Consider the following 111,774-nt stretch of genomic DNA (forward strand, 5'->3'; position numbering starts at 1 on the left):
GCGCGACGCCGGACAGGCCACTGGCGAGCAGACCGGTCGCCAGGACGGCACCGCCGGCGGGAAGGAGAATTCGCTTCAAGGTAACTCCTGGTTGCGCTGACATGAGGCGCCTCGTGCACCTTCATAAACTCAGCAAACGGACAGCCGGGAACCTACAGGGTTGACACAGTCCGTGTGAGTTTCAGGTAGATCATGTAAGCGTTCCAACTGGCACCGTGATCGTGCCGTGACACAGGAGTACCTGATCACCTGTAGTGATCAAATGGTTGCTGTGACTTACACCACATTTGACAGCACGACCGTCGTGGCGGCGTGCCGGTAGACCTGCCCGGTGACGGTGTCGAAGTACGGCGACGACACGGCGTCGAACCGGCCCTGGGCGTCGCTGTTCCAGTTGAGGCTGTTGACGCCGTTGAGGTTGCCGAGCCCGCGCTCACGGTTGTAGCCGACCAGCCAGGGGCCGCCGCTCGCGCCGGAGCTGAAGTCGCACGGCTGGAGCCGCACGCCCTTCTGCAGGTCGTAGCTGGGCGCCACGGTCCAGCTCGTGGGGCCGTCCTTGCACAGGTGCAGCCTCTTGCCGTCGAACGGACGTGAGCCGTCGGGCTGCTCGCCCCCCGGGTAGCCGAACGCGAGCGCCGTGTACGTGCCCGGCTTCCTGTTGAGTTCGAGCCCTTGGCCGCCGACGTTGTCCTGGAGCCTGCCGACGTCCTCCATGACGTAGGCGCCGTTCTTGGCGACCCACTTGAAGCCCTGGTGCACCGTCACGAACGCGTAGTCGTAGTCGTAGTCGCCCCTGCCCGACCAGTCCTCGTGCATGCTGATCGAGGCGCCCACGTAGATGCCGTCGGGCGTTTCCCCGTTCTCTCCGGGGTTGGGGACGAAGATCCAGTATTCGGCTGCCTTGCCCTGGCGCGGGTCGAACGCGCAGTGTCCGGCCGTGGCGACCACGCTGCGGTTCTTCGCCGCCACCGCGCTGGCCGAGCACCAGTACTCCTTGACGCCGTACCGGAAGTAGACCTTGCCGTTGGTCTTGGCCACGGTCGCGTTGCGCGGGGGCGTGGGTGCCGCGACCGTCGTGGCGCTCCTCTTCTTGGCGGTGGAGCTGACGCGGACGGCGGCGGGGGACGGGGCCTTGGGGCCGGCGGCGCCTCCGGCCGGCGAAGGGCTCGGGGAGGACTTGGTGCCCGGTGCGGCGGGGGTGTAGCTGTCGGCCTTCTTGAGCTTGTCCGGCTTCCAGTAGTCGGCGACCCGCTTCACGTCGTCCGTGCTCTTGGTCAGCGGGACGGCGTAGACCTTGCCGGTCGGCACCGCGTTCGCGATCCCCGTGAAGGCGGGCAGCGTCAGCAGCGCGCTGCTGAGCGCAGCCGCCACTACGTGCCTAGCCCGGGGGATCATGAAATGGCCCTTCTTGGAGTCGTAAGGGTGGATTTTTCCAGATGAACAGGCGGTATTGCAGCTTGGATAGGGATTCGTTACCTGATCAAGGGTCCTCCTTGAACTATAAGGACACCATCAGTCGAACGCTCACGATACCTCTAAATGATCATTAATCGATGATGTCGCCGCAGGTCAGAGGGCGTTCTGATGGTTCTCTGTGTGATCGGAATTGTGTCCATTCGCGCGTCGCATTCGCCGCGCCGTAGTGGCGCACACCACTGCATTCAGCAGCGCTGGCAGGCCCCCTATCTGCCCGAACCCCGGGGTCCGGGGTGCCAACTCGTCACCGCATGCCGCTGAGTCGGTGGCTTGCCGGCGGTGTTGAAGTGGGGTAACGGCGTCTGCTGTCGGTGTTCCGTGTGACGCGCTCTTATGGGCGTGGGGGAACGGGTCGCTGCTCGCGCCGGTGGTGAAGTCCGTGGCGGCACTTCGTCGTGCGGCGACTTGTCGCCGTCGGGGGTATTCGCTCTGCGGGTTGGGCCCGGGCTGGTCGCGTTCTGGGGATGTGCTCGCGGTGGTCGGCGGGCTGCGCCTCTGGCGGGCGGAAAACGATCGGATCCTTGACAAGCGGCCTGACATGGCTGCTGGGAAACGCCAGGAAAGAGTGTGGAGGGTTTTTGGATCGATCATTGGGGTGGCGAATTCGGGCCGGTGCCCGTGCAGGTGGAAGTGGTTGCGGGTTTATGTTGGGGCTGTAGTGACGGGGTTTATCAGAAGTGACCGCTTATCAACCGAATATTGTTCTGGTTGGATGGTTTCATGATCCACATACCCCCTGTCTCATCGGCGTCGCGCAGCGCACGGTTCGCGAGCAGCCGGGTCCTGAGCCGCTCGATCTGTGGGAGGAGGTGGCCCGCGCAGCCGCCCGGCTGCCCGTCGAGGGGCTCGACTCGATCCAGATCGTCCACACCGACTCCTGGCAGGACGACTCGCCGGTCGGCGGGCTCGGCGCGGCACCGGGCCTACTCCAAGGTCGGCGGTACGGCTCCGCACCTGCTCATCGGCGCGGCGGCGGGCGAGCTCGACGTGCCTGGAGGGCGCGCCCACGCGGTGGTGGACGCCGAGTCGCGGGAGCTGATGGGGGAGCGGGTGCGGCTGACGAGGGACGGCAAGGTCAATGTAGCCACGTGGTGACGTAAAGTAGGCGTGAAAGTTGTGACTGATCCACCACTCTCTGGTGTTGACATTTATATGTCGGCAGCGGACGCTGGAGTCATGCGGAGGACAACTGTGCGCATCGACGAAACACTCCTCAACGAGGCGAAGGCGTACGCGGCACGCAACGGACGCAGTCTCAACTCAGTGATGGAGGATGCCTTGAGGCAACTTCTCAACCGCACCACGGAGGTGGCCGAGCGGCCCCGCGTGGAGCTGATCACCTCTACGGCCGAGCCCGGCTTCCAGACGTGGGTCCAGAGGCGGATCGACGCCGGCGAGAAGCTGGAGCACATCGCCTGGGACCTCGACGACGAGGAGCGTTACCCGGAGCTGTTTCATGCTGCTGGCTGACATCAACGTTCTCGTCAACGCCTTCCGTTACGAGTCCCCTGATCACGACCGCTGCCACGCCGTGATCGAGGAGATGATCAATGGCGATTCCAGCTACGCCGTGAGCGACTTCGTCGTCAACGGCTTCATCCGGCTGGTCACCAACAGGCGCGTCTACAAGGATCCCGACCCTCTCGAACGGGCGCTGATCTTCGCCGACTCCTACCGCAACCAGCCGCAGGCGTCGGTTGTCAGCGCCGAGTCGAGGCACTGGGAGATCTTCACCCGGCTGTGCGAGAAGGCCGGGGCAAGCGGCAAGCTCATCCCCGACGCCTACCTTGCCGCGCTCGCCATCGAGCACGGTTGTGAATTTGTGACCTGCGACAAGGATTTCGCCCGGTTCGAGGGCTTGCGCTGGCGGTCGCCGCTCAACTGAACTGGAGGCGAGGGCGCAAGCCGGCACTACTCGGCGAGGAACGTCGTGGCTGACCAGTTCGACGTCATCGAGGCAGGCGCGCGCGGTCGCCGCCGGTGGATCGGGCTGGTGGTGGTCCTGGCGCTCCTGCTGATCCCCGTTGCCGGCCTGCTCTTCAGCCGGGACCCGGAGCCCAAGCCGCTGATCCCCACCCCCGAGGCACCCATCCGGTCCCTGAGCAGGGTCGAGAACAAGCCGAACGTGTTACGCGCCGCCGCCACGGCCAAGGGCGGCGACGAGGTGATCCAGGTCGTGTTTCCCAACGGGCGGCGGGCCGAAGTGCGTTACCCGGCCGAGCTCGGTCTGGCCGCCATGGGGTCGCGGCCATTCCAAGGCGGCTGGATCGACGGGATCTACCGGCAGTTCGTGGCCCCGTACAGCGAGGTCGAGATCACCAGGGGAGGCGAGCCGATCAGGAACTACGCCCCCAACGTCACCCTCTGGCCGCGCCAGGCGGGCAGCGGCTCGTACGGGCAGGTGCTGCTGTTCGTGTTCGGGCAGTGGCGAGTGGTGATGTACGACCGGGGGCAGGGGCTCTCGTTCGACCAGCGGATAGCGCTCTCACGCGGGCTGAAGGGACGGGCGACCAGAGACGGCTACCTGGTCCTGTCGGCCGCGGGGCCGGTGCGGCTGGCCAGGCCCGGCGAGACCGTGGAGGGGCGGCTGGTGGGGCCGCAGCTCTGGTTCGGTGGTGGGGCGGGGGAGACAGTGGCGATCATGCCGGTGCCCGGTTGCAAGACGAAGACCAGGGTGCAGACCGTGATCGACGGGCGCGGGCGACCCGCCCAGTCGGTGTGCAGGGGCGAGGTGCTGGTCGCGGCCATGGGCTCGGACGGGTTCGGCGACAGGGCGATCCACGGGATCAGGGTCACCTTGAAGTGAGCGCGGTGGCGTCGACGTAAGGGTCGCTGTGGGGTGAGCCCGGTGGCGCGGATGCAGGGGTCGCTGTGGAGTGAGCCGGTGGCGTCGACATAAGGGTCGCTGTGGAGTGAGCGCGGTGGCGTCGATTTAAGGGTCGCCGTGAAGTGGGTCTGGTGGTGCTGAAGTAAAGGTGCGGCGTCAGGGGCGTGTTGAGGTGGGGCTGGTGGCGCTGAAGTAAGGTGCGGCCATGTTCGCCGTAACCGCCACACAGACCGACCCCGACAACCCACTCGCCGGGCTGACGCTCGGCGAACATCCGGAGCCGAAGGCGCCTGACGGGTGGACGACCGTCTCCGTACGGGCCGCCGCGCTCAACCACCACGACCTCTGGACGCTCAAAGGCGTCGGCATCAAGCAGGACCGGCTGCCGATCGTGCTCGGCTGTGACGCCGCGGGAGTGGACGAGGACGGCAACGAGGTCATCGTGCACGCCGTGATCGGCCGAGGCGCCGACGAGACGCTCGACCCGAAGCGCACGCTGCTGTCGGAGTTCTACGACGGCACGTTCGCCGAGCGCGTGACAGTGCCGCGCGGCAATCTGGTGCCCAAGCCGTCCGCGCTCAGTTTCGAGCAAGCCGCCTGCCTGCCCACGGCATGGCTGACCGCGTACCGGATGCTGTTCGACAAGGCCGGGCTGGAGCCCGGCTCCACCGTGCTGGTGCAGGGGGCGGGCGGCGGCGTCGCGACCGCGTTGATCGCGCTCGGCCGGGCCGGCGGCTACCGGGTGTGGGCGACCAGCCGGTCGGAGGAGAAGCGCGAGCGGGCCAGGGAGCTCGGCGCCGACCAGGTCTTCGAGCCGGGCGCGCGGCTGCCCGAGCGGGTGGACGCCGTCATGGAGACCGTCGGCCAGGCGACCTGGGGCCACTCGCTCAAGTCGCTCAGGCCCGGCGGCCGCATCGTGGTGTCAGGCGCGACCAGCGGCGCGGTCCCGCCCGCCGACCTCAACCGGGTCTTCTACATGCAACTTTCCGTCGTCGGCTCCACGATGGGCACCCGTGACCAGCTCCAGCGGCTGGCGGTGTTCCTGGAGCAGACCGGTCTGCGGCCCGTGGTCGACAGGACGATGCCGCTGGCCGACGCGCGCGACGGGTTCGCCGCCATGGCGGAGGGCGACATCTTCGGGAAGGTCGTCTTCACCGTCTGAATAAGTGATGGGTTACTTCTCGGCCTCCTCGGTGGTACAAGGAGAGAAGGGTTGTATCACCCGGGAGGCCGTCATTATGGACGTTGAGCCCTTCAGCCCAGGTTCGATGCACTGGGAGACCGCCGGCGAATACCGCAATCTGCTCGTGGCCGGCAGCGCGCTGGTCCTGCAGACGATGCACCCGGCGGTGGGCGCGGCCGTCGCGGACCACTCGACGTACAAGGACGACCCGTGGGGGCGGCTCGTCCGCACGCTCGCCTCCGTCCAGACCTGGGTGTACGGCGGCGTGGGCGGCCCGGCCGAGGGCGAGCGGCTCAGGAGGCTGCACCGTCGGATCAGCGGCACGGACGAGCGCGGCCGGCCCTACCACGCGCTGAACGGCGAAGCGTGGGCCTGGGTGCACCTGACCCTGTTCGAGCGGTTCATCGCGCTCAACCGCTGTTTCGCCACCCCGTACACGGTCGAGGAAGAGCGGCGGCTCTACGCCGAGTCGCGGCAGCTCGGCGCGATCCTCCAGGTGCCGGAGCGGGAGCTGCCCGCCGACCTGGACGCGTTCTGGCGCTACTTCGACGGCATGGTGGCCGATCGGCTGGAGGCGCATCCGACGGCGCTCGACGTGCTGTCGGTCATGCGCGGCACTCCGGCGCCTCCGCGGCTGCCCAGGCCGCTGCGCCGATGGTGGACGCCCGTCGGGGTGGGGTCGGGGGAGTTCAACCACTTCGTGACCGTCGGCACGTTGCCGCCGGCCGTCCGCACGAAACTGGGGCTGCGGTGGACGGCGCGGGAGGAGCGGCGGCTGCGGCGCCTCGGGCACGCGGTGGCGATGCTGACGCCGCGCCTGCCCGAACGACTGCGGTACATGCCCATCGCCTACAGCGCTCGCAAAGCCGCCCGCAAGGCCGCACGCACCGCCCGCCGCGTCGCGCGCCGCCAACTACGGTCGGCCTAGCCCGGCGGTCGAGGTCCGGCGGAGGTCGGTCGGGGGGTGTTGACCGGTTGGTGGCTGTGGGTCAGCGTTCGAGGATGTCGCGGATGCGGTGGCCGGCGTCGTCGAGCGCCGTACGCAGTTCGTCCAGCTTCTCCGGAGTCAGGCGGGAGTCCGACGCCTCCCTGCGCGCCTGGGCGACGAAGTCGGCCAGCAGTTCGCCCATCTCGGCGTCGAGGTCGGCGCGGTTGGGCGCCGAGCCCCCGAGCGTGGTCCAGACCTCGGACCAGATCCTGCGCCACTCGCCCGTGAGCCGCTCACCCTCGTCCTGCCACTGGTAGGCGTGCTCGGTCCACTGCCGCTTCTGCTGGTCGCGCAGCCGCCTGAACTCCTCCTTCTGCTTCTGCCCGAACCGCCTGCCCTCTTCGCGGGTGTCCGTGCGGACGTCCTTGGCCATCCGCGTCAGCTCGTCGCGCAGTGACTTGACCGTGTCGCGGACGTCTTCCTTCACCTCGCGCGCGATGTCGCGTACGGAGGCGGAGATCTCCTGCTCCAGGTCGTCGAGTTCGTCGAGCCGGCTGTTCAGCTCCTCGCGGCCCTTGTCGGTGATCGAGAACACCTTCTTGCCCTCGACCACCTCGTGCGTCACCAGGCCCTCCTCCTCCAGGCGGGCCAGGCGCGGGTAGATCGTGCCGGGGGAGGGGGAGTAGACGCCGAGGAAACGGTCCTGGAGGAGCCTGATCACCTCGTAGCCGTGGCGCGGGCTCTCTTCCAGCAGCTTGAGCAGGTACAGCCGGAGCCGGCCGTGACCGAAGACAGGGCTCATTCCTTCTCTCCCTTGAGCAGCGCGATCTCGCCGGAGACCGTGGTCACCGACAGTGAGGCCATGCCGCCACCCAGTCGGCCCGACGTGACCTTCATGGCGGGGCCGTTCGTGTTGGACAGTTCGTGGAAGGTGCTGACGACCCTGCCGGAGGTGGACCTCATGGTCACGTCCGCCTCCACGTTCTCCGGCAGCCTGACCAGGATGTCACCGGAGACGCTGTTCAGCGTCACATGACCCGTGGGTCGCAGGGTCAGGTCGGCCGTGATGCGGCCGGACACGCTGGTGGCTTTCAGCCGGCGTGGTGTGCCGTCGGCCACGGTCAGGTCGCCGGAGACGCTCTTGAACGCCAGGTCGCCGTCCATCGCCCGGCTTTCGACGTCGCCCGAGACGGTGTTGGCCGTCACGTCGCCGCTGACCGCGTCGAGCACGATCTCGGCGGAGACGCTCTTGACGTGGGTGGCCCGCTCGAACCCGGCGACCACGGCAGGCGCGGAGACCACGCCGGCGTTGACCCTGCAGGTCTTGGGGACGGCGATCGACAGCACGGTCCTGCGCCGGTCGCGCCGTAGCCAGCCGAGCAGCCCGTCCCAGGTGAGGTCCTTGTAGGCGACGGTGAGCGTCCTGGTGTCCTCGTCGTAGGTGACCAGGAGCGGTGAGGCCGATTCGATCTCGGCGACCTCCAGTGTGGGTGGGCCGTCGCCGGCCAGGACGGCCAGTCTGCCCGCGACGATTCGTACGTCGAGCGTCTCCACTTGATCGAAGGTGAGCTGCTCGGGCTCCTCGATCGTCCACTGCTGCATGACCCGCCCCTTCAACGCGACACAACCGCTCCTATAAACACGATATGTCGCGTTGCTCGAAAACTCAAGATGTATCGCGTTTGAGCTTCGAGGTCGAACGAGATCGACGGGTGGCGATCGTTCAGTCGTCCTCGTCGTCGAGGCGCGCCAGCCAGGTCGCCAGCCGCTCGATCGGCGTCTCGAACTCGGGGTTGAGGTCGACGAACTCGCGCAGCCGCTCACCCAGCCACAGCAGGCTGACCTCCTCCTCGCCGCGCCGTTCGACCAGCTCCTCGATCCCCCGATCGGTGAAGTACATCGTGTCCCCCTTCGACAGGTAGCAGAAGACCCCCGGCCGGGCGGCCGGGGGTCTTTGGGAATCGCGTCAGCCGAACACCTCGTGGAGGATCTCCTCCAGCTCGGTGTCGTGCGAGTTGTGCGAGCCCGTGGCCGGCGAGCTGTTGGCCCGGCGCGACACGCGCCCGAGCGGCCGCCCGCCCAGCGTCTGCGGGTCTTCGGCCAGCTTGAGCGTCAGGTAGGGCCACGGCCCCATGTTGACCGGCTCGTCCTGGGCCCAGACCAGTTCCGCCTGCGAGCCGTACCGCGACAGCTCGGTCGTCAGCTCCTCCGACGGGAACGGGTAGAGGCGCTCAAGCCGGACGATGGCGACGTCGTCACGGCCACTCTTGTCGCGCTGCGCCGCCAGGTCGTAGTAGAGCTTGCCCGAGGTGAAGACGACCTTGGTGACCTTGGCGGGGTCGACGCTCGTGTCGCCGATGACCGGCTGGAAGGTGCCCGAGGTGAAGTCGGACGCCTTGGACGTGGCCGCCTTGTGGCGCAGCAGCGACTTGGGCGTGAAGACCACCAGCGGCTTGTGCCGCTCGGACTCCACCTGCCAGCGCAACAGGTGGAAGTAGTTGGCCGGCGTGCTCGGCTGCGCGACCGTCATGTTGTCGAACGCGCAGACCTGCAGGAACCGCTCGATACGGGCCGAGGAGTGGTCGGGGCCCTGGCCCTCGAAGCCGTGCGGCAGCAGCAGCACGACCGAGGACTTCTGGCCCCACTTCTGCTCGCCCGACGAGATGAACTCGTCGATGATCGTCTGGGCGCCGTTGACGAAGTCGCCGAACTGCGCCTCCCAGGCGACCAGGGCGTTCGGGCGGACGACGCTGTAGCCGTACTCGAAGCCGAGCGCCGCGAACTCGCTCAGCAGCGAGTCGTAGACGTAGAACTTCGTGGTGCCCTGGTTGAAGGTCTTGAGCGGCGTGTGGTCGGCGCCGGTCATCCGGTCCACCAGGACGGCGTGGCGCTGCGTGAACGTGCCGCGCCGGGAGTCCTGGCCGACCAGGCGCACCGGGTTGCCGTCCATGAGCAGCGAGCCGAAGGCCAGCGTCTCGCCCATCGCCCAGTCGATCGCGTCCTGCTCGACCATCTGGCCGCGGCGCTGCAGCACCGGCGCCAGGCGCGGGTGCGGCGTGAAGCCCTCGGGCAGGTTGAGCTGGGTGTCGACGATGCGCTTGAGCGTCTCGTCGTTGATCGCGGTCGGTGTGTCGTCGTGGGACCACTTGACGACCTCGGCTGGCGGCACCCGCATCGCGGCCGCCTCGGCCGGCTTCTTGGCCGCCTCGCGGACCTCGGTGAACGCCTGCTCCAGCTTGGCCTGGTAGTCGCGCAGCGCGGACTCGGCCTCCTCGACCGTGATGTCGCCCCGGCCGATCAGCGCCTCGGTGTAGAGCTTGCGGGTCGAGCGCTTGGCGTCGATCAGGTCGTACATCAGCGGCTGGGTGAAGGCGGGGTTGTCGCCCTCGTTGTGGCCGCGGCGGCGGTAGCAGATGAGGTCGATGACGACGTCCTTGTGGAACGCCTGCCGGTACTCGTAGGCCAGCTCGCCCACGCGCACCACGGCCTCGGGGTCGTCGCCGTTGACGTGGAAGATCGGGGCCTGGATCATCCGGGCCACGTCGGTGGCGTACACCGACGACCTGGACGAGGCGGGCGAGGTGGTGAAGCCCACCTGGTTGTTGACCACCACGTGCACGGTGCCGCCGGTGCGGTAGCCGCGCAGCTGCGACAGGTTGAGCGTCTCGGCCACGACGCCCTGGCCGGCGAAGGCCGCGTCGCCGTGGATGAGGACGGGCAGGACGGTGAAGCCCTCCTCGCCGCGCTCCAGGAGGTCCTGCTTGGCGCGGACGACGCCTTCGAGCACCGGGTTGACCGCCTCCAGGTGGGAGGGGTTGGCGACCACGGAGGAGGTGATGGTCTTGCCGCTCGGCGCGGTGAACGTGCCCGTCGCGCCGAGGTGGTACTTGACGTCACCCGAGCCGTGCGCGGTGCGCGGGTCGATGTTGCCCTCGAACTCGCCGAAGATCTGGGCGTAGGACTTGCCCACGATGTTGGCCAGCACGTTGAGCCGGCCGCGGTGGGCCATGCCCATGACGACCTCGTCGAGGCCCTCGTCGGCGGCGTCGCTGATCACCGAGTCGAGCAGCGGGATCAGGGACTCGCCGCCCTCCAGCGAGAAGCGCTTCTGGCCGACGAACTTCGTCTGCAGGAACGTCTCGAACGCCTCGGCGGTGTTGAGCCGCGACAGGATGTTGAGCTGCTCGTCGCGCTCGGGCGACTTGTGCGCCTTCTCCACCCGCGCCTGGATCCAGGCCCGCTCTTCTGGGTTCTGGATGTGCATGTACTCGATGCCGACCGTGCGGCAGTAGGAGTCGCGCAGCACGCCCAGGATGTCGCGCAGCTTCATCAGCGCGCGGCCGCCGAAACCGCCGGTGGCGAACTCGCGCTCCAGGTCCCACAACGTCAGGCCGTGGGACTGGATGTCGAGGTCGGGGTGCTTGCGCTGCTTGTACTCCAGCGGGTCGGTCTCGGCCATCAGGTGGCCGCGCACGCGGTAGGCGTGGATGAGCTCGATCACGCGGGCGGACTTGGCCACGTCGTCGTCGTGCGTGGCCGAGATGTCCTGGACCCAGCGGACCGGCTCGTACGGGATGCGCAGCGCCTCGAAGATCTCGTCGTAGAAGCCGTCCTCGCCGAGCAGCAGCCGGTGGATCTGGCGCAGGAAGTCGCCCGACTGGGCGCCCTGGATGATCCGGTGGTCGTAGGTGCTGGTCAGCGTCATGACCTTGGAGACGGCCAGGCGCGAGAGCGTGTCGGGGGAGGTGCCCTGGTATTCGGCCGGGTACTCCATCGCGCCGACCCCGATGATCGTGCCCTGGCCGGGCATGAGGCGGGGCACGGAGTGGACGGTGCCGATCGTGCCGGGGTTGGTCAGCGAGATCGTGGTGCCGGCGAAGTCGTCGACGCCGAGCTTGCCGGAGCGCGCCTTGCGGACGACGTCCTCGTAGGCGCTCCAGAACTGGCGGAAGTCCATCTCCTCGGCGCCCTTGATCGAGGGCACGAGGAGCTGGCGCTCGCCGTTGCTCTTCTGCACGTCGATGGCCAGGCCGAAGCCGGTGTGCTCGGGCTTGACCAGCGTCGGCTTGCCGTCGACCTCCGCGTAGGAGAAGTTCATCTCCGGCATGGCCTTGAGGGCCTTGACGATCGCGAAGCCGATCAGGTGGGTGAAGGAGACCTTGCCGCCTCGGCCCCGCTTGAGGTGATTGTTGATCACAATGCGGTTGTCGATGAGCAGCTTGGCCGGGATCGCCCGGACGCTGGTCGCCGTCGGGACCGTCAAGGACATGTCCATGTTGGCGGCCGTGCGCGCCGCGGCGCCGCGCAGCCTGACCTCCTCGGCGCCCTTGGGCACCGGGGTGGCGGCCTGCTTCGGCTTCTCGGCGGCCGGTGGCGCCTTCGGCGGCGCCTGTGGAGGAGCGGGGGCGGTCACAGTGCCGTTCGCCGCCTCCCTGACCGGGGCACGGCCCGGTCCGTTATCAGGGTTGTAGTCAGCGAAGAAGTTCCACCAGGCCTTGTCAACAGACTCAGGATCTTGGAGGTACTTCTGGTACAGCTCGTCGACAAGCCACTCGTTCTGACCAAAGCTTGCCAGCGGGTTTGCCCGCGACGACTGAGACGACACGGCGGAAATCGCCCTCTTCCGCAGATCGGCGTTGATGTTAGAGAACCTGTCCAAGGCTACTCGCCCGGACCGGCAGCGCGCGCCGAAGAGGACGTGCTGCCTCGAACGATCCTCTCAGGACAGCGCGCGGAGGTCACGTCCCCCTCGTCAATCCAGGTGGTGTCGCAATTATTACTCTTTGGTATCAACGCCACGCCGACAGGTTTATTTCCCGCCGGTCAGGAGGCTGCTGGCAATCCGTACCTGAGGTGACAACTCGGACAGTAGGTCGGTCAGTTCCTCGCCGGCCTGCTTGAGCTCCTCCAGCGACATCGGCTCCAGGCGTTCGAGGAGGAAGATCGCGTTCGTGGTCTCCTCGGTGAGCCGGGTGCGCACCACCTGACGCCAGTTCCACCTGCGGCAGGTGACGCCGACGTCGTCGCGCCAGATCACCTCGCCGGGCTCCGGCGTCCCGAGCGCCTCCTCCGACGCCTCGTCGCCGGTCGCCCTGACCAGCCGGGCCGGGCCCTCGTAGCGGTCGAGGTCCTCGCCGCCGATCGGCAGCGCGTGCTTCACGCTGATCGTGTTGTACGCGTCGACGACCTGGTTGATCTCCGGCAACGGCATCCGCCGGGTGAGCGCGTCGACCGACGGCCTGGTGCGCTGGGGTTTGGCCCCGAAGGCGCGGTAGGCGTCCTTCCACGCGTCGATCTTGGTGGTCTGAACCTCCTGCGTCGCGGCCTCCGCCAGCCAGGCCCTGGACCGGTCGTCGGTGGGCCCGTTGCGCAGCCCGTGGGCGGTCATGATCAGCACGGCGAAGTCGGGACGCAGTTCGAAGACGGCGTCGTCCACCCGGATGTCGTCAAGCACCCGGCCAGTCTACGAGCGGGGAATCCGCAGAATTACCTTTGCAAAATTGTCTTTGCGGTTTATGGTGACCTCATGGAGCACCAGTACAAGATCAGCGATCCGCAGGTACTCAAGGCGGTCAGCCACCCGCTGCGGGTGCGCCTGCTGGGCCTGCTGCGCACCGACGGCCCGGCCACCGCCAGCGAGCTGGGCCGCAAGGCCGGCGAGAGCTCGGGTTCGACCAGCTACCACCTGCGCGAGCTGTTCAAGTACGGCTTCATCGAGGAGGACGACGACCAGCGCGACGGCCGCGAGCGCCGCTGGCGGGCCCGGCACGCCTACACCTCATGGGACGCCGCCGAGATGTCCGACACCGCCGAGGGCCGCGAGGCCGTCAGGATCATGCACCTGCGGCAGGCCGAGATGGTCCAGCGGCTGCTGGGGGAGTTCGACGTCGCGCAGTGGCCACGCGACTGGGTCGACGCCGCGGGCATGAGCGACCACATCGTCTCGCTGCCGCCCGCCGGGCTGCGCGAGTTCAAGGAGAAGGCCGAGGCGCTGCTGCGCGACCTGGCCGCCAAGTACGCCGGCGACCCCGAGGCCAGGCAGGTCAGCGCCTGGCACGGCGCCGTGCCGCGATCGACACCGACGGAGGAAGACTCATGACCGCACGTTCCGCGTTACGCCGCTACATGCTCGTCAGCTTCCTGACCTGGCTGCCCATCGGGCTCATGATGGCCCCGATGGTGCTGCTGATGACCGAGCGCGGCCTCAGCCTGGCCCAGGTCGGTCTGACGATCACCGTCTTCTCGGTCGTCACCGTCGGCCTCGAGCTGCCCACGGGCGGCCTGGCCGACGTCGTGGGCCGGCGGATGGTGCTGGCTGTCTCCGCCGCGCTCACCGTGGCCGCGTTCGTGCTGCTGAGCGTGTCCACGACGCTCTGGATGTTCGTGGTGAGCAGCGTGCTCAAGGGCGCGGCCAGGGCGCTGTCCAGCGGCCCCGCCACCTCCTGGTACATCGACACGCTCCACGGGATCGAGGGCCCCGACGCCGATCTCAAACCGGGTCTGGCCAAGGGCGGCGCGATGGAGTCGGTGGCGTTGTGCGTGGGCGTGCTGGCCGGCGGCGGCCTGCCGCTCCTGGTGCCCGCCCAGGTGATCTTCCCGCTGGCCGCGCCGTCCCTGGTCGGTGCGGTGGCGGCGGCCGTGCTGCTGGTCGTGGTGGTGCTCGCCCTGCCGGAACCGAAGCACGCCCGCAGGTCGCTGGCGAGCGTGCTGCGCGAGGTCCCGGCCACGATCGGGTCGAGCGTGCGGTTGTCGGTCGGCGTGCCGCTGCTGCGCCGCATGATGCTCGCCGCCGCGAGCTCCGGCGTGGTGCTGATGGCCATCGAACTGCTCACGCCGGGCCGGCTGGCCGAGCTGGCGGGCGCGGCGGAAAGCGGCAGCCTGGCCTACGCCGTCGTCGCGGCCCTCGGGTTCGCGGGCAGCGCGGCCGGCAGCGCCCTGGCCCCGTACGTGGCACGGCTGGCCGGCGGCTCGGCCAGGGGGGCGGTGGCGGGCACGGTGCTGACCGCCCTGTCGGTCGGCGCGCTGGCCGCCACGGCGGGGCTCATGGGCGTCGCCGGGCTCCTGACCGCCGGGCTGGCCTACGTCGTGCTGTTCGCGGGCAGCGCGGTGCGGGGCCTGCTCTGCCTGGAGATGACGCAGCACGCGGTCACCACCGCCGAGCGCACCACCATCGCCTCGACCAGCTCGCTGTCGCTGCAGTCCGGCGGGATCCTGGCGAACCTGACGCTCGGCACGCTGGCCACCCAGGCCGGCGCCGCGCCCGCCTGGGGGATCGCCGCGGCCGTGATGCTCTCCTCGGCCCTGGTGTTCGCGCGGATGCCCGCCGCTGGATCGTCCAGTCCAGCTCAGGCCCAACCGGCACGATCCGGCTCGGGTTGAGGAGAGGGTACTCACACGCGGGCCGAGGCGTTCTGTGAAGCGGTTCGGCTGCCGGACGTCTCGCGGCTCGGCTTCATGGACCCAGTGGGACACGATTCGGGCACAGAACTATATTCGGGACATGAGCAAGTTCGTGGTGACCCCTGCCAGCTCGGCGCAGCGGGAGGCGTGGACCGGCGGGACGATGCCCGGCGTCGAGCGGGTACGTCCTGGGTTGTGGTCGGTGCCGGTGCCCATTCCGATCAACCCCCTGAGGTACGTGCTCGTCTACGTCCTGGAGCTGCCCGACGGCGTGGTCATCGTGGACGCCGGGTGGAACACCGACGAGGCGTACGACGCCCTGACGGCCGGGCTGGGCGTGGCCGGATACACGATCACCGACGTCAAGGGCGTGCTGGTCACCCACATCCACCCCGACCACTACGGCCTGGCCGGACGCGTCCGCGAGGCGTCGGGCGCCTGGATCGCGCTGCACCCGGCCGACGCCCGCCTGGTGCGTGAGCGCTACGACGACGAGGCCATCGACTCCCTCGTCCGGCGGGAGCGCGCGCTGCTGGTCCGCTGCGGCGTGCCCGCGCTGACGCTGGACGAGCTGGCGGGCGCCTCGATGATGATCAGGCACATGGTCTCGATGGCCGCGCCCGACCGGCTCGTCGAGGACGGTGACGAGCTCGGGCTGCCCGGCTGGGACCTGCGGGCCGTCTGGACCCCCGGCCACTCGCCCGGCCACCTGTGCTTCGTCTCGCCCTCGCGCCGGCTGCTGTTCTCCGGCGACCACGTGCTCGCCAAGATCACGCCCATCGTGGCCGTGCACCCCCAGTCGGGCCCGAACCCCCTGGCCGACTATCTCGCCTCGCTGGCCGCCGTGCGCAAGCTGGACGTCGAGGAGGTGCTGCCGGCGCACGAGTACCGGTTCCTGGAGCTGGCCGAGCGGGTGGACAGCGTGCTGGCCCACCACGACGAGCGGCTGGCCGAGATCGAGGGGGTGATCAGGGCGTCCGACGGGGTCGCCTGCTGGACGGTGACGACGCGGCTGAGCTGGTCGCGGCCGTGGGAGACGATCCCGCCGTTCATGCGGCGCGCGGCCAACAACGAGACGCTGGCCCACCTGTTCTGGCTGGAGGCCAAGGGACGGGTGCGGCGGGTGGCGGGCGAACCCGACCTGTGGTTCCCCCTCTGATCGGGACTTCGGGCCCGGGGCGGGTTATCGTGCTCGTACTAGAATGTTGTTCTCCGGGAGGTTCGATGCTGCGCTTCGATGACAGGGTCGCGATCGTCACGGGAGCCGGGCACGGTCTCGGCAGGTCGCACGCGCTCCTGCTGGCCGAGCGGGGCGCCAAGGTCGTCGTCAACGACCTCGGGGGCGCGCTCGACGGCACGGGGGCCTCGGCCGGGCCGGCGGCCGAGGTGGTCGACCTGATCACGAAGAACGGCGGCCAGGCCGTCGCCAACGCCGACAACGTCGCCACGCCCGAGGGCGCCAGGGCCATCGTGCAGACGGCGCTCGACGCGTTCGGCGGGGTCGACATCGTCGTCAACAACGCCGGCATCCTGCGGGACAAGTCGTTCGGGAAGATGGCCGTCGAGGAGTTCGACGGGGTGCTGGCCGTGCACGTACGCGGGTCGTACCTGGTCAGCCAGGCCGCGTACCCGATCATGAAGGCCGCGGGCTACGGGCGTGTCGTCAACACCTCCAGCCCGGCGGGCCTGTTCGGCAACTTCGGCCAGGCCAACTACTCCACCGCGAAGATGGGTCTGGTGGGCCTGACCAAGACGCTCGGCATCGAGGGGGCGCGCAACGGCATCAAGGCCAACGCCATCGCGCCCGTCGCCTGGACCCGGATGACGGAGGCGCTGCTTCCCGCCGAGTTCGAGGCCAAGTTCACGCCGGAGCGGGTCAGCGCGCTGGTGGCCTACCTGGTGCACGAGTCGTGCGAGGCGAGCGGCGAGGTGTTCAGCGTCGGGGGCGGCCGGGTGGCGCGGGTGTTCGTGGCTGAAGGGCCCGGCTGGAAGGATGACGACCTCACGCCGGAGGCCGTCGCGGGCAACTGGGAGGCGATCATGGCCGAGCAGCCGTACGTGCTGACGGCCGGCGACTCCATGAAGGCGATGCTCTGACCGCCGGACGCCCCAACCGCTGAGCGCTCCAACCCGCCCGGTGCTCCAACCGGCCGCCTGACGTTCTGGCGGCCGATGCTCTGGTCGCCCGCCGAAGATCGCCCGCCGAAGTTCTGAGAGCCGATCCCCGTCCGGGGGTCGGCTCTTGGTCGTTGCGGGCACGCCCGAAATGTCGTAAATGGAGGGGCGAAGGCAGGCTTTGTTCGATCTTCGGCGGAAGTTGGGCGAGTTTGGTCGATCCAGCCCCTTGATTTGCCGCATCGGTGATCTTATTGTCGCGACATGACCCCCCAGCCGGGCTCTGCCGGAGACGTGCTGACGCTGATCAGCGCCGGCTCCGCGACCACCCGTTCCGATCTCGCGAGGCTCACGGGCCTGGCCAGATCCACGATCTCCCAGCGCGTCGACGCGCTGATCGAGCGCGGCCTGGTGGAGGAGACCGAGAACGGCGAGTCCACCGGCGGACGGCCGCCGCGCCAGCTCCGCCTGCACACCGAGGACCACGCCTTCGCCGGCGTCGACCTGGGCGCCACCCACTGCCGGGTCGCGCTCATGGACATCTCGGGCGAGGTGCTGGCCGAGTGCGAGGACCACCTGCTGATCAGCGACGGGCCCGAGGACGTGCTCGCCCACGTGGACGCGCGCCTCGACCGGCTGCTCGGCCAGGCGAACCGGCCGAGGTCGATGCTGCGCGCGATAGGCATCGGGGTGCCGGGCCCGGTGGAGTTCGCCACGGGACGGCCGAACAATCCGCCGATCATGCCCGGCTGGAACGACTACCCGATCCCCGAGTACTTCGGCGGCGAGCTCTCGGTGCTGGTCGACAACGACGTCAACGTGATGGCGCTGGGCGAGCACCGCAACGCCTTCCCCGGCGCGGGACACCTGCTGTTCGTCAAGGTCGGCACCGGAATCGGCTGCGGCATCATGGCCGAGGGCAAGTTGCACAGAGGCGCCCAGGGCTCGGCGGGCGACATCGGCCACATCAGGGTCAGCGGTCACGACGACGCCGGCTGCCGGTGCGGCAACAGCGCCTGTCTGGAGGCCGTGGCCGGCGGGGCGGCGATCGCGCGGCGGCTGAGCGAGCTGGGCCTGGCGGCCGAGTCGGGCGGTGACGTCGTGGCGCTCGTCCAGGCAGGCAACACCCAGGCGCTGCGGCTGGTCAGAGAGGCCGGCCGGCTCATCGGCGAGGTGCTGGCCGGTCTGGTCAACTTCTTCAACCCCGAGGTCATCGTCATCGGCGGCGCGCTGTCGCGGGTGCACGAGCACCTGCTGGCGGGGATCAGGGAGACGGTCTACCGCCGGTCCCTGCCGCTGGCCACCCACCACCTGTCCATCACCCCCAGTCGAACGGGGATCAACGCGGCCGCTCTGGGCGCGGGGATCCTCGCCATCGAGCACTACCTGTCACCGGACAACATCAACCGCATCGTCAACGCCTGAAAGGGATCTCCCGATGCTGGCCATCAAGGGCATCGTCAAACAGTTCCCCGGCGTGCGCGCGCTGGACGGGGTCGACCTGGACGTGCGGGCGGGCGAGGTGCACTGCCTGCTCGGCCAGAACGGCGCCGGCAAGTCGACCCTGATCAAGGTCCTGGCCGGCGTCCACCAGCCGGACGAGGGCACGATCGTCTTCAACGGGGCGCAGGTGCGTCCCGGCAGCCCGATCGACGCCATCAAGCTCGGCTTCGCCACCATCTACCAGGAGCTTGACCTGGTCGACGGGCTCAGCGTGGCCGAGAACATCTTCCTCGGCCACGAGCACGCCCGCTTCGGCTTCGTGAACAGGGCGGCCGCCAGGCGCGCCGCCCGCGAGGTGCTGGAGCGGCTCGGCCACCCGGAGATCCGCCCGGCCTCCGAGGTCGGACGGCTCTCGCCGGCGGCCAAGCAGGTCGTCTCGATGGCCCGCGCGCTCTCCCACGACGCCCGCCTGATCATCATGGACGAGCCGTCGGCGGCCCTCGCCCACGACGAGGTCGCCAACCTCTTCCGGATCATCCGCGAGCTCACCGCCCAGGGCGTGGCCGTCGTCTACATCTCCCACCGGCTGGAGGAGATCCGCGAGATCGGCGACCGGGTGACGGTGCTCAAGGACGGACGCACGGTCGCCGTGGGCCTGCCGGCCCGCGACACGCCCACGGCGCAGATTGTTTCGCTCATGACGGGCCGCAACGTCGAATACGTCTTCCCTCCCAGAGGCGGGCGCCAGCTGGGCGAGGAGGTCCTGCGCGTCGAGGGCCTGCGCTCGCCCGGCGTCTTCTCCGACGTCTCCTTCTCCGTGCGGGCGGGCGAGATCGTCGGGCTGGCCGGCCTCGTCGGCTCGGGCCGCTCGGAGATCCTGGAGGCGGTGTACGGCGCCCGCCCCGCCTCGGGCCGGGTGCTGCTGGCCGGGCAGCCCGTCCGCCGGGGCGTCGTCGGCACCGTCCGCCGCGGCATGGGCCTGGCCCCAGAAGAGCGCAAGGCTCAGGCCCTGCTGCTCGACCAGAGCGTCACCGCCAACATCACGCTGGGCAGCCTGCCGGAGTTCGCCAGGTTCGGGTGGATCGACCGCAAACGCGAGCGGGAGGAGGCCAAGCGGCTGTCGGAAATGCTGGACATCCGCCCGCCCGATCCTGAACGCCCGATCAGAACCCTGTCGGGCGGCAACCAGCAGAAGGCCGTGCTGGCCCGCTGGCTGCTCGGCGGACGCAAGCTGCTCCTGCTCGACGAGCCCACCAGGGGCGTGGACGTGGGCGCCAGGGCCGAGCTGTACGCGGTCATCCACGACCTGGCCGAGCAGGGCATCGGCGTGCTGCTGGTCTCCAGCGAGGTGCCGGAGGTGCTCGGCCTGGCGGACCGGGTGCTGGTGCTGCGCGAGGGGTCCGTCATCCACGAGGGCGACGCCGCGGAGCTCGACGAACATCGCGTACTGGACATGATCATGGATGGGAGGGCAGCGTGATGAGCGAGCCCACAAGACAGGCGCATCCGCCTGCCGAAAAGGCGCACGCCTCGCCGATCAGAGGGCTGGCCCTAGGGGAGATGCGCCATCTCGGGCTGATCGGAGCGCTGCTGCTGCTGGTGATCGTCGGCCTGATCACCCGCCCGGAGAACTTCGCCACCGCCTCCAACCTGGTCAGCATCCTGTCCCTGGCCGCCACGATCGGCGTGATCACGGTCGGGGCCACGTTCGTGATCATCGGCGGCGGCATCGACCTGTCGGTGGGCGCGGTCATGGCCCTGGCCTCGGTGTGGGCGACGACACTCGCCACACAGTCGTACGGGCCGGTGGTGATGGCGATCTGCGCGATCCTCGTCGGAACCGGGGCGGGGCTGGTCAACGGGTTACTCATCGCCTATGGGCGGCTGGTGCCGTTCATCGCCACGCTGGCCATGCTCGTGGCCGCCCGAGGGCTGGCCCAGCGCATGTCCGACCGCAAGACGCAACTCGTCCAGAGCGAGAACTCCGCGATCGTGGAGCTGTCGACCACCCGGGTGCTCGGCATCCCGCTGCTGGTCTACATCTTCGCCCTGGTCGTGGTGCTCGGCTGGATCGTGCTCAACCGCACGACCTTCGGACGGCGGACGTACGCGGTCGGCGGCAACCCCGAGGCGGCCAGGCTCGCCGGCATCGACGTGCGCAGGCACACGATGCTGCTCTACGCCCTGTCGGGGCTGTGCTGCGGCATCGCCGCCATCCTCATCATGGCGCGTACGACCACGGGCTCGTCCACCCACGGCGACCTGTACGAACTCGACGCCATCGCCGCCGTGATCATCGGCGGCACGCTGCTGACCGGGGGGCGGGGCACGATCGTGGGCTCGATCCTGGGTCTGCTGATCTTCACCCTCATCACCAACCTGTTCATTCTCAACGGGCTCGACACCAGCGACCAGCTGATCGCCAAGGGCCTGATCATCGTCGTCGCCGTCCTTCTCCAGCGGCGGAACCTGAAGGAGAGAGCACCATGAGTGAGAACGTCGCGCGCCGGGGATTCCTCGTCGGCGGGGTCGCCCTTTTAGCGGCCGGCTGCACCAGCAACGAGCCCGCGGCCGCGCCCAGCAGCGCGGCGCCGGCGCCGGCTCCCGCGGCCAGCGGCAACGATCAGCCCGGTCAGAAGGTCGTCATCGGCTTCTCCGCGCCGGCGGCCGACCACGGCTGGATCGCGGCGATCGCCAAGAACGCCGAGGCGACCGCGAAGCAGTACACCGACATCGAGTTCAAGCCCGTCGAGCCCACCAATGACATCAACCAGCAGATCTCCGCGGTCGAGTCGCTCATCGCGGCCAAGGTGAACGCGCTGGTGATCCTGCCGAACGACGGCCAGCAACTCAACCAGGTCGCGTTGCAGGCCACCGAGGCGGGCATCCCGGTCATCAACCTCGACCGGGTCTTCCCCGACAAGCTGGCCTATCGGACCTGGGTCGGCGGCGACAACTACGGCATGGGCGTCGCGGCCGGCCACTTCATCGGCAAGCAGCTCAAGGACAAGGGCGTGTCGAACCCGGTGATCGTCGAGATCCAGGGCATCGCCACGCTGCCGCTGACGCAGGACCGCAGCAAGGGCTTCACCGACGCGCTGAAGACGTACGGGTTCAGCGTGACGGCCAAGCAGGACGCCAAGTTCACGGTCGAGAGCGGCAACCAGGTGGCCACGTCGCTGCTCCAGGCGCACAAGAAGATCGACGCGCTCTGGAACCACGACGACGACCAGGGCGTCGGCGTGCTGGCCGCGATCAAGGAGGCCAACCGCGACGAGTTCATCATGGTCGGCGGCGCTGGCTCGCTGAACATGATGAAGGAGATCCAGTCGGGCACGTCGGTGCTGAAGGCCACGGTCACCTACAGCCCCACCATGGCCTCCTCGGCGATCAAGCTCGCGCGTCTGATAGCACAGGGGAAGGGCATGAGTGATCTGGTGGAGGTCCAGGTACCCCAGGCGATCACGCTCGCGTCCGAGACCATCACCAAGGAGAACGTCGAGAAGTACCTGTCGCTCGGCTTCGAATCCTGATCGGGGGTTGCATGTCAGACAGAACCACCATCGGCGTCGGCATGATCGGCTACGCCTTCATGGGTCGCGTCCACTCTCAGGCCTGGCGCAGCGTGGGCGCCTTCTTCGACCTGCCGCTCGCGCCGCGGATGGCGGTGCTCGCCGGCAGGTCGAAGGAGCGCACCGAGGCCGCTGCCGCGCAGCTCGGCTGGGCAGGCGTCGAGACCGACTGGCGTGAGCTGGTCAACCGCGACGACGTGCAGATCGTGGACATCTGCACGCCCGGAGACTCCCACGCCGAGATCGCCATCGCCGCGCTGCGCGCGGGCAAACACGTGATCTGCGAAAAACCGCTGGCCAACACCGTTGCCGAGGCCGAGGCGATGGTGGCGGCCGCGGCCGAGGCGCCGTCCTCGGTCAAGAGCATGGTGGCCTTCAACTACCGGCGGGTGCCCGCGATCGCGCTGGCCCGCCGGTACGTCGAGGAGGGCCGGATCGGCGAGATCAGGCACGTGCGGGCACAGTACCTGCAGGACTGGATCGTCGACCCGGAGTACCCGCTGGTCTGGCGGCTGCAGAAGGACAAGGCAGGGGCCGGCTCGCTCGGCGACATCGGCTCGCACATCGTGGACGCGGCCCAGTTCATCACCGGTCAGCACGTGGTCGGGGTGTCGGCGCTCCTGGAGACGTTCGTCAAGGAGCGCCCGCTGGCCACGGAGTCGGCCGGACTGGGCGCGACAGGCTCCGACGCCAAGGGCCCCGTCACCGTCGACGACGCCGCGCTGTTCATCGGCAGGCTGTCCGGCGGCGCGGTGGCCTCGTTCGAGGCCACCCGCTTCGCCAACGGGCGCAAGAACGCGATGCGCATCGAGATCAACGGCTCGCTCGGCAGCCTGGCCTTCGACTTCGAGGCCATGAACGAGCTGTGGTTCAGCAAAGGCGGCGGCGGCTTCGAACGCATCCTGGTCACCGAGCCGGACCATCCGTACGTGGGCGCCTGGTGGCCGCCGGGGCACGGGCTCGGCTACGAGCACACCTTCACCCACGAGATCAAGGACTTCCTGGAGGCGATCGCCACCGGAACCGACCCGTCGCCGTCGTTCGCCGACGGGCTGCGGGTGCAGCGGGTGCTGGAGGCGGTCGAGCGCAGCGCGGCTGAGGGCAGCCGCTACACGAACGTGGAGGATTGACCCATGCGACCTGTCACGCTGTTCACGGGACAGTGGGCGGACCTGCCTTTCGAGGAGGTGTGCCGGCTGGCGGCCGAATGGGGCTACGACGGGCTGGAGATCGCCTGCTCGGGCGACCACTTCGACGTGGCCCAGGCCGTGGCCGACCCGTCGTACGTGGAGCAGAAGCGCGCCCAGCTCGACAAGCACGGGCTCAAGGTCTGGACGATCTCCAATCACCTGGTCGGCCAGGCCGTCTGCGACCACCCGATCGACGAGCGCCACAAGGCCATCCTCCCGGCGCGCATCTGGGGCTCAGGCGATCCCGAGTCGGTGCGGCAGGCCGCCGCCGAGGACATGAAGAACACGGCGCGGGCCGCCGCGCTGCTGGGCGTGAACACGGTGGTGGGCTTCACCGGCTCGTCGATCTGGCACACCGTCGCCATGTTCCCGCCCGTGCCCGCCTCGATGGTCGAGGCCGGCTACCAGGACTTCGCCGACCGCTGGAACCCCATCCTCGACGTCTTCGACGAGGTCGGGGTGCGCTTCGCCCACGAGGTCCACCCGAGCGAGATCGCCTACGACTACCACACGACGGTTCGCACGCTGGAGGCCATCGGCCACCGTCCCGCGTTCGGCCTCAACTGGGACCCCTCGCACATGGTCTGGCAGGACATCGACCCGGTGGGCTTCATCCTGGACTTCAAGGACCGGATCTACCACGTCGACTGCAAGGACACGCGCATGCGCGTCGGCGACGGACGCAAGGGCCGCCTGTCCTCGCACCTGCCGTGGGCGGACATGCGCCGCGGCTGGGACTTCGTCTCGACCGGCCGGGGCGACGTGCCGTGGGAGGACTGCTTCCGCGCGCTGAACGCGATCGGGTACGACGGGCCGATCTCGATCGAGTGGGAGGACGCGGGGATGGACCGGCTCGACGGGGCCAAGGAGGCGGTGGGCTACATCCGCCGGCTGAACTCCATCACCCCGCCGGCGACCGCTTTCGACGCGGCCTTCTCCACCACCTGAGGGCTGGGGCCCTTCGCCGTATCCCACGGCGGAGGGCTTACGGTCCGGCAGCCGCCGGGCGCGGTGGCCCGGCGCCTGCCAGCGGGTCAGTCGTCTCCGTCGAAGTCGTACTCTTCTTCCCTGTCCCACTCGGGCTCATCTTCGCGGTCGTACTCGTCCCTCATGTCCCAGTAGGTGTCGACCCACTGGTGCCACCTGTCCCGGTCCCACGTGTCGCTGTCACGCAGGGACCTGTCGTTCTTGTCGAGCGCCCAGGTGAACACGTCCTTCCAGTCGCCGTCATCGTCGAGGGCGACGACCTTGTGCTTGACGGTGGTCGAAGAGCTCGTCTCCGCCAGGGCGGGGCCGGCGAACAGGGCCGTGGCTCCGATGGCGCTGACGGCGAGCAGAGGTCCGAATCGGCGCACCGTACCTTCCTTTCTGTGCTGGAACTGCTACCAGCTGTAGCAGAGCAGGAAGGTGGCGGCGCGTTCCCCCGCCGGTGGCCGGGAGTCCCTTTTCGCAGGTCAGAGCGGCGCTTCAGTCCATGATGACGATCTGGCGCAGGACCTCGCCGGACCGCAGGGCCTCCACGGCGTCGTTCAGGTCGCCGAGGCGGATGCGGGCGCTGATCATCGATTCGAGGTCGAGCTTGCCGGCCTTGTGGAGCTTGGCGAAGTAGGGGAAGTCGTGGCGGACGTCCGCCTCGCCGTACAGGCTCGACAGCAGCTTCTTGCCCTCGAAGAGCAGGCTGAAGGCCGAGATCGACACCATGTCGTCCATCGCGCCCGCGCCGACCACGATGACGTCGCCGCCCTGCCGCGTGATCTGCCAGGCGCTCTGGATCGTGGCCGACTTGCCGACCACCTCGAAGCCGTAGTCGAAGCCGGAGCCGCCGGTGAGCTCGTTCAGCGCGCCGGGGACCTGCTCGGGCGTCACCGCGTGCGTGGCCCCGACCTTCTTGGCCAGCTCGTGCTTGGACTCCAGCGGGTCGACGGCGAGGATCGTCCTGGCGCCGGAGACGCGCGCGCCCTGGATGACCGACAGGCCGACGCCGCCGCAGCCGATCACCGCGACGGTGGAGCCCGGGCGCACCTTCGCGGTGTTGATCGCGGCGCCCACGCCGGTGGTGATGCCGCAGCCGATCAGGGCCGCCGCCTCCCACGACACGTCCTCGTCGATCTTGATGGCGCCCAGGAACGGGATGACGATCTCCTCGGCCCAGGTGCCGCAGCCCGCCATTCCGTACGCCGTCGCCCCGTCGCCCCCGAACCGGAAGTTGCCCTTGCTGAAGCCCTCGACCACGTACTTCATGCACAGGTACGGCTGGCCGCCCAGGCACAGGTCGCAGTCCTGGCAGCCGGGACGCCAGTTGACGACCACGTGGTCGCCCGGCTTGAGCGAGGTGACGTGCTCGCCTACCTCGACCACCTCGCCCGCGCCCTCGTGACCGAGGACGAGCGGCACAGGCTGCGGCAGCACGCCCGATATGGCCGACAGGTCCGAGTGGCAGACGCCCGTCGCCCTGATCCGCACCCGGACGTCCGCCGGTCCGACCGGGGCCAGGGTGACGTCGTCGCGGATGTCGAGCTTGTCGTTGCCTACGGCGTGCAGGATCGCGGCGCGCATGGGGGGTTCCTCCTATTCCTCGATGGAAAGGGCGGCTTTGGGGCAGGACCTGACCGCATGGCGGACACGGTCGTGCAACTCGGGGGGCGGTTCTGGAAGAAGGATGTGGAGCTGGTCGTCGTCGTCCACCTCGAACACTTCGGGCGCCAGGCCCATGCACACGGCGTTGGCCTCGCAGACCAACTCGTCGATCTTGACCTTCATGCGAGCCTCCGGTGATCCCATGAGACCACTTTGGTGCGCTCGACGACGTACGCAACCCGTTTGCGCCCGGTCTGTTCCACGTACTGGCTCAGCAGGTCGTCCGGCACGTCCGGCGTCATCCTGCGGGCGACCAGCATGCCGATGGCCATGACGCGGTCGTGCTCGGTCACCTGCTCGGCCTTGCCGTACAGCAGGACGCCGCGGAGCTCGGCGTAGTCGTCACCGGCCTCGATCAGGCAGCTCACGCGAGGGTCGCGGCCCAGGTTGCGGGTCTTCTGCGCCTTGGCGTAGGTCCAGAAGGCGATGCGGCCCTCGTCCAGTCCGTAGAACATCGTGACCAGATGCGGGGTGCCGTCGGGGTTGATGGTGGCCAGTTGCAGTTTGCGCGAGCCCTCCAGGAACGCGGTGACGTCGTCGTCCGGCATCGTGATGTGAGCGCGCTGATTCACGTGCCAAGTAGAACAGGTTCCAGAACGGCCCTGCAAGGGGTCTCCGGAATGTTGTTCGGTTCGGTTAGGGTGCATCTCTATGACGATGCCGTCAGAGCTGCTTTATGCGGCAAAACACGCCAAGGGTTTCATGCCGCCCGACGAGGGCCTGGCCCTGTTCGAGGCGGCCCGTCAGTACGGCAGGCTCGGCCCCATCTGCGAGATCGGTACCTACTGCGGCAAGTCCGCCGTCTACCTCGGTGCGGCGGCCCGGCAGGCCGGTTCCGTGGTGGTCACCGTGGACCACCACCGAGGCTCCGAGGAGATCCAGCCGGGCTGGGCCCACCACGATCCGACACTGGTCGACCCCCGGTTCGGCAAGATGGACTCACTGCCTGTGTTCCGCGCCACGATCGCGGCCGCCGGGCTGGAGGACGTGGTGATCGCGATCGTCGGCGGATCAGAGCAGGTCGCCCGGCTCTGGAACACGCCGCTGGGGATGTTGTTCATCGACGGCGGCCACTCCGAGGAGCCCGTGACCCGCGACTACGAAGGCTGGGCGCCGCACGTCATGCAGCACGGCGCGCTGGTCTTCCACGACATCTATCCCGACCCGGCCGACGGCGGGCAGGCGCCCTACAAGATCTACCTGCGGGCGCTGGAGTCGGGCGCGTTCGAGGAGGTGTCGGCGGAGGGCTCGGTGCGGGTGCTGGAACGCGTGCGCCCCGGCATCTGAGCCCTCAACCGTCAGGGGTGGTGGCGGCGGGTCCAGGATCGGCGGGTCTGCGACTGCCAGCGCCGGAAGTCCTCGTGCGTGTGGGCCTCGTGTCCGAGCTCGATGAGGCTCTGGTCCGTCCACGAGGCCGCCTCCTCGGGCTCGGCTCCCGCCAGGATCGGCACGGCCCGGACGGTGTGGTCCGGCAGCGTCCCGGAGCGCAGCCGCGCCGCCGCCGCGAAGGCGCAGCCCTGCGCCAGATGGGCGCGGAACCCGTCGCCGCCCGCGTGCTCGGTCAGCCACCACAGCTCGTCGGCCTCGGCCCCGCCCGTGTACGTGGCCGCGAACCCGACCCCGCTCCACAGGTCGGCCCGCCGCCCCGGCGGATACCCGCCGATCCGGGCCGCGACGTCGCCGGGCGAGGCGCAGTCGTGGTACCACAGCAGCCGTCCGAGCCCCTGGTCGAAGACGGCGCAGTGGGCCCGGGTGAGCAGGTCGGGCATCGTCCGCTCGCCGACCATCCGATCGGCCCTGTTCAGGCTCCACTGGAACCCGAACCCGTCCACCGCCAGCCAGCGCAGCAGCGGGTGCGCCCGCCGCGCGCCCCGGATCGGGCGCAGGCGCAGCAGCGCGTACCCTCGGCCCGCGCCGAGGTAGGCGGCGTGGCGGTGATGCTGGGCGGGGCCGGCAAGTAGCTCGTGAAGGCGCCGGCCCCGTGTCAAGGTGAGAAGGTCGAGTACCGTGCAGGCAGCGGCCGCGCCCTCGTAGCCGAAGGGGCGCTGCTCAGCCGAAATTTCCTCGATCTTCTCGATTTCTCGTGACATCACCGCGTTGAAGCCGAAGACATACGACTTTTCAGCTTCTGTAAACGCCGCCCGAGGCGTTCCCACTCTGAGCCGGAACCTGCGCCGCCCCAGATCGCACTCCAGCGGATCCTTGGCGAGGACCTTGCGCAGCCCTCTCGTCCGCGACAGTGTCGGCTCGGTCCTGACCTGGTCCAAGAACGAAGTTGTGCCCGTGTCGCCCACGCTTCCCCCGAAGACGCCCCTCGTACGTCACTCAGAAGCTAGTAACCCCATTGCGGCGGCTACCGGCGGCACACCGGATTTCCTCGGCAAAGAAAGCGCAAAAGCCCTTGTGAGCGGCCGATCAGAGGGTCTCGCCCTGTTCGGCTCCCTGCGGCGGCACCCGCGAGCCCGTGCCGGCCGCGCATCCGCAGACCTCCGGATCGAACACCGCCGTCCCCGCGAGGTCCCTGAACAGCCCGCTCCCCGGCGAGAGCTCCAGCAGCGCGTCGGCCGCCAGCACGATCGCGGCGGCGGTGTAGCCGGAGCGCTCGTGCGGGAAGTGTTTGCGGTTGGCGAACTGCCAGCCCGTCCAGTACGAGCCGTCCTCGTGCCGCAGGTGCTGGACGTCGGAGAACAGGGTGCGCGCCCGCCCCCGATCCCCGAGCGCGTCCAGCGCCAGCACCAGCTCGCACGTCTCCGCCCCGGTCACCCACGGCTGGTCCGAGACGCACCTGATGCCCAGCCCCGGCACCACGAACGTGGCCCACTCGCGCTCCAGCAGCTCGAACGCCTGCCGCCCGCGCACCGCCCCGCCGAGCACCGGGTAGTACCAGTCCATCGAGAAACGGCTCTTGTCGGTGAACGCCTCGGGATGCTCCGTCAGCACGTGCGCCAGCCGGTCGGCGGCCAGCTCCCAGTGCGGCTGCGGGTCCCCGAGCAGCTCGGCGAGCCGCACGCCGCAGCGCAGCCCCTGGTGGATGGAGGAGCAGCCGGTGAGCAGCGCGTACGCCGACGGCCTGCCCCGCGCGTCCCGCTCCCAGACGATCTCGCCCCGCTCGGTCTGGAGCCCCGCCACGTAGTCGAGCGCGGCCTTGACCATGAGCCAGTTCCGCTCGGTGAACGCCCGGTCGCCGGTGACGAGGTGGTGGTGCCAGAGCCCGGCGGCGACGTAGGCGGCGTGGTTGGTCTCGCCGCCGAGCTCCGCGGGGACGCCGTCGACCAGCTTCATCGGCCAGGAGCCGTCGGCGCGCTGGTGGCGGGCCAGGTAGGCGTAGCCTCGGCGTACCGGCTCGTCCAGGCCCGCGACCGTCATGGCCATCAGGCACTCGACGTGGTTCCACGCGTCGACGTGGCCCTCGGGCCACGGCACGCCGCCGTCGTCCTGCTGAATCGCCGCGATGCTCTCGGCCGTCCGCACAACCTCCGCGCGGGAGATCATGGCTTCCTGACGTAGAGCACCACGCTCTTGCCGATGACCGGGTTGAGCAGGGCCTCGGCGATCCTGGTCGCGGCCGGGCGCTTCATGATGTCCCAGACCAGCAACTCGTGGTAGGCCTTCGCGAGCGGGTGGTCGTCGTTGTTGACGCCGACCGCGCACTTGATCCACCAGTACGGGGCGTGCAGGCCGTGGGCGTGGTGGTGCGGGCCGATCTCGAATCCGACGGACTTCAGCTTGGCGGACAGCTCGGCCAGCGTATAGATCCGGACATGTCCCCCGGGGGCTGTGTGGTAGTCCTCGTCCAGCGCCCAGCAGATGCGCTCGGGCAGGAAGCTCGGCACGGTGACCGCGGCTGTTGCGCCCGGTTTGAGCACGCGGAAGATCTCGCGCATGGCCGCCATGTCATCGGGGATGTGCTCAAGCACCTCGGCGGCGATGACCCGGTCGAAGCTGCCGTCCTCGAACGGCATGTCGAGCGCCGTGCCCTGGACCGTCTCGCCCCTGCCCTCGGGCGGCACCTCGCCCGCCTTGTCCATCGCCGCGAACATGGCCGCCACGCCGTCCAGCTCCGACTGGTCCATGTCGAACGCGATCACGTCCGCCCCCCGGCGCAGCACCTCGAAGGCGTGCCTGCCGCCGCCGCAGCCCAGGTCGAGCACGCGCACGCCGGGGCCGACGGGAAGCCGGGCGAAGTCCACGGTCAGCACTTGTCGCTTACTCCTTGTGAGTCTTGTGGTTCGCGATGGCCTCGCGGTAGGCATCGACGGTCCTCTTGGCCACGACGTGCCAGGTGTAGCGCTCCATGACGCGGTCGTAGCCGGCCTTGCCGACCCGCTCGCGCTCCTCGGGCGAGTCGTGCAGACGGCGCAGCGCCGCGGCCAGCTCCTCGGAGTCGCCTGGCGGCACCTGGACGGCCGCGTCGCCGACGACCTCGGGCAGCGCCCCCGTACGGCTGGCGACCAGCGGCGTGCCGCAGGCCATGTGCTCGACCGCGGGCAGCGAGAACCCCTCGTAGAGCGAGGGCACGACCGAGATCTCCGAGGTCGCGATGAGCTCGCCGAGCTCGTCGTCGGAGATGCCGTGCACGAAACGCACGCGGTCCTGCAGCGACAGCTCCTGGACGAGCTGCTCGGTCGGGCCGCCGGGCGTGGGCCTGCTGACGACGGTGAGGTGCACGTCGCGTTCCGTGGCCAACTTGGCCACCGCGCGCAGCAGCGTCGCGACGCCCTTCATGGGCGAGTCGGCGCTGGCCACCGCCACGATCGACCCCTTGCGCCTGGGCTTGTCCGGGCGCGGGTGGAAGTAGCGGGTGTCGACGCCGAGCGGAATCAGGCGCATGTTCGCCTGGGGGACGTTGAAGTCGCGGTGGATGTCGGCCAGCGACGACTCGCTGACGGTCAGGATCGGGCTCAGCCGGGGCGCGACGCGCGACTGCATCTTGACGAACCCGTACCAGCGGCGCAGGCTCAGCCGCTTCCCGCCGGTGGCGGCCTCCAGCTCGATGCGCCGGTCCACGCTGATCGGGTGGTGGATGGTGCCGACCACGGGGAACAGCTTCTGGATGCCGAGCAGGCCGTACCCGAGGGTCTGGTTGTCCTGGACGACGTCGAAGTCGCCGACCCGTTTCCTGAGCTCGCGGTAGGCCCGAAGGGTGAACGTGAGCGGCTCGGGGAAGCCCGCCGACCACATCGTCCCGACTTCCAGCCAGTCGATCCAGTCGCGGTATTCGTGCAGCTTGGGGGTTCTGAACGGGTCTTCGTCGCGGTAGAGGTCGAGGCTGGGCACCTCGCGCAGGATGACGCCGTCGTCCAGTTCGGGGTAGGGCTGGCCGGAGAACACCTCGACGTGGTGGCCGAGCGCGACCAGTTCCCTGCTGACGTGGCGGAGATAGACGCCCTGGCCACCGCAGGTGGGTTTGCTGCGGTAGGACAGCAGCGCGATCCGCAGCGATTCCCGCACGGACACCCCTTTCTCCGCCGGTATGACCCTGATGTCGGGCATGTACCGTGAAAGATGACCTTAGCCCGAGAAGGCTACCATTCGGTAGGTCGGCTGGAATTGTTCACAGGTCCTTTCACAGGCCGTGCGAACTGCGAGGTTGCTGCAACCGAGCGTGGTTCGGTGGAACGTGTTCTAGGCGGCTGGCTGCCCCTATACATCCCCTTACCTGTACATTCCCATCCCAAAGGGATGCGGCATGGTGGGGCCGCATTCGGCGTGTGAGTTGGAGGACCCCTTGGCCAGGCGCGCTCTCATCACCGGCATCACCGGCCAGGACGGTTCTTACTTGGCCGAGCACCTGCTCGCCGAGGGATACGAGGTGTGGGGGCTGGTCAGGGGCCAGGCGAACCCGCGCGTGTCGCGGATGCGCCGGCTGCTCTCCGACGTGCAGGTGGTGCGGGGGGACCTGCTGGACCAGGGGTCGTTGATCTCGGCGGTCGAGCGGGTTCAGCCGGACGAGGTGTACAACCTGGGAGCGATCTCGTTCGTGCCCATGTCGTGGGAGCAGGCGGAGCTCACGGCCGAGGTGACGGGGATGGGCGTGCTGCGCATGCTGGAGGCGATCCGGGTGTGCTCGGGGGCGTCGCGGGGCGCTGGGGGCACCGATGGGGCTCGGGGCCGTTCCGGACAAATCCGCTTTTATCAAGCTTCGTCCTCCGAGATGTTCGGCCAGGTCAGCGAGACCCCCCAGAACGAGCGCACCGCCTTCCACCCACGCTCGCCGTACGGGGTCGCCAAGGCCTACGGACACTTCCTCACCCAGAACTACCGCGAGTCGTACGGGATGTACGCGGTCTCGGGCATCCTGTTCAACCACGAGTCACCACGGCGCGGGGCCGAGTTCGTCACCAGGAAGGTGTCGCTCGGGGTCGCCCGCATCAAACTGGGCCTGGCCACCGAACTCCGCCTCGGCAACCTGGAAGCGCGCCGCGACTGGGGATTCGCCGGAGACTACGTCAAGGCGATGCACCTCATGCTGCAGGCCGCCACCCCCGAGGACTACGTCATCGGGACCGGCCGCATGAAGTCGGTCAGGGAACTGGTGGAGGCGGCCTTCACGGCCGCCGGGCTCGACTGGGAGCAGTACGTCGTCACCGACCAGACGCTGCACCGGCCCGCCGAGGTGGACCTGCTCTGCGCCGACCCCAAGAAGGCGCGGTCGCAGCTGGGGTGGGAGCCCAAGGTGTCGTTCGACGAACTGGTGGCGATGATGGTCGAATCGGACCTGCGACTGCTCTCGGACGGCGGCGACCCCGACCAGGACAGCTCCTGGCCCTGACCGCGGTCTACGGTGGGGCCAGGTGACCAATCGGCCAAGGCAAGCCCGGCAGAGCCACCCCGGCGCCAGATTCTGGGCGCCGGGCTCTTCTCGTTGAACTGAGGGGAACAAGGAGCCATGTCTCGACTGTGGCCGTCGGGAGAGACGCGATCAGCGCGCGGAGGCAAGCCACTCCGGCCGCAGATCAACGAGGTCGAACACGCCAGACTCGTGCTCGGCCAGCAGCTCGGCCACCTGCTCAGGCTTCAGATCGATCGACGCGATCCCCGCAGCCGTCAGCGGCACCTCCTGCACGTGATACTCGCCCCTGGACGGATCGGTGAACTCCGGCCCGGTGCGCTCGGCCAGATCCCAGGACTCGATCGTGGCGAGGAAGAAGAGCTGACGTTCCTCTGCGCCGTCGACGACGTGGATAAGCGAGTGAATGTGCGCCTCGCCCCCCAACTCCTCGCGTACCTCCCGCAGCAGCGCTGCTTCCAGGCTTGCGTCGCCGTTCTCCACGCCGCCGCCGGGCAGCACCCAGTACGGCGCAGTGGCGGGCCGTACTCGTTTGATGGTCAGCACGCCGTTGTCCGGCGTGACGAGAATGCCCCGAACACGCGTCTTCATGATCGTCCCTCCGGTTGGGCCGGCAGTCTGTCATCCGCCGACCCCAGTGCCGGGCCGGGCGCGACACGGGCGAAGTCGTCCAGCCGGGTGCGCTCGCACAGCACCTGGGCCAGAAGTGCCAGGCAGAACGCCCAGTCCGCCTGAGCCATGGCAGTGATAGGCAAGACGCCCAGGATACGCAGCACCAGCCATGGACGAAGGGCGATCAGCGGATCGTCACCGGCGTTGATGAGTGCCCCGAGGTCGCTGTGCAGGCGCCGTGTCAGGGCGGTGATTGCCGCGTGGCGCCCCGCGCCCGTCTGAAGGGTGCCACTGACCTCCAGCCAGCCCTGTCCAGCGCGCAGGTGGGTTAGCGTTGGAGGCAATGCCGGGCTGGGCGAACGGACAGTGCGCCAGTAGGTCAGCGGCTTGTACCTCGGTACGAGCCAGCCGCCCATTGCCAGGAGGTACCACAGCAGGTTGGCCGCCTCTCCGGCCAGGGCATTGCGGCCGGCGTGCTCGTGGTCCAGCCAGCACAGCGGCGCGGCGATGTTCGGCTCGGTCGGATCGCCTTGGGTGACTGCCATGGCGATCAGCGTGGCCGGGGCCAGTTGTTCGCGCAGCTGGGTGAGCAACTGGGGAAAGTAGATGTCAGCGGTCAGCTCGCCGGTGACGACGGTCAGCGGCGGCTCTGCGCCGTACCAGGTGTCCAGTCTGCCGCCTGCGCGTAGTCGCTCGGCGTACAGGCCGGGACGGCACGAGCCGATCGGGGCTGGTTCGCCGGTGTGCTCGGCTGCCAGCAGGATGCTGTCGCACGCCGTGTCGATGAGAGAGGTGACGGCAGGAGCCTGGCGGGGGTCGGCGTCGGCGCGGGTGATGAGGTCCGCCAGGAGAGCGGTGCAGCGGCCATCGGCGAACACGTCCTGATAGATCAGGGTGTGCCGGCCATCGGGCTCGACGATGGTTCCCAGCAGAGCGGCGGACGGAAGGTGGCCGCGCACCGCCGCGTGGCCGCGCACCTCGGCTTGAGCGAGCTCGGCTGGCACGCTCTTGCGGAAGGTGCCGTCACTGCGGTGACGGAAATTGCCAGGCACATCCTGGATCACTGCGGTCATACTGCGGGCTCCAGGCTGGACAGCCACCACGCCAGGACCTGTCCGGCCATCGCGGTAACCTGCTCGGTCGCGCCGAACCGTGGGTCGGAGGGGACCGTGGGCAGGTCGCCGGCAAGTTTGGCGAACGCGACCAAGGCGTCGGCGTCAGCAGCGTGCAACTCCCCCTTGCACCGCAGCACGATCTTCGCCAGCAGCGCGGCCACCTTGTACACCGCGCGTACGTCGATGGGCTCGCGGAGCAGGAGCCGCCTCAGATCCATGGCCGCCGTCGCCCCGTCGCGCCGGGTGTATGCCGTCACAGTGGCCGGGTCCGGATGCGGCACGGTGAACCTGGGCGCGGCCCAGATCGCCGGGAGCGAGCCGTCGGCGATCTGGGCGAGTGTGTACAGCAGGCGGGAGGTCAGCGCGCCGGCCTGGCATTCGGCGGGGGTGAGGACGGTTAGTCCCAGCTTGACATCGGCGAGGCGCTCACGGGCCTGCGGGAGAGCCGCGCCGATGGCGGGCAGTGCCGGCGGGTCGGCCACGATGAGCACGTCCAGGTCGGACCAGCCGTCCAGATATTTGCCGCGGGCGCCGGACCCGGTGACCGCGATCAGGCCGACCGTGTCGTCTGGCCGGGTGAGCGTGGCCACCAGGTGATCGAGGAAGCTGGTGAGGTGGCCGGGTAGGCCGAGTTCGGCCGGGGGAACCACCCGTGGGGAGTGGCGGGGCCACAGCCGATCACGCATCACCCGGTCCAACGCGTGCCCGAGTTCGGCGACCGACCGGTTGTTGTCGATGATTTCTTGGGCGATGTCGCGGACGCGGTGAGCGCCGCGAGCGCGTTTGATGCGGTCGCGTTCGGTGACGTCGTCGGGGCCGCGGGTGCTGCGACTGGCGCGTACGGCCGGGTGGGCGTCGAGGTAGACCGTGGTGAGAGCGCCGCCGAGGAGCTTGCGTAGCTCGGCGGCCAGGCCGTGGCTGTGCAGGCTCTCAATGCTGAAGGCCTGCTGGTAGTGGTGGGCGTGCGCATAGGCGTCGAGTTCCAGGGCCAGCAGCTCGGCTTGCTCGGCGACGGGGAGGGCGTAGATGTCGATGAGCTGGTGGCGGGCGGCGGCGAGGTCTAGCAGGTAGCCGATCTTCAGTCGGGTGACACCGTGTTCATGTTGGAGGTGGTGGCCTGCGGTGGACTTGCCGCATTCCGACAGGCCGCCCAGGGCGATGATCCAGCGAGTCGTGATCGTCGGGGGTGCGGCGTCCGTGGCCAGGCGGGCGGATAGATCGGCGTGGACGTCGAGGATGGAACGTTCCTTCGTCACGATCACCTGGTTGCCGCAGAGCCTGTTGAGCTGCAGGTGCAGCGCATGCTGGTAGCGGCGATAGGTGGGAGTCACGGTGGCCTCGCGCGCCAGGGCCATTTCCGCGCCTCGGTGGGGGGCGATGTCGTGTAGCAGCACGATCTCGTGCTCGGCTTGGCGGGCGCGAGTGATTTCGTCGGCGTAGGGCGCAAGCAGGTGTTGGGCGTGGTCGGCTGCGGCGTCGGCGGTGAGGTCTTCGCGAACGGCGGCGGTGGCGGCGAGGGAGGCGTGCAGCATAGTCATGCCGCGGTCGAGGACGGCCAGGCCATCGGGGATGGCCCGGGCGGCAGCGGAACGTGCGAGGTAGGAGCAGGCCAGGATATCGGCGAGGTGTGCGATGGGGGCGGTGCGGAACCACCAGTCGGAGAGTCCGATGTTCTTGGCGTGCTGCCAGCGAGGGTCGTAGTCGTCCAGCGGGCCGAGGCTGTGGGCCCCATTGCGGCGCTGGAAGAGGCGGGCGTGGGTGGTCTTGCCGACGTTGTCGGGTCCGCTGAATGCCACGGTGACATTGGGGGGTTGGTGCATGATTTGTGCACCTTTCGGTGAACAGATAGCTACCTATTGTGACGCCTGTTAGCGTAGCCCCGCAGCAAATAGATCGTGATGTAATTGTGGGTAGCGCAACAGGGAGAACACCATGGCTCGGTGGCACGAGGTCGCTGCGGAACTACGCGACGCCATCACCAACGGCATCTATCGGCCGGGGACGAAGATCCCCAAAGAAGAAGAACTCGAAGCGCGCTTCGACTGCAGTCGCACCACTGTCCGCCGCGCCGTCGCCCAGCTCACTGTTGAGGGCCTCGTTACACCCGTGCGTAAAGGCGGAACGACCGTTCGCGAGCAGCCCCAACGTGTGAGCCTCGCCCTTGACACGGCGGTCTATCGTGACGAACTGGGCTACTACTTCAGCCACGCCGTGCAGAGCCTTCGCGCCCTTCAGTCGCCCACCATCACCGAAGGGCCGTGCCCACCGGATGTTGTCCCGCTGCTCGGCCTGCAGCCCGGGGATCCGGTCGTCATCCGCGACCGCGTGATGGGCGAGCCAGACAGCGGCCGTGTCGTGCAGTTGGCCACCTCCTACTTGCCGGCGGACCTGGCGGTCGGCACCATGCTGGCGGAGGTCGAGACTGGGCCTGGCGGCATCTACGACCGGATGGAGGACGAGCTCGGCTGGGGTCAGCTGGACTGGGAGGGCGTCATCACCTCCCGGGCAGCCACTACCGAGGAAACGCGCCTGCTCGGGCTCGCACCTGGTGTGCCCGTGCTGTGCGTGACTCGCACCACGATCGCGACCGCTGGACAGGCCGAAGGCCGCGTCGTTGAGGTGAACATGACCCGCCGTGACGCCTCGCGGGTCGAGGTGCGCTACCCGATCGTCCGGATCTGACCCGCGGCGTCCCAGGTGCGCCTCGCCTCTTGCAGCCAAGGGGGAAAGCGGGCATCGCAGATCGGCGGATGCACGGAAGCCCCCCAACAGTCCGTACGGATGCCGCGGCGCTAGCACGAGGTGCCGGACTGGCGGCCCGTAAGCCCGGTGCGTGGCTTCTCATCCGGGCGCACGAGCGTCCAAGACGAGGTCGGGGTGAAACGGAAAGGCTGTGGACATGCGTTTCGACACCAAGATCGGCATCGTCGTCCGCGCGGATCTGGCCGCGTGGCAGCAGCTCAATGTCACCGCCTTCCTGGCCAGTGCGGTGGCCGGCGGAGTGCCCGAGACCATCGGAGAGCCTTACGAGGACGGGTCAGGCAACGCGTACCTGGCGATGTTCCGGCAGCCGGTGCTGGTATATCAGGGGGATGTGCACGAGCTCCGGGCCGTTCGGGAGAAGGCGATGGGGCGGGAGATGGACGTGGCCGTCTACATCGAGGAGATGTTCAAGACGGGGCACGACGCGGACAACCGGGCGGCTGTGCGGGCCGTGGCGGCCGATGAGATGGCGTTGGTGGGGGTGGCGGTGCATGGGGCACGGAACGGCGTCGACAAGGTCTTGAAGGGCCTCGCGCTGCACCCCTGAGAGGTATTTCGGCAGCCAGTAGGCGACCCTCTGCAGCGATGTACGGAAGTCCCCCGTACATGTCTGTACGGATGGCGAGCCAAGAGGAAAGGCTCAGCCTTCCGGGCCGAACCCCTCCGGTGAGCCCGCTCAAGGGAGGTTGAACTCTCCCTTTGAGGCTCCGTCGAGAAAGGCAAGCCACTCATCCGGGGTGAAGGCCAGGACCGGCCCCTTGCCCTGGTCCTTGGTGTCTCTGACGAGAACGTGATCGTCCGGGCGCCGCATCACCTCGACGCAGCTGCCACCGTTCCCGCCGGATGCCTTTGCTTTGGTCCACACACCTACGGGCAGACCGCCTGTGCTACTCATAGCTCTCCATCACCTCGCGTATGGTCTCCCGGCTGCGGTCAACGGGATACGCCATGCTGGACAGCGCTTCCCACCGCACAATAAGCGCTTGCCTAGTCATTGCGCTTCGGACGGCTTAAGGGCCGTGATCATCGCCATGCCGGAGTCTGAGCCCTGCCGGAGGCGGGGTCCTTCTACAGGAAGTACGGCGAGTCCAGCGGGCCAACGGCACGCAGTACGGGCCGGTCACGATTGAGGCAAACAAGCGCCTGACCACAAGAGGTGATCAGGCGCTCATCGGTGGGATATGGAGCCGGCAGTGCTCCTCTGAGGTGACGGCGGAGCCTTCTGATTGCCGGTGGCTAGCTTGTCTGGGCGTCGAATTCGCCCAGCTTGACACCACCGAGGAAGGCTTCCCACTCGGCCGGTGTGAAGATGAGTGCGGGACCACTGGGTTGCTTGCTGTCTCGCACGGCAACACGGCCGTGGCTGAGCGGAGCGACTTCTACGCAGTCACCACCAGTCCCGCCACTGGCCGTGGCCTTCCGCCATGCGGCAGTGGTCAACTCGTCCTCGATCACAATGCCTCCATGGCCCTCTGGATGATCTTTATGGTTTCGTAGGCCGACTGAGCCAGGCCAGAGAGCTGTTCCCATCGCTGATCGGCGGAGGTTCTTCACCGACCGTCTTGGTCATGGCCTCACTCCTCCGGATACCCCCGGTCAAAGTTATGCCCGCCGCCAGGTCAATACACCATGCTTCAGGCGTGTGAGGCGCCACAAACGGTCCGTTTCCTGCGTCACGGCAAGGGGACCTAGCCAGAAGGTCAGGTCCCCTTGACGGGTGCCTAGAGGTCGAACACTCCCTCTTTCACGCCTCCCGTGAATGCCCTCCACTCTGGAGCAGTGAACACCAGAGCAGGCCCTTCGGGGTCCTTGCTGTCCCTCACCGCGACGCGTCCGGCCGAAAGGGTAGCTACCTCCACGCAGTTTCCTTGGGCGTCCGAGAGAGGGCTCTTCCGCCATGCGGCGTTCTTGAGTTCCTCGTTCAGCTCCAGATCCACTCTTGTTCCAACCTCTCCTCAATGAGTGCCAACGAGTCTGCCCGGGGCAAGGCATCCGCCCTGATCGTGTGAAACCAAGCCTTCAACCTCTCCACATGGTCAAGCTGATCCACCATGCGACCCCCGCCCGGTGCGTCGATGTAGGCGGCTTCGTCGCCGTCTCCAGCTGTCCGAGCGATCACGAACCCCGCCACCAAGCCACTTGCAGACATGGCGCGTAGGGGGATGATTTGAATCACTATATTCGGACATCTGCCCATCGTGAGGAGGTGTTGAAGCTGGCTTCGAGTAACTCCCTCACTCCCTACCGGGCGTAGCAGGGCGGACTGATCAAGGACGGCATACAGAAACGGGGGATTGTCCCGGCGCAGGATGGTTTGTCGCTGCATCCGCGCCTCTACGGTTTCCGTGATCTGTTCCGGCGTCGCGCCGGGAAAGCCTCGGCAGACGGCGTCCGCATACGCCTGAGTTTGGAGAAGGCCGGGAACGATCAGTCCTTCGTAGGCGCACAGTTCCGTAGCACGCTTCTCCCTGTCGAGCCACGGGAGGAAATTCCGAAAGGTTAGGTTGTTGCGGGATCTACGGGGAAGGTGCTGCACAAGATCGCCAGGAGGGAGTCCAAAAACCTCCTCGCACAGGCGCGCCCTGTCTTCGTTCATGCGCCGTTCGGCCCGCTCGATGTTGCCAATCTGCTGACCTGTCAGAGCGAGTCGTGCCCCGAGCTGGGCTAATGTCAATCCCGCCGCTTTGCGCCGTTCGCGCAATTCGTAGCCAAATCGGGCCTCCGGGCTGGTTTCGGGATCCAGTTTCACCTCGATTCCCATGCCCCTCATCTCCATCCTGAACCACTTCGGTGAAACTCTGCGGCTTGGAAACTGTGTCACTACAGACTTTGCCGATTGCTTGGAAAATACCTGTTGACTGCCATGCTGGCTAGCGATTCACCCGAAGTTTCTGGGTGTGGTGACACAGGGCGCACGGAGTAAAAGGCGAGTACAGCGAGCACGCACAAGACAAAGGCGGTGAAGCGTATGCAAGCGGGAGTTTTGTCAGATCCCCCATATGCAGGCATCAAGGTCTGGTTGACCCGCGAGGTAGAAGCGTCACGCATTCCCGCTCTGGCTCGTCGGGAGCTTCGGGGGTGGATGGGGGACCATCCGGCCTTGGCGGATCTTGAGTTGATCGCGTCCGAACTGGTGACGAATGCGCTGGTTCATGGTGCTGGGCCGTGGGTGCGGATGAGCCTGCGGTCGGTGGAGGAGCGGGAGAGGCGTTACTGGCGGTTGACGGTCGTAGATCCCGGCCGATCGGCGTCGGTGCCGATGCCGCGTATGCCCGGTCCCGGCGAGAAGACCGGTAGGGGCCTGCTGGTCGTGGACGCGCTCACCAACGGTTGTTGGGAGACCGCGGTCACGCAGGTCGGCGAACGGATGGTGTGGGCTCTGCTGCCGCGCTGAGCCTCTGATCAGTCAGGCGGAGGAGGACGATGGACGACGAATTCGGCTACTTGGAGGCGCGGCGGGATCGGTTCGGCCCGTTCGTGCAGGTCCGGTGGCGGCAGATGCAGATGGCCGTACGGGATACGGCCTGGTCCCGGTTCGTGCATGAGGTTTCGCACGACATCTACACACCGGAAATGGTGTCCGACAGGCGGGGATGGGTGCGTTTCGAGATCGACGAGGGGTTCGGTTGGCGCGAACGGCCCGTGGGCTGGCGGCCCAAGAGGCTGGAAATCCCCGAGGGCGTCTGGAAGCGCTTCGCCGATGCGGTCCGGGAACTCGTCTTCGCGGAGGTGCGTCACGAGTGGAGGCCGCTCTCATGAGAAGTCCCCGTGACAGCGGAGCGCAAGCCTGGCTCTCACCGCATCGCCAAGGTCCGCGTGCTTGGCCTCGTGTGCGCGTTCTCTGGAAACCGTCGTGGTCAAACGGCTGGACGGAGCCGTTGACGTAAAGCCTTGCGGCTGGCCGGGGTCCTTCCCCCTCGGCTGGTCGATCCTGCCCCTGGTGATGCCGTCGCGGGGTGATGGCTGCCGCCGCGCCAGGGGGTGCGGCCCCTGCTTGACCCGCTTGCAGGGGCCGCACAGTCTTCTCCGGATCGCCCCGGGAACGAGATCGGCCAGCAGTTCGGCCCGCTGCCGATGAGCCCCATGGCGTGCCGCAGATACGTTGCGTTGAACTGCACCTCGCGGAGTTCGGTGGGCGACCGGGCGCGGGTCAGAGGAAGCGGGATCGGCGGCGGGCGGCGCGGATGCGGCGAAGGATGCGGGTGGTGCCTTCCGGGCCGGGTTGCCAGCCGCGTTCGATCAGGGCGCTGGCCACGTGGTGGAGGAGGTCGGCGATCTGGCAGGGGATGACGTTTCGGCGGACGGCGATCACTCGCCAGCCGTGCCGGCGGAGTTCGTCTCGGCGGTCGGCGTCGTACTGCTGGTCTATGGGGGAGGTGTGGTGTGCGCGGCCGTCGTACTCGACCGCGACCTTGAACTCCTCCCAGCCCAGATCGAGGTAGGCGGAACGGTCGTCGTCGAGATTGACCCTGATCTGGGTGGCGGGTCTGGGGAGGCCGCCTTCGATGAGGATGATTCTGAGCCAGCTTTCTCTGGGGGAGCGGGCTCCTCGGTCGACCAGGCTCAGGGTGTCGCGCAGGCGCCAGGAGTTGAGTGGACGGTGCCACAGAGCGTTCATGTCCACGCCCTTGCGAGCGAACTGGTCGAGGATCGCCACCGCCTCCATGCGGGGGAGCCAGCGGGCGCAGTCGAGGGCTGTGCGTTCCATCGTGGTGAGACGAACGCCTTTGTGCTTGGTGACGTCCTCGTCGGGGAGCGGGGCGATGTAGGTGACGCAGCCGGGGACCGTCAGGTAGCTGGAGGCGGTCAGCTCGATCGGCCACTCGGACTCTGAGTTGGGAAGGACGCGGAGGCCCCAGACGTGGGCGGCTGTCTGGCGACAGGCCACTGCTTGGGGGATCGCGTGGGTTATGCGGCGGGCGCGTTCGGTCAGGGGCATGGCTTTTGGTGAGGGCCTGCCGTCTTTGGCCGGCGCTGGGCTCTCCGTCAACGACTCGCCGGTCGACGTCCGGCTCCTGGGCAATGGTTCGGCTTCGGGGGCCGGATCGCGTTCCGTGCTGCGGTGTGTGGCGTCTGCCGGGGGTGGTGGGGCCATGGCCGTAAGGATGCTTCGGGGAGGCGATCCGGGGAGGGGCCGAATGGGGTTCTGGGGATATGGGGGTGGGATATCCACAGGGTGTGTCTGTCCGGCGCAGGGCACCACGCCACGCCACGCGACGCCGTCACGCGACGCCATGCCACGCGCGGTTGGTGGGCACCGCCGCAGAGCCCCAACAGGGCCGCGTCGCTTGGCGCGCATTTCTGTCTGGCGTGCACCGCTGCTCGGTGCGCGGTGCTGCTTGGCGTCGGGCACTACTGAGGCATCACACCGCCACTGCGGCGTCATGCTACGGCCTCAGTCTCGTGCCGCGCATACGGGTTGGGCTTGTGATGCTGGTCGGTGGGTGGAGGGAGCGCTTTGGCGTCCAGCCGTTTGCCTTCCAGCACCATCTACATCACCCGATGGCGACGGGCAGTTCCTTGATGCCGTTGATGAAGTTGGAGCGCAGTCGGCGGGCCGGTCCCGTTTGGTGGATGCGGGGGCGGCGGCGGGCGAGTTGTTCGAACAGGACCCGGAGTTCGAGCTTGGCGAGGTGGTTGCCGAGGCAGAAGTGGGCGCCGCCCCCGCCGAAGCCGATGTGCGGGTTGGGGCTGCGGCCGATGTCGAAGACGTCCCCGTCGGGGAAGACGGTGGTGTCGCGGTTGGCGGAGGGGTAGAAGACGACGACCTTGTCGTCGGCCTTGATGGGCTGGCCGCCGAGTTCCTGGTCCGTGGTGGAGGTGCGGCGGAAGAGGTTCACCGGGGAGACCCAGCGGACGATCTCGTCGGCGGCGGTCTTGGCGAGGGTTGGGTCGGCGACCAGGCGGTTCCACTGGTCGGGGTGTTCGAAGAGGGCGAGCATGCCGCCGGAGGTCGCGTTGCGGGTGGTTTCGTTGCCCGCGACGATCAGCATGAGGATGAAGAGGTCGAACTCGTTCTCGTCGAGCGTTTCGCCGTGCTCGTCGGGTTGGAGGAGTTTGGTGACGATGTCGTCCTTCGGCGCTGATCTGCGCTTTGCGGCGAGCTCGTTGGCGTAGGCGTAGACCTCCATGGCGGCGCCCCCGCCCTCCTCCGGGGAGGTCGCGTAGTCGGGGTCCTCGGCGCCGATCATGCGGTTGGACCAGTTGAACAGCTTGTCGCGGTCGGCCACCGGCACGCCCAGCAGTTCGCAGATGACGTACAGGGGGAGCGGGGCGGCGATCTCCGTGACGAAGTCCGTTTCGCCGCTGCACTTGTCGAGGAGGTCGTCGCAGATGTCGCGGATGTGTTGTTCGAGGGCTCCGATGGTGCGTGGGGTGAAGCCGCGGTTGACCAGGGAGCGCCGTCTGGTGTGGTCGGGCGGGTCCTGGTTGAGCATCATGTGGCGTTGGAGCTCGATCTGTTCCTCCGGCAGCTCCTCGAACAGGGCGAGTTTCCTGGCCGAGGAGAACAGCTCGGAGTGGCGCGAGACGTGGACGACGTCCTCGTAGCGGGTGACGGCCCAGAAGCCTGGTTCGCCGTCGTGCCAGTGGACGGGGGAGTTCGCGCGCAACCAGGCGAGCTGGTCGTACGGCGGTCCGGAGTTCGCGTAACGGTCCCTGTCGACGAGGTCGATCTGCACCCGACTCACCCTCTTGATCAAGCGCTTGGTTAACCACTACTGAAACGTGTTCTATTACGTCACTGTACGACCGTCAAGGAGCCTCAGGGGGAAACGCTCCATCGCGGCTGACCTGCGGTGCTTCTGTTGGGAGGTTTCACCTCCGATGTTTTGGGTGACTAAATTACGGCCCCTCGAACATAGTCATCGGAGCGGTTAAGTGGATTCACATGCGAAATCCATCACTTCGGGATGGATGGTGCAGCGGCTGATCCGACGTATGGGCATCGTCACCCTTGACATGCTCCGCCTCAGCGCACGAGCATCGTATAACAAGACATCCGATGTATAGATGAAGGATGCGGTGTGAAGCTGCTGCGAGTTGGACCTGTCGGCCAGGAGCGGCCGGTGGTCATGGATGGCGCCGGTAACCTGCGCGACATCGGAGAGCCCGAGATCGACGGGGCTTTCCTCGCTTCCGGGGGAGTGGCGCGCGTCCGCGACGCGCTCGAGCGCGATGCCCTGCCGGTCGTAGACGTCGAGGGGCAGCGGATCGGCGCCCCGATCGCGCGTCCAGGCAAGATCGTGTGCATCGGCCTGAACTACAGCGATCACGCCGCCGAGTCCGGCCAGGACGTGCCGGCCGAGCCGGTGGTCTTCATGAAGGCGGCCAACACCATGGTCGGCCCGGACGACGAGGTGCTCGTCCCGCGCGGGAGTGTGAAGACCGACTGGGAGGTGGAGCTGGCCATCGTCATCGGCAAGCGCGCCCGCTACCTGGAAAGCCGGGAGGAGGCGCTCGGCGTGATCGCCGGGTACGCGATCTCCAACGACGTCTCCGAGCGGGAGTTCCAGCTTGAGCGCGGCGGTCAGTGGGACAAGGGCAAGTCGTGCGAGACGTTCAATCCGATCGGGCCGTGGCTGGTGACGGCGGACGAGGTCGGCGACCCGCAGAACCTGCCGCTGCGCCTGTGGGTGAACGGCGAGCTGCGCCAGGACGGCGACACCAAGAACATGATCTTCGATGTGGCCGAGGTCGTGCGGTACCTGAGCCAGTTCATGGTCCTCGAACCGGGTGACGTGATCAACACGGGTACGCCCGCCGGCGTCGCGATGGGCATGCCAGGACAGCCGTACCTGCGGGCCGGGGACATGATGGAGCTGGAGATCGAGGGGCTCGGACGACAGCGTCAGACGGTGGGTCAGGCATGACCGAGCTTGTCGAGGTCATCAGTGAGCTGGGAAACATGGGCCCGACGAAGGAGGGTTCATGACCGGCGACGACTCCAGGGGGGCGGTTCAGATGCCGGGTCAGCAGGAGGTCCAGAGGGCGTACCGGATCGTGGGGCTGGAGACGCACGACGTGCGGTTCCCGACCTCGCGCGAGCTGGACGGCTCCGACGCGATGAACCCCGACCCCGACTACTCCGCGGCCTACGTCATCCTCAAGACGGACGACGGGTTCGAGGGGCACGGGTTCGCCTTCACGATCGGGCGCGGCAACGACATCCAGACCACGGCCATCAGCGCGCTGGAGCCGTACGTGGTCGGCAGGGATGTCGAGGACCTCGGCGCGCTCTACAAGGACATGGTCAACGACTCGCAACTGCGGTGGCTGGGGCCGGAGAAGGGCGTCATGCACATGGCGATCTCCGCCGTGGTCAACGCCCTGTGGGATCTCAAGGCCAAGCGGGAGGGCAAGCCGTTGTGGCGGCTGCTGTCCGAGATGTCGCCCGAGCAGATCGTCGACCTCATCGACTTCCGCTACCTGAGCGACGCGCTGACGCCCGAGGAGGCCCTGCGGATACTCAAGGACGCGGAGCAGGGAAAGGCGGAGCGGATCGAGCGCCTGGTCGAGAGCGGCTACCCCGCCTACACGACCTCGCCGGGATGGCTCGGCTACGACGACGACAAGCTGCGCAGGCTCTGCAAGGAGGCGCTCGACCAGGGGTTCGGGCAGATCAAGCTCAAGGTCGGCGCCGATCTGGACGACGACCGCCGCCGGTTCAGGGTGGCCCGCGAGGTGTGCGGCGCCGACTACCCGATCGCGATCGACGCCAACCAGCGCTGGGACGTCGGCTCGGGCATCGAGTGGATCAACGCGCTGCGTGAGTTCAACCCCCATTGGGTCGAGGAGCCGACCAGCCCCGACGACGTGCTCGGGCACGCCGCCATCGCCAGGGGCATCGCCCCCATTCCCGTCGCCACCGGCGAACACGTGCAGAACCGCATCGTCTTCAAGCAGCTCCTGCAGGCCGAGTCGATCTCCTACCTGCAGATCGACTCGGCCAGGGTCGGCGGCGTCAACGAGAACCTGGCGATTCTGCTGCTCGCGGCCAAGTTCGGGGTCCCCGTGTGCCCGCACGCGGGCGGCGTTGGGTTGTGCGAGCTGGTGCAGCACCTGTCGATGTTCGACTATGTGGCGGTGACCGGCACCATGGACAACCGCGTGATCGAGTACGTCGACCACCTGCACGAGCATTTCGTGGACCCGGTCGTCATCCGTGACGGCCGGTATGTCGCCCCGTCCGCGCCGGGTTTCAGCGCGGAGATGCACGCGGAGTCGATCGCCGCCCATACTTTCCCCGGCGGCGTGGTATGGAGGGACGCATGAGCCTGAAAGCGATCGTGACCGGCGGCGGTTCCGGCATCGGGCTGGCCGCGGCCACCGCGCTGGCCGAGCGCGGCATGAAGGTCGCCTGCCTCGACCTCAACCCGCCCGGCGAGCCGTTCATCGGGATCAAGACGGACGTCACGGACGACGCCGGGGTGCGCGCGGCGGTGGCGGAGGCCGCTCAGCGCCTGGGCGGCATTGACGTGGTTGTCAACAACGCGGGCATCGGGGCGCAGGGCACCGTCGAGGACAACCCCGACAGCGAGTGGCAGAAGGTGTTCGACGTCAACGTGTTCGGCATGGTCCGCGTGGCGCGGGCGGCGCTGCCGTACCTGCGCGAGTCCGAACACGCCGCCATCGTCAACACCTGCTCGATCGCCGCCACGGCCGGGCTGCCGCAGCGGGCACTCTACAGCGCGACCAAGGGCGCGGTGTTGTCGCTGACGCTCGCCATGGCCGCGGACCACATTCGCGAGGGCATCCGGGTCAACTGCGTCAACCCGGGCACCGCGGACACCCCGTGGGTCGCCAGGCTGCTCGACAAAGCCGACGACCCCGAGGCGGAGCGGGCGGCGCTGAACGCCAGGCAGCCGATGGGCCGCCTGGTCAGCGCGGAGGAGGTCGCCGCGGCGATCGCCTTCCTGGCCGGCCCGGAATCGGGCGCCACCACCGGCACCGCGCTCGCCGTCGATGGAGGAATGCAGGGGCTCAGACTCCGGCCTGCCAACTAAGGAAGGTAACCCCCCCCATGAAGTTAGGACCGGTGGTCGCGGTCGCGGCCCTTGTGGCGGTCGTCACCGCTTGTGGATCAGGTGCGTCGACGGGAGCGGGAGAAAGCGGCGGCGGCGGGGGAAAGGTCGGCATCGACCACCCCCGGGCCGACTCCGACTTCTGGAACTCCTACATCAAGTACGTCCCGCAGATGGCCGGCGAGCTCAAGGTGGACCTCATGCCCGCCACGAACTCGCAGAACGACGTGGCGAAGCTGGTCAACAACGTTCAGGCGCTGACCGGCCAGGGCGCGAAGGTGATCGTCATGGCGCCGCAGGACACCGGCGCCGTGGCCAACACCCTGCAGCAGCTCGAGAACAAGAAGATCCCCGTCGTGACCGTCGACACCCGGCCGGACAAGGGCAAGGTCTACATGGTCGTACGCGCGGACAACCGCGCGTACGGGACCAAGGCCTGCGAGTTCCTGGGGGAGAAGCTGGGGGGCAAGGGCAAGGTCGTGCAGCTCCAGGGCGCGCTCAGCTCGATCAACGGCCGTGACAGGTCGGAGGCGTTCCTGGAGTGCATGAAGACGAAGTTCCCCGGCATCACGGTCTTCAGCGAGCCGACCGAGTGGGAGGGCAGCAAGGCCGCGTCCATGCTGCAGACCCGCCTGGAGCAGAACCCTGACATCAAGGGCATCTATATGCACGCGGGCGGTGTCCACCTGGCGCCGACGTTGCAGGTGCTCAAGCAGAAGGGCCTGCTCGTCCCGCCGGAGGACCCGAAGCACATCTTCGTGGTCTCCAACGACGGGATCCCGCAGGAGTTCGAGTCGATCCGCAAGGGCGACATCGACGCCACGGTGTCGCAGCCGGCCGACCTGTACGCCAAGTACGCGGTCTACTACGCCAAGGCCGCGGCCGAGGGCAAGACGTTCCAGCCAGGGCCCACCGACCACGACAGCACCATCATCCAGCTCCCGAACGGCCTGGAGGACCAGCTCCCCGCGCCGCTCGTGACGAAGGAAAATGTGGACGACAAGAGCCTCTGGGGTAACCAAGTCAAGTGATGAAAAATCACGTTGAAGCCCGAAATGTCGTAAAGCGCTTCGGCCCCACCACGGCGCTCAACGGCGCGGAGATCGCGATCTCCGAGGGCGAGACCCACGCGCTCGTGGGCAGGAACGGCGCGGGGAAGTCCACCCTGGTGTCGATCCTCACCGGGCTCCAGCGGCCTGACGAGGGCGAGGTGCTGTTCTCGGGAGAGACGGCGCCCGCCCTCGCCGACCGCGACGCCTGGCGGCAGCGCGTCGCGTGCGTCTACCAGAAGTCGACGATCATCCCGGCGCTGACCGTCGCCGAGAACCTGTTCCTCAACCGCCAGACGACGGGGAGCGGGCCGATCAACTGGCGGGCGCTGCGGGTCAGGGCCGGCGAGCTGCTGGAGACCTACGAGGTGGACGTCGACGCCCAGGCCCTGGCCGGTGACCTGAGCGTCGAGCAGCGCCAGCTCGTCGAGATCGCGCGCGCGCTGTCGTTCGGGGCCAGGTTCATCATCCTCGACGAGCCGACGGCCAGGCTCGACGGCCCGGCCATCGAGCGGCTGTTCGCGCGCATGCGGTCGCTGCGCGAGCAGGGCGTCACGATGATGTACATCTCCCACCACCTCGACGAGGTCTACGAGATCTGCCAGAGCGTCACGGTCTTCCGCGACGCGCGGCACATCGTCACCAAGACGGTCGCAGACCTCCCGCACGACGAGCTGGTCGCGGCGATGACGGGGGAGGCCACGGCGGCGTACGAGTCGCGCTCCCGCACGCCGGGCGACCAGGTGGTGTTGTCGGGCGCGCGCCTCTCGCTGGGCGACCGCTACGCAGATGTTGATATTTCCGTTAAATCGGGGGAGGTCGTCGGCCTGGCCGGCTCCGCGAGCAGCGGCAAGGTCAGCCTGGCCGAAACGCTCGTCGGCCTCCGCAAACCCGACTCGGGAACCGTCACGGTCAACGGCACGCGCGTCAGACCCGGCGACGTGCCCGCCGCCATGAGGGCCGGGCTCGGGTTCGTGCCCGAGGACCGCCACCACGAGGGCTTCGTCCCGCTGCTGTCGGTCGGCGAGAACGCCACGTTCCCGATCGCCCGCAAGCTCGGCCGCTACGGCGTCGTGTCGCCGTCCCGCCGCCGCGCCAAAGCCGAACAGATGATCAAAAGTCTGGATATCAAGACCGAGGGACCTGATCAGCCGGTCGCCGACCTGTCCGGAGGGAACGCGCAGAAGGTGGTGTTCGCGCGGGCACTCGTGGACGATCCGACGGTGCTGGTCGTGATCAACCCGACCGCCGGCGTCGACGTCAAGGCCAAACAGGCCCTGCTCGGCGCCGTCGAGGACGCCGTCGAACGGGGAGCGGGGGCCGTGGTGGTCTCCGACGAGCTCGCCGACCTGCGGATCTGCGATCGGGTGCTGGTGATGTTCCACGGCAGGGTCGTCAAGGACATGCCGCGCGGCTGGACCGACCACGAGCTCGTGGCCGTGATGGAAGGCATAGAAGATTGACCACTTTGACTGCGCCGGCCCCCCGGGTGCGGCTCGCCAGGTTCCGTGACCTGACGCTCGTGCCGGTGATCGTGCTCCTGCTCGTGGTGGGCGCGTTCCTCGACCCGACCTTCCTGACCGCGGGCAACCTGACGAACGTCCTGCAGCAACAGGCCGCGATCTCGCTCCTGGTGCTGGCCGAGGCCATGATCCTCATCGCCGGCAAGTTCGACCTGTCGCTGGAGTCGACGGTCGGCACCGCCCCGGCCATCGCGGTGATGCTGGTGGTCCCGGTCTCGGCGGGCGGGTTCGGGATCGGGCTGCCGGGGACGCTGGTGATCCCGCTGGCATTGCTGGTGGGGGCGGCCATCGGCGCGTTCAACGGGTTCCTGATCATCAGGTTCCAGCTGTCCGCGTTCATCGTCACACTGGCCATGCTGATCATCGTGCACGGCTTCCTGCAGGGGCCGACCGAGGGCAAGACGCTCTTCCAGCTCCCCGACTCGATCCTCTACCTGGGCAGCGCCATGTGGCTGGGCCTGCCCGCCGCGATCTGGATCTCGGCGGCGCTGTTCGCGGTGGGCATCTTCGGCCTGGGCTACCTGCGGCTCGGCCGCGCGCTCTACGCCATCGGCGGCAACGCCGAGGCCGCCCGCGCCGCCGGCATCCGGGTCGATCGGGTGCTGTACGGCGTCTTCATCCTGGGCGGAACGCTGGCCGCGCTGGCCGGCATCCTGGAGACCGGCCGCCTCGGCGCGATCGGCAACAACCAGGGCGTCGGCTGGATCTTCATGGTGTTCGCCGCCGCCGTCATCGGCGGGGTCAGCATGGACGGCGGCAAGGGCACGATCCTGGGCGCGCTCACCGGCGTGCTGGTGATCGGGCTCGTGCAGAACATTCTGACGCTCATCGGCGTCTCGGGCTTCTGGCAGCCGGTGATCTACGGAGCGATCATCCTCATCGCGTTGATGATCAGCCGGATCGCGGGCGGAAAGGCACAAGATTGATGGGGAACACGGGGCTGCCCCAGTACGGCTTCGGCGGGGCGCCGATCGGCAACCTGTTCGAGGAGGTCTCGGAGGAGGAGGCCCGCGCCACCGTGGAGGCGGCGTGGGAGAGCGGGGTGCGTCTGTACGACACCGCGCCGCACTACGGCCTCGGGCTCTCGGAGCGGCGGCTCGGGGCGGCGCTGGCGGGCCGCTCCGGCTACGTGCTGTCCACGAAGGTCGGCCGGCTGCTGGTGCCCGCCTCGTCCGGGGGCGGCCAGGACGACGAGGGCTTCGACGTGCCCGCCGCCCTCAAGCGCGCCTGGGACTTCTCGGCCGCCGGGGTACGCAGGTCCCTGGAGGAGTCCCTGACCCGGCTGGGGTTGCCGGCCGTCGACATCGCGCTCATCCACGACCCGGACGACCACGTGGACCAGGCGATCGAGCAGGCGTATCCGGCGCTGGCCGAACTGCGGGCCGAGGGACGGGTGCAGGCGATCGGCGTCGGGATGAACCAGTGGCAGGCGCCGCTGCGCTTCGTCCAGGAGACCGACGTCGACGTCGTCATGCTGGCGGGCCGCTACACCCTGCTCGACCAGTCGGGCCTGCCGCTCCTGGAGGAGTGCGTGAAACGCGGCGTCAGGGTGCTGGCGGCCGGGGTCTTCAACAGCGGCATCCTGGCCACCCCGAAGCCGTCGGGCACCTACAACTACCAGCCCGCCCCGGCGGCGCTGGTGGAGCGGGCCACCCGGATCGCGCAGGTGTGCGAGCGGCACGGCGTCTCGCTGCCCCAGGCGGCCATGGCCTTCCCGCTGCGCCATCCGGCGGTGGCCACGATCGTGCTCGGGGCGCGCACACCGCAGGAGGTCACCACGAACGCCGCCCTGCAGACCCAGCCGGTCCCCGAGGACCTGTGGGCGGATCTGGAGGCCGAGGAACTGCTCCCCAAGGGTTCATGATCGGGTCTGCCCGCCGGTGCTCTCCCGGATCAGCAGCTCATGCGGCACCCGGATCTCCCTGGTCTCGACCCGCGAGCCCTTGACCATGCGGTCGGCCAGGAACTCCACGGCCCGTGAGGCGATCTCCCGCTTGTCGGGGGAGATCGTGGTGAGGGTGGGGGTGCCGTAGCGGCCGTCCTCGATGTCGTCGAAGCCCGCCAGCGCGACCTGCCCCGGCACGGAGTAGCCGCGTTCGAGCAGGGTGCGCAGGGCGCCGAGGGCCATGAGGTCGTTGAAGCAGAACACGGCGTCGGGCGCGGCGCCGGAGTCGAGCAGGCGGGCCATCGCGCGCGCCCCGTCGGCCCGGTGGTAGGCCTCCACGTGCACCACCAGCCGGTCGTCGGAGGGCAGCCCGGCCGCTTCCAGCGCCGCGAGGTAGCCCGCCAGGCGCAGCCGGGACGTCTCCGCGGCCGCGAAGTCCTGGGCGCCGATCGCGGCGATGCGACGGCGGCCCAGCGAGGCCAGGTGCAGGGTCGCCTCCTTGGCGGCGGCGACGTTGTCCACCACGATGTGGTCGGCGGTGCCCGCGGACACCCGCTCGCCGAGCAGCACCATCGGCGTGTCGTCGACGCGCGCGGCCAGCTCCTCGGACGTCAGCGCGAGCGGGCTGAAGATCAGCCCGTCGATCAGGTGGGCGCGGAAGCCTTCGGCGACGAGCTGCTCGCGCTCCCGCGAGCCGCCGGTCTGGTCGATGAGCACCGTCAGCTCGTGTTTCTCGGCCGCCGCCACCACGAGCCTGGCCAGCTCGGCGAAGTACGGGATGTCCAGCTCGGGTACGGCCAGCGCGATGATCCCGGTGCGGCCCTGCCGCAGGTTCCTGGCTGACAGGTTCGGCCGGTAGTTGAGCTCTTTGATGGCGGCCTCGACTCGGGTCCGGGTGGCCGGAGTGACGTGGACGTAGCCGTTGACCACGTTGGAGACGGTCTTCACCGAGACGCCCGCCAGTCGGGCCACGTCCTTGAGGCCCACGCGAGGTTTGTCCATGACGTCAAAGTCTACGCGCTTCTTTACAACGTTGAATACAACGATGTATAGATGGGGCAGACGTCAACGAAGGAGGGCATGCCCATGGCCAAGCTCACGCTGGATCCCGCGTTCGAGGTGGGGCCGGTCGAACGGCGGCTGTTCGGGTCGTTCGTCGAGCACATGGGCCGGTGCGTCTACACGGGCGTGTTCGAGCCGGGACATCCCGAGGCGGACGCCGACGGCCTGCGCCGCGACGTGATCGAGCTGACGCGGGAGATGGGCGTGACGGCCGTGCGCTACCCGGGCGGCAACTTCGTCTCCAACTACGAATGGGAGGACGGCGTCGGGCCGGCCGCCGAGCGGCCCACCCGGCTGGACCTGGCCTGGCGGCAGATCGAGACGAACGCGTTCGGGCTGGGCGAGTTCATGGCCTGGCTGCGCGAGGTCGACGCCGAGCCCGTGATGGCCGTCAACCTCGGCACCCGGGGCGTGCGCGCGGCCCGCGACCTGGTCGAGTACGCCAACTACCCGGGCGGCACCCGCTGGTCCGACCTGCGGATCAAGCACGGGATGCGCGAGCCCTACGGGATCAAGGTCTGGTGCCTGGGCAACGAGATGGACGGGCCCTGGCAGATCGGCGGGAAGACGGCCGAGGAGTACGGCAGGCTCGCCTTCGAGACGGCCAAGGCCATGCGCCGGGTGGACCCGGACATCGAGCTCGTGGCCTGCGGCAGCTCCAACACCCGGATCTCGACCTACGGCTCGTGGGAGGCCACCGTCCTGGAGCACTGCTACGACCAGGTCGACTACATCTCCGCCCACAACTACTACGACGCGGTGACCGGCGACCGCGCCAGCTACCTGGCCTCGGCCGTGGAGATGGAGCAGCAGATCCAGGACGTGATCGCCACGGCCGACCACGTGGCCGCCAAGCTGCGCAGCCGCAAGCGGCTCAAGGTCTCCTTCGACGAGTGGAACGTCTGGTCATACACGAAGTTCGGCGGCGAGTCAGGGCTCGACTGGGAGCACGCGCCGCGCCTCATCGAGGAGGACTACGACGTGGCCGGCGCGGCGGTCGTCGGCAGCCTGCTCATCACCCTGCTCAACCACGCCGACCGGGTCGGCATCGCCTGCCAGGCGCAGCTCGCCAACGTCATCGCCCCGATCCGCACAGAACCGGGCGGCCCCGCCTGGCGGCAGACGATCTTCCACCCGTTCGCGCTCACCGCCGCGAACGCCCGGGGCCGGGTGATGCGCGCCCAGGTCACGGCCCCGTCCATGCCGACGGAACGGTTCGGCGAGGTGCCCGTGCTGACGGCCACCGCGACGATCGAGGACGACCAGCTGGCGGTCTTCGCGGTCAACCGCGGTGACCGGCCGCTGCCGCTGGAGATCGACCTGCGCGGGCTGCAGAACCCGACGGAGATCTCCCACATCACGGTGGCCGACGAGGACACCGCCGCGCGCAACACCGAGCACGACCCGCGCCGCGTCGAGCCCAGGGCCCTCCAAGGCGCGACGATCGACGGCAACCGGATCACGGCCGTGCTGCCGCCGATCTCGTTCAACGTGCTGAAGGCGACGTGCTGAGGTGATCAGCTCAGTCGAGCGCCTTGCGTAGCCACGCCTCCACGCCGGCCACGTGCACGGTCGCCCAGGACCGGGCGACGTCGGGCTGGCGGGCGGCGATGGCCTCGTAGATGGCGGTGTGCTGCTCGCGGGTCTTGTCCAGCGCCCCTTCCTGCGTGAGCCCCCGCCAGATCCTGGCCCTGGTGGTCGGCCCCGACAGGCTCTCGATGAACGAGCACAGCACGCTGTTGCCCGACCCCTGCGCGATCCGCGAATGGAAGCGCAGGTCGTTGGCCACCAGCTCTTCGACCGTGGGCTCGTCGGGCAGCGATTCCAGGATCACCCGCAGCTCGTCGATGTCGGCCTCGCTCATCAGCTTGGTCGCCATCGCGGTCGCGGCCGGCTCAAGGATGCGCCGGACCTCGAAGAACTGGATGACCGTGTCGTCGCGGTGCAGGTCGAGCACGAACGACATGGTGTCGAGGAGCAGACGTGGCTCCAGGCTCGTGACGTACGTGCCGTCGCCCTGCCGCACGTCCAGTACATTGATCAGTGACAGGGCGCGCACGGCCTCGCGGAGCGAGTTGCGTGACAACCCCAGCCGCTCGGCCAGGTCGGCCTCTTTGGGCAGCCTGTCGCCGGGGGCGAGTTCGCCCGAGACGATCATCTGCTTGATCTTGTCGATGGCCGCGTCGGTGACCGCCACACTTTTCTCCCTAGACATCGGATGTCTAGGAGTCTAGAGCCTGAAAGCGTACGGGATCGACACCGGCGACGCGGCGCACCTGCCCCCTGGCCTCCAGGGCACGCAGGTGGGCTGCCGCCTCGCCGGCCGCCATGCCTTTCAGCACGGGGGACAACTCGTCCCATGGCCTGTTCCATGTCATCATCGCGGCCACCTCCCAGATGGTCAGCGGGGCCGGCCGCTGGGCCAGGAGGGCGCGCAGCCGGACGAGCTTCTCCTCGTGATGGTGGCGGATCTGAGCGGCCCGCGCGGCCACATCGGGAAATATCCATTCGTGCGCGGGCAGGGCGTCCAGGGGGCCCAGCTCGCCGACCCGGTCCAAGGAGTCCAGGAAGTCGCCCAACGGATCGACATCGTCCCTGTCGAAGGGATAGATACCGATATGTGGGGTGATGTCGGGCAGGACGTGGTCGCCGGTGAACAGCCGGTCGGCGTCCTCCAGGTGCAGGCAGATGTGTCCGGGGGTGTGGCCCGGCGTGTGCAGCGCCCGCAGCTTGCGCCCCGGCAGCTCCACCAGGTCGCCGTCACGCAGTTCGCGATCGGGCGGCACGGGCGGCGTCGGCCTGGGGGCCCGCGCCCGCCGCGTCTCGCCGGGGTCGGCTCCTGCGCGTCTGAGCATGTCGGACTGGAAGTCGTCGTGCTCGTCGGCCGTGTGCTCGTTCATGATCCTGACCAGCGCGGCGTCGTTCTCGTGCATGGCGATCCAGGCCCCCGACGCCTGCCTGACCTGGCCGGCGAGCCCGGCGTGGTCGGGATGGAAATGGGTGACGACCACCCCGCTCACCGCGCTCACGTCGAGGCCGAGCGCGCTCAGCCCGCCGCTGAGCGCCTGCCAGGCGTCCGGATGGTTCCAGCCGGCGTCGACCAGCACGGGACCCTTGGGCGAATCGACGGCGTAGACGAGCGTGTAGCCGAGCGGGTTGCCGGGGATCGGCACCGGCACGCTCCACACCCCGCCGCCGAGATCCTGCGGACGCTGCTCCGCATACGGCCTGCGTCTGCTCTTCATCGCTCCCCCGATTGGTTCAGTTGATCCGCTCCAAGATCGTGGCCGTGGCCAGCGCCCCGCCCGCGCACATCGTCACCAGCGCGGTCGCCGAATCGGACCGCTCCAGCTCGTGCAGCGCCGTGGTGATCAGCCGCGCGCCCGTGGCGCCCACCGGATGGCCCAGCGCGATGGCGCCGCCGTTGACGTTGACGCGGTCGAAGTCCGGCTCGTGCACGCCGGCCCACGACAGGACGACCGACGCGAACGCCTCGTTCACCTCGAACCTGTCGATGTCGGCGATCGTCATCCCGGCCGAGGTCAGCACCTTGGCCGTCGCGTCCACGGGGCCGTCCAGGTGGTAGTGCGGCTCGGCCCCGATCAGCGCCTGCGCCAGGATCCGCGCCCTGGGACGCAGCCCGTGCCTGCGGGCCGCCCGTTCGCTCATCACCAGCACGGCGGCGGCGCCGTCGGAGATCTGCGAGGAGGTGCCCGCCGTGTGCAGCGCGCCCTCCGCCACCGGCCTGAGCCCGGCCAGGCTCTCGGCGGTGGTCTCACGTAGTCCCTGGTCACGGCGGACGTCCCCGACGGGCACGATCTCCCGCTCGAACCGCCCGTCCGCCCACGCCTTGGCCGCCAGTCGCTGCGACCTCGCCCCGAACCAGTCGAGCCGCTCCCGTGTCAGCCCGCGCCGCCGCGCGATGCGCTCGGCCGCGGTGAACTGGTCGGGCAGGTCGATGTTCCAGTCGTCCGGCTTGGCCCGGGCCGGTCGCACGTTGCTGCCCAGCGGCGCCCTGCTCATCACCTCGACGCCGCACCCGACGCCGGTCTCGATCACGTCCGCGGCGATCAGCGCCGCTGCCAGGTGCACGGCCTGCTGCGAGGAGCCGCACTGCGCGTCGAGGGTGGTGACCCCGCTCTGGTAGGGCAGCCCGGCATAGAGCCACGCGTAGCGTCCGATGTGCCCGCCCTGCTCGCCCGCCTGCGTGACGCATCCGGCGAACACCTGCTCCACGGCTTCAGGGTCGATGCCCGCGCGCTGGACCAGCCCGTTCAGCGCCGTGGCCAGAACCTGTTGCGGTTTGAGCTCCGCCAGCCACCCCGCGCGCTTGCCGATGGGCGTGCGAACGGCTTCGACGATCACAGGTGTGCCCACAGTCGCCTCCAGAAGCATGCTCTGGCGAGACTGTAACGCGTTCTACTTTGTCGCGGAAGCCTCCAGCGTCTCCGGGAGGTCGAAGGTCTTGAACAGGCTCAGCTCGAAGAACATCCCCACATGGCTGATCGCCGCACCGGAGAAGGTCAGCACCATGATGGCGAACTTCCGGTAGACGCCCTGGTCGAGAAAGTAGACCGCGAAGGACGGCTGCCCGTTGGCCGCGATCGGCACCAGCTTGAGATCGCCGGCGCGCTCGGCCGGGCACTGCGTCCTGGTGAGCTCCGCGATCGTCTCCGGCCCCTGGTACCAGCCGACGAAGGGGGGCATCTCCCAGACCGCGTCCTTGGTGAACAGATGCACCAGGCTGTCGACGTCGTAGTTCTCGAACGCCGCCACGTAGCGGTCGAGCTGGTCCCGCTGCTCCTGCGTCAACGGCTCGACCGGGTCGTCCAGGCTGGGCGAAACCTCGTTGAGCTGGGCGCGCGCCCGCTGCAGGATGCTGTTGACGGCGGCCGTGGACGTGCCGACCGCCTCGGCGACCTCGGCCGCCTTCCACTTGAGCACGTCGCGCAGGATCAGCACCGCGCGCTGCCGGGGCGGCAGGTGCTGCAGCGCGGCGATGAGCGCGAGCCTGATGCTCTCGCGCGAGGTCACGATCGCGGCCGGGTCGTCGGCGCCCGCGCCCGCCAGCGTGTCGGGCACGGGTTCGAGCCACGGCACCTCGTTGTCCTGCACCAGCGGAGCGCTCGCCTCGGTGCTCGGAGCGCCCAGGCCGGTCGGCAGCGGACGCCTGCCACGGCTGTCGAGCGCCGTCAGGCACGCCGAGGTGGCGATGCGATAGAGCCAGGTACGCAGCGAGGAACGCCCCTCGAAACCCTCATAGGCACGCCACGCGCGCAGGTAGGTCTCCTGGACGAGATCCTCGGCATCGTGCACCGACCCCATCATGCGGTAGCAGTGCGCCAGCAGCTCCCGCCTCATCGGATCAGCCTGTTGGAGGAAGTCCTCGTTTGTCGGCTTCTCGGTCATTACACCTGTATAGACGCCGACACCGACAGTTTGATGAATCCCCGGTCTGGAACCGGTCAAGCAATGGCAAAGGCAACTTCTTGCTGACGTCTAAAACCAGTTCCATCCTGTACGGCTTCGCCAGCTTGCCCGCCACCCACCGCACTTCGGCTGATGACCCTCCATGAAACGCCCTCTGAACCCTTCAGCGGCTGAGCGCCGTTACGTGCGCCTAGTGGGCCTACTCCGTGGCAAACCCCTGCCGAGCTGCAGGTTGGCGGAGTCGTACAGGATCGAACTGGCGTTAGATATCGGACAAGAGTCGCGCGGCGGCGGTTTCGATGCGACGCTGGATCTGATCGTAGGTGCGGCGGCCGCGCAGCATCTCCAGGAGTTCCTGCACCCACACGCTGGCCAGCGAGCCCGCGAGGTCGAGTTGTTCCTCGCTGGCCGCGTCGAGCGTCAGCCCGTCGGCGGAGACGCGCAGCAGCAGCCCCGTCATGCGGTCGCCGAACGGCGTCTGCACCTCCGCCATGATCAGCGAGCGGATGAGCGCGTCGGCCAGCTCCGGCTCGCGCATCAGCCCTCGGGTCGCGCGCATCAGCACGTCGACCGCGCGGCTCGACGGCGTGGTGGCGCCGGGCGGACGGCGTTCGATGCTGCTCTCCAGGAGGTCGATCTCCTCGCCGACCACCGCCACGACGAGGTCCATCTTGGAGGGAAAGTAGCGGTAGAGCGTGCCAAGCGCCACGCCCGCGCGTTCGGCCACCGTGCGCATCTGCATGGCCTCGACTCCGCCGCGCGAGGCCAGCGCCGCCGCGGCCTGGACGATGCGCTTGCGGCGTTGGTGCTGGCTGCGTGTACGGACGCTGTGCCCGCCCGTCGTGGGGTGGCTGTCCATGGTCCCCTCGGTGTCGGTGGAGGGCGTGGCGAATGACGCGTCCGTGCTGCGCATAAGAACACGTTATCTGATTTCTCGATTACGCGGCTTGTTACTCACGGGTCACAAACCAGCCGTATTGGCCCATGTCTACGGCGTTACAGCCATATGTCTCGACTTATCGGTATTGGTGGACTGGACAGATATTAGAATCTGTTCTAGTTTGCGAGTCGTCTGACCTAGCGCTTGCTGGAGGGGCGATGACCGCGAACACCCTCGCGTCCCTGCTTCTCGCCCGAGCCGAGGACGATCGGCCAGGGCTGATGTTCGAGGACACGGTGTGGTCGTGGCGCGCGCACATCGCCGCCTGCCGGGCCGCCGCGGCCTGGCTGTCCGGGCGCGGGACGGGGCTGCACGTCGGGGTGCTCAGCGAGAACGTTCCCGAACTGGTCTTCCTGGTGGGCGGGGCGGCGCTGGGCGGGCACGTGGTGGTCGCGCTCAACCCCACGCGGTCGCCGGACGAGCTCATCCGCGACGCCCGCGCCACCGACGTCGGCCTGCTGCTCGCCGACGACCCGTACACGGGAGTGGCCCGGACGACGGGCGAGGCGCTGGGCCTGGACGTCGTCCCCCTGTCGGCGCTCGGCGCGCTGACGTCACCCGCCTCGGGTTCGTCCGGGGGTGATCCCGGGGCGCTGGTGATGTTGATCTTCACCTCCGGGACGTCCGGGCGTCCGCGCGCCGTGCGCATCACGCAGCGCAAGCTCGCCGTGCCTGGGCTGAGCCTGGCGCCGCTGCTCTCGCCCGACGACGTCGTCTACTGCTCGATGCCGCTGTTCCACTCCGGCGCCCTGATGGCGGCTTATGCCCCCGCCGTCGCCTCTGGGGCCGCGCTGGTGTTGCGGCGGCGGTTCTCGGCCTCGGGAGTGCTGCCCGACATCAGGCGATACGGGGGGACGTACCTGCACTACGTCGGCAAGGTGCTCTCCTACGTCCTGGCCACCCCCGAACGCGAGGACGACGCCGACAACCCCCTGAAGATCGCGTTCGGGAACGAGGGCAGCGCCGTCGCCACCAGGAGGTTCGGGGAGCGGTTCGGCTGCCGGGTGATCGACGCCTTCGGATCGACGGAGACGGCCATCTCCTTCAGCCCCGACCCCACGGGTCCGCCGGGCTCGCTCGGACGGCTGGCCCAGGGCGTCGAGATCCTCGACCCCTTCACCACGAAACCCTGCCCGCCGGCCCGCATCGAGAACGGCCGCCTGCTCAACCCGGACGAGGCCGTCGGCGAACTGGTCAACACGGCCGGCCTGGGACTGTTCGAGGGCTACTACAACGATCCCGCGGCCGACGCCGAACGGGTCAAAGAGGGCGCCTTCTGGTCCGGCGACCTGGCCTACAAGGACGCCGACGGCTACGTGTTCTTCGCCGGCCGGGGCACCGAGCGGCTGCGCGTGGACGGGGAGAACCTGGCGGTCGCGCCCATCGAGGCGGCGCTGCGGGAGTTCGCCGGGGTGGTGGAGGCGGCGGTCTATCCGGTGCCCGACGCGGTGGCCGGTGACCAGGTCATGGCGGCGCTCGTCCTGGAAGGGGCCTTCGACCCGGACGCGTTCACCACGTTCCTCGCGTCCCGGCGGGATCTGGGGGCGAAGTCCTTACCCCGCTATGTCCGCCTGTCCAGGCAAATGCCCCAGACGCCCTCGCACAAGGTCGTCAAGCGGCTCCTCGCCCAGGAGGCCTGGCGCTGCGCCGACCCCGTCTGGCGGCGCGGCCCCGACGGGCTGAGGCCGCTGACGGACGCGGACCTCAAGGGCATCGAAGCGGAGTTCGTACGGCACGGCAGGCAACGGTTGCTGGAGGCGTGAGATGGATTTCAACCTGGACGAGACCCAGCAGGAACTGAAGAAGCTGGCCGCCGAGGTGCTGGCCAGGGACGGGGACGTGGGCCGGCTGTGGGAGGCCGGGCTCATGACCGTCTGCGTTCCCGAGGACGCGGGCGGGGCCGGGCTCGGGCCGGTGGAGATGGCTGTGGTCCTGCGGGAGGTGGGGGCGCGGGCGGCACCGGTGCCCGCGCTGCCGACGCTGGTGAGCACTCTGACCTTGGCCCGCTACGGCACACCTGACCAGCAACGACGCTTCAACGAGACACCGCTGTCCATCGCGTTGCGTGAGCCTGGGCGGGCGTTGGCGGATCCGCCTTCGACCGTCGCGCGTCGTTCCGCCGACGGCTGGGTCCTCACAGGACGCAAGGTCTCCGTCCCGCACCCCGGGGCGGCGGTGCTGGTCACGGCCGACAGCGGGCTCTTTCTGGTCGAGGCCCCGCCCATGACGCCGGAGTTCACGTCCACGGGCGAGCCCGCCGCCACGCTCGTGCTCGACGACACCCCGGCCGAGCAGGTGGCGGGGCCGGAGGCGGTGGCCGGGGCCAGGCAACTCTTCATGGCCGCCGTGGCCGCCCAGGCCGGCGGCGTGCTGGCCGGGGCGCTGGAGCTGACGACCGCCTACATCAGGACCAGGAAGCAGTTCGGCAGGGCGCTGGCCGAGTTCCAGGCGGTGACCATGCAGATCGCCGACGTCTACATCGCCGGCCGGGCGCTGGACGTGGCGATGTGGTCGGCGGCCTGGCGGCTGGCCGAAGGGTTGCCGGCCGAGCAGGATCTGGGGCTGGCCGCGTACCACGTGAGTGAGGCGTACAAGGCGCTGTTCACCTGCCAGCACCTGCACGGCGGCCTCGGGCTGGACGTGACCTACCCGCTGCACCGCTCCTTCGCGCAGGCCAAGCACCTGTCCCACCTGCTCGGCGGCGCCGACGCCCAGCTCGACCTGATCGGAGCGCTCCTCTGATGCTGATCGACCTCACCCCCGAACAGCGCAGGCTCAGGGACGAACTTCGCGAATACTTCCAAAGCTGCCTCACCGACGAGGACCGCAGGAAGATCGCCGAGGACCCGTTCGGCAAGGCGTACATGGAGCACTGCCGCCGTCTCGGCCGCGACGGCAAGCTGGGCATCGGCTGGCCCAAGGAGTACGGCGGAGGCGGCTACGGCGCCCTGGAGCAGCAGATCTTCGCCAACGAGATCGCCAGGGCCGGGGTCCCGTACCCCATCATCACGGTGCAGACCGTCGGGCCGACGCTCATGGAGTACGGCACGCGGGAGCAGAAGGACCTGTTCCTGCCGCGCATCCTCGCCGGCGAATGCCACTTCGCGATCGGCTACAGCGAGCCGGAGGCGGGCACCGACCTGGCCTCCCTGCGCACCACAGCGGTGCTCGACGGCGACCACTACGTCGTCAACGGCCAGAAGATCTTCACCAGCGGCGCGCACTACGCCCAGTACATCTGGCTCGCCGCCCGGACGAACCCCGAGGCCAAGAAGCACAAGGGCATCACCATGATGATCGCCTCCACGGACGACCCCGGCTTCTCCTGGACCCCGATCGTCACCATGGACGGCCGCCACCACACCAACGCCACGTACTACTCCGACGTGCGCGTCCCCGTGAACATGGTGGTCGGCCAGGTCGACCGGGGCTGGGACCTGATCGTCAACCAGCTCAACCACGAACGCGTCACGCTCGGCCCCGCGGGGAACCTCGGCCAGACCTACGACCGCTTCCTCGCCTGGGCGCGTCGCACCGGGCTGGCGGACAACTACGACGTGCGGCGGGCGCTGGCCAGGGTGTGGGCGGCGCTGCGGACGAACGAGCTGCTGAACTGGCAGGTGGCCGCGAACATGGAGCTCGGCTGGCTGGGCGCCCCCGACGCGTCCGCCACCAAGATCTACGCCTCCGAGCGCATGCAGGAGATCGGCAGGCTCGTCGGGGACGTGCTGGCGAGGTACGGCGACCCGTCGGACCCGGAGACGGCCGAAATGCTCGACCGGATGGATCACGGAGTGAAGGGGGCGGTGGTGTTGACGTTCGGGGGCGGGGTCAACGAGGTGCAGCGCGAGCTGATCGCGATGCTCGGCCTGAGCCTGCCGAGGCCGCCGCGATGACCGACGAGGAGCTGCACGAGCTGGCGGACAAGCAGATGGCGATGGGAGAGGTGCGGGGGACGCCGGCGCCCGACCCGGTGAACGAGCCCATGATCAGGCACTGGCTGACCGCCATGGGCGATGCGAACCCCGCCTACCTGGACAACGGGCTCGCCCCGCCCGCGATGGCACAGGTGTGGACGATGCGGGCGGCGGGCAAGGACCGTTCGCCGGTGGACGACATGATGGCCGCGCTGAACGCCGCCGGTTACACGGGTGTGGTGGCGACCAACTGCGAGCAGACCTACCACCGGTATGCGCGGGTTGGGGAGCGGCTGACGCCCGCGACCCGGTTCTCGGGGCTGGCGGGGCCGAAGCGGACGGCGCTGGGGGTGGGGGTCTTCGCCACCTGGAACGTCACGTGGTACGACGAGGACGACGACCCGGTCAGCGAAATGCTCTTCCGAGTCCTGAAATTTCGCCCACCTCCCAAGGCCACGTCTGCGGACCAGCGGACCCCGTATCCCCTGCGGCCCGCCACCAACCAGGACACCGCGTTCTTCTGGGAGGGCGTCCAAGCCGGTGAGCTGCGCATCCAGACCTGCGCCGACTGCGGCCACCTCCGCCACCCGCCCGGCCCCCTGTGCCCCCAGTGCCGTTCCGCCAACCGCCGCCACACGGTGGCGAGCGGCGAGGGCACCGTCTACAGCTACGTCGTGCACCACCATCCGCCCGTCCCCGGACGCGAGACGCCGTTCGTGGTGGCCGTGGTGGAGCTCCCGGAGGGGGTGCGAATTGTCGGCAATGTCGTGGACTGCCCGATCGAGGAGGTGGGTATCGGTATGGCATTGCGCGTGACGTACCGAGCCATGGACGACCAGCTCGTCCTGCCGATGTGGGCCCCACGGGAGTCGTGATGCGGACGCTGACAGCAGACGAGATCGAGCCCGGCGCCGTGCTGCCGGAGCTGTCCATCGACCTCACCCCCACCGTGGTCGTCTCCACGGCGCTGGCCACCATGGACTTCACCCCGGTGCACCACGACACCGAACTCGCCCGCGCCCAGGGCTCCAAGGACATCTTCCTCAACATCCTGACCACCATGGGCCTCGTCGAGCGTTACGTCACCGACTGGGCGGGCCCAGGGGCCGTCATCAGGAGCATCAACGTCAAGCTGGGCGTCCCCGCGTACGCGGGCGACCGCCTGACCTTCGCCGGGACGGTCGTGCCGGACGCGGACGGCGGGTTCACGGTCGAGGTGCGCGGCAAGGTGAGCCTGGGCGACCACGCCACCGGCACCGTCGCCTTCACCCTCCCGGAGGCAGGGGAGGGCGCATGCTGAGCGGGCGCACGGCCATCGCGGGGATCGGCGCCACCGAGTTCAGCAAGGAGTCCGGGCGTTCCGAGCTGCGGCTGGCCGCCGAGGCCGTGTTGGCGGCGCTGGACGACGCCGGACTGTCGCCCGGCGACGTGGACGGCCTGGTCACCTTCACCCAGGACTCCAACCAGGAGATCGCCGTGGCCAGGGAGACGGGGATCGGCGATCTGCGGTTCTTCTCCAGGGTCGAGTACGGCGGCGGCGCGGCCTGCGCGACCGTGGCGCACGCCGCCATGGCCGTGGCCACGGGGATGGCGGACACGGTCGTCTGCTATCGGGCGTTCAACGAGCGTTCAGGACGCCGTTTCGGCCAGCCGAACGCCCGCCTGACCGGCGAACCCACCTCCCAGGGGCTGGAGATGAGCTGGCACGTGCCGTTCGGGCTGATGACGCCGGCGGCGTGGGTGGCCATGTTCGCACAGCGCTACATGCACGCATATAACGCCACTTCAGAGGATTTCGGCAGGGTCGCGGTCACCATGCGCCGCCACGCCGCCACCAACCCCGCCGCCTGGTTCCACCGGCGTCCCATCACGCTGGAGGAGCACCAGGCGTCCCGGTGGATCGTGGAGCCGCTGCACCTGCTGGACTGCTGCCAGGAGAGCGACGGGGCTGTGGCGCTTGTCGTGACCTCCACCGAACGCGCCCGCGACCTGCGCAGATCCCCCGCCGTGATCACCGCCGCCGCCCAGGGCTCCGGGGCGGGGCAGATGATGATGGCGAGCTACTACCGCGATGACATGACCGGCCTTCCCGAAATGTCGGTCGTCGCCCGGCAACTCTGGAAGACCTCCGGCCTTTCTCCCGGCGACATCCAAACCGCCATCCTGTACGACCACTTCACCCCCTTCGTCCTGACCCAACTCGAAGAGCTCGGGTTCTGCGGCCGAGGCGAAGCGCCCGGCTTCCTGCGCGACGGCGGCATCGCCCTGACCGGCCGGCTGCCGGTCAACCCGCATGGGGGGCAGCTCGGGGAGGCCTACATCCACGGGATGAACGGCATCGCCGAAGCGGTCCGCCAGGTCAGGGGCACCGCGGCCAATCAGGTCATGGGCGTGACGAACGTCCTGGTCACGGCGGGCACGGGCGTGCCGACCAGCGGCCTCATCCTCTCCACCGGCTGATCTGAGACTCGCGTGCGGTTGTGCGTGGGAGGAGTGGGGCGTGAAAAGGGAGAGGCGTTGCTTTGGGTTGACCATTGGCTACCCAGGGTAGTCAAGGCTGCATGGGTGGACTTGGCGTGATCCTGGCTCAGCCGGAGTTGAAGATCGACTGGACCAGGATGCCCACATACAACACGATCATGGCGGTGGCGGCAGGGGCCGGGTTGTTGCTGGTGGTCGCGTTCGGGCGGCGACTGCTGCGCGGCGACTCCCTGGAGAACGTGGACGGCTGGGCGCTGGCGTTCGGGGCGATCGGCGGCATCCTGACGGTGATGGGCCTGCACATGTCGCTCACCTGGCCCCTCGCCGGCCAGGGGTTCCCGTACCACAACATCATTTTCGGCGAGCCTTCGGTGGCGTTCGGCGTGCTGTTGCTGGCCGTCGCCTTCTACCTGTGGAAACGCTGGGCGATGGTGACCGTGGCGTCCGACAGGAGGAAGGCCGCGGCGCGGATCGCGGGGCCGGTGTCGGTGTTCGTGCTGGGCATGGGGCTGGCGTGCCTGGCGATCGCGGCGGCGAGCTTGACCTACACGCTGTTCGCCGCCCCGCCGCAGGAGCCGATCGCGGGCGCGTTCGGCCACATGAAGGTGCTGCAGTCGGCGTTCGTCGCCGGCCTGTACGTGCTCGTCGGCGTCGGCGCCGTGCTGTTCCCGTTCGCGTTGCGGGCCAGGGGCGGCCCGCTCGCGAACGTCGCCGGCGTCTGCTGGGGGATCTCCGGGGTGGTGTTCCTGCTGTTCGGAGTCCTGAACTACTTCATGCACCTCGGTCTGATCGTCAACACCATGTAGGCGTCCTCACGGTCCCATGAAGAGCGGGACGGAGTAGAAGACGATCATCGCGATCGCCACGCAGATCAGGAACCCGATCACCTCCCAGGCCCAGTCGTAATGACGTTCCTTGCGGCGGCGTGTCTTCTGCGGCGGCCCCATCTGCGGGCGGCGCTTGGGCATGGGACGGGCGCGGACCGGACGCGGGGCCAGGAAGGAGGACTCGGCGCGGGTGGCGGGCATCTCCTCGGTGGACACCCCGGCGCCCACCTTGGGCAACTCGTCGGTGAACGCCTCCCGGACGGACGGCTTCTCCTCGGCCGGCTCCGGCATCCGGTAGACCGGCTCCTTGGGCTTCCTCGCGGGCTTCGGCCGTGGCCGGAACAGCGGCGCCGCGTCCTGCGCCTGGCCCTCCGCCCGGGGCTCCACCCTGGGGAACGGCTGGGACTCCGGACCGGAGAACGGATCCACGCGGGGAAACGGTTGCGAGTCGGGCCCCGAGGACGGGTCCACGCGGGGGAATGGTTGTGAGTCCGGACCGGAGAATGGCAGGGGATCCGGGCGGGAGCTTGTGAACGGGGGATCGGGGCGCGAGAACGCCTGGAAGTCCGAACGGGGAAGTGGCTGGGTGTCTGGCCTGGAGAACGCCTGGAAGTCCGAGCGGGGGAGCGACTGGCTGTCCGGCCGGGAGAACGCCTGGAAGTCCGAGGACGGGGCCGGCGGCGTGGGCCTGGCCGGGCCCTTGTGGACGAGCACGTCGTCCTCGGCCCACGGCTGGGGCGTCTCCCGGGAGGTGGACCGGCGGGCGGGGCGCGGCCGGCTCGGCGGCAGCAGCACGTCGCCGGTCGCGAAGGGCTCGGTGGAGTCTCCGGGCAGAAGCACGTCGCCCGTCGCGAACGGCTCTGGACCGTCGCCCGGTTTGGGCGCCGCCAGGAAGAATGGCCGTTCGGGATGGGATCCCGGGTCTCTGCCTGCGTTGGGCATGGTTCGAGAGTCCCGGAACGGCTCGGCCGTGTCCAGCGATCCCAGAGGATCCCTTAGAGGTTGGGCGAGGTCTGTCGGACTGAGGGGGTCGCGAAATTGGGGCATCGGCGCCGTGGTCGCCTCGTGTGCGGAGACCCGTGATGGTGACGGCGGCGTCAGCAACTCTGTGGGGAAGATCACTGTGCTGGTGGCCGGATCGGCCTCGGCCAGCGGCTGCGGCCAGACCGGCGGGCCGGGCCAGCGCGGTTTGACGAACAGGGGCCCGGGGTCGGCGGAACGGGAGCCGGCGAAGTGCACGCGCAGCGACGCGGGTGGTTCCGGCCACGGCAGGCGGCCGATGACGTCCCGCAGCGGCGAGACTCCCAGGGCGCCGTAGATGTCGGCCACCGGTTTGGACACCCGGATCCCGGTCGAGGCGAGCCCCGTCCCGAGTGACTGCCTGAAGTGCTGCCCGGCCCCGACGGCCAGTTCCTCGGCTGTGTCGGGCGCAACGTCGAGCACCCAGGCCAGCTCGGCTTTGCTCAGCCCGCAGACCGCGCACAACACCAGTACCTCGCGCTGGTGGGGGCGTAGTTCCCGCAGGCTGCGCTCGACGAGCGCGGTGGCCGGGTCGATGAGCGGGTCGACCGCCGGCGGTGAGTAGGCGACGTCGCGCCGGTGGATCTCGCGGCGGGCGAAAGCGTAGAGAGCGGCGCGGGGCGGCTCGGCGTCGGGGACGCCGGCGAGTACGGACGCCAGGACGTCGGTCGCGGAGCCGAGGTCGCCGAGCTGGTCGGCGCAGTAGGCGAGCAGCCCGGCGGCATGACGGTCGTAGAGCTCTGCGATCAGGTCGGCGCGTGAGCGCTGATCGATGAGCGGCTGGGACACGGGCCGGATCCTCTTGCTGTGTGAGGTTCGCTGAGAGTGGGGGGTGCGAGTCAGGAGATTGTTGGGGTAATCATGCCAACACACCCTGGTGCAGTGCACTACTAGATCCGGATTTCCCCGGAAACTCCCAGCTCTGTGAAGCGTTTAAGCGGGGGCCGAGGGCGACACCGCAGGTCAAATCGCCGTAGTCTGTCGGGGCAACAGATCATGCGGCGGTCGTGGCGGGGGTCGCGGCCCTGCCACGAGCGGAAGGTCGCGCGTGATCACATTCGACGCAGTCACCAAACGTTATCCAGACGGCACGGTCGCCGTGGACCGCCTCAGCCTCGAGGCGCCCACAGGCGAGATCACCGTGTTCGTCGGCCCGTCGGGCTGCGGAAAGACGACATCCCTCCGGATGATCAACCGCATGATCGACGCCACGGAGGGACAGATCCTGCTCGACGGCGAGCCCGTGCAGGGCATCGATCCGCCCACGCTGCGGCGCGGCATCGGGTACGTCATCCAGCAGGCCGGCCTGTTCCCGCACCGCAAGATCGTTGACAACGTCGCCACCGTCCCCTACCTGCTCGGCTGGGACAAGAAGAAGGCCCGCGACCGGGCCATGGAGCTGCTCGAACGCGTCGGCCTCGACCTCGCGCTGGCCGGCCGCTACCCCTTCCAGCTCTCCGGCGGCCAGCAGCAGCGTGTGGGCGTGGCCAGGGCGCTGGCCGCCGACCCGCCCGTGCTGCTCATGGACGAGCCGTTCAGCGCGGTCGACCCCATCGTGCGCACGAGCCTGCAGGACGAGTTGCTCAGGCTCCAGGCCGAGCTGAACAAGACCATCGTCTTCGTCACGCACGACATCGACGAGGCCATCAAGCTCGGCGACCGCGTGGCCGTGCTGCGCGTGGGCGGGCAGTTGGCCCAGCTCGCCGACCCCAAGACGCTGCTGTCGGAGCCGGCCGACGACTTCGTCCGCGAGTTCCTCGGCCATGACAGGGGGATCAGGCGGCTGCAGTTCGTCTCGACGGACGGGCTGCGGCTGCGTACCGACCTGACCGTCCAAGACTCGACGGGAAGCTCGGACGAGCCGTGGCTGCTGGTCGTGGGCGACGACGGCCGGCCGCTCGGCTGGCGCGCCAAGGAGCGGCCCGAGGAGCTGGAGCCGTACGGGACGTTCACGCCGGGCAGCGACTCCATGCGCGCGGCGCTGGATGCGGCGTTGCTGTCGCCGTCCGGCTGCGCGGTGGCCGTGGACGAGGACGGCAAGGCCGTCGGCGTGGCCACCAGGGAGGCGCTCGACGCGGCGCTGGCGGAGGCCGCAGATGGGTGACGGCCCCCCTTCCATCTGGGAGTGGATCGGGCGCAACTGGGACACCGGCCGGGTCGACAGCATCAAGAACCTGCTCCTCGACCACCTGACCATGTCGTTCGTGCCGATCCTGGTCGCGTTGCTCATCGCCCTGCCGCTCGGGCTGGCCTGCGTGCGCTTCCGCTGGCTCTACCAGCCGACCTCTGGCCTGATGAACGTGGTCTACGCGCTTCCTTCGCTGCCGGTCTTCATGCTGCTCATCTCGGTGACCGGGTTGTCGCAGGCTACGGTGATCATCCCCTTGACCTTCTACGGCATGGCCGTGCTGATTCCGGCCGTGGTCGACGGGCTGGGCTCGGTGCCCGACCATGTGCGGCAGTCGGCGGTCGCGATGGGGTTCACGCCACTGAACCGCCTGCTGCGGGTCGAGTTGCCGATCGCCGTCCCGGTGGTGCTGGCCGGTTTGCGGGTCGTCGCGGTGTCCAGCATCAGCCTGGTCAGCGTGGGCGCGCTGATCGGCCAGGGCGGGCTCGGCGGGCTGTTCACGCGGGCCTACCAGAACCCGTTCATGCCGCCGGTGATCGTCGGGATCGTGCTCATCGTGGCGCTGGCGCTGGTCGCCGACGGGCTGCTGGTGCTGGCGCAGCGGCTGCTGACGCCCTGGGTGCGGGCACGGAAGGGGGCGTGATGGGCTGGTTGTTCGACTTCTTCGCGTGGCTCGCCCAGTTCTTCGGCAACCCCGAGAACTGGTCGGGGCCCGGCTCCATCCCCGTGCGGCTGGCGGAGCACCTGGAGTTCTCGGCGCTCGCGCTGGTGCTGGCGGTGCTGATCGCGGTGCCGCTGGGGCTGCTGATCGGGCACACGGGCCGTGGAGAGGTGCTGGTCGTCGTGTCGGCGAACCTGGCCAGGGCGCTGCCCACGCTGGGTTTGCTGGTGATGTTCGTGCTGCTGCTCGGCACGGCCTCGATCTGGCCGGTGATCATTCCGCTGGTGCTGCTGTCGGTGCCGCCCATCCTGGTCAACACCTTCGAGGGCATCAAGGGCGTCGATCCCGAGTTGCGCGACGCGGCGTACGGGATGGGGCTGCGCGGCGGGCAGGTGCTCGGGCGGGTGCTGGTGCCGGTGGCGTTGCCGCTGATCCTGCTCGGCTGCCGGCTGTCGGCGATCCAGGTCGTGGCCACCACGACGGTCGCCGCCTACACCGGGCTGGGCGGGCTCGGGCGCTACGTCATCGATGGTTTCGCGACGAAGGATTACGCGAGCGTCGTCGGTGGTTCAGTACTGATTGTGCTGTTTGCGCTGGTTGTGCAGATTCTGTTCGCGCTCGTCCAGAGGGTGACGGTCTCACCGGGGGTGAGCCAGCGCCTGAAGGTTCGATAGTCTCCTGTATTACCTCCCGCTTAGAAGGGAAAAGCAAGATGGGACGCAAGTACGGCATCGCGGGGGTGCTCTTCTCGGCGATGCTCGCGCTGGCCGCCTGTGGCGGCGGCGGCAGCAGCACCGGGGGCAACCCGCTGGAAACCAGCAACGCGGCACCCAGCGGTTCGGCCTCGGGCGGGGGTGGCAAGGCCGTCGTGGGCTCCTTCGACTTCGACGAGAGCGTGCTGCTCGGCTCGATCTACGCCCAGGCGCTGGAGGCCAAGGGCGTGCAGGTCGAGGAGAAACCGCGCATCGGCAGTCGCGAGGTCGTCGTCGGTCAGGTGAAAAGCGGTGGGCTGACCATCGTTCCCGAGTACAACGGCAACCTGCTCGCCTTCCTCGACCAGGCCAACAAGGCCGCGACCACCGAAGAGGTCAACACCGCGCTGAAGGAGAAGCTGCCCCCCGAGCTGGAGGTGCTCGACTCCTCGCCCGCCGAGGACAAGGACACCCTGTCCATCACCAAGAACACCCAGACCAAGCAGTCGCTGAACTCGATGGAGGACCTGGCCAAGGTCTCCAAGAGCTTCATCGTCGGCGGGCCGCCCGAGTTCAAGAAGAGGTGGGAGGCAAGCTTCAAGGAGGTCTACGGGATCGAGTTCAAGGAGTGGAAGCCCACCGGGCCGACCACCGCTGACGCGATCAAGGACGGCACCATCCAGACCGGCAACGTCTTCACCACCGACCCGAAGATGGCCGCCAACAACCTGGTGCCGCTGCAGGACACCAAGAACATCTTCCCCGCCCAGAACGTGACGCCGCTGCTGAACAAGGCCGCGGCGAACGACACGATCAAGACCACGCTGAACGGCATCTCGGCGAAGCTGACCACGGAGTCGCTGCTGGAGATGATGCAGAAGATCTCGGTCAACAAGGACGAGCCCGCCACGGTGGCCAAGGAATGGCTGACCTCCAACGGCCTCGGCTGACGCTCGCCGCGAGGGCCTCCGCGACCAGGGGGCCCTCGTCGTGAGCGAGTTCACCGAGGCGATGGCGCAGCTCGCGGCCGGGGTGGCGGTGGTGACCGTACGCGACGGGCGCGACGACCTGGGCGCCACGGTGTCGGCGCTGATGTCGGTGTCGCTGGAACCCCCGCTCGTCCTGGTGAGCCTGGACAACGGCGGCTACCTCAACGAGGTCTTCCTCCGGCAGGACCGCTGGGCGGCCTCCTTGCTGTCGTCCGGCCAGGCGGCGATCGCCAGCCGCTTCGCCACCCCGGGCCGGCCGAGCGCCCGGCTGCTGCTGGCCGGCACCCCGCACCATCGAGGGCCGAACTCGGACGCGCTGGTGGTGGAGGGCGGCGTGGCCGCCCTGGAGGCCGAGACCACGAAGGTGGTCCCGGCCGGGGACCATACGCTGTTCGTCGCCGCCGTGCAGGCGGTCCGCTACGTCAACCCCGCTCTTCAGCCGCTGGTACGGCTGCGTGGTCGCTACCGCGCCATCACCGGATCGTGAGCCACTCGGGCAGCACCAGGGGACCGGCGGCGGGCAGGCCGAGCTCGGCCGACAGCCGGGCGAGCGGCCCCCAGGCGTCCACCCGGATCCTGGCCAGCGCGGCCGACTTGTCCTCGCTGGACTCCGGGCCGCGCAGGCGCTCCAGCGGGTTGAGCCGGGGATAGGTGCGTACGGGGGCGTCCTCGGCGAGCCCCGCCCGCTTCCTGGCCAGGACCAGCGCGTCCTCAAGGCCGCCGAGCTCGTCGACCAGCCCGTTGGCGGCAGCGTCGGCGCCGGTCCACACGCGGCCTCGGGCCAGCTCGTGGGCGCGTTCCCTGCTGAGGTCGCGGCTCTCGGCGACCTTGCCCACGAAGTCATCGTAGATGCGGTCGAGCCAGGCGTTCACGCGTTCCCACTGCTCGGGGGAGAAGCTGCGGGTGGTGGAGAACATGGCGGCGTTCGCTCCAGCGGCCACAATCTCGGAATTTATCCCCACTTTTTGCAACAAGTCCGACAGGACTGGCTTGCCGCCGTACACGCCGATCGAGCCCGTCAGCGTGCCGGGCTGCGCCACGATCACGTCGGCGGCCATCGAGACGAAGTAGCCGCCGGACGCCGCCAGGTCGCCCATGGAGACGATCACCGGCTTGACCCTGCGGGTCAGCATGACCTCGCGCCAGACCGTGTCGCTGGCCACGTAGGAACCTCCGGGGCTGTCCACCCGGAACACCACGGCCTTGACGTGCTCGTCCCTGCGGGCGGAGCGGAAGGCGGCGCTGATCGTGTCGGAGCCCATGGCCCCGCCGCCGCCCAGCGGGCTGCGTCCGCTGCGGCCGGCCCTGATCATGCCGGAGCCGTGGATGAGCGCGACCCCGTCGGCCATCGGCTGCGGCAGCTTCTTCACGGTCGCGGCCCTGGCGTACCTGGAGACGTAGAGCAGGTGGGAGTCGGCGCCCGCGGCGCGCTTGACCTCCTCATACACCTCGTCCCTGTAGGACAGCTCGTCGACCAGCCCGGCCTCCTGCGCCTCCGCGGCGGTGAACGGGCCGCGGTCGATCAGTTCGCGCACCTTGCCCGGGTCCAGCCGGCGCCCGTCGGCGATGCCCGCGACGAGGGTCTCGGTGACCGACTCCACGATGCGGGTCATGGACTCGCGGTGCGGGTCGGTCATGTGGTCCTGGGTGAAGGTGTTGGCGGCGGTCTTGTACTCGTGGCGCTGGCCGACCTCGTACCCGATGCCCAGCTTGTCCAGCGTGCCCTTCACGAAGCGCTGCTCCAGCGCGACGCCGGTCAGCCCGACGTCGCCGCTCGGCTGCAGGAAGACCCGCTCGAAGGCGCTGGCCAGGTAGTAGGGCACCGTGCCGCCGCCGAACTCGCCGAACGTCTCGGCGAAGGCGACGGTCAGCTTGCCCGAGCTCCTGAAGTGGATCACCGCCTGGCGCAGCTCCTGCACCATGGCCAGGCCGAGCGGCTGGCCCCCCAGCTTCACGATCAGCGCCTTGACCCGGGAGTCCTGCCTGGCCCGCCTGAGCCCGGACAGGACGTCGGCCAGGCGCGGCTTGCGCATGGACAGCACCGCGGCGAGCGGATCCGACGGCGGGCCCTCCGTGAGGCCCTCGGTGAGATCGAGCTCCAGGACCAGCGGGGCCGTGCGCCGCTGGCGAAGCTTGTCGACGGTTTCGAAGATCGCCCTGCCTGCGTCCATAGAAGCCACCCTAAGCGACACAAAACGAAATGCGTCGCGGGAAAAGGAAGGCCGCCGGACGACCTTAGATGGCGCTGAGGGCGGCGAGGACGTTGATGCGCGGTGTGGTGATCGTCGTACCGCCGCTGGAGTACGAGATCGCCTTGCCCGTGCTCTTCAGAGCGTTGAGGATCTGATCGGCCGAGGCGGAGCCGTTCTTCTGGGCGAGCAGGGCGAAGGCGCCCGCGGTGTGCGGGGAGGCCATCGAGGTGCCGCTCAGCGTGGCGTAGGTGTTGCCGGCGATCGCACCGGTGATCGACTGACCCGGGGCGAAGACGTCCAGCAGTCGGCCACGGTTGGAGAAGGAGGAGATGGCGTCCGTCTTGGTGGTGGAGCCCACCGCCACTGTGTTGGAGACACAGGCGGGCCAGGACACCGCGGAGGTGAAGCCGTTGTTGCCCGCGGCGACGACGGTGGCGATGCCCTTGCTCTGGAGGGCGTCCACCCGGGCCTTGAAGTCGGCTCCGTCGCCGGTGTCGCAGGCCGAGGTGTACTGGCCGCCGCCCAGGCTCAGGTTGACCGAAGCCAGGTCGTAGGCCGAGGACTGCAGTTCCACCCAGGCCATTCCGCTCAGGATCGAGGAGTCATAGGCGAGGATGCAGACCGGCGCGCCGTTGCAGTAGGGGGAGTCGTCGAACCGGCTGAACACCTGCACCGGGAGGATCTGGGCGTTGGGGGCCACACCGGTGGCGGCGAAGTCGGCCGTCGCCTGGCCCGCCGCGATGCCCGCCACGTGCGTGCCGTGGTAGCACAGGCCATAGGTCGGGTTCGAGGCCCCCTCCAGACAGGCGCCCGTCTCGGCGTTCGCGGCGCCGAAGCCGAACTGGCTCGCGCTGCCGTTCGGGCAGAGGGAGGAGGAGCCGTCGACCGGGTCGCTGGAGGAGAAGCAGGCCTGGCCGACGATGCGGTTGCCGAACGCCGGGTGGTCGGTGTCGATGCCGGAGTCGAGGATGGCGATGGTGGTGCCGGTGCCGTCGTAACCCTGCTGGTGCGCCTTGTCGGCGCCGATCAGCGGGATGCTCTGGGCCAGCGAGGGCGCGTTGAGCTTGTCCTTGTGGATCGACACGACGTCGGACTGCTCGGCGATCTTCTCAAGTTCCGCGCGGGTGCCTCGGTAGACGAAGAAGCTCTGCTTGTCCGCCACTTCCGAGGCCGGCGCGGCAAGGATGTTCTTCTTGTTCTGCTTCACCTTCTCCGCGTTGTTGAGCACGGACTTGACCTTGGAGGAATCCCGCACGCGGACGATGACGCGGTGCTCACCGCTCGCCGTGACCGCAGGGTCGATCTTGGACGTCGGGTCGGCGAGGGCGGGTTGAGCGACCAGCGCTGCCGTGGTGGCGGCTAATGCGATGGCGCCGGCTAGGAGAGACGAGAGTCTCAACCTGTTCCTCCGGTATGCGGGGGGACGGTGTCGGGAGAAGTGTAGTAATCGTGACAACTGATGTCAGAGGTGAGGGAGCACCGTTATCGCATCTTGTTGTGGTACGTCGGATTTCCATACAACGAACGGGCCGGATCCGCCCGGGATCCGGCCTTTGACGTGCTGATTCAGACGGTGGCGCGGGCGTCCGCGGTGGCCCGTTCCGCGTCGATGCGGGGCGTGGCCGTGAGCGTGCCCCCCGCGTCGTACTGGATGGACCGGCCGGTGCCCTGCAGCCGCTGCAGGCTCTGCTCGACGGTGAAGTCGGGGAAGGCCTGCTTCATCAGCGCGAACATCCCGGCCACGTGCGGCGCGGCCATCGAGGTGCCGCTCTTGTCGCCGTAGGCGTCGCCGGTCACCGCCGAGGTGATGGCGACGCCCGGCGCCAGCAGGTCGAGCAGCGACCCCCGGTTGGTGAACGAGGCCAGCGCGTCGGAGCTGTCGGTGGCCCCCACCGCGACGGCCGTGGAGATGCAGGCGGGCGCGGAGAGGCCGTTGGTGAAGCCGTTGTTGCCCGCGGCCACCACGGGCGCCACGCCCAGCGACACCAGCGTGTCGAACTCGGGCTTGACCGCGGCGGCGCTCGCGTCGGTGTCACAGGCCGAGGTGTACGGGCCCCCGCCGCCCAGGCTCATGTTCACCGAGGCGATGTTGTACATCCTGACCATCCGCGCCACGTACTCGAGCGCCAGCTTCTGGTCGGAGGTGTAGCTGAGCAGACAGGGCGCCCTGGTGCCGCCGGTCGCGCAGGTCATCGGATTGTCCACGCGGCTGAAGACCTGGATCGGCAGGATGCGGGACTCGGGGGCGACGCCGTTGGCCGGCGCGCCCGCGACCATCTTGCCCGAGGCGATGCCGGCCACGTGCGTGCCGTGGGAGCAGGCGTTCAGGCCGCCGACGAGGCACTGCGCGGTCTCGGCGTCGGCCGAGCCCGCGCCGGTCTGGCTCGGCTGGCTGTTCGGGCAGAGTGAGACCGTGCCGTCGACGGCGTCGGAGGAGGAGAAGCAGGCCTCGTCGGCGATCCGGCCGGCGAAGTAGGGGTGGTCGCGGTCGATGCCCGTGTCCAGCACCGCGACGGTCGTGCCCCGGCCGGTCCAGCCGGCCTGGTTCGCCTTGTCCGAGTGGATCACCGTGGTGCCGGTGCCGGCGCTGGGCCAGCGCAGTTCGTCCTTGTAGACCGCATGCACCCGCTTGTCCCGCTTGAGCTTGGCCAGCGTGGCGTCGTCCAGCACGGCGACGAAGAAGTGCGGCGACTGGGCCTTCTCCAGGACCCTGCTGCCTTCCGAGGACTGCTCGATGTCGGCGGCGACGGCCTCGACGCTCTGGCCGGGCTTGAGCTGGATGATGGAGCGGACCCGGGACTTGGCCTGCAGTTCCGCCACGAGCCCGGGGCTGATGGTCGGGCCGCCGGTGTCGGCGTGCAGCGACGGTGGCACGGTGCCGACCGGGGACGGCGGTGGCGGGGCTTCGGCGTGGAGCGCCGAGGTCGTCAAGAGCACGGCGGATATCGCGGCCGGCCCGGCACCGGACAGAAGAGATCGTAGCCTCACATGTTCCTCCGAATTCAGACCGTGAAGCTCTCCCGCTCCCGGCACGCGTACGGCCGTATACATCCCCACCTGCGACAACTGTGATGTCAGTGGCGTATGTGGCCCAGAGAAACGTTGGGGGCCTTTTTGCATTCTTGAGGCAGAAAGCGAAAGGGCCGGTCGGTTTCGACCGGCCCTTCCTGATATTTAGTTATTTAACAGTTTTGAGGATGTTCGTCGCGGCCTTCTTCAGCGCCGTCGCGGACGACTTGCCGCTCAGCCGCACCTTCTCGGCGGAGGTCAGCGTCGCGGTGCCGTTCGTGCCGTGCGCCCAGTTCAGCCAGGCGGTCAGCAGCGCGCTGTCGAGCCTGGCCTTGCTGGTCTTGGTGTTCTTCAGCACCCGGTACGCCTTGCCGAGCGAGGACGCCTTCGTCACCTCGGGGAAGACCTTGCTCGACTTGCCGATCAGCTTCAGGTAGCAGGCGAGCGTGGCGTCCGGGATCGAGCCGCTGCTGCGGTGGATCTCCACGGCCCACTTCTTGGCCGGTAACTTCGTGGTGGTCGTGCCGCGCGTGCAGACCGCGGCGGCCTTGACCGGGCTCGGCGTGACCGTCACCGTCACCGTGACCGTGGGCAGCGGGACCGGCGCCGTGCTGGGCGCCGGGTCGTCGGGCTCGGGGCTCGGGCCGCTGCCGGACGGGTCCGGGGCCGGCTCGTCGGGCCAGGGGCCGTCGGCGGGCGGGCTCTGCGACACCGTCGGCTGCGGCGAAGCGCCGGTCAGGGCCGCCGCCAGGTCCAGGCGGGGCGTGGTGACCTGAGTTCCGCCGGCCTCGTAGGCGTACGGCCTGCCGGTCGTCTTGAGCTTGTCGATCAGCTCGGTCATCGGCGTGTCAGGCGAGGCCGCCTTCATCAGCGCCAGCGCGCCCGCCACGTGCGGAGTCGCCATCGAGGTGCCGCTGTAGACGGTCGTCTGGTTGTCCGGCACCGCCGACTCGATGTCCACACCCGGCGCGAACAGGTCCAGCAGCGCGCCGCGGTTGGAGAAGCTCGCGATGGCGTCGGCGTTGTCGTTGGCCCCGACGGCCACGGCGGTGGAGACGCAGGCCGGGTACGACGCGCCCTCGAAGTGCTCGTTGCCGGCCGCCACCACCGTCGCGATGTTCTTGGCCAGCAGGGCGTCGATCTTCTCCTTGAAGATCGCACCGGGCTCGCCGGTGTCGCAGTGCGCCTCGGACAGCGGGCCGCCCAGGCTCAGGTTCACTGCCGCGACCGGCACGGTCAGGCCCGCCACATAGTCCATGGCCTCGCGCAGCGACGACTCGTAGGCCACCACGCACGACGGCTCGCCGCAGTACTCCTCGTCGTTGACCCGGCTGAACACCTGCACCGGCACGATGTTCGCGCCCGGCGCCACGCCGCCCGTGCCGGCCGCGATGCCCGCGACGTGGGAGCCGTGGTCGCACATGTTCACGCCGCCGGACAGGCACCTGTCCGTGGTCGCGTCCGCCGCGCCCTCGCCCGTCTGCGAGGTCTGCCGGTTCGGGCAGAGCGACTCGACGCCGGTCTCCACGGCGGAGAAGCACGCCTCGGCCACGATGCGGCCCTCGAACCACGGGTGGTCCCGGTCGATGCCGGTGTCGAGCACGGCCACCGCCTGACCCTGGCCGGTGAAGTTCTTGGCGTGCGCCTGGTCGGCGCCGATCTGCGTGAGGTTGGGGCTGATCTCCGACGGCTCGTAGGTCCTGTCGCGGTGGATGGAGGTCACGCTCGGGTCCTCGGCCAGCTTGGCCAGCTCCTCCGCGGTGCCCTCGACCACCATGAACGTCTGGCTCCGCGGCAGGTGCACCACGTCCACGCTCTCGGCCGCGGCCCGCATCGCCACGGGCCCGTTCTGCGCCGGCTCTGCCAGCTCGACGATGGCCCTGGTGGTGCCGCCGTCGACGCCTAAGCCCTCCTCGACCTTTTCCTGGGGTTGCTGGGGCGGCTGGGCTTCCTGGGTGGCCGTCGGCGAAGGAGTTGGTGTCGGGTCGTCGGCGTGGGCCGGACCCGACAGCGGCAGCAGGGCCAGCGCTACCGCACACACGATCAAGGGGCGAAGTCGCACGCGTCCTCCGAGGGGGATGATCTCGGAGTTTAGGGTGATTTGTGCGCTACGCCCAGGCTTGTGTCCGGTTTCTCACCGAACTTTCAGCAGCGGCACCGGGAATCCTCAGCCGGCGTCCGTAGAAGTGCCCTCGTGGGCGAGCCAGACCGCGCCGAGCGGCGGCACGCGCAACGTCGTGGAGCACGGCAGGCCGTGCCACGGCTCCTCGGTGGCCTCCACCGTCCCCATGTTGCCCACACCGCTGCCCCAGTAGTCGTAGGCGTCGGTGTTGACGACCTCCTCCCAGTGCCCCGCGTACGGCAGCCCGAGCCGGTAGCTCTCGTGCGGCCCGCCGCTGAAGTTGACCACGCACGCCACCGCCGACCCGTCGGCCGCGTAGCGGACGAACGAGAAGGTGTTGCCCGAGGCGTCGTCGGCGTCGATCCACCGGAACCCCTCCGGTGAGGAATCCTGCTCCCACAGCGCCCTGGTCTGCCTGTAGAGCCGGTTGAGGTCGCGGACCAGCCGCTGCACGCCCTGGTGCCCGTCGAACTCCAGCACCCACCAGTCGAGCCCGCGCTCCTCCGACCACTCCGAGCCCTGGCCGAACTCGCCGCCCATGAACAGCAACTGCTTGCCCGGATGCGCCCACATGAAGGCCAGCAGCGCGCGCAACTGCGCGAAACGCTGCCACTCGTCGCCGGGCATCTTGCCGAGCAGCGACCCCTTGCCGTGCACCACCTCGTCGTGGGAGAGGGGCAGCACGTAGTTCTCCGAGTAGGCGTACAGCAGCGAGAACGTCATCTGATGGTGGTGGTACTGGCGGAAGACCGGCTCGTGGCGCAGGTACTCCAGCGTGTCGTGCATCCAGCCCATGTTCCACTTGAAGCCGAACCCGAGCCCGCCCAGATACACCGGGCGCGACACCCCGGGCCAGGCCGTCGACTCCTCGGCCACGGTCGAGATGCCGGACGCCTCGCGGTAGCAGAGCGCGTTCATCTCCTTGAGGAACTCGACCGCGTCCAGGTTCTCCCTGCCGCCGTAGACGTTCGGCGTCCACTCGCCCTCGCGGCGCGAGTAGTCGAGGTAGAGCATCGAGGCCACCGCGTCCACCCGCAGGCCGTCGATGTGGAACTCCTTCAGCCAGAACAGCGCGTTGGCCACCAGGAAGTTGCGCACCTCCCTGCGGCCGAAGTCGAACACGTACGTGCCCCAGTCGGGGTGCTCGCCCCTGGCCGGGTCGGCGTGCTCGTACAGGGGCGTGCCGTCGAAGCGCGCCAGCGCCCATTCGTCCATCGGGAAGTGCGCGGGCACCCAGTCGAGCAGCACGCCGATGCCGCGCCGGTGCATCATGTCCACGAAGTGGCGGAACTCGTCCGGCGTGCCGAACCTGGCCGTCGGCGCGTAGTACGACGTCACCTGGTATCCCCAGGATCCGCCGAACGGGTGCTCGGCCACCGGCAGCAGCTCCACGTGCGTGAAACCCATGCTCTCCACGTACTCGGAGAGCTGGTCGGCCAGCTCCAGGTACGACAGCCCGGGGCGCCACGACCCGAGGTGCACCTCGTAGACGCTCATCGGCTCGCCCTGCGGATGCCGCTCGCGGCGGTCGGCCATCCACGTGTCGTCCCGCCAGGTGTACTCCGAGCGCTCGGTCACCGAGGCCGTCATCGGCGGCACCTCGGTCCGCCTGGCCATCGGGTCGGCCTTGTCCCGCCACACCCCGTCGGCGCCCAGCACCTGGAACTTGTAGCGCTCGCCCGCGCCCAGCTCAGGCACGAACAGCTCCCACACCCCGGAACGGCCCAGTGAGCGCATCGGGTAGGCGGTGCCGTCCCAGTGGTTGAAGTCGCCGACGACCCTGATGCCGCGCGCGTTGGGGGCCCAGACGGCGAACGCGGTGCCCTCCACGTCCTCGTGCTCCATCACGCGGGCGCCGAGCGCCTCCCACAGCCGCTCGTGGCGGCCCTCGCCGATGAGGTGCAGGTCCACCTCGCCGAGCGTGGGCCAGTGCCGGTAGGGGTCGCGGACCTGGTACGGCTCCGCTCCCGCGTACTTGACGCTCAGCGTGTAGCCGGGCACCTTGTCCAGCCCGGGGACCGTGACCTCGAACACCCCGTGGGCCTGGTGCTTCATGTCGTGAACCGTGCCGTCGTCGACCACCACGGACACCCGCTCGGCCAGCGGGCGCAGCGTGCGGAACACCACGCCGCCCGAGACGGAATGTGCTCCCAGCACGGAGTGCGGATCGTGGTGCGCACCGCCTGCCAGGCGGTCGAGCTCTGTCCTCATCGGCATGCTCCCAACCTTGCCCCATGATGCCGGTCCCTCTCAGGGCACTGCCCGCTTTCACCGAGACAATCACCGAAAGTGCGAAATCCCGGGTTCATCCCGATGAAGTCGGCGGGTCGGACGACTGAACCTTTTCTGGTTCTTGAGGGGGACATACTGGTACGTCGCCTGATCATCCCTTTGGGGAGGCCACCGGGTAACACGCCTGCCTGCCTGCGGTCATCCGCCGTGGCTCACGGCGGCGGTCAGGAGGTCGTCCAAGGAGAGGGACGCTCCACGCGACATGGCGGCCGTCAGCGCGGGCCCGCCCAGGGACGACTCCGCCGCCCGGGTGATGCGGTCGACGTCCCCGCGTTCGCCGGGTGGGAGCGGGGCGCCCACGGAGGACCGCAGCGCGGCGGCCTTGCCCAGCAGCAGCCCCGCCGCCTCGGGCCGCCCGCCGAGCGCCCGGGCGCCCGCCAGCCCTTCCAGCGCCAGCGCCGTCGCCCGGGGGTCGCCGACCCTGCGGGCCGCCGCGAGCCCTTCGAGCTGCAGTTCGAGCGCCGCCCGCGCGTCCCCGCGCTGCTCGGCGGTGAAACCCAGCTCGGCCAGGATCAGCGCCGCTCCGGGATCGCCCGACACGTCCCTGACCCAGCCGAGCCACGTCCGCAGCCGCCGCTCGGCCTCGTCCAGCCGTCCCCGCCGCCGGGCCGTGAGCGCCAGGCCGAGCTCGGCGAACTCCTCGGCGGGCCGGTTCGACTGCGCCGCCGCCAGCCGCCTGGCGCGTTCGTGGTACTCGTCGGCCCGCGCGTGATCGCCCGTCAGCAGCGCGATCCTCCCCAAACGGGACAGAGCATCGGACACCGAGCTCCACAGCCCGAGCTCCTCCGCCATCCGCAGACACTCCATCCGCAGCTCGGCGGCCCTGTCGTAGTCGCCGGTGATCTCGGCGAGGGTGCCGAGGTTCTCCGCCGCGCGCATCTCCCCCCACTGATCGCCGACCTCCTGGAACAGCGCCCTGCCCCGCTCGCCGTCCCGCCGCAGCGCCGCGAGGTCGCCCCGCATGGCCGCCCGCCTGGCCAGCACGTTCAGCGAGGCAGCCGTGCCCCACTTGTCGCCCCGTTCGTCGAACGTCTCCAGAGCCGTGCCGATCAGGGCGCCGCTGGCCGACAGGTCTTCGTAGCCGAACAGCGCGAACCCCGCGAACCACCGCGCCCGTGCTCTGACCAGGGGGTCCTCGATGGCCTCGAACAACTCCTCCGCCGGGGGCCGGGGCCGTCCCGACAGCGTCCGAAGCCCCGCCAGCCAGACCTCGGCCCGCGCCACATCGGAGGCCGGGGCTGCGGTGATCGACAGGGCTGCTTCCAGGGCGCGCCGGCCCTCGCCCAGTCTGCCGCGCAGCACCCAGTACCAGGCCATCGCGTTCACCAGGCGCAGCGCCTCACCGGGCGCGCCGAGCCGGACGGCGCTCTCCAGGGCGGCCCGCAGGTTGGCGGCCTCGGCGTCCAGAAGGGCGAGCGTGCGCTGCTGCCCGTGTCCCTGCAGCTGCGGCTCGGCCCGTTCGGCCAGGTCGGCGTAATGGCGCAGATGCCTGAGCCGGACGGTGACCGTCTCGCCCGCCTCGGTCAACCGCTCCTGGCAGTAGGCGGCCACCGACTCCAGCAGCCGGTACCTCGGCTCGGGGCCCGACACGCCTACCACCAGCGACCGGTCCACCAGCCTGGCCAGCAGGTCGAGCACGTCCACGCCGGGCTCGGCGCACACCTCCTCGGCCGCCTCCAGCGTGCAGCCGTCGGCGTGCACGGCCAGCCGCCGCAGCACCACCCGCTCATCCTCGGTCAGCAGCTCCCAGCTCCAGTCGATCATCGCCCGCAACGTCTGCTGCCTCGGGGGAGCGCCGCGCCGCCCGGAGGCCAGCAGCCTGAACCGGTCGTCGAGGCGGTCGGCGAGCTGGCGCGGCGTCAGGGCGCGCATCCTGGTCGCGGCCAGTTCCAGCGCCAGCGGCAACCCGTCGAGCCTGGCGCAGATCTCCGCCACGTCGGCGTCGGGCTCGATGCCCGCCCGTTCCGCGAACAACTCGACGGCCGCCTCCCGCTCCAGCGGCGGCACGACCCACAGCGCCTCGCCCTCGATCCGCAGCGACTCCTGGGTGGTGGCCAGGATCCGCAGCTCGGGGGCGGCCCGCAGCAGTCGTCCGGACAGGGTGGCGACCTGCTCGACTACGTGCTCGCAGTTGTCCAGGACCAGCAGTGTGCGCTTGCCGTCCAGCGCGGCGGCCAGCCGGTCGAGGAGCCGCCCCTCCGGCCACGAGGGGGCGACGTCGTCGCGCAGTCCCAGTACGGCGGCGATCGCTTCCGCGACCTCGACGAGCGCCGACCCTCTCTGAAGCGCCGCCAGCTCGACCAGCCACACCCCACCGCTGAACCCGGTGGCGGCGGCGAGGGCGAGGCGGGTCTTGCCGACTCCGCCAGGTCCCGTCAGCGTCACCAGGCGGTTGGCGTGCAGCAGGGAGCGGATCTCGGCCACCGCCGGGTCCCGTCCGACCAGGCGGGTCAGGGGAGCGGGCAGGTTGGTGCCGGGCCGCGCGGGCGCCTCCAGGGACGGGTCCTGCTCAAGGATCGCCTGGTGCAGCGCGACGAGTTCGGGTCCGGGGTCGAGCCCCAGTTCGTCGGCCAGTCGCCGCCGCAGGTCGGCGTAGCCGGCCAGTGCCTCGCTCTGGCGTCCGGCCCGGTAGAGGGCCCGTACGTGGACGGCGCGCAGCCGTTCGCGCAGGGGGTGCGCGGCCACGAGGCCGGCGAGTTCGGCGGCCACCAGCCCGTGCTCGCCCAGCGCGACCCGGGCTTCTGCCAGGGATTCGAGGGCCACCAGCCGCTGCTCCTCCAGCCGCGCCACGGCCGCACGGGCGAACGGTTCCTCGGCGAACTCCGCGTAGGCGGCCCCGCGCCACAGGTCGAGCGCCCGGCGCAGGAGCGGGGCGCGTACCCGAGGGTCGTCGTTGTGCTGCGCGCTCCCGAGCAGGGACTCGAAGAGCCCGGCGTCCACGGACTCCGCCTCCGCCCCCAGCACGTAGCCGGGCGCCCGGTAGGCGATCAGCTCCCGGTCGCCCAGCGCCCCGCGCAACTGCGACACCTTCACCCGCAACGCCGCCGCGGGGTTGGCCGGGGGACGCTCACCCCAGAGGTCCTCGATCAGCCGGTCGGCGGAGACAGGACCGCCACGGTGGATGAGCAGGTCGGCCAGGAGCGCACGGACCTTGGCCTCGGGCACCGGAACCGGCGTCCCGTCCCCGGCCCACACCGTGAGCGGACCCAGCACCCCGAATCGCATAACCCCCCATAACCCAATCCGAATCGGACCATAACCGCTCGCCTGCAGGGTGGGCACATCACCCCGTACAGAAGGAACACTGAAATGTCGGAAAATATCTCCGTTCTTGGCCTCGGTCTCATGGGCGCCGCCCTCGCCGAGAGCCTCCTGGCCGCCGGCCACCGCGTCACCGTCTGGAACCGCACCCCGTCCAAGGCGGACCCGCTGGTCGCCAAGGGCGCAACCGTCGCCGCCACACCGGCGGAGGCGGTCGAGGCCGGTGAGCTGGTGATCGTCTGCGTGCTCGACTATCCGGCGGTGCGCCAGGTGCTGGAGGGCGCCTCGCTGACGGGTCGCGTCATCGTCAACCTCACCTCGGGCAGGCCGTCCGAGGCCGGCGCGATGGCGTCCTGGGTGGCCGAACACGGCGCGGACTACTTGGACGGCGGCATCATGGCGGTGCCCCAGATGATCGCCAAGCCGGGCGCGCTCATCCTCTACAGCGCCTCCCAGACCGCCTTCGACCGCTACGAGCGCACGCTCGCGGTCATGGCCGAGGCCCGCTTCGTGGGGACGGACCCGGGGATGGCGGCGCTGCTCGACCTGGCCATGCTCACCGGCATGTACGGCCAGATCGCCGGCTGCCTGGAGGCCGCGGCCCTGGTGACGTCGGCCAAGTACCCGTTGAAGCAATTCACGGCGTCGCTGCTGGTTCCGTGGCTCAACGCGATGGCCGCGCTCCAGGTCCACTGGGCGGAGGCGATCGAGGCGGGCGACCACGCCACCCAGGTGTCCAACCTGGAGGTCAACCGGGCGGGCATGGAGACCCTCGTGGCCGCCTTCAGGGAGCAGGGCGTCAAGCCGGACCTACTGCTGCCGCTGAAGGCCGTGATCGACCGGCGAACGGCCCGCGGGCTCGGCCACGAAGGGCTCTCCGGCCTGGTGGAGGAGCTTTAGCTTCAGAGCCTCGCGCGGGGACGGAAGGCGGCCAAGGGGATGGGCAGCCACGACGGCCGGTTGCGGGCCTCGTAGACGACCTCGTACACGGCCTTCGACAGCTCGAACGCCCGCAACAACGCCGCGTCCCCGCGTGTGATCACGCCCCCGCCGTCGGTGTACCCCTCCATGAACGCGGCCCGGTTCCTGTCGGCCCACTCCTGGGCCCTGGGCTCCAGCTTCTCGGCCTGGGAGTGGTCCATCAGCAGGTGCCTGGCCGCGTAGTCGAACGAGCGCAGCATCCCGGCCACGTCCCGCAGCGGCGACGACAACGCTCTGCGTTCGGCCAGCGGCTGCCCCGGCTCGCCCTCGAAGTCCAGCACCACCCAGTCGGTAGGCGTGCGCATGACCTGGCCCAGGTGGTAGTCGCCGTGAACGCGCTGCACAGGCACGTGGTGGGTGAGCAGCTCCACCTGGTGGTAGGCCCCCTCGATGACGCCCACGTGCTCCCGGAGCTCGGGGATCTCCGCGATGGCCCGGCCCAGCCGGCGTCTGAAGCCCTCGGCCATGCGCTTGACGTCGTGGCTCTCGACGACGTCGGTGGGGAAGGCGGCGGCCAGTTCGTGGTGCACGCGGGCGGTGGCGGCCCCCAGCCGCCGGGACTCGGCCGCGAAGTCGCCGCCCGCCTCGGCCGCCGCCACCTCGGGCGGCAGGGCGTACAGGTCGCGCACGCTGGCCAGCGCCAGGTCCCAGCCGTCGTTGGCGGGGGACAGGAACTCCTGCATGAACGCGAGCGTGGTGGACGCGCCGTCGAGGTCCGTCTCGATCCATCCGTAGGGCCGCGCGATGTGCGGCGCGTCCCTGGCCGCCAGCGCGAGGACGAGCTCCAGTTCGGGGTTGACCCCGGGGATGAGGCGGCGGAACAGCTTGCAGATGTAGGCGTCCCCGTACACGAGCGAGGTGTTGGACTGCTCCGCCCCGAGCACGAGGCTGCGCTGGTCGCTGTCGATCGTGGCGCCGGGCACGTGGCGCATGCGCAGGCCGTTGCGGGTCGCGTCGTGGGCCATGCCGTCCAGCAGCCAGCCGGTGAGCTCGAAGTCGTGGACGGCGTCGTAGAGGTAGGTGTCGTCGGGGGTGGTGCCGATGAGGGCGTGGGTGAGGCGGTCGGGGAGCTGCTCGCGCTCGCCCAGCAGGAGCTGGTAGCGGTCGCGCGAGCCCTCCTGCCAGACGGCGACGATCAGGTGCCGGAGTCCGGGTCTCAGCTCGACGTCCGAGTCGATCGACAGTTCGTCGATCGCGCGCCCCTTGCCGCCGAACCATCGCTGGCGGCTGATCCATGCGGCAAGGAGCTCGTCAAGCACGTCCTACTCCTCCTGTGTGTACGGGAGTGTGAACCAATAGAACCCATGCCCGGGAAGCGTCAAAAGATACGGAAGTTCGCCAATTGCCGGGAAAGGTACTCCTCCCATCGTCTCCACGGGAGATACGCCGACGAACCTTCGCAGGTCGAGCTCTACCGGTTGCGGGAAGCGTGACAGGTTGTTCACGCAGAGCATCCGGTCGTCGCCCAGCTCTCTGACGAACGCGAGCACGCTGGGGTTGGATGAGTTGAGCTCCGCGTAACCGCCGAGGCCGAAGACGGGGTGGCGCTTGCGGATCTCGATCATGCGCTTGGTCCAGTGCAGCAGGGATCCGGCGTTCTTCTGCTGGGCCTCGACGTTGATGCCCTGATAGCCGTAGATCGGGTCCATGATCACCGGCAGGTAGAGCCGGCCGGGGTCGCAGTCGGAGAAGCCCGCGTTGCGGTCGGGGTCCCACTGCATGGGTGTGCGTACGCCGTCGCGGTCGCCGAGCCAGATGTTGTCGCCCATGCCGATCTCGTCGCCGTAGTAGAGCACGGGGGAGCCGGGCAGCGACAGGAGCAGGGCGGTGAACAGCTCGATCTGGTTGCGGTCGTTCTCCAGCAGGGGCGCGAGGCGGCGGCGGATGCCGACGTTCGCCCGCATGCGGGGGTCCTTGGCGTACTCGGTGTACATGTAGTCGCGTTCTTCGTCCGTGACCATTTCGAGCGTGAGCTCGTCGTGGTTGCGGAGGAAGATCCCCCACTGGCAGTGTTCCGGAATTTTCGGCGTTTGTGCCAAAATTTCGGAGATGGGGTAGCGCGACTCCCTGCGGACCGCCATGAAGATGCGCGGCATAAGCGGGAAGTGGAAGGCCATGTGGCATTCGTCCCCGCCACCGACCGGATCGCCGAAATATTCGACGACGTCCGACGGCCACTGGTTCGCCTCGGCGAGCAGCACCCGGTCGGGGAAGAGCCGGTCCACCTCCGACCTGATGAGCTTGAGATACTCGTGGGTCTTCGGCAGGTTCTCGCAGTTGGTGCCCTCCTCCTCGAACAGGTACGGCACCGCGTCCAGCCGGAACCCGTCGATTCCCAGGTCGAGCCAGAAGCGCAGCACCTCCAGCATCGCCTCCCGTACGGCCGGATTGTCGTAGTTGAGGTCCGGCTGGTGGTGGAAGAACCGGTGCCAGTAGTACTGGCCGCGTACGGGGTCGTAGGTCCAGTTCGAGGTCTCGGTGTCGATGAAGATGATCCGGGCGTCCTGGTACTTCTCATCGGTGTCGGACCAGACGTAGAAGTCGCCGAACGGCCCTTCCGGATCGTGCCGCGAGGCCTGGAACCAGGGGTGGGCGTCGCTGGTGTGGTTCATGACCAGGTCGGCGACGACGCGCATGCCGCGTTTGTGGGCCTCGTCGACCAGCTTCACGAAGTCCCCGAGGTCTCCGAACTCGGGCAGGATCTTCATGAAGTCGGCGATGTCGTAACCGCCGTCACGCAGCGGCGACTCGAACAGTGGGAGCAGCCAGAGGCAGTCGACGCCCAGCCACTGGAGGTAGTCGAGTTTGCTGATGAGGCCCCTGATGTCGCCGGTTCCGTCGCCGTTGGAGTCGGCGAAACCCCTGATCAGGACCTCGTAGAAAACGGCGCGCTTGTACCAGTAGGGGTCGCGCGGCTTCTCTTCGTCGAAGGTGTTGGGAATGGGTGTGGAGCTCATGAGCCGCTCCGCGAGAGGCTCATGAGGGAGGCGCTGACACACACGTTGAAGACTCCCCGCTGAATTCAGTTTCTACCGTGGCGCGGCTCGTACGGTGAGAAGGTGGGCAGGCTGGATATGAGGGTCGAGGCGAACGTAGTTGCTCTGCCTCCACCGGTACGACTCGCCTGACAGTTCGTCGTCCACGATGAACTCGGCGTTCCAGTCGAGACCGAGGGCGGGCAGGTCCAGATCTACCGTGGCCTCGTGGGTGTGGTGCGGATCCAGATTGACGACCGCCAGAACGACGTCGCCCATTCCGTGCCTTCGTGTGGCCGGGTCATAGGCGCCCTGTAGTCGTTTCGAGAAGCAGACGATGTCCGGTTGGTCGACCCCGTGGAACCGTAGATTACGCAATTCCTGCAGTGCGGGATGCGCTCTTCGGAACAAATTCAGATGGGTGATGAAGGGGGCGAGGCTCCGTCCTTCGCGCTCGGCCGTGATCCAGTCGCGCGGTTTGTACTGATATTTCTCACTATCTAGGTATTCCTCGCTACCGGGGCGCACCGGAATGTTTTCCGCGAGCTCGTACCCGGAGTAAACCCCCCAGCTCGGCGAGCCCATCGCGGCCAGCACCGCCCTGATCTTGAATGCGGGAATCCCGCCGTTCTGCAGGTATTCGTGAAGAATGTCCGGGGTGTTGACGAACAGATTGGGCCGCAGGTACGCCGAGGTTTCGTAGGCCAGCTCGGACAGGTACGACTCGATCTCCGGCTTGGAGTTCCGCCACGTGAAGTAGGTGTAGGACTGGTGGAAACCGGTCTTGGCCAGCATCCGCATCATCGGCGGCCGGGTGAACGCCTCCGACAGGAAGATCACGTCAGGATCGGTCGTGTGCACCTCGGCCAGCAGCCGTTCCCAGAACACCACCGGCTTGGTGTGCGGGTTGTCCACCCTGAAGATCCGCACCCCGTGGTTCATCCAGTGCCGCAGCACCCGCATGACCTCGGCGTAGATGCCCTCGGGATCCTTGTCGAAGTTGACCGGGTAGATGTCCTGGTACTTCTTCGGCGGGTTCTCGGCGTAGGCGATCGAGCCGTCGGCCCTGATCGTGAACCACTCGGGGTGCTCCTTGACCCACGGGTGGTCGGGCGAGCACTGCAGCGCGAAGTCGAGGGCGATCTCCATGCCGAGCTCACGCGTACGGGCCACGAACGCGTCGAAGTCCTCCAGTGTGCCCAGGTCGGGATGGATGGCGTCGTGGCCGCCGTCCTCCGAGCCGATCGCCCAGGGCGAGCCCGGTTCGTCGGGTTCGGGGCTGAGCGTGTTGTTGCGCCCCTTGCGGAACGTCGTGCCGATGGGGTGGATCGGCGGCAGGTAGACGATGTCGAAGCCCATCTTGGCGATGGCGGGGAGCCGCTTGGCCGCTGTCTGGAAATTTCCGGACTTGGAGATGCCGAGTTCACTGATCATCGCCCCCTCGGAGCGGGGGAAGAACTCATACCACGAGCCGTAGAGCGCCCTGCGCCGGTCAACCCTGATCTTTTGGGACTTGGACCTGGTCACCAGCTCGCGGAAGGGGTGGGCCTCCAGCAACGCCGCCGTCTCGGGAAGCTGGGCGATCGACAGCCGCGCCCTGGGGTCGAGGTCCTCGTCACGCAGCGTGGCCGAGACCGACAGCAGGGCGGCCCGGTGACCGCAGGCGGACTCGCCGTTGCCGCTGCCGGCGTCGCCGTTGGGGCACTCCGGCGGGCGTACGGCCCTGGCGGCCCGCTCGAACAACCGGGCGCCCTCTTCGCACATGAGGTCGACGTCCATGCCGCGCGGGATCTTGATCTCCGCGTCGTGCAGCCATGTGCTGATCGGGTCGCTCCAGGCCTCCACGCGGAGCAGCCAGTCGCCCTCGGCGTGCAGGCACACCTCCACGCCCCACCGATCGGTGCCGGGTGCGAGCTCGCGCATGCGTCTCAGACGGCCACGCTGCCCATCGGGCGCGATGAGCACCACGCCCGCGGCCACGGCGTCGTGGCCTTCTCTGAACACGGTCGCGGAGACCTCGAAGGTCTCGCCGGCGACCGCCTTGGCGGGCCATTGCCCGCAGTCGACGACGGGGGAGATGTCCGTGAGGGGAATTCGTCCGATCATCGCATTTCAAGGGTTTGCGGCGGCGCACTCGGTGCCGCCGGAGGCTTTCCCGGCAGGAACGATCCTTGCACGTTAATTGTGGACAGCAGCGGATAGACCTCCCGAGTGTGGTTCGCGGGAGAGCCAACAATGAGGAAAGTTGCCCCAATAGTCCAGCTTCATGCTTGTTCTCGGAGGTGGTTTGAAGGCGCTTCGTGGGGGTGAAGGACTGAGAGGTCCCTCCTAGCCCGTAGGGTGCAGAAACGTGAGAGCTATCCGCCGGTTTACCGTCCGCACCGTCCTGCCCGCGGAGCTGGCCGCCCTCGGCGAGCTCGTGCACAACCTCCGCTGGTCCTGGCATCCCGAGACCATCGACCTGTTCGCCGAGGTCGACGTGGACCTGTGGGAGCAGGTCGGCCACGACCCCGTCGCGCTGCTCGGCGCCGTCACCCCCGCCCGGCTCGGCGAACTGGCCGCCGACCGCCGTTTCCTGCGCCGCCTGGCCGACGCCGCCGACGACCTGCGCGAGTACACGACCTCGCCGCGCTGGTACCAGACGCTGCCCGACAGCGCCCGCGCCATCGCCTACTTCTCCCCCGAATACGGCATCGCCGCCCCCCTGCCCCAGTACTCCGGCGGGCTCGGCATCCTGGCCGGAGACCACCTCAAGGCCGCCAGCGACCTGGGCGTGCCGATCCTCGCGGTCGGCCTGCTCTACCGCCACGGCTACTTCACCCAGTCGCTGTCGCCGGAGGGCTGGCAGCTTGAGCACTACCCCTCGCTCGACGCCGGCGGCCTGCCACTGAGCCTGCTGAAGGACGCCGAGGGCGCGCCCGTCAAGATCCGCATCGGCCTGCCCGGCGGGCGGGTGCTGCACGCCCAGGTGTGGGTGGCGCAGGTGGGCCGGGTGCCGCTGCTGCTGCTCGACTCCGACGTGGCCGACAACGACATGGCCGCCCGCGACGTCACCGACCGCCTCTACGGCGGCGGCACCGACCACCGGCTCATGCAGGAGCTGCTGCTGGGTGTGGGCGGCGTGCGCGCGATCCGGGCGTACTGCAAGGTCACCGGGCACCCCGAGCCCGAGGTCTTCCACACCAACGAGGGCCACGCCGGCTTCCTCGGCCTGGAGCGCATCCGCGAGCTGACCGAGGCCAGGCTCTCCTTCGACGAGGCGCTGGAGGCCGTGCGCGCCGGCACCGTGTTCACCACGCACACGCCCGTTCCCGCCGGAATCGACCGCTTCCCCGTGGACATGATCGAGCGCCACTTCGGCGGCGAGAACGCCTGGCCGACCGTGCCGGTGGAGCGCATCCTGGCGCTGGGCGCCGAGGCCGATCCCGGGCGGTTCAACATGGCGATCATGGGGATGCGCCTGGCCCAGCGGGTCAACGGGGTCTCCCGGCTGCACGGCGAGGTCAGCAGGGAGATGTTCAAAGATCTTTGGCCGGGCTTCGACCTGGACGAGGTGCCGATCGGGTCGATCACCAACGGCGTGCACGCGCCCACCTGGGTCGGCCGCGAGCTCATGGAGCTGGCCGGGCGCGAGCTGCCCTCGCTGGTGGAGCGGGCCCGCGGCTGGGAGGGCATCCAGAAGATCTCCGACACCGACATCTGGAAGATCAGGGGCACGCTGCGCGCGCGCCTGGTCGAGGGCGCGCGGGAGCGCCTGCGCAGCTCGTGGCGCGAACGCGGGGCCTCCGACGCCGAGCTCGGCTGGATCGACGACGCGCTCGACCCCGACGTGCTGACGATCGGCTTCGCCCGGCGCGTGCCGTCCTACAAGCGGCTCACGCTCATGCTGAGCGATCCCGAGCGGCTGACCGACCTGCTGCTCGACCCCGACAAGCCGGTGCAGATCATCATCGCGGGCAAGGCCCACCCGGCCGACGAGGGCGGCAAGAAGCTGATCCAGCAGATCGTCAAGTTCGCCGACCGGGAGGACGTCCGCCACCGCATCGTCTTCCTGCCCGACTACGACATGGCGCTCGGCCGGCTCATGGTGCAGGGCTGCGACGTGTGGCTGAACAACCCGCTGCGCCCCCTGGAGGCGTCCGGCACCTCGGGCATGAAGTCGGCGCTGAACGGCGGGCTCAACCTGTCGATCCGCGACGGCTGGTGGGACGAGTGGTACGACGGCACCAACGGCTGGGCCATCCCCACGGCCGACGGCGTCGCCGACCCCGACAGGCGCGACGAACTGGAGGCCGCCGCCCTCTACGACCTGATCGAGCACGAGGTGGCCGACCGTTTCTACGACCGTCCCGTCGACGGGCTGCCGCGGCGCTGGCTGGAGATGGTCAAGCACACCCTGACCTCGCTCGGGCCGAAGGTGCTCGCCGGTCGCATGCTCAGGGACTACGTCGTGGACCTGTACAACCCGGCCGCCACCGCGGCCCGCGCGCTGTCGGCCGACTCCCACGCCGCCGCCAAGGCGTTCGCCGCCTGGCGGGTCCGGGTCGACAACGCCTGGCCCGGCGTCCGCGTCGAGCACGTCGAGGCGACGGGCGTCGGCGACACCCCCGAGGTCGGGGCCTCGATCGAACTGCGCGCCACGATCGCGCTCGGCGACCTGGAGCCCGACGACGTGCTGGTCGAGGCGGCCTACGGGAAGGTCGGGCCGCACGACGAGCTGGAACATCCCGCCTACGCCAAGCTGACGGTCACCTCCGTGGACGACGACGGGCACGCGCACTACACCGGCACGGTCCCGCTCGACCGCACCGGCGCGTTCGGCTACACCGTGCGCGTCGTACCCGATCACCCGCTCGCCGCTACCCCGGCTGAGCTGGGGCTGATCGCCGTGCCAGAGGAGCCGGCGGGCATGACGAACGGGATATTGCGCTGAGGTGATGGGGATGCGCGTGGCTCGGCATCCGGCGGCGGCGGCATAATCAGGACGTGGACGACAGCGGGAACGGCCTGAGGGCCGACACTCTGGTGGCCACGGTCCGCGGTGTGCTGCCGTCCCTGACGCCGGCCGCCCAGACCGTCGCCCGCCTCATCCTGGAGGACCCCGCGACGGTGGCCAGAAGCACCATCACTGAGCTCTCCGCCGCTTCGGGCACCAGCGAGGCCACGATCGTGCGTACCGCGCGGCTGCTCGGCTTCGCCGGCTATCCGCAGCTCAGGCTGGCCTTAGCGGCGGCCGCCGCGCAGCCCGACCGGCTGGTGCCCGGCGACCTGGCGCCCGACGACCCGCTGTCGGAGGTCATCCAGAAGGTCGCGCGGGCCGAGTCGGAGGCGATCAACGACACCGTGGCCCAGCTCACCTCCGAGCGACTCGGCCTGGTCGTCGACGCCATCGTCGGCGCCCGGCGGATCGACGCCTACGGTGTGGGCGCCTCCGGGCTGGTGGCCGAGGACGTCGCCCAGAAGCTGCTGCGGATCGGGCTGTCCAGCCACGCCTTCCAGGACGCGCATCTGGCCCTGACCAGCGCGGTGCTGCTGAAGGAAGGCGACGTGGCGATCGGCATCAGCACCTCGGGCCAGACCCCCGACGTGATCGAGCCGCTGTCGCGGGCGAAGGAGGCCGGGGCCACCACGGTCGCGATCACCAACAACCCCCGCTCGTCCATCGCGGAGCTGGCCGAACACGTGCTGATCTCCGCCGGGCGCGAGACGGAGTTCCGCCCCGGCGCCCTGGCCAGCCGGATCAGCCAGCTCCTCGTCGTCGACTGCGTCTTCGTCGGCGTCGCCCAGCGCACGTACGACTCCTCTCAGGAGGCGCTCGCGAGCACCAGGCGCGCCGTCAAGGAGTTCACCCGGAGAGCGTCACCCGCACGTCGTCTGCCTTGACGTACATCACGCGGTGCCCGAACTGGATCTGCAGGTACTTGGTCTTGCCCCGCACGACCTTGTGGTCCTCCAGGTTGAAGGTGACCGCCCGGTAGTACTCCGCCGGCGCGGGCCCGGCGAGCGTGTACTTCTCCCCGGCCGAGAGCGTGTACTGCAGCGGCGTGACCGCCTGGTAGGGGATGCCTTCCGGGTACGCCTCCTGCTCAGGGTAGGCCCGCCCGTACACCGGGACGGTGGCCTTGCCGGGCTTCGGCGTCACGACCAGGCCGGCCGACGGCACCGCGGTCGGGGCACCGGCGGGGTTGTGGAACCACGCCTTCTGCCCCAGGTACCAGATGGCCGTCCAGTCGCCCTGGCGGTCGGCCACGGCGAAGCGCTGGCCGGTGCTGGCGCGGGCGCTGTGGTCGTAGACGCTGTAGAGCGATTCGCCCGTCGGGTGTTTGCCGATGTCCTTGACCAGCGGCGCGTCGGCGCGCGGTTCGGTGCGCAGCCACACGGTGTGCGCGGGCAGCGGCGGGCAGGCGGCCTCCGGGTTCTTGCGGTCGCAGCCGTAGAAGTACGGCTTATTCGTGGCGAAGTCCGGCTTTATCATGACCGATCCGGACTTCGGGCCGCCGAACCCGCGCAACGGCGCGCCCATCAGCTCGAAGTAGTGCGCCCAGTCCCAGAACGGCCCCGGGTCCTCGTGCATGCCCCTGACCGTGGTCGGCAGCGTGCCCGGGACGTTGTCGTGGCCCAGGATGTGGGCGCGGTCCAGCGGCACTCCGTGCTTGAAGGCCAGGTAGCGGACCAGGCGCGCGCTCGAACGGTACATCGCCTCGGTGTACCAGGTGCTGCCCTCGGCCAGGAATCCCTCGTGCTCGATGCCGATGGACTTGGCGTTGATGTACCAGTTGCCGGCCTGCCAGCCGACGTCCTTGGTCTTGATGTGCTGGGCGATGTGGCCGTCGGTGGAGCGGACGGAGTAGTGCCAGCTCGCGCCGTAGTTCGGGTCCTGGTTGAGGCGGATGGAGGGCAGGAAATATCCCTCCATGTCGTGAATGATGATGTAGTCGACCTTCTGGCTGACCGGACGGTTCGCCAGGTCGTAGTGGCCGTAGTCGTCCGGCGGCAGCTCCTGGTAGGCGGCCGGGATCCACTCGCAGGAGATGGAGGCCGGGCACTCCACGCCGTCGGGGCGCGTGTGCCGCAGGCCGAGCTTGTCCAGCCACTTCTCGATCTTCGTCAGCTCCGGGACGGCGTTCAACTTGACCTGCTGGCCGTCGTCGGTCTTCCGCGCGGCGCCGTCCTTGATCGTCGCGAACACCTCGTCGGCGAAGAACTTGGCCGCGCCGGACTCCTCGGCGCCCGAGTACCTGGCCACGGCGCCGTACCACTCGCCTGCCTGGTCGCTCAGGGGCGCGCCGAGCGCCTTCTGGTAGTCGGCCAGCAGCGCCGCGCCGCCTCGGATGTTGGCGGCGTCGTCCGTCCGCAGCCGCTCGTGGCTCTCGCCGGTCAACTGGGCCGCCCGCTCCATCGTGCGCAGGGAGGCGGGGATCTCCGCGGGCGCGGTCGCGGGCTTCCGCGCGGGCAGGGGACGGCCCTCGTCGCCGCGGGCGTCGCCGTCGTCGTGGTGGTTGGAGCCGGAGAACGCGGCGGCGTCCGTCAGGTGCATGGGCCCGAATCCGGCGTCGCTGGAGGGCTGCCCGGCGTGGGCGTCCCATCGCGACTGCAGGTAGGACACGCCGAGCAGCACGCTCTCCGGCACCTTGAACTCACGGGCCGCGGCGGCGAAGGCCTGTTGCCTGTCGGCCGGCTCGGCGGCTCTGGCCGAGGTCACATTGCTTAAAGGCAGCAGCGCGACGACACTGATCGCGAGTAGTCTGCGCATGAACCACTCCTGAGGGCTGGGGTGCAGTGCAGTTCAGCGTCTCAACATTTTCCTTCGCAGGCGAGATCTTTGCGAAGATATTTTTCAGCCCTTGATGCTCAAGGGATCAGGACGACCTTCCCCGTCGTGGCGCGGCTCTCCAGCGCCGCGTGCGCGGCGGCGGCCTCCGCCAGCGGGAACGCCTGGACGGCCGGCACCAGCGTGCCGTCGGCCGCCGCGGCCAGCGCCTTGACCTGGTAATCCGGCCTGGTCTCCGGCCGGCCGATCATGATCATCAGCGCGTGGATCACGGTGAGGTCCCGCTCCTTGACCGTCACGGGGTCGGGCTCGAAGATCTCCTGGGACGCGGTGCCGATGATGACGTACCGGCCGCCGTCGGCGAGCAGTTCGCACGCCGCCCGCGCCTTGTCGCCGCCCACCCCGTCCAGCACCGCCGTGACCGTCCGGCCGCCCAGGTGGTCGGCGACGGTCCGCTCCCACGAGGGCTCGTCGTAGTCGACGGCGAGGTCGGCGCCGAGCGCGCGCACGGCCTCCGTCTTGACGGGGCCACCGGCGGCGCCGATCACCGTGGCGCCGAGGCGGCGGGCGTACTGGACGACCAGGCGGCCGATCCCGCCCGCCGCGGAGGTCACCAGGACGACGTCGTCGGAGGTCAGCTCGGCCAGGTCGATGAACTCCAGGGCGGTGACTCCGGTGACGATCATGGCGACCGCCGTCTCGTGGCCGACTCCCTCAGGGATCGGGTGCACCGCGTCGAGGTCGGCGACCGCCAACTCCGCGTAGCCGCCGGGCGTGCCGCCGGCGGTGACGACCTCCCGGCCGATCCACGCGGGATCGGCCCCGGGGCCCACCTCGTCCACCGTCCCCGCCACCTCGCCGCCGAAGATCGAGGGAAGCTCGGGCAGCGGCGGCATCATTCCGGTCGACCCGCCCGTCCGCATCATCGTCTCGACCAGATGCACACCCGCCGCCTTGACGGCGATGCGCACCTGGCCCCGCGCGGGCACGGGATCGGGGACGCTCTCGTAGCGCAGGTTCTCCGCCGGGCCGAAGGCGTGCAGGACGACGGCATGCATGGTGCTCTCCCGAAGGTCGTGGTCAGTTCGCCCTCCGAGACTGCAACCTCAACCTCGCTTGATGTCAATCGCCCATGTCGCGGCGCTTTCGAGCGCGCTCGATCTGCTACAGATGGTAATCGAACATGCGCCATCGGTTAGGAGTCACCGTGTTCAAACACGCCCTGGCGGCGGGTGCCCTCGGCGCCGTCCTGTTCGCCGTTCCGGCCGTCGCGGAAACAGCCGGCGACACACCGGGAAGATTCTGCATGAGAATTCCGGTGGAGAAATACGCGCGGGCCTTCGCGAGTTTCATGGGCGTGCGCGTCGGGCCGGAATCGCCGGCCAACGGCGAAACCGCATCCCTGGCCGGAATTTTCGGGCTTCCGAAGAAGTTCACCCTGGTCGAGATCGACCGCTGCTGAACCCGGTCAGGCCGCGGCCACCGAGCGCCCATGGAAAGTGCCTCCATAGCAGGTCAGGCGGGTCGAGCTGGTCGCGTTCGGCACGACAGAACCGGTTCCGAGCGCGCAGTCCAGCGTGGTGATGGTCGGGGCGGGCCCGGTGGCCTCAGTCAGGTCCGCGGTGGTGAGGGGCAATGCGGCGGCTGAGACCACGGAGGCGAGTACGGCGATAAGGAGTCGCATTACTCTGCTCCATTCACTTACAGTAATCCGTCAATACGGATAGTTACCACGCCGTTTGTCGGCCAAAACGCGTCAGGGGCATTCGGCCTCTACCCATCCGTTTCCCTCGTGATGAGATGCCGCCGGTGTTCGGCCGTCCTCAGCATGTCAATGGCGGTAAAGATGATCTTGCGGTGGTTTTTACATGGCACCCGCTTGGCTGGTCGTGCTCTTGATCACCAGAGAGAGGAGTGCTGTGGAAGCGGAATCCGGGGTGTCGCGGCGAACGGCGTTGCGAGCCTCACTGACGGCGGCCGGGGCCCTGGCGGCAACCCAGGCGGGCACGACGCCGGCGCACGCCGACCCCGCCGTCAAGGCCGGGCCACGCGGTCAGTACACGCGCAACGTCGAGGTCGTCGGCTACACCGACATGGATCACCGGCCGGCGTTCAAGCTGGCGATCCGCCGCGTGGGCGCCAGGTGGTACCTCTACACCGGCCACTTCTGGGATTCCGGCTGGAGTGTCGTGGACGTCACCGATCCTCGCCGGCCGGAGGTGGTGGCGTTCGTGCCGGGGCCGAAGGACACCTGGACGCTCCAGGTCGACCTGCACGGCGACATCATGGTGACCGCGCTGGAGAAGATCTTCCCCAACTTCGGCGGCGACCCCGACGCCGCGTTCGAGGAGGGGCTCTACGTCTGGGACATCAAGGATCCGGTACGCCCCCGCAGGCTCGGCCACTACCGGACGGGCGGCACCGGCACGCACCGCAACCTCTATCCGGGCGGCCGCTACGTGCACGTGGCCGCGGGCGCCAAGGGCTTCACCGGCAACATCTACACGATCGTCGACATCAGGGACCCGGCCCGGCCCACCGAGGTCGGCCGCTGGTGGGTGCCGGGACAACGTGAGGGCGAGGACGGCGCGGCCCCGTCCGCGCGGCCGCACACGCACGGCTTCTGCTGCGCGAACGGCGCCGACGTCTCGCTGCACGGGCCCCCGTACGTGGCCGGCGACCTGGTCTACCTGCCCTATGGCGCGGCCGGGCTGGTCGTGCTGGACATCTCCGACGTCACCGCGCCCAAGCCGGTCGGCGGCCTGAGCTTCAGCCCGCCCTTCCATTCCCGCTTCGGTGTGCACGGCGTGCTGCCCATCCCGGACCAGAAGATCGCCTTCGCCAACTCCGAGGACGTCTCCTACGGCAAGGGGGCCGCGCCGCACGCCTCGATCGTGGACATCTCCGACCCGGCCAAGCCCTTCCTGCTGTCGCTGCTGCCGACGCCGGAGCCGCCGCCGGGCGCGCCGTACGCGGACTTCTCCGGCAGGGGCGGCTGGAGCGGCCCGCACAACATCAACCACCACCAGCACCATCCCGACGTGCAGCGGCAGGGCGACCTGTTCTACGTCGCCCACTTCAACGCCGGGCTGCGGATCTACGACGTGTCCAACACCCGCCTGCCGCGTGAGGTCGGCTACTTCGTGCCGCCCGACCCGACCCGCAGGTACGGGCCGATGCCGGAGGGCGACCTGGTGGCCCAGACCGAGGATGTCGTGGTGGACCGGCGCGGCTACATCTACGTCTCCGACAAGAACCAGGGGATCTACATCCTGCGTTACACCGGCTGACACACCAGGTCGACGAAGAGCCGGGCGGAGGGTTCGAGGCGGTGGCGGGACCAGATGAGCGAGGTGGTGATGCCGAAGCGCCCGCCCTCGATCGGGCGGTAGACCACGCCCGGATAGCCGGAGTTGCGTACCGCCTCCGGCAGCACCGAGGCCCCGAGCCCGGCCGCCACCAGCGCGATGATCGTCTGTTTGGGTGACGCCTCGCGGGCGATCGTCGGGTGCGCGCCGTGCTGGTGGCACAGGGCCAGCAGACTGTCGTGCCCGATCGGGTTCAGTTCCCTGGGCGGCTGGATCAGCGGCTGCGCGCACGCCTGCGCGAGTGTGACGTCCTCGGCCGCCGCCAGCGGATGGTCCTCGGGTACGGCGATCACGAACGGCTCGTGGTGTACCGCCTCGACCGCCAGGTCCGGGTGCTCCACGGGCGGGTGGACGAAGCCGACGTCCAGCTCGCCCCTGGCGACGAGGTCGATCTGTTCGTGGATGCGCCGTTCCGTGACGGTGATGTCCACGTCGGGGTGGCGTTCGGTGAAGCGGCGCACGAGCGGCGGCACCAGCCCGTACAGTGCCGCGTCGATCACCCCGATGGCCAGCCGGCCGATGTCGCCCTTGGCCGCCCTGCGCGCCAGCTCGGCGGCCCGGCCGGCCTGCCGCAGCGTGGCGCGCGCCTCCTCCAGGAACACCTTGCCCGCCGCGGTGAGCTGGACGCTGCGTTTGGTCCGCCGCAGCAGCTCGACCCCGACCTCCTGCTCCAGCCGCTGGATCTGCATGCTCAGCGGCGGCTGCGAGATGTGCAGCCGGGCCGCCGCCCGTCCGAAGTGGAGTTCCTCAGCGACCGCGACGAAGTACTCCATTCTCCGCAGATCAGCCACGACTAATATCCGATCCATATTTTTAACGACAGAAACATATATTGGACAGCGGTTTCCTCGATCGTCAAGCCTGGACGCGACACGTTCACTCGATTGAGGAGCCCTGTTGTCAGAGAGGATTTCCCGCCGCGCCGCGATCCGCGGCACGGTGACGGCCGCGGGCGCGGCGGGGGTGGCCGCCGCGATGGGCGCTCCCGCGCACGCCGAGGACGAACCCGGCGACGCGAAGGTGACCCCGCCCAAGGGCGCCTACGCCCGCAACGTCGAGGTGGCCGGCTACTGCGATCTCGACGAGCGGCCCGGGTTCAAGATGGCGATCAGGCACAAGGCCGGACGCTGGTACCTGTACATGGGCCACTTCTGGGACCCCGGCTGGAGCGTCATCGACGTGACGGACCCGGCCGGTGCGCGCGTGCTGAAGTTCCTCCCGACGCCCGAGCCGCGCACCAACACGCTCGGCAACCAGGTCACGCTGGGCGGCGACTTCCTGGTCACGGCGGTGGAGAAGGTGTTCCCCGCGGAACTCGCGCCCGACCCTGACGGGCCCTTCCACGACGGCGTGCTCATCTGGGACGTCTCGGAGCCGGCCGACCCGCGCAGGATCGCCCACTGGAGGACCGACGGCGGCACGGGCACCCACCGCAACCTGTACGACGGCGGCCGCTACGCCCACCTGGCCGCCAACATGAAGGGCTTCACCGGCAACATCTACGTGATCCTCGACATGGCCGACCCGGCGCAGCCGCGCGAGGCCGGCCGATGGTGGGTCCCCGGCCAGGAGAAGGGCGGTGGGCAGAGCCAGGACTCCTCGCACCTGCACGGGTTCTGCTGCGGGTCGGGGGCGCACGTCTCGCTGCACGGCCCGCCCTACCCGGTCGGCGACCACGTCTACCTGCCCTACGGCGCGGCCGGCCTGATCGTGCTCGACATCTCCGACGTGACCAGACCCCGGCAGATCGGGCACCTGCCGTTCAGCCCGCCGTTCCACGCGCAGTTCGGCGTGCACGGCTTTCTGCCGGTTCCCGAGCGCGGCATCGGGTTCGCCAACTCCGAGGACATCTCCTACGGCAAGGGGCCCGCGCACCACGCCTCGATCGTCGACATCAAGGACCCCGCGAACCCGTTCCTGCTGTCGCTGCTGCCCGAGCCGGTGCCGCCGAAGGGGGCGCCGTACAAGGACTTCCACTCGCGCGGCGGCTGGTGCGGGCCGCACAACTTCAACCACCACCAGTACCACCCGGACGTGGACAAGCAGGGCGACCTGTTCTACCTGGCCCATTTCAACGCCGGGCTGCGCGTCTACGACGTCGCCAACACCCGCCTGCCGCGCGAGGTCGGCTACTTCATCCCGCCCGAGCCGCGCAGGCGTTACGGCCCGCTGCCCGCCGGGAACCTGGTGGTGCAGACCGAGGACGTCGTCGTGGACCGGCGCGGCCTCATCTACATCACCGACAAGAACCAGGGGTTGTGGATCCTGCGCTACGTCGGGCCGCGCTGAGCGCCGCTCGGGGCCGTCACTCCCCATGACGGCCCGGCTACGGAGGGAACCGCCTGCGATGACCCGACATCGTGATCGGCGCCCTGGGCAGAGGCATCGGAGGAGAGCCGTTTCGATGACGTCGCCGGCAAAGCACGACGATTCTGTCGGCTTTCGGGAGGCTTACATGGACGGACAGGCCAGCTTTCCTCTCGGACCTTCGTCTCTGACGGAAGCGCTCTACGAGTCGGTGCGCAAACGCATCGTGGGCGGCGAGATCGCCCCCGGCGAGAAGCTCACCGAGATCCGCCTCGCCGGCGAGTACGGCGTCGCGCGGCCGACCGCCAAGGCGTGCCTGGAGCGGCTCACCGCGCTCGGGCTGCTGCGCCGTACCACCCACAAGACCGCCGTCGTCCCCGAACTGGACGAGGACGACATCCGCGACCTCTACCTCGGCCGCGAGACCGTCGAGCGGGCCGCGGTCGCGGCGCTGGCCCGCACGGCGAGCCTGCCGCCCGCCGCCGTGCGCGCCCAGGCGGCGATGAAGGCGGCGGTCGCCGACATGGAGCTCGCCGACCAGGTGGAGGCCGACATCGCCTTCCACTCCGAACTCGTCGCCGCCGTCGGCAGCCGGCGGCTGTCACGGATGCACGAGGTGATCCTCGGGGAGGTGCATCTGACGATGGGCCGGTTCAGGGCCCATCGTGTCACCCATGGGACGGACGTGGTGCGCGAGCACGACGACATCCTCAAGGCGATCGCCGACGGTGACCCCGATCGGGCGCAGCAGTGCCTGACCTGCCACCTCGACCAGGCCAGAGCCCGGGTGATCGGGCGACTCCACCGCGAACAGGCATCCGCATGATCAACAGTTTAAAAGGAGCTCCAATTCCGTCACTCTAAGTGACAGGAGCTGCGAGCTGCGATTACTCAGAGTGATCGCCGTTGCTAGTCGTTGGCCATGCTCTTGCGATCATGGCAGCCCTACGCGGCGGCCACCGTTGTCCTGCTGGCCCTCGTCCCGTCCGCGGCCTCCGCCGCGCCCACCGAACTCCCACCGCCCATCCCGGCCCCCATCGCCGTCAAACAACTGGCCGAGCTGCAGGTCTCCGCGCCCCGCCCGATGACCGGCTACAGCCGCGCCCGCTTCCCGCACTGGATACAGCAGGGCAACTCCTGCGACACCCGCGAGGTCGTACTCGCCCGCGACGGCGTGGACGTCACGCGCGACGAGGCGTGCAGGGCCGTGTCGGGGATGTGGCACAGCGAATACGACGGCAGGGACTTCACCAGCGCCGCCCAGCTCGACATCGACCACATGGTCCCGCTGGCCCAGGCGTGGCGCTCGGGCGCGGACACCTGGACCGACGCCCAGCGCAGGCAGTTCGCCAACGACCTTGAGGGGCCGCAGCTCATCGCCGTCTCGGCCGCCACCAACAGGTCCAAGGGCGACCAGGCACCCGACCAGTGGCGGCCGCCGCTGCGCAGCTACTGGTGCGTCTACAGCCGGGCCTGGGTGGACGTCAAGTCCCACTACGAGCTCACCATCACAGAACCCGAGCGGAACGCGCTGTCGGAGATGCTGGCGACGTGTGACGTCACAGACGGTGAATAAGTGACCGTCGAATGCTACGAGAGCAGCGTGGTCGCCGGGCCGGGCGGGGTGATGACCGACGAGGTCGGCGTCATCACGGGCGAGGTCACCGTGCGGACCGAGATCCACGGGGCCCACGTCACCGTCAGCATCCAGTACCTGGACGCGGACGAGTGGTACAAGGTCGAGGGCAGCCCCCTGGGGCCGTCCGCCGGTCAGGGCCTCGGGCTGCACCAGGTCATCGTCCAGGCCGTGCGCCGGGGACTCCCGGACGGCCTGGCGGGCTTGCGTAGCTGACCCCCGGGCCCCGGCCACCCGGGGCCCGGTCGGCCGCTTGTCAGCGGGGGAGGCGGTGGATCAGGTCCTCGGCCGTCATCGCCTCTCCCGGCGGGGCCGGCGCGGGATGGGCGCGCATGCCGGCCAGCACCAGCCGCGCGGCCCGCCTCCCGAGTTCGTCCCCCAGGTCGGCGGGTAGCGTCGGCAGCCCCCGGACGAGCAGCCCCACGACCCCCAGAACGTCTCCCGCGCCCACGTCCTCGCGTAGCGCGCCTTCGTCGTGGGCGGCACGGATGATCTGGCCGAGGATCTCCAGCAGCCGCACCCGGCCCCGGTCGGCGTCGGGTACGGCGGCGATGCCGAGCGGCTCGAGCCGGAGCCCGGCGCATTCCTCGACGAACCGGCTGAGCGCGTCGAAGGCCCAGGTCTCCTCCTTCCGCGCGACCTCGGCCAGAGCGGCCATCCGCTCCAGTGCGTCCTTTCCGTTCGGCCGGGCGTCGGTCCTGAGGTCATCAGGCGCGCGCATCGGTAAGCCGCCTCTCGTTTCGCTTGACGTCTACTCACATCACCCTATCCCGGCTCGTGAGGCCGTTCCTGGGGCATGGGGACGCCGGCGGGCCAGGCTAGGCGCGGCGGTCCAGGCGGAACACCGGCTGGCCCGGGACCCCGGGCTGGACGTCCAGCGCCTTGTCGTCGAGGATCGCCACCGCGTCCTCGGCGACGAAGACGCGCACGTCTTCCTTCTCGACGACCTGGTCGCCCGCCTGCGGGCTGCTCGACAGAGACAGCTCCAGCGTGCCTGCCTCGTCGGCCTTGGGCGAGATGCGCAGCCCCGCGTCGGAGGGCACGTCCTCGCCGACCATCAGATCACGAATCGCCACGACGGCGTTGTCGGTCAGTGTCAGCACGGCGAACTCCTTCATTGGGCAGAACCTCCGCCTAACCCCCCACCACCTGCCCAAACACGGCATGCTTGGATCGCCTGCGGGTAGCGGGACGGGCATGGGCAAGACCGACAGAGCCATGCTGGACGCCCTGCTCGACCGGTACGGCCGCACGTTCGCGGGCGGGCTGGGGCTGCCGCGCCAGGAACGCCCTCTGGCCGCCCTGGCTCACGACAACGGCGAACTGGCGGTTGCCGGCGGCCCTCGTCCGGGTCTCACGCAGCGGAAAAACGGCGGACGAGCCTAAGGCCGCCGTCCGGTAGCGGCCTGTTAGGTTCGAGCCATGGGTGAGTTTGTGAGCGTCGAGGTGGCCGACCAGATCGCCACGATCCGTCTTGACCGTCCGAAGATGAACGCCCTCAACGGCCAGGTCCAGCAGGAGATCGCCGAGGCGGCCCGCATCGTGGACGCCGATCCGCAGGCGCAGGCGGTGATCATCTACGGCGGCGAGAAGGTGTTCGCCGCGGGCGCCGACATCAAAGAGATGGCCGACATGTCATATGCCGACATGTCCACGCATTCTCGTGCGCTCCAGGCCTGCTTCACCACGGTCGCCCAGATCGGCAAGCCGGTCATCGCCGCCATCAGCGGCTACGCGCTCGGCGGCGGCTGCGAACTCGCCCTGTGCGCCGACTTCCGCGTCGCCGGCGAGTCGGCCAAGCTCGGCCAGCCCGAGATCCTGCTCGGCATCATCCCCGGCGCGGGCGGCACCCAGCGCCTGCCCCGCCTGATCGGCCCGGCGCGCGCCAAAGACCTGATCTTCACCGGCCGCCACGTGCCGGCCTCGGAGGCGCTGGCGATGGGCCTGGTCGACCGCGTGGTGCCCGACGAGCAGGTCTACACCGCCGCCCTGGAATGGGCCGCCACGTTCGTGGGTGGCCCCACGGTCGCGCTGCGCGCCGCCAAGCAGGCCGTCGACCAGGGCCTGGAGGCGGACCTCGACACGGGTCTGGAGATCGAGCGGCTGCAGTTCTCGGGCCTGTTCGCCACCGACGACGCCAAAATCGGCATGCGCGCGTTCGCGGAGAAGGCCAAGGCCAAGTTCACCGGTCAATAAGTTTGTCAGACAACGGGCTACGACCTCGGGCGGGCCGAGGTCGTAGCCCGTCACGTAACGGCTTGGTCGCGGGCGGATCAAGAACGAAGGGTTCGACATGTCATGAACGGGGCTGATGTGATCTGCGGCCCAAATCCGGTGTAAAACCATTCGGTAAGGTCGTCCTTTCGCGACGGGGTTTGCCACTATGGTGGCGTTTCATGATGCGCGTCCTGGTCCCTGCCCGGCTGCGGAAGGCCGTGCGTACGTGGTTCGACTCCCGCTACATCTCGATCGCCAACCACCGTCAGGACATCAGGGACGCGCTCTGGGAGGTTCAGACGCTGCGGCGGGAGATGGTCACCCTCCAGAGCGAGGTCGAGCGGCTCAGGAACGCCCGCCCGCAGACGGCCCCGCCCAAGGTTGACAAGCTTGACAAGGCCAAGCTGGACGACGCCCACAGGCTCGCCCAGGAGACGGCCAAGGCGCTGGACGGGCTGCTGCAGAACGAGGTCCTGATCTGGCAGGCCGTGGACGACCTACGAGCCCGCCTCCCCACCCCCAACGCGGCGAAGGAGGGGCAGCAACCGTGCGCGTGACCTGGACCGGTACGGATCTGAGTTTCCGGCTCGACCCGGACGACGAGATCACCGGCAAGGCCTCCGACGACCATCCCGTCAAGCTGGCCACCAACTCCTGCTCCATCGGCGGCGTCCCCGACGACGCCCACCCCGACCTGTTCGCCCTCGCCGCCTGGACGATCGTGGCCCCCTGGACCAGGAGGCGGATCACCTTCGACAGAGCCATCTCGGCCGAGCTGGCCGCCGCCCTGCACGACGGGTGGGGGATCGAGGCGGGCCCCGTCGGCGCCGAGCCGCGCGAGGCGGGCAGGACGCTGGCGATCTCCTACAGCGGTGGCGCGGACTCCGTGGCGGCGGCCACCGTCTACCCGCAGGCCCCGTTCGTGCACTTTCGCCGGGTGCCGCACCGGCGGGTGCCCAACCGCTGGCCCCACTACCGTTCCGACGTGCTGGCCAAGCTGGCGGCCAAGACGGGCCGCGAGCTGAACGTGGTCACATCCGACCTGGAGTTCACGCTGGCCGAGCCCCGCCCCGGCTACCCGGAGCACCACGCAGTGGCCGCGGGGGCGCTGCTGATGGCCGACCGGCTGGACCTCGGCGGCCTGGGTTTCGGCTACGAGCTCGGCTCGCGCTGGCTCGGCGGCGGACGCTACCTGTGGCGCTACACCCCCGACAACGTCATGTGGTCGCCGCACGGCAGGTGGGGGCGGCTGTTCGCCTCGGCGGGCGTGCACCTCGTCCTGCCCGTGGGAGGCGTGAGCGAGGCCGTCACCATGCGCCTGGCCATGCGCTCCGACCTCAAGGACCATGTGCGCTGGTGCCTGCGCGGCACCGACGGCCCGTGCCGCGTCTGCGGCAAGTGCCTGTACAAGGAGCTCATCCAGGCGGCCGTCGAACGCCGCCCGCTCGACACCCCCATCACCGCCGACCGGCCGGTCGCCCGCAAATGGCTCAGGAAGCCGCCCTACGGCGGGCAGGAGATGATCGAATACGGTCTGGCGCGCGTTCCCGGCATCGACAAGACGCTGTTCGCCGGGGCGCTCGACTACTTCGAGGTCAGTGAGGAGTCCACGAGCTGGCTCGAACACTGCTATCCGAAGGCCATCGAGGAGATCCCCGCCCAGTGGCGTGACGAGGCGGCCGCGTTCATGGCGGCGAACGTCGGGTTCATGACCGAGGACGAGGTGCGGCGGGTGGAGACATGGGGGAGCTGATGAAGGTTTATCTGTCGGTGGACATGGAGGGCGTCACGGGGCTCACCGACCCCGAGGAGATGCACGCGGGCAAGCGCGGCTACGAACGCGGCTGCGAGCTGATGACCGCCGACGCCAACGCCGCCATCGAGGGCGCCTTCGCGGCCGGGGCGAGCAGCGTGCTGGTCAACGACGCCCACGGCTCCACGAAGAACCTGCGGATCGACCTGCTGGACCCGCGCGCGAGCCTCATCAGGGGGCCGGGCAAGGCGCAGCGGATGGCGCAGGGGCTCGACGAGTCGTTCCAGGCCGCCTGCTTCGTCGGCTACCACGCCCGCGCCGGGGTGCAGGACGGCGTGCTCAACCACACCTGGATGGGCAAGGAGATCCAGAACGTCTACCTCAACGGCGAGGTGTGCGGCGAGACCCGTCTCGTGGCCGCCTGCGCGGGGTTCCACGGGGTGCCCGTCGTGGTGGTGACCGGGGACGCGGCCGTCGGCGAGGAGGCGCGTGAGCTGCTCGGCGACGTCGAGACGGTGGCGGTCAAGAAGGGGATCGACAAGTTCTCGGCCGAGCTGCTGCCGCCGATCGTGGCCCAGGCCCGGATCCGTGAGGCCACCGTCCGGGCCCTGGGGCGGTTGAGTGACTTCACGCCGTACCGGCTGGAGGCGCCGTACACGCTGGGGGTGGAGTGGAACTCCACGGCCATCGCCGCGGCCGTGTCGCTGGTGCCGGGGGTGAAGTCGGCTGGGTCGCGCCACACCGAGTTCACCACGGACGACTTCACCCAGATCATGGCGCTGTTCGGCATCTTCGCCACCATCGGCGGCCAGGTCGCCTGCGGCAGCGGTCCGTACGGCTGAGCACGAGGGAGCGGGCGAGGTGGAAGGCGCGGCGCTGACCCGGCGGGGGCTGCTCGTCGGGATCGGGGCGGCAGGCGGCGCAGGGGCCATGTACGCCGCCATGGGCGCGCTCGGCCTGGCACCCTCCGAGCCCTCCGAGCAGGAAAAGGAGTTCGTGCCTCCCCGAACCGGGGACTTCACCCTGCGCGGCAAGGGCACGGCCAAGGTCGTGATCCTCGGGGCCGGCGTCGCGGGGTTGACGGCCGCCTACGAGCTGGGCAAGGCCGGCTACGACTGCACGCTGCTCGAAGCCAGGCAGAAGGCGGGCGGCAGGAACCTGACGCTGCGCGGCGGCGACCGCCTGACGGAGCTGAACGGGCCGGCCCAGGACGTGCGGTTCGGCGAGGGCGTGTACTTCAACGCGGGCCCCGGCAGGATCGCGCCCTGGATGGTGACCCTCGACTACTGCCGTGAGCTGGGCGTCCCGATCGAGACGTTCATCAACACCAACGCCGCCGCGTACGTGCACGTCAATGACAGGACGGTGCGGGCGCGAACGGCCCGCGCCGATATGTACGGATATGTCGCGGAATTACTCGCCAAAGCCACAAATGTCGGCGCGCTCGACAAAACCCTCACCAAAGACGACCGGGAACGCCTGCTCGAATTCCTCAGAAGGTTCGGCGACTTAGGCCCCAAGCATGCCTACGAAGGCTCAGACCGCCGCGGTTTCACCAAATATCCGGCGATCGACATCGGCACCCCCCTCGACGCCCCCGCCTCCCTCCACCGCGTCCTCGCCGCCGGCACCGGCCGGGCCATCACCAACGACTTCGGCTACGAGCAGGCCACCCCCATGTTCCAGCCCGTCGGCGGCATGGACGTGATCGTCGCCAAGCTCACCGAGGCCGTGGGCAAGGAGCGGATCAGGACCGGCGTCAAGGTCACCAAGATCACGAACCTGGCCGACGGCGTCGAGATCACCTGGGACGGCGGCGCGCTCAAGGCCGACTACTGCATCGCCGCCCTCCCGCCCCACATCCTCGCCAAGATCCCCCACAACCTCGGCGCCGAGGTCACCGCCGCGCTCACCACCCCGACGCCGATCGCCGCCGGCAAGATCGGCCTGGAGTACGGCAGGCGCTGGTGGGAGCTGGAGGACCGCATCTACGGCGGCGTGACCGAGACGGACCTGGACATCACCCACATCTGGTACCCGTCCCACGGCTACCACTCCGAACGCGGCCTGCTCGTCGGCTACTACGCCACCGAAGGCGACGCCGAGCTCTACGGCGCCCTCACCCCGCAGGACAGAAGGCACCGCGCCCTCACCCAGGGCAAGAAGATCCACGGCGAGAAGTACCGCCAGAACCTCCTGTCCTCCGCCTCCATCGCCTGGGAACGCCAGGAGCACATCCAGGGAGGCTGGGTGCGCTGGCCCGCCTTTGATTCGTCCTTCACTTTTCTGCAACGCCCCGCCGGAAGGGTTTACTTCGCGGGCGACTGGCTCACCCATCTGATCGCTTGGCAGGCGGGGGCCATGGAGTCCGCCCGCGGGGTCGTCACGCGGCTGCACCAGCGAGTGCTGCAGTCCCCGTGAGATCACCACGCTGATCCCGAGACGGCAATAGGCTCGGAGGAAGCGAAGCAAGGAGATGGGATGACGTTGCACTGGGCACCCGCGACCGACCGGATCGACCTGCTGGCCGATCCGGTGGCGCAGGCGGTGTCGAACATGGACGGCGTCGAGGCGGTCGAGATCGATCCCGATCTGGCCGACACGGCGGCCTTCTGCGAGAAGTACGGCGTGACCCTCGAGGAGTCGGCCAACTGCGTGGTCGTGGCGGCCAAGCGGGGCGGCGAGACCCGTTACGCCGCGTGCATGGTGCTCGCGACGATGCGGGTCGACGTCAACGGCGTGGTGCGCAAGCACCTCGAGGCCCGCAAGGCCAGCTTCGCGCCGATGGCCGACGCGGTCGAGCTGACCGGAATGGAGTACGGCGGCATCACCCCGCTGGGCCTGCCCGACGACTGGCCGATCCTGGTCGACACGCACGTCGCCGAGCACCCCAGAGTGGTGATCGGAAGCGGTCTGCGCCGGTCGAAACTGGCCGTCTCAGGAGCCACGCTGGCCGGGCTGAAGAGAGCCGAGGTGCTTTCTCTGGCCGGCTGACCAAAACTGAAGCCGATTCGAGACCGTTGGATGGGAAACCGATGGGGCCGTTCTGGACGTTGTACGAGTGGGAATGTGGCCTCCTGGTTCATCTCGTGGGCGGGGATTAAGCCGGTATGGTGCTTCATGCCATGAACGATGACCGACTAGGGCCTTACCGGCTGCTCAGGCGGCTCGGTGAAGGCGGGATGGGCGTTGTCCACCTCGCTGTCGACCCTCAGGGGCGGCAGGTGGCGGTCAAGGTCCTTCGCGGCGAGGTCGCCGGTGACGAGGTCGCCAGGCGGCGGCTCTCGCGCGAGGTCGAGACGATGCGGCGGGTCCGCAGCAGGTTCATCGCCGAGGTGCTCGACGCCGATGTGACAGGTCATCGACCTTACATCGTCACCCGTTATGTGCCGGGCCGCCCCCTCGACGAGATCGTCAAGGACGACGGCCCGCTCGACCTGCCCGCGCTGATCAAGGTGGCCCACGGAGTGGCCGAGGCGCTGGCCGTGGTCCACTCGGTGGGCGTCATCCACCGCGACCTCAAGCCGGGCAACGTGCTGATCCTCGACGGCGAGCCCGTCCTGATCGACTTCGGCATCGCGCAGGCGGTCGACGCGACCAGGCTGACGCAGACCGGCATGTTCATCGGCACGCCCGGCTACCTCGCGCCCGAGATCATCGAGGGCCAGGAGGCGGGGCCCGAGGTCGACATCCACGCGTGGGCGGGCACGCTGCTGCACGCGGCCACCGGCCAGCCGCCCTTCGGCAAGGGCACGCTGGAGATGATCTTCTACAACATCACCGCGGGCAAGGCCGACGTCGGCGCCGCGCCCTCGGCGCTGCAGCCGCTGCTCAAGGCGGCCTTCCAGCGCAATCCTGCCAAGCGCCCCAGGGCGGTCGACCTGGCCGAGCAGACCGCCAGGATGCTGCCCAAGCCGCCGCCGGGTGGCGTGCCCGACGAGATCTCCACCGTCCCTCGCCCTTCTGGCCAGTACGCGACCACGGCGCCCCCTGCCGACGTCGCGACACCGCCGAGGGTCGCCGACAGGCCGTCCTACGACATCTCCACGCCGCCGGTGACGCCGAAGCGGCTGCTGGAGAACCAGGAGCCGCCCGCCACGCCGGCGGCCGACCAGCAGTACGTCTCACTCCTGCCCAACCAGCCCGACCCGTGGCCCACCCGCAGGGTGACGCCCGAGGAACTGCGGCGGATCCAGCACGAGGCCGGGATCTC

The 111,774-nt window shown here is 69.1% G+C and carries 105 protein-coding genes (2 of these 105 cut by a window edge); 58 read left to right on the forward strand and 47 right to left on the reverse strand.

Features of this window, described 5'->3' with window-relative positions:
- The 3 genes from ACFOY2_RS34475 to ACFOY2_RS34485 all read right to left on the reverse strand — a co-directional run.
- Nucleotides 1-79 carry the start of a trypsin-like serine peptidase gene (locus tag ACFOY2_RS34475; protein ID WP_379532293.1) on the reverse strand. It extends 1,085 nt beyond the left edge of the window, so only the first 79 of its 1,164 coding nucleotides appear in the window; the start codon lies at nt 77-79; its stop codon lies off the left edge, out of view.
- Nucleotides 80-276: 197 nt separating this feature from the next.
- A complete protein-coding gene (locus ACFOY2_RS34480; RefSeq protein ID WP_379532294.1) occupies nt 277-1,395 on the reverse strand; it encodes a trypsin-like serine peptidase in 1,119 nt (372 codons plus the stop codon).
- A gap of 752 nt (nt 1,396-2,147) precedes the next feature.
- Nucleotides 2,148-2,345: a hypothetical protein gene (locus tag ACFOY2_RS34485; RefSeq protein ID WP_379532295.1), complete on the reverse strand. Its 198-nt coding sequence runs from the start codon at nt 2,343-2,345 to the stop codon at nt 2,148-2,150.
- A 322-nt stretch (nt 2,346-2,667) separates the two neighbouring features.
- Here ACFOY2_RS34485 and ACFOY2_RS34490 point away from each other — a divergent pair, with 322 nt between their 5' ends.
- The 5 genes from ACFOY2_RS34490 to ACFOY2_RS34510 all read left to right on the forward strand — a co-directional run bounded on the left by ACFOY2_RS34490 (nt 2,668) and on the right by ACFOY2_RS34510 (nt 6,414).
- On the forward strand, nt 2,668-2,946 hold the full coding sequence (locus tag ACFOY2_RS34490; RefSeq protein ID WP_379532296.1) for a hypothetical protein: 279 nt from the start codon (nt 2,668-2,670) through the stop codon (nt 2,944-2,946).
- The gene (locus ACFOY2_RS34495) at nt 2,933-3,361 is read left to right on the forward strand and encodes a type II toxin-antitoxin system VapC family toxin (protein WP_379532297.1); all 429 of its coding nucleotides are present in this window, start codon (nt 2,933-2,935) and stop codon (nt 3,359-3,361) included. The genes ACFOY2_RS34490 and ACFOY2_RS34495 overlap by 14 nt, the downstream gene beginning before the upstream one ends.
- A gap of 45 nt (nt 3,362-3,406) precedes the next feature.
- Complete coding sequence (locus ACFOY2_RS34500; protein ID WP_379532298.1) at nt 3,407-4,282, forward strand: hypothetical protein; 876 nt, start codon at nt 3,407-3,409, stop codon at nt 4,280-4,282.
- A gap of 226 nt (nt 4,283-4,508) precedes the next feature.
- Nucleotides 4,509-5,465, forward strand: a complete 957-nt coding sequence (locus tag ACFOY2_RS34505; protein ID WP_379532299.1) for a zinc-binding dehydrogenase — start codon at nt 4,509-4,511, stop codon at nt 5,463-5,465.
- A 106-nt stretch (nt 5,466-5,571) separates the two neighbouring features.
- Entirely contained in the window at nt 5,572-6,414 is an 843-nt protein-coding gene (locus ACFOY2_RS34510) for an oxygenase MpaB family protein (protein WP_379532300.1), read from the forward strand.
- A gap of 61 nt (nt 6,415-6,475) precedes the next feature.
- Here the strand turns inward: ACFOY2_RS34510 and ACFOY2_RS34515 are convergent, their stop codons facing one another.
- The 5 genes from ACFOY2_RS34515 to ACFOY2_RS34535 all read right to left on the reverse strand — a co-directional run bounded on the left by ACFOY2_RS34515 (nt 6,476) and on the right by ACFOY2_RS34535 (nt 12,868).
- A complete protein-coding gene (locus tag ACFOY2_RS34515) occupies nt 6,476-7,216 on the reverse strand; it encodes a PadR family transcriptional regulator (protein ID WP_379532301.1) in 741 nt (246 codons plus the stop codon).
- Nucleotides 7,213-8,016 (reverse strand): DUF4097 family beta strand repeat-containing protein, encoded by an 804-nt coding sequence (locus ACFOY2_RS34520; protein ID WP_379532302.1) that lies wholly within the window; start codon nt 8,014-8,016, stop codon nt 7,213-7,215. Before ACFOY2_RS34520 ends, ACFOY2_RS34515 begins: the two co-directional genes overlap by 4 nt.
- 121 nt (nt 8,017-8,137) lie before the next feature.
- Complete coding sequence (locus tag ACFOY2_RS34525; RefSeq protein ID WP_181308704.1) at nt 8,138-8,314, reverse strand: DUF6104 family protein; 177 nt, start codon at nt 8,312-8,314, stop codon at nt 8,138-8,140.
- Between the two features lie 66 nt (nt 8,315-8,380).
- Nucleotides 8,381-12,019 (reverse strand): multifunctional oxoglutarate decarboxylase/oxoglutarate dehydrogenase thiamine pyrophosphate-binding subunit/dihydrolipoyllysine-residue succinyltransferase subunit, encoded by a 3,639-nt coding sequence (locus ACFOY2_RS34530; RefSeq protein WP_379532303.1) that lies wholly within the window; start codon nt 12,017-12,019, stop codon nt 8,381-8,383.
- A 204-nt stretch (nt 12,020-12,223) separates the two neighbouring features.
- On the reverse strand, nt 12,224-12,868 hold the full coding sequence (locus tag ACFOY2_RS34535; RefSeq protein WP_379532304.1) for a B3/B4 domain-containing protein: 645 nt from the start codon (nt 12,866-12,868) through the stop codon (nt 12,224-12,226).
- A 72-nt stretch (nt 12,869-12,940) separates the two neighbouring features.
- Between ACFOY2_RS34535 and ACFOY2_RS34540 the strand changes: the two genes are divergently transcribed.
- The 10 genes from ACFOY2_RS34540 to ACFOY2_RS34585 all read left to right on the forward strand — a co-directional run bounded on the left by ACFOY2_RS34540 (nt 12,941) and on the right by ACFOY2_RS34585 (nt 24,082).
- Nucleotides 12,941-13,513 carry a helix-turn-helix domain-containing protein gene (locus tag ACFOY2_RS34540; protein WP_379532305.1) on the forward strand — a complete coding sequence of 191 codons (573 nt, stop codon included), beginning with the start codon at nt 12,941-12,943 and terminating at the stop codon, nt 13,511-13,513.
- On the forward strand, nt 13,510-14,793 hold the full coding sequence (locus ACFOY2_RS34545) for an MFS transporter (protein WP_379532306.1): 1,284 nt from the start codon (nt 13,510-13,512) through the stop codon (nt 14,791-14,793). The genes ACFOY2_RS34540 and ACFOY2_RS34545 overlap by 4 nt, the downstream gene beginning before the upstream one ends.
- 121 nt (nt 14,794-14,914) lie before the next feature.
- A complete protein-coding gene (locus ACFOY2_RS34550) occupies nt 14,915-15,973 on the forward strand; it encodes an MBL fold metallo-hydrolase (protein WP_379532307.1) in 1,059 nt (352 codons plus the stop codon).
- 65 nt (nt 15,974-16,038) lie between these two features.
- Nucleotides 16,039-16,911, forward strand: coding sequence for an SDR family NAD(P)-dependent oxidoreductase (locus tag ACFOY2_RS34555; RefSeq protein WP_379532308.1), 873 nt, complete (start codon nt 16,039-16,041; stop codon nt 16,909-16,911).
- A 282-nt stretch (nt 16,912-17,193) separates the two neighbouring features.
- The gene (locus ACFOY2_RS34560) at nt 17,194-18,354 is read left to right on the forward strand and encodes an ROK family transcriptional regulator (RefSeq protein ID WP_379532309.1); all 1,161 of its coding nucleotides are present in this window, start codon (nt 17,194-17,196) and stop codon (nt 18,352-18,354) included.
- A gap of 13 nt (nt 18,355-18,367) precedes the next feature.
- A complete protein-coding gene (locus tag ACFOY2_RS34565; protein WP_379532310.1) occupies nt 18,368-19,852 on the forward strand; it encodes a sugar ABC transporter ATP-binding protein in 1,485 nt (494 codons plus the stop codon).
- A complete protein-coding gene (locus ACFOY2_RS34570; RefSeq protein ID WP_379532311.1) occupies nt 19,852-20,862 on the forward strand; it encodes an ABC transporter permease in 1,011 nt (336 codons plus the stop codon). The genes ACFOY2_RS34565 and ACFOY2_RS34570 overlap by 1 nt, the downstream gene beginning before the upstream one ends.
- Nucleotides 20,859-21,905, forward strand: coding sequence for an ABC transporter substrate-binding protein (locus tag ACFOY2_RS34575; protein WP_379532312.1), 1,047 nt, complete (start codon nt 20,859-20,861; stop codon nt 21,903-21,905). The genes ACFOY2_RS34570 and ACFOY2_RS34575 overlap by 4 nt, the downstream gene beginning before the upstream one ends.
- Before the next feature lie 11 nt (nt 21,906-21,916).
- Nucleotides 21,917-23,074: a Gfo/Idh/MocA family protein gene (locus tag ACFOY2_RS34580; protein WP_379532313.1), complete on the forward strand. Its 1,158-nt coding sequence runs from the start codon at nt 21,917-21,919 to the stop codon at nt 23,072-23,074.
- A gap of 3 nt (nt 23,075-23,077) precedes the next feature.
- Complete coding sequence (locus ACFOY2_RS34585) at nt 23,078-24,082, forward strand: sugar phosphate isomerase/epimerase family protein (RefSeq protein WP_357822290.1); 1,005 nt, start codon at nt 23,078-23,080, stop codon at nt 24,080-24,082.
- Between the two features lie 86 nt (nt 24,083-24,168).
- Here the strand turns inward: ACFOY2_RS34585 and ACFOY2_RS34590 are convergent, their stop codons facing one another.
- From ACFOY2_RS34590 to ACFOY2_RS34605, 4 genes are all read right to left on the reverse strand, one after another.
- A complete protein-coding gene (locus ACFOY2_RS34590; RefSeq protein WP_379532314.1) occupies nt 24,169-24,489 on the reverse strand; it encodes a hypothetical protein in 321 nt (106 codons plus the stop codon).
- A gap of 112 nt (nt 24,490-24,601) precedes the next feature.
- A complete protein-coding gene (locus ACFOY2_RS34595) occupies nt 24,602-25,690 on the reverse strand; it encodes a Zn-dependent alcohol dehydrogenase (RefSeq protein WP_379532315.1) in 1,089 nt (362 codons plus the stop codon).
- 12 nt (nt 25,691-25,702) lie between these two features.
- Nucleotides 25,703-25,894, reverse strand: a complete 192-nt coding sequence (locus ACFOY2_RS34600) for a ferredoxin (RefSeq protein WP_357822284.1) — start codon at nt 25,892-25,894, stop codon at nt 25,703-25,705.
- Nucleotides 25,891-26,343: a pyridoxamine 5'-phosphate oxidase family protein gene (locus ACFOY2_RS34605; protein ID WP_379532316.1), complete on the reverse strand. Its 453-nt coding sequence runs from the start codon at nt 26,341-26,343 to the stop codon at nt 25,891-25,893. The genes ACFOY2_RS34600 and ACFOY2_RS34605 overlap by 4 nt, the downstream gene beginning before the upstream one ends.
- Before the next feature lie 85 nt (nt 26,344-26,428).
- Between ACFOY2_RS34605 and ACFOY2_RS34610 the strand changes: the two genes are divergently transcribed.
- Nucleotides 26,429-27,058 carry a class I SAM-dependent methyltransferase gene (locus ACFOY2_RS34610; RefSeq protein ID WP_379532395.1) on the forward strand — a complete coding sequence of 210 codons (630 nt, stop codon included), beginning with the start codon at nt 26,429-26,431 and terminating at the stop codon, nt 27,056-27,058.
- Between the two features lie 11 nt (nt 27,059-27,069).
- On the opposite strand, the gene ACFOY2_RS34615 is transcribed toward ACFOY2_RS34610, so the two are convergent.
- The 4 genes from ACFOY2_RS34615 to ACFOY2_RS34630 form a co-directional block, all read right to left on the reverse strand.
- Complete coding sequence (locus tag ACFOY2_RS34615; RefSeq protein ID WP_379532317.1) at nt 27,070-28,038, reverse strand: DUF1702 family protein; 969 nt, start codon at nt 28,036-28,038, stop codon at nt 27,070-27,072.
- Nucleotides 28,039-28,186: 148 nt separating this feature from the next.
- A complete protein-coding gene (locus ACFOY2_RS34620) occupies nt 28,187-29,263 on the reverse strand; it encodes a prenyltransferase (RefSeq protein WP_379532318.1) in 1,077 nt (358 codons plus the stop codon).
- The gene (locus tag ACFOY2_RS34625; protein WP_357822277.1) at nt 29,260-29,970 is read right to left on the reverse strand and encodes a class I SAM-dependent methyltransferase; all 711 of its coding nucleotides are present in this window, start codon (nt 29,968-29,970) and stop codon (nt 29,260-29,262) included. Before ACFOY2_RS34625 ends, ACFOY2_RS34620 begins: the two co-directional genes overlap by 4 nt.
- 7 nt (nt 29,971-29,977) lie before the next feature.
- Nucleotides 29,978-31,264, reverse strand: coding sequence for a glycosyltransferase family 4 protein (locus ACFOY2_RS34630; protein ID WP_379532319.1), 1,287 nt, complete (start codon nt 31,262-31,264; stop codon nt 29,978-29,980).
- A 235-nt stretch (nt 31,265-31,499) separates the two neighbouring features.
- Between ACFOY2_RS34630 and ACFOY2_RS34635 the strand changes: the two genes are divergently transcribed.
- On the forward strand, nt 31,500-32,543 hold the full coding sequence (locus tag ACFOY2_RS34635) for a GDP-mannose 4,6-dehydratase (RefSeq protein ID WP_379532320.1): 1,044 nt from the start codon (nt 31,500-31,502) through the stop codon (nt 32,541-32,543).
- A gap of 150 nt (nt 32,544-32,693) precedes the next feature.
- On the opposite strand, the gene ACFOY2_RS34640 is transcribed toward ACFOY2_RS34635, so the two are convergent.
- From ACFOY2_RS34640 to ACFOY2_RS34650, 3 genes are read right to left on the reverse strand one after another with little or no spacing between them, the layout of a single operon-like run.
- On the reverse strand, nt 32,694-33,152 hold the full coding sequence (locus tag ACFOY2_RS34640) for an NUDIX domain-containing protein (protein ID WP_379532321.1): 459 nt from the start codon (nt 33,150-33,152) through the stop codon (nt 32,694-32,696).
- A complete protein-coding gene (locus ACFOY2_RS34645) occupies nt 33,149-34,246 on the reverse strand; it encodes a hypothetical protein (protein ID WP_379532322.1) in 1,098 nt (365 codons plus the stop codon). Before ACFOY2_RS34645 ends, ACFOY2_RS34640 begins: the two co-directional genes overlap by 4 nt.
- A complete protein-coding gene (locus ACFOY2_RS34650) occupies nt 34,243-36,108 on the reverse strand; it encodes a nucleotidyltransferase domain-containing protein (RefSeq protein WP_379532323.1) in 1,866 nt (621 codons plus the stop codon). Before ACFOY2_RS34650 ends, ACFOY2_RS34645 begins: the two co-directional genes overlap by 4 nt.
- 112 nt (nt 36,109-36,220) lie before the next feature.
- Between ACFOY2_RS34650 and ACFOY2_RS34655 the strand changes: the two genes are divergently transcribed.
- Both ACFOY2_RS34655 and ACFOY2_RS34660 read left to right on the forward strand, forming a co-directional pair.
- Nucleotides 36,221-36,970, forward strand: a complete 750-nt coding sequence (locus ACFOY2_RS34655; protein WP_379532324.1) for a GntR family transcriptional regulator — start codon at nt 36,221-36,223, stop codon at nt 36,968-36,970.
- Nucleotides 36,971-37,187: 217 nt separating this feature from the next.
- Nucleotides 37,188-37,598 carry a DUF2000 family protein gene (locus ACFOY2_RS34660; protein WP_379532325.1) on the forward strand — a complete coding sequence of 137 codons (411 nt, stop codon included), beginning with the start codon at nt 37,188-37,190 and terminating at the stop codon, nt 37,596-37,598.
- Between the two features lie 129 nt (nt 37,599-37,727).
- Here the strand turns inward: ACFOY2_RS34660 and ACFOY2_RS34665 are convergent, their stop codons facing one another.
- The 4 genes from ACFOY2_RS34665 to ACFOY2_RS34680 all read right to left on the reverse strand — a co-directional run bounded on the left by ACFOY2_RS34665 (nt 37,728) and on the right by ACFOY2_RS34680 (nt 39,812).
- Nucleotides 37,728-37,946: a DUF397 domain-containing protein gene (locus ACFOY2_RS34665; RefSeq protein ID WP_379532326.1), complete on the reverse strand. Its 219-nt coding sequence runs from the start codon at nt 37,944-37,946 to the stop codon at nt 37,728-37,730.
- A gap of 341 nt (nt 37,947-38,287) precedes the next feature.
- Nucleotides 38,288-38,506 carry a DUF397 domain-containing protein gene (locus ACFOY2_RS34670; protein ID WP_379532327.1) on the reverse strand — a complete coding sequence of 73 codons (219 nt, stop codon included), beginning with the start codon at nt 38,504-38,506 and terminating at the stop codon, nt 38,288-38,290.
- A gap of 266 nt (nt 38,507-38,772) precedes the next feature.
- Nucleotides 38,773-38,988: a DUF397 domain-containing protein gene (locus ACFOY2_RS34675; RefSeq protein WP_379532328.1), complete on the reverse strand. Its 216-nt coding sequence runs from the start codon at nt 38,986-38,988 to the stop codon at nt 38,773-38,775.
- Nucleotides 38,973-39,812: a helix-turn-helix domain-containing protein gene (locus ACFOY2_RS34680; protein WP_379532329.1), complete on the reverse strand. Its 840-nt coding sequence runs from the start codon at nt 39,810-39,812 to the stop codon at nt 38,973-38,975. Before ACFOY2_RS34680 ends, ACFOY2_RS34675 begins: the two co-directional genes overlap by 16 nt.
- A gap of 207 nt (nt 39,813-40,019) precedes the next feature.
- Between ACFOY2_RS34680 and ACFOY2_RS34685 the strand changes: the two genes are divergently transcribed.
- Complete coding sequence (locus tag ACFOY2_RS34685; protein WP_379532396.1) at nt 40,020-40,445, forward strand: ATP-binding protein; 426 nt, start codon at nt 40,020-40,022, stop codon at nt 40,443-40,445.
- 29 nt (nt 40,446-40,474) lie between these two features.
- A complete protein-coding gene (locus ACFOY2_RS34690) occupies nt 40,475-40,810 on the forward strand; it encodes a hypothetical protein (RefSeq protein WP_379532330.1) in 336 nt (111 codons plus the stop codon).
- Nucleotides 40,811-41,201: 391 nt separating this feature from the next.
- On the opposite strand, the gene ACFOY2_RS34695 is transcribed toward ACFOY2_RS34690, so the two are convergent.
- The gene (locus tag ACFOY2_RS34695; RefSeq protein WP_379532331.1) at nt 41,202-41,990 is read right to left on the reverse strand and encodes a DUF559 domain-containing protein; all 789 of its coding nucleotides are present in this window, start codon (nt 41,988-41,990) and stop codon (nt 41,202-41,204) included.
- 556 nt (nt 41,991-42,546) lie between these two features.
- Nucleotides 42,547-43,731, reverse strand: a complete 1,185-nt coding sequence (locus ACFOY2_RS34700) for a cytochrome P450 (RefSeq protein WP_379532332.1) — start codon at nt 43,729-43,731, stop codon at nt 42,547-42,549.
- Nucleotides 43,732-44,076: 345 nt separating this feature from the next.
- Between ACFOY2_RS34700 and ACFOY2_RS34705 the strand changes: the two genes are divergently transcribed.
- The 7 genes from ACFOY2_RS34705 to ACFOY2_RS34735 are packed head-to-tail and all read left to right on the forward strand — an operon-like array spanning nt 44,077 to nt 51,509.
- The gene (locus ACFOY2_RS34705; protein ID WP_379532333.1) at nt 44,077-44,922 is read left to right on the forward strand and encodes a fumarylacetoacetate hydrolase family protein; all 846 of its coding nucleotides are present in this window, start codon (nt 44,077-44,079) and stop codon (nt 44,920-44,922) included.
- Nucleotides 44,923-44,980: 58 nt separating this feature from the next.
- Nucleotides 44,981-46,324 carry an L-fuconate dehydratase gene (locus ACFOY2_RS34710; protein ID WP_379532334.1) on the forward strand — a complete coding sequence of 448 codons (1,344 nt, stop codon included), beginning with the start codon at nt 44,981-44,983 and terminating at the stop codon, nt 46,322-46,324.
- On the forward strand, nt 46,321-47,055 hold the full coding sequence (locus tag ACFOY2_RS34715; protein ID WP_379532335.1) for an SDR family NAD(P)-dependent oxidoreductase: 735 nt from the start codon (nt 46,321-46,323) through the stop codon (nt 47,053-47,055). Before ACFOY2_RS34710 ends, ACFOY2_RS34715 begins: the two co-directional genes overlap by 4 nt.
- 17 nt (nt 47,056-47,072) lie before the next feature.
- Entirely contained in the window at nt 47,073-48,104 is a 1,032-nt protein-coding gene (locus ACFOY2_RS34720) for a sugar ABC transporter substrate-binding protein (RefSeq protein ID WP_379532336.1), read from the forward strand.
- Nucleotides 48,104-49,585, forward strand: a complete 1,482-nt coding sequence (locus ACFOY2_RS34725) for a sugar ABC transporter ATP-binding protein (RefSeq protein ID WP_379532337.1) — start codon at nt 48,104-48,106, stop codon at nt 49,583-49,585. Before ACFOY2_RS34720 ends, ACFOY2_RS34725 begins: the two co-directional genes overlap by 1 nt.
- Nucleotides 49,586-49,590: 5 nt before the next feature.
- Nucleotides 49,591-50,571, forward strand: coding sequence for an ABC transporter permease (locus tag ACFOY2_RS34730; protein WP_379532338.1), 981 nt, complete (start codon nt 49,591-49,593; stop codon nt 50,569-50,571).
- Nucleotides 50,571-51,509 carry an aldo/keto reductase gene (locus tag ACFOY2_RS34735; protein ID WP_379532339.1) on the forward strand — a complete coding sequence of 313 codons (939 nt, stop codon included), beginning with the start codon at nt 50,571-50,573 and terminating at the stop codon, nt 51,507-51,509. Before ACFOY2_RS34730 ends, ACFOY2_RS34735 begins: the two co-directional genes overlap by 1 nt.
- Here the strand turns inward: ACFOY2_RS34735 and ACFOY2_RS34740 are convergent.
- Nucleotides 51,504-52,532 (reverse strand): LacI family DNA-binding transcriptional regulator, encoded by a 1,029-nt coding sequence (locus ACFOY2_RS34740; RefSeq protein ID WP_379532340.1) that lies wholly within the window; start codon nt 52,530-52,532, stop codon nt 51,504-51,506. The two genes, ACFOY2_RS34735 and ACFOY2_RS34740, sit on opposite strands and share 6 nt — an antisense overlap.
- Nucleotides 52,533-52,610: 78 nt before the next feature.
- Between ACFOY2_RS34740 and arfA the strand changes: the two genes are divergently transcribed.
- Entirely contained in the window at nt 52,611-54,104 is a 1,494-nt protein-coding gene (gene arfA / locus ACFOY2_RS34745; RefSeq protein WP_379532397.1) for an arabinosylfuranosidase ArfA, read from the forward strand.
- A 10-nt stretch (nt 54,105-54,114) separates the two neighbouring features.
- On the opposite strand, the gene ACFOY2_RS34750 is transcribed toward arfA, so the two are convergent.
- The 5 genes from ACFOY2_RS34750 to ACFOY2_RS34770 all read right to left on the reverse strand — a co-directional run bounded on the left by ACFOY2_RS34750 (nt 54,115) and on the right by ACFOY2_RS34770 (nt 58,881).
- Nucleotides 54,115-54,789 carry a FadR/GntR family transcriptional regulator gene (locus tag ACFOY2_RS34750; RefSeq protein ID WP_379532341.1) on the reverse strand — a complete coding sequence of 225 codons (675 nt, stop codon included), beginning with the start codon at nt 54,787-54,789 and terminating at the stop codon, nt 54,115-54,117.
- A gap of 25 nt (nt 54,790-54,814) precedes the next feature.
- Nucleotides 54,815-55,837 carry an MBL fold metallo-hydrolase gene (locus ACFOY2_RS34755; protein WP_379532342.1) on the reverse strand — a complete coding sequence of 341 codons (1,023 nt, stop codon included), beginning with the start codon at nt 55,835-55,837 and terminating at the stop codon, nt 54,815-54,817.
- Between the two features lie 16 nt (nt 55,838-55,853).
- Nucleotides 55,854-56,969: a steroid 3-ketoacyl-CoA thiolase gene (locus ACFOY2_RS34760; protein ID WP_379532343.1), complete on the reverse strand. Its 1,116-nt coding sequence runs from the start codon at nt 56,967-56,969 to the stop codon at nt 55,854-55,856.
- Nucleotides 56,970-57,011: 42 nt separating this feature from the next.
- Nucleotides 57,012-58,001 carry a sigma-70 family RNA polymerase sigma factor gene (locus ACFOY2_RS34765; RefSeq protein WP_379532344.1) on the reverse strand — a complete coding sequence of 330 codons (990 nt, stop codon included), beginning with the start codon at nt 57,999-58,001 and terminating at the stop codon, nt 57,012-57,014.
- Nucleotides 58,002-58,284: 283 nt separating this feature from the next.
- A complete protein-coding gene (locus ACFOY2_RS34770) occupies nt 58,285-58,881 on the reverse strand; it encodes a TetR family transcriptional regulator (RefSeq protein WP_379532398.1) in 597 nt (198 codons plus the stop codon).
- 239 nt (nt 58,882-59,120) lie between these two features.
- On the opposite strand from ACFOY2_RS34770, the gene ACFOY2_RS34775 reads away from it, so the two are divergent.
- The 7 genes from ACFOY2_RS34775 to ACFOY2_RS34805 all read left to right on the forward strand — a co-directional run bounded on the left by ACFOY2_RS34775 (nt 59,121) and on the right by ACFOY2_RS34805 (nt 66,166).
- The gene (locus ACFOY2_RS34775) at nt 59,121-60,725 is read left to right on the forward strand and encodes an AMP-binding protein (RefSeq protein WP_379532345.1); all 1,605 of its coding nucleotides are present in this window, start codon (nt 59,121-59,123) and stop codon (nt 60,723-60,725) included.
- A 1-nt stretch (nt 60,726) separates the two neighbouring features.
- Nucleotides 60,727-61,704, forward strand: a complete 978-nt coding sequence (locus ACFOY2_RS34780; RefSeq protein ID WP_379532346.1) for an acyl-CoA dehydrogenase family protein — start codon at nt 60,727-60,729, stop codon at nt 61,702-61,704.
- Entirely contained in the window at nt 61,704-62,858 is a 1,155-nt protein-coding gene (locus ACFOY2_RS34785) for an acyl-CoA dehydrogenase family protein (protein ID WP_379532347.1), read from the forward strand. The genes ACFOY2_RS34780 and ACFOY2_RS34785 overlap by 1 nt, the downstream gene beginning before the upstream one ends.
- A complete protein-coding gene (locus tag ACFOY2_RS34790; RefSeq protein ID WP_379532348.1) occupies nt 62,855-63,754 on the forward strand; it encodes a bifunctional MaoC family dehydratase N-terminal/OB-fold nucleic acid binding domain-containing protein in 900 nt (299 codons plus the stop codon). The genes ACFOY2_RS34785 and ACFOY2_RS34790 overlap by 4 nt, the downstream gene beginning before the upstream one ends.
- Nucleotides 63,754-64,179: a MaoC/PaaZ C-terminal domain-containing protein gene (locus tag ACFOY2_RS34795; RefSeq protein ID WP_379532349.1), complete on the forward strand. Its 426-nt coding sequence runs from the start codon at nt 63,754-63,756 to the stop codon at nt 64,177-64,179. The genes ACFOY2_RS34790 and ACFOY2_RS34795 overlap by 1 nt, the downstream gene beginning before the upstream one ends.
- The gene (locus tag ACFOY2_RS34800) at nt 64,173-65,339 is read left to right on the forward strand and encodes a lipid-transfer protein (protein ID WP_379532350.1); all 1,167 of its coding nucleotides are present in this window, start codon (nt 64,173-64,175) and stop codon (nt 65,337-65,339) included. Before ACFOY2_RS34795 ends, ACFOY2_RS34800 begins: the two co-directional genes overlap by 7 nt.
- A gap of 116 nt (nt 65,340-65,455) precedes the next feature.
- The gene (locus ACFOY2_RS34805) at nt 65,456-66,166 is read left to right on the forward strand and encodes a DUF981 domain-containing protein (RefSeq protein ID WP_379532351.1); all 711 of its coding nucleotides are present in this window, start codon (nt 65,456-65,458) and stop codon (nt 66,164-66,166) included.
- Nucleotides 66,167-66,172: 6 nt separating this feature from the next.
- On the opposite strand, the gene ACFOY2_RS34810 is transcribed toward ACFOY2_RS34805, so the two are convergent.
- Nucleotides 66,173-67,996 (reverse strand): RNA polymerase sigma factor, encoded by a 1,824-nt coding sequence (locus ACFOY2_RS34810; protein ID WP_379532352.1) that lies wholly within the window; start codon nt 67,994-67,996, stop codon nt 66,173-66,175.
- A 259-nt stretch (nt 67,997-68,255) separates the two neighbouring features.
- Here ACFOY2_RS34810 and ACFOY2_RS34815 point away from each other — a divergent pair, with 259 nt between their 5' ends.
- Genes ACFOY2_RS34815 through ACFOY2_RS34835 form a run of 5 tightly spaced genes read left to right on the forward strand, consistent with a single transcriptional unit; the run spans nt 68,256 to nt 72,164 of the window.
- Nucleotides 68,256-69,311: an ABC transporter ATP-binding protein gene (locus tag ACFOY2_RS34815; protein WP_379532353.1), complete on the forward strand. Its 1,056-nt coding sequence runs from the start codon at nt 68,256-68,258 to the stop codon at nt 69,309-69,311.
- Complete coding sequence (locus tag ACFOY2_RS34820; RefSeq protein WP_379532354.1) at nt 69,304-69,978, forward strand: ABC transporter permease; 675 nt, start codon at nt 69,304-69,306, stop codon at nt 69,976-69,978. Before ACFOY2_RS34815 ends, ACFOY2_RS34820 begins: the two co-directional genes overlap by 8 nt.
- Nucleotides 69,978-70,670, forward strand: a complete 693-nt coding sequence (locus ACFOY2_RS34825) for an ABC transporter permease (RefSeq protein WP_379532355.1) — start codon at nt 69,978-69,980, stop codon at nt 70,668-70,670. The genes ACFOY2_RS34820 and ACFOY2_RS34825 overlap by 1 nt, the downstream gene beginning before the upstream one ends.
- Nucleotides 70,671-70,708: 38 nt before the next feature.
- Complete coding sequence (locus ACFOY2_RS34830; protein ID WP_379532356.1) at nt 70,709-71,638, forward strand: ABC transporter substrate-binding protein; 930 nt, start codon at nt 70,709-70,711, stop codon at nt 71,636-71,638.
- A gap of 40 nt (nt 71,639-71,678) precedes the next feature.
- Nucleotides 71,679-72,164 carry a flavin reductase family protein gene (locus ACFOY2_RS34835; RefSeq protein WP_379532357.1) on the forward strand — a complete coding sequence of 162 codons (486 nt, stop codon included), beginning with the start codon at nt 71,679-71,681 and terminating at the stop codon, nt 72,162-72,164.
- On the opposite strand, the gene sppA is transcribed toward ACFOY2_RS34835, so the two are convergent.
- From sppA to ACFOY2_RS34865, 6 genes are all read right to left on the reverse strand, one after another.
- The gene (gene sppA, locus ACFOY2_RS34840) at nt 72,151-73,848 is read right to left on the reverse strand and encodes a signal peptide peptidase SppA (protein ID WP_379532358.1); all 1,698 of its coding nucleotides are present in this window, start codon (nt 73,846-73,848) and stop codon (nt 72,151-72,153) included. The genes ACFOY2_RS34835 and sppA overlap by 14 nt on opposite strands.
- Before the next feature lie 64 nt (nt 73,849-73,912).
- Nucleotides 73,913-75,268, reverse strand: coding sequence for a S8 family peptidase (locus ACFOY2_RS34845; protein ID WP_379532359.1), 1,356 nt, complete (start codon nt 75,266-75,268; stop codon nt 73,913-73,915).
- 167 nt (nt 75,269-75,435) lie between these two features.
- Nucleotides 75,436-76,806: a S8 family peptidase gene (locus ACFOY2_RS34850; protein WP_379532360.1), complete on the reverse strand. Its 1,371-nt coding sequence runs from the start codon at nt 76,804-76,806 to the stop codon at nt 75,436-75,438.
- Nucleotides 76,807-77,047: 241 nt separating this feature from the next.
- Nucleotides 77,048-78,940, reverse strand: coding sequence for a S8 family peptidase (locus ACFOY2_RS34855; RefSeq protein ID WP_379532361.1), 1,893 nt, complete (start codon nt 78,938-78,940; stop codon nt 77,048-77,050).
- Nucleotides 78,941-79,045: 105 nt separating this feature from the next.
- On the reverse strand, nt 79,046-81,211 hold the full coding sequence (gene glgB / locus ACFOY2_RS34860) for a 1,4-alpha-glucan branching protein GlgB (RefSeq protein ID WP_379532399.1): 2,166 nt from the start codon (nt 81,209-81,211) through the stop codon (nt 79,046-79,048).
- Between the two features lie 219 nt (nt 81,212-81,430).
- The gene (locus ACFOY2_RS34865; protein ID WP_379532362.1) at nt 81,431-84,517 is read right to left on the reverse strand and encodes a BTAD domain-containing putative transcriptional regulator; all 3,087 of its coding nucleotides are present in this window, start codon (nt 84,515-84,517) and stop codon (nt 81,431-81,433) included.
- An 84-nt stretch (nt 84,518-84,601) separates the two neighbouring features.
- Here ACFOY2_RS34865 and ACFOY2_RS34870 point away from each other — a divergent pair, with 84 nt between their 5' ends.
- Nucleotides 84,602-85,453, forward strand: coding sequence for an NAD(P)-dependent oxidoreductase (locus ACFOY2_RS34870; protein ID WP_379532363.1), 852 nt, complete (start codon nt 84,602-84,604; stop codon nt 85,451-85,453).
- A gap of 2 nt (nt 85,454-85,455) precedes the next feature.
- Here the strand turns inward: ACFOY2_RS34870 and ACFOY2_RS34875 are convergent, their stop codons facing one another.
- The 3 genes from ACFOY2_RS34875 to ACFOY2_RS34885 all read right to left on the reverse strand — a co-directional run bounded on the left by ACFOY2_RS34875 (nt 85,456) and on the right by ACFOY2_RS34885 (nt 90,615).
- Nucleotides 85,456-86,793 carry a maltokinase N-terminal cap-like domain-containing protein gene (locus ACFOY2_RS34875; protein WP_379532364.1) on the reverse strand — a complete coding sequence of 446 codons (1,338 nt, stop codon included), beginning with the start codon at nt 86,791-86,793 and terminating at the stop codon, nt 85,456-85,458.
- A gap of 3 nt (nt 86,794-86,796) precedes the next feature.
- Nucleotides 86,797-88,491 carry a maltose alpha-D-glucosyltransferase gene (gene treS / locus ACFOY2_RS34880; RefSeq protein ID WP_379532365.1) on the reverse strand — a complete coding sequence of 565 codons (1,695 nt, stop codon included), beginning with the start codon at nt 88,489-88,491 and terminating at the stop codon, nt 86,797-86,799.
- Nucleotides 88,492-88,563: 72 nt separating this feature from the next.
- Nucleotides 88,564-90,615, reverse strand: a complete 2,052-nt coding sequence (locus tag ACFOY2_RS34885) for an alpha-1,4-glucan--maltose-1-phosphate maltosyltransferase (RefSeq protein ID WP_379532366.1) — start codon at nt 90,613-90,615, stop codon at nt 88,564-88,566.
- Between the two features lie 244 nt (nt 90,616-90,859).
- Between ACFOY2_RS34885 and glgP the strand changes: the two genes are divergently transcribed.
- Nucleotides 90,860-93,442, forward strand: coding sequence for an alpha-glucan family phosphorylase (gene glgP / locus ACFOY2_RS34890; protein ID WP_379532367.1), 2,583 nt, complete (start codon nt 90,860-90,862; stop codon nt 93,440-93,442).
- A 53-nt stretch (nt 93,443-93,495) separates the two neighbouring features.
- Complete coding sequence (locus ACFOY2_RS34895; RefSeq protein ID WP_379532368.1) at nt 93,496-94,392, forward strand: MurR/RpiR family transcriptional regulator; 897 nt, start codon at nt 93,496-93,498, stop codon at nt 94,390-94,392.
- Here the strand turns inward: ACFOY2_RS34895 and ACFOY2_RS34900 are convergent.
- Together ACFOY2_RS34900 and ACFOY2_RS34905 are read right to left on the reverse strand one after the other, a co-directional pair.
- The gene (locus ACFOY2_RS34900) at nt 94,355-96,262 is read right to left on the reverse strand and encodes an N-acetylmuramoyl-L-alanine amidase (RefSeq protein WP_379532369.1); all 1,908 of its coding nucleotides are present in this window, start codon (nt 96,260-96,262) and stop codon (nt 94,355-94,357) included. The two genes, ACFOY2_RS34895 and ACFOY2_RS34900, sit on opposite strands and share 38 nt — an antisense overlap.
- 98 nt (nt 96,263-96,360) lie before the next feature.
- Nucleotides 96,361-97,338 carry a zinc-binding dehydrogenase gene (locus ACFOY2_RS34905; RefSeq protein ID WP_379532370.1) on the reverse strand — a complete coding sequence of 326 codons (978 nt, stop codon included), beginning with the start codon at nt 97,336-97,338 and terminating at the stop codon, nt 96,361-96,363.
- A gap of 149 nt (nt 97,339-97,487) precedes the next feature.
- Between ACFOY2_RS34905 and ACFOY2_RS34910 the strand changes: the two genes are divergently transcribed.
- The gene (locus ACFOY2_RS34910; RefSeq protein ID WP_379532371.1) at nt 97,488-97,742 is read left to right on the forward strand and encodes a hypothetical protein; all 255 of its coding nucleotides are present in this window, start codon (nt 97,488-97,490) and stop codon (nt 97,740-97,742) included.
- Nucleotides 97,743-97,748: 6 nt separating this feature from the next.
- On the opposite strand, the gene ACFOY2_RS34915 is transcribed toward ACFOY2_RS34910, so the two are convergent.
- Nucleotides 97,749-97,964 (reverse strand): hypothetical protein, encoded by a 216-nt coding sequence (locus tag ACFOY2_RS34915; RefSeq protein WP_379532372.1) that lies wholly within the window; start codon nt 97,962-97,964, stop codon nt 97,749-97,751.
- A 235-nt stretch (nt 97,965-98,199) separates the two neighbouring features.
- Between ACFOY2_RS34915 and ACFOY2_RS34920 the strand changes: the two genes are divergently transcribed.
- Nucleotides 98,200-99,570 carry an LVIVD repeat-containing protein gene (locus ACFOY2_RS34920; RefSeq protein ID WP_379532373.1) on the forward strand — a complete coding sequence of 457 codons (1,371 nt, stop codon included), beginning with the start codon at nt 98,200-98,202 and terminating at the stop codon, nt 99,568-99,570.
- On the opposite strand, the gene ACFOY2_RS34925 is transcribed toward ACFOY2_RS34920, so the two are convergent.
- Entirely contained in the window at nt 99,558-100,439 is an 882-nt protein-coding gene (locus ACFOY2_RS34925; protein WP_379532374.1) for a LysR substrate-binding domain-containing protein, read from the reverse strand. The two genes, ACFOY2_RS34920 and ACFOY2_RS34925, sit on opposite strands and share 13 nt — an antisense overlap.
- A gap of 106 nt (nt 100,440-100,545) precedes the next feature.
- On the opposite strand from ACFOY2_RS34925, the gene ACFOY2_RS34930 reads away from it, so the two are divergent.
- The 4 genes from ACFOY2_RS34930 to ACFOY2_RS34945 all read left to right on the forward strand — a co-directional run bounded on the left by ACFOY2_RS34930 (nt 100,546) and on the right by ACFOY2_RS34945 (nt 103,807).
- On the forward strand, nt 100,546-101,937 hold the full coding sequence (locus ACFOY2_RS34930; RefSeq protein WP_379532375.1) for an LVIVD repeat-containing protein: 1,392 nt from the start codon (nt 100,546-100,548) through the stop codon (nt 101,935-101,937).
- A gap of 166 nt (nt 101,938-102,103) precedes the next feature.
- Nucleotides 102,104-102,781 (forward strand): GntR family transcriptional regulator, encoded by a 678-nt coding sequence (locus ACFOY2_RS34935; RefSeq protein WP_379532376.1) that lies wholly within the window; start codon nt 102,104-102,106, stop codon nt 102,779-102,781.
- 96 nt (nt 102,782-102,877) lie between these two features.
- Nucleotides 102,878-103,531, forward strand: coding sequence for an HNH endonuclease family protein (locus tag ACFOY2_RS34940; RefSeq protein ID WP_379532377.1), 654 nt, complete (start codon nt 102,878-102,880; stop codon nt 103,529-103,531).
- On the forward strand, nt 103,532-103,807 hold the full coding sequence (locus ACFOY2_RS34945) for a hypothetical protein (RefSeq protein ID WP_379532378.1): 276 nt from the start codon (nt 103,532-103,534) through the stop codon (nt 103,805-103,807).
- 40 nt (nt 103,808-103,847) lie between these two features.
- Here ACFOY2_RS34945 and ACFOY2_RS34950 read toward each other — a convergent pair whose 3' ends face one another.
- A complete protein-coding gene (locus ACFOY2_RS34950; protein ID WP_379532379.1) occupies nt 103,848-104,312 on the reverse strand; it encodes a hypothetical protein in 465 nt (154 codons plus the stop codon).
- A gap of 97 nt (nt 104,313-104,409) precedes the next feature.
- Nucleotides 104,410-104,694, reverse strand: coding sequence for a Fe-S cluster assembly protein HesB (locus ACFOY2_RS34955; protein WP_379532380.1), 285 nt, complete (start codon nt 104,692-104,694; stop codon nt 104,410-104,412).
- Between the two features lie 94 nt (nt 104,695-104,788).
- Between ACFOY2_RS34955 and ACFOY2_RS34960 the strand changes: the two genes are divergently transcribed.
- The 8 genes from ACFOY2_RS34960 to ACFOY2_RS34995 form a co-directional block, all read left to right on the forward strand.
- Nucleotides 104,789-104,977 carry a hypothetical protein gene (locus tag ACFOY2_RS34960; RefSeq protein ID WP_379532381.1) on the forward strand — a complete coding sequence of 63 codons (189 nt, stop codon included), beginning with the start codon at nt 104,789-104,791 and terminating at the stop codon, nt 104,975-104,977.
- 36 nt (nt 104,978-105,013) lie between these two features.
- Nucleotides 105,014-105,787 carry an enoyl-CoA hydratase/isomerase family protein gene (locus ACFOY2_RS34965; RefSeq protein ID WP_357822154.1) on the forward strand — a complete coding sequence of 258 codons (774 nt, stop codon included), beginning with the start codon at nt 105,014-105,016 and terminating at the stop codon, nt 105,785-105,787.
- Nucleotides 105,788-105,987: 200 nt separating this feature from the next.
- On the forward strand, nt 105,988-106,365 hold the full coding sequence (locus ACFOY2_RS34970; RefSeq protein WP_379532382.1) for a hypothetical protein: 378 nt from the start codon (nt 105,988-105,990) through the stop codon (nt 106,363-106,365).
- Entirely contained in the window at nt 106,356-107,561 is a 1,206-nt protein-coding gene (locus ACFOY2_RS34975) for a DUF6395 domain-containing protein (RefSeq protein ID WP_379532383.1), read from the forward strand. Before ACFOY2_RS34970 ends, ACFOY2_RS34975 begins: the two co-directional genes overlap by 10 nt.
- Nucleotides 107,561-108,403, forward strand: a complete 843-nt coding sequence (locus tag ACFOY2_RS34980; RefSeq protein ID WP_379532384.1) for a M55 family metallopeptidase — start codon at nt 107,561-107,563, stop codon at nt 108,401-108,403. The genes ACFOY2_RS34975 and ACFOY2_RS34980 overlap by 1 nt, the downstream gene beginning before the upstream one ends.
- Nucleotides 108,404-108,422: 19 nt before the next feature.
- Nucleotides 108,423-109,982 (forward strand): flavin monoamine oxidase family protein, encoded by a 1,560-nt coding sequence (locus ACFOY2_RS34985; RefSeq protein ID WP_379532385.1) that lies wholly within the window; start codon nt 108,423-108,425, stop codon nt 109,980-109,982.
- Between the two features lie 60 nt (nt 109,983-110,042).
- On the forward strand, nt 110,043-110,555 hold the full coding sequence (locus ACFOY2_RS34990) for a YbaK/EbsC family protein (RefSeq protein WP_379532386.1): 513 nt from the start codon (nt 110,043-110,045) through the stop codon (nt 110,553-110,555).
- 131 nt (nt 110,556-110,686) lie between these two features.
- On the forward strand, nt 110,687-111,774 hold the 5' portion of the coding sequence (locus ACFOY2_RS34995) for a serine/threonine-protein kinase (protein WP_379532387.1). The gene runs 880 nt beyond the window's last position; the window shows 1,088 of its 1,968 coding nt (coding positions 1-1,088); it begins with the start codon at nt 110,687-110,689; its stop codon lies beyond the right edge, outside the window.

The organism is Nonomuraea purpurea (genome assembly GCF_042650645.1).
Lineage (GTDB): Bacteria > Actinomycetota > Actinomycetes > Streptosporangiales > Streptosporangiaceae > Nonomuraea > Nonomuraea purpurea.

What these genes read in the sequence shown, in the direction of transcription:
- ACFOY2_RS34525 (WP_181308704.1), bottom strand. Translation starts at nt 8,314, where the DNA reads ATGTACTTCACCGATCGGGGGATCGAGGAGCTGGTCGAACGGCGCGGC.
- ACFOY2_RS34555 (WP_379532308.1), top strand. Translation starts at nt 16,039, where the DNA reads ATGCTGCGCTTCGATGACAGGGTCGCGATCGTCACGGGAGCCGGGCAC.
- ACFOY2_RS34825 (WP_379532355.1), top strand. Translation starts at nt 69,978, where the DNA reads ATGGGCTGGTTGTTCGACTTCTTCGCGTGGCTCGCCCAGTTCTTCGGC.
- ACFOY2_RS34990 (WP_379532386.1), top strand. Translation starts at nt 110,043, where the DNA reads ATGACGTTGCACTGGGCACCCGCGACCGACCGGATCGACCTGCTGGCC.
- ACFOY2_RS34620 (WP_379532318.1), bottom strand. Translation starts at nt 29,263, where the DNA reads ATGATCTCCCGCGCGGAGGTTGTGCGGACGGCCGAGAGCATCGCGGCG.
- ACFOY2_RS34510 (WP_379532300.1), top strand. Translation starts at nt 5,572, where the DNA reads ATGCACTGGGAGACCGCCGGCGAATACCGCAATCTGCTCGTGGCCGGC.
- ACFOY2_RS34710 (WP_379532334.1), top strand. Translation starts at nt 44,981, where the DNA reads ATGACCGGCGACGACTCCAGGGGGGCGGTTCAGATGCCGGGTCAGCAG.
- ACFOY2_RS34725 (WP_379532337.1), top strand. Translation starts at nt 48,104, where the DNA reads ATGAAAAATCACGTTGAAGCCCGAAATGTCGTAAAGCGCTTCGGCCCC.
- ACFOY2_RS34870 (WP_379532363.1), top strand. Translation starts at nt 84,602, where the DNA reads ATGTCGGAAAATATCTCCGTTCTTGGCCTCGGTCTCATGGGCGCCGCC.
- ACFOY2_RS34515 (WP_379532301.1), bottom strand. Translation starts at nt 7,216, where the DNA reads ATGAGCCCTGTCTTCGGTCACGGCCGGCTCCGGCTGTACCTGCTCAAG.
- ACFOY2_RS34645 (WP_379532322.1), bottom strand. Translation starts at nt 34,246, where the DNA reads ATGACCGCAGTGATCCAGGATGTGCCTGGCAATTTCCGTCACCGCAGT.
- ACFOY2_RS34865 (WP_379532362.1), bottom strand. Translation starts at nt 84,517, where the DNA reads ATGCGATTCGGGGTGCTGGGTCCGCTCACGGTGTGGGCCGGGGACGGG.
- ACFOY2_RS34685 (WP_379532396.1), top strand. Translation starts at nt 40,020, where the DNA reads ATGCAAGCGGGAGTTTTGTCAGATCCCCCATATGCAGGCATCAAGGTC.
- ACFOY2_RS34680 (WP_379532329.1), bottom strand. Translation starts at nt 39,812, where the DNA reads ATGGGAATCGAGGTGAAACTGGATCCCGAAACCAGCCCGGAGGCCCGA.
- ACFOY2_RS34480 (WP_379532294.1), bottom strand. Translation starts at nt 1,395, where the DNA reads ATGATCCCCCGGGCTAGGCACGTAGTGGCGGCTGCGCTCAGCAGCGCG.
- ACFOY2_RS34560 (WP_379532309.1), top strand. Translation starts at nt 17,194, where the DNA reads ATGACCCCCCAGCCGGGCTCTGCCGGAGACGTGCTGACGCTGATCAGC.
- treS (WP_379532365.1), bottom strand. Translation starts at nt 88,491, where the DNA reads ATGAGCTCCACACCCATTCCCAACACCTTCGACGAAGAGAAGCCGCGC.
- ACFOY2_RS34545 (WP_379532306.1), top strand. Translation starts at nt 13,510, where the DNA reads ATGACCGCACGTTCCGCGTTACGCCGCTACATGCTCGTCAGCTTCCTG.
- ACFOY2_RS34690 (WP_379532330.1), top strand. Translation starts at nt 40,475, where the DNA reads ATGGACGACGAATTCGGCTACTTGGAGGCGCGGCGGGATCGGTTCGGC.
- ACFOY2_RS34570 (WP_379532311.1), top strand. Translation starts at nt 19,852, where the DNA reads ATGAGCGAGCCCACAAGACAGGCGCATCCGCCTGCCGAAAAGGCGCAC.
- ACFOY2_RS34665 (WP_379532326.1), bottom strand. Translation starts at nt 37,946, where the DNA reads ATGAGTAGCACAGGCGGTCTGCCCGTAGGTGTGTGGACCAAAGCAAAG.
- ACFOY2_RS34740 (WP_379532340.1), bottom strand. Translation starts at nt 52,532, where the DNA reads ATGGACAAACCTCGCGTGGGCCTCAAGGACGTGGCCCGACTGGCGGGC.
- ACFOY2_RS34795 (WP_379532349.1), top strand. Translation starts at nt 63,754, where the DNA reads ATGCGGACGCTGACAGCAGACGAGATCGAGCCCGGCGCCGTGCTGCCG.
- ACFOY2_RS34785 (WP_379532347.1), top strand. Translation starts at nt 61,704, where the DNA reads ATGCTGATCGACCTCACCCCCGAACAGCGCAGGCTCAGGGACGAACTT.
- ACFOY2_RS34980 (WP_379532384.1), top strand. Translation starts at nt 107,561, where the DNA reads ATGAAGGTTTATCTGTCGGTGGACATGGAGGGCGTCACGGGGCTCACC.
- ACFOY2_RS34720 (WP_379532336.1), top strand. Translation starts at nt 47,073, where the DNA reads ATGAAGTTAGGACCGGTGGTCGCGGTCGCGGCCCTTGTGGCGGTCGTC.
- ACFOY2_RS34905 (WP_379532370.1), bottom strand. Translation starts at nt 97,338, where the DNA reads ATGCATGCCGTCGTCCTGCACGCCTTCGGCCCGGCGGAGAACCTGCGC.
- ACFOY2_RS34505 (WP_379532299.1), top strand. Translation starts at nt 4,509, where the DNA reads ATGTTCGCCGTAACCGCCACACAGACCGACCCCGACAACCCACTCGCC.
- ACFOY2_RS34770 (WP_379532398.1), bottom strand. Translation starts at nt 58,881, where the DNA reads ATGGACAGCCACCCCACGACGGGCGGGCACAGCGTCCGTACACGCAGC.
- ACFOY2_RS34600 (WP_357822284.1), bottom strand. Translation starts at nt 25,894, where the DNA reads ATGAAGGTCAAGATCGACGAGTTGGTCTGCGAGGCCAACGCCGTGTGC.
- ACFOY2_RS34640 (WP_379532321.1), bottom strand. Translation starts at nt 33,152, where the DNA reads ATGAAGACGCGTGTTCGGGGCATTCTCGTCACGCCGGACAACGGCGTG.
- ACFOY2_RS34575 (WP_379532312.1), top strand. Translation starts at nt 20,859, where the DNA reads ATGAGTGAGAACGTCGCGCGCCGGGGATTCCTCGTCGGCGGGGTCGCC.
- ACFOY2_RS34900 (WP_379532369.1), bottom strand. Translation starts at nt 96,262, where the DNA reads ATGCGCAGACTACTCGCGATCAGTGTCGTCGCGCTGCTGCCTTTAAGC.
- ACFOY2_RS34540 (WP_379532305.1), top strand. Translation starts at nt 12,941, where the DNA reads ATGGAGCACCAGTACAAGATCAGCGATCCGCAGGTACTCAAGGCGGTC.
- ACFOY2_RS34610 (WP_379532395.1), top strand. Translation starts at nt 26,429, where the DNA reads ATGCCGTCAGAGCTGCTTTATGCGGCAAAACACGCCAAGGGTTTCATG.
- ACFOY2_RS34970 (WP_379532382.1), top strand. Translation starts at nt 105,988, where the DNA reads ATGATGCGCGTCCTGGTCCCTGCCCGGCTGCGGAAGGCCGTGCGTACG.
- ACFOY2_RS34915 (WP_379532372.1), bottom strand. Translation starts at nt 97,964, where the DNA reads ATGCGACTCCTTATCGCCGTACTCGCCTCCGTGGTCTCAGCCGCCGCA.
- ACFOY2_RS34580 (WP_379532313.1), top strand. Translation starts at nt 21,917, where the DNA reads ATGTCAGACAGAACCACCATCGGCGTCGGCATGATCGGCTACGCCTTC.
- arfA (WP_379532397.1), top strand. Translation starts at nt 52,611, where the DNA reads ATGCCCATGGCCAAGCTCACGCTGGATCCCGCGTTCGAGGTGGGGCCG.
- ACFOY2_RS34885 (WP_379532366.1), bottom strand. Translation starts at nt 90,615, where the DNA reads ATGATCGGACGAATTCCCCTCACGGACATCTCCCCCGTCGTCGACTGC.
- ACFOY2_RS34790 (WP_379532348.1), top strand. Translation starts at nt 62,855, where the DNA reads ATGACCGACGAGGAGCTGCACGAGCTGGCGGACAAGCAGATGGCGATG.
- ACFOY2_RS34520 (WP_379532302.1), bottom strand. Translation starts at nt 8,016, where the DNA reads ATGCAGCAGTGGACGATCGAGGAGCCCGAGCAGCTCACCTTCGATCAA.
- ACFOY2_RS34715 (WP_379532335.1), top strand. Translation starts at nt 46,321, where the DNA reads ATGAGCCTGAAAGCGATCGTGACCGGCGGCGGTTCCGGCATCGGGCTG.
- ACFOY2_RS34585 (WP_357822290.1), top strand. Translation starts at nt 23,078, where the DNA reads ATGCGACCTGTCACGCTGTTCACGGGACAGTGGGCGGACCTGCCTTTC.
- ACFOY2_RS34565 (WP_379532310.1), top strand. Translation starts at nt 18,368, where the DNA reads ATGCTGGCCATCAAGGGCATCGTCAAACAGTTCCCCGGCGTGCGCGCG.
- ACFOY2_RS34960 (WP_379532381.1), top strand. Translation starts at nt 104,789, where the DNA reads ATGGGCAAGACCGACAGAGCCATGCTGGACGCCCTGCTCGACCGGTAC.
- ACFOY2_RS34660 (WP_379532325.1), top strand. Translation starts at nt 37,188, where the DNA reads ATGCGTTTCGACACCAAGATCGGCATCGTCGTCCGCGCGGATCTGGCC.
- ACFOY2_RS34650 (WP_379532323.1), bottom strand. Translation starts at nt 36,108, where the DNA reads ATGCACCAACCCCCCAATGTCACCGTGGCATTCAGCGGACCCGACAAC.
- glgB (WP_379532399.1), bottom strand. Translation starts at nt 81,211, where the DNA reads ATGAGGACAGAGCTCGACCGCCTGGCAGGCGGTGCGCACCACGATCCG.
- ACFOY2_RS34495 (WP_379532297.1), top strand. Translation starts at nt 2,933, where the DNA reads ATGCTGCTGGCTGACATCAACGTTCTCGTCAACGCCTTCCGTTACGAG.
- ACFOY2_RS34695 (WP_379532331.1), bottom strand. Translation starts at nt 41,990, where the DNA reads ATGCCCCTGACCGAACGCGCCCGCCGCATAACCCACGCGATCCCCCAA.
- ACFOY2_RS34765 (WP_379532344.1), bottom strand. Translation starts at nt 58,001, where the DNA reads ATGACCGAGAAGCCGACAAACGAGGACTTCCTCCAACAGGCTGATCCG.
- ACFOY2_RS34550 (WP_379532307.1), top strand. Translation starts at nt 14,915, where the DNA reads ATGAGCAAGTTCGTGGTGACCCCTGCCAGCTCGGCGCAGCGGGAGGCG.
- ACFOY2_RS34655 (WP_379532324.1), top strand. Translation starts at nt 36,221, where the DNA reads ATGGCTCGGTGGCACGAGGTCGCTGCGGAACTACGCGACGCCATCACC.
- ACFOY2_RS34755 (WP_379532342.1), bottom strand. Translation starts at nt 55,837, where the DNA reads ATGAAGAGCAGACGCAGGCCGTATGCGGAGCAGCGTCCGCAGGATCTC.
- ACFOY2_RS34940 (WP_379532377.1), top strand. Translation starts at nt 102,878, where the DNA reads ATGCTCTTGCGATCATGGCAGCCCTACGCGGCGGCCACCGTTGTCCTG.
- ACFOY2_RS34775 (WP_379532345.1), top strand. Translation starts at nt 59,121, where the DNA reads ATGACCGCGAACACCCTCGCGTCCCTGCTTCTCGCCCGAGCCGAGGAC.
- ACFOY2_RS34595 (WP_379532315.1), bottom strand. Translation starts at nt 25,690, where the DNA reads ATGCGCGCCGCGATCCTGCACGCCGTAGGCAACGACAAGCTCGACATC.
- ACFOY2_RS34950 (WP_379532379.1), bottom strand. Translation starts at nt 104,312, where the DNA reads ATGCGCGCGCCTGATGACCTCAGGACCGACGCCCGGCCGAACGGAAAG.
- ACFOY2_RS34965 (WP_357822154.1), top strand. Translation starts at nt 105,014, where the DNA reads ATGGGTGAGTTTGTGAGCGTCGAGGTGGCCGACCAGATCGCCACGATC.
- ACFOY2_RS34630 (WP_379532319.1), bottom strand. Translation starts at nt 31,264, where the DNA reads ATGCCCGACATCAGGGTCATACCGGCGGAGAAAGGGGTGTCCGTGCGG.
- ACFOY2_RS34820 (WP_379532354.1), top strand. Translation starts at nt 69,304, where the DNA reads ATGGGTGACGGCCCCCCTTCCATCTGGGAGTGGATCGGGCGCAACTGG.
- ACFOY2_RS34935 (WP_379532376.1), top strand. Translation starts at nt 102,104, where the DNA reads ATGGACGGACAGGCCAGCTTTCCTCTCGGACCTTCGTCTCTGACGGAA.
- ACFOY2_RS34780 (WP_379532346.1), top strand. Translation starts at nt 60,727, where the DNA reads ATGGATTTCAACCTGGACGAGACCCAGCAGGAACTGAAGAAGCTGGCC.
- ACFOY2_RS34735 (WP_379532339.1), top strand. Translation starts at nt 50,571, where the DNA reads ATGGGGAACACGGGGCTGCCCCAGTACGGCTTCGGCGGGGCGCCGATC.
- ACFOY2_RS34800 (WP_379532350.1), top strand. Translation starts at nt 64,173, where the DNA reads ATGCTGAGCGGGCGCACGGCCATCGCGGGGATCGGCGCCACCGAGTTC.
- sppA (WP_379532358.1), bottom strand. Translation starts at nt 73,848, where the DNA reads ATGGACGCAGGCAGGGCGATCTTCGAAACCGTCGACAAGCTTCGCCAG.
- ACFOY2_RS34830 (WP_379532356.1), top strand. Translation starts at nt 70,709, where the DNA reads ATGGGACGCAAGTACGGCATCGCGGGGGTGCTCTTCTCGGCGATGCTC.